This is a genomic window from Mesorhizobium huakuii (assembly GCF_014189455.1).
In the GTDB taxonomy this organism is placed as follows: Bacteria; Pseudomonadota; Alphaproteobacteria; order Rhizobiales; family Rhizobiaceae; genus Mesorhizobium; species Mesorhizobium huakuii_A.
Window position 1 is genome coordinate 1,701,870 of sequence record NZ_CP050296.1, and the last position, 111,831, is coordinate 1,813,700.

117 protein-coding genes, 1 tRNA gene and 1 pseudogene (2 of these 119 running past the window's edge) are annotated in these 111,831 nt (G+C 63.1%); 63 read left to right on the plus strand and 56 right to left on the minus strand.

The annotated features are described in order from the left end of the window. The 10 genes from HB778_RS08290 to HB778_RS08335 all read left to right on the plus strand — a co-directional run. Positions 1-658 carry the 3' portion of an aldehyde dehydrogenase family protein gene (locus HB778_RS08290; RefSeq protein ID WP_183462940.1) on the plus strand. The gene continues 980 nt to the left of window position 1, outside the view, so only the last 658 of its 1,638 coding nucleotides appear in the window; its start codon lies beyond the left edge, outside the window; it ends in the stop codon at positions 656-658. A gap of 58 nt (positions 659-716) precedes the next feature. Continuing rightward, complete coding sequence (locus HB778_RS08295) at positions 717-1,970, plus strand: ABC transporter substrate-binding protein (protein ID WP_095199412.1); 1,254 nt, start codon at positions 717-719, stop codon at positions 1,968-1,970. A 150-nt stretch (positions 1,971-2,120) separates the two neighbouring features. Then, positions 2,121-3,071 (plus strand): carbohydrate ABC transporter permease, encoded by a 951-nt coding sequence (locus tag HB778_RS08300; protein WP_183462942.1) that lies wholly within the window; start codon positions 2,121-2,123, stop codon positions 3,069-3,071. After that, the gene (locus tag HB778_RS08305) at positions 3,068-4,012 is read left to right on the plus strand and encodes a carbohydrate ABC transporter permease (RefSeq protein WP_183462944.1); all 945 of its coding nucleotides are present in this window, start codon (positions 3,068-3,070) and stop codon (positions 4,010-4,012) included. The genes HB778_RS08300 and HB778_RS08305 overlap by 4 nt, the downstream gene beginning before the upstream one ends. 20 nt (positions 4,013-4,032) lie before the next feature. Beyond that, a complete protein-coding gene (locus HB778_RS08310) occupies positions 4,033-5,148 on the plus strand; it encodes an ABC transporter ATP-binding protein (RefSeq protein ID WP_095199415.1) in 1,116 nt (371 codons plus the stop codon). Positions 5,149-5,153: 5 nt separating this feature from the next. Further along, positions 5,154-6,656 (plus strand): FAD-dependent oxidoreductase, encoded by a 1,503-nt coding sequence (locus HB778_RS08315; protein WP_183462946.1) that lies wholly within the window; start codon positions 5,154-5,156, stop codon positions 6,654-6,656. Continuing rightward, positions 6,653-7,414, plus strand: coding sequence for a 3-ketoacyl-ACP reductase (locus HB778_RS08320; RefSeq protein WP_183462948.1), 762 nt, complete (start codon positions 6,653-6,655; stop codon positions 7,412-7,414). The genes HB778_RS08315 and HB778_RS08320 overlap by 4 nt, the downstream gene beginning before the upstream one ends. A gap of 10 nt (positions 7,415-7,424) precedes the next feature. Further along, a complete protein-coding gene (locus tag HB778_RS08325) occupies positions 7,425-9,053 on the plus strand; it encodes a GMC family oxidoreductase (protein ID WP_183462950.1) in 1,629 nt (542 codons plus the stop codon). Between the two features lie 12 nt (positions 9,054-9,065). Then, complete coding sequence (locus HB778_RS08330; RefSeq protein ID WP_183462952.1) at positions 9,066-9,383, plus strand: Dabb family protein; 318 nt, start codon at positions 9,066-9,068, stop codon at positions 9,381-9,383. 90 nt (positions 9,384-9,473) lie between these two features. Then, the gene (locus HB778_RS08335) at positions 9,474-10,691 is read left to right on the plus strand and encodes an MFS transporter (RefSeq protein WP_183462954.1); all 1,218 of its coding nucleotides are present in this window, start codon (positions 9,474-9,476) and stop codon (positions 10,689-10,691) included. A gap of 5 nt (positions 10,692-10,696) precedes the next feature. On the opposite strand, the gene HB778_RS08340 is transcribed toward HB778_RS08335, so the two are convergent. From HB778_RS08340 to HB778_RS08350, 3 genes are all read right to left on the minus strand, one after another. Continuing rightward, positions 10,697-11,542, minus strand: a complete 846-nt coding sequence (locus tag HB778_RS08340) for an EamA family transporter (RefSeq protein WP_183462956.1) — start codon at positions 11,540-11,542, stop codon at positions 10,697-10,699. A 7-nt stretch (positions 11,543-11,549) separates the two neighbouring features. Then, positions 11,550-12,458 carry an endonuclease/exonuclease/phosphatase family protein gene (locus HB778_RS08345; RefSeq protein WP_183462958.1) on the minus strand — a complete coding sequence of 303 codons (909 nt, stop codon included), beginning with the start codon at positions 12,456-12,458 and terminating at the stop codon, positions 11,550-11,552. 215 nt (positions 12,459-12,673) lie between these two features. Then, on the minus strand, positions 12,674-14,227 hold the full coding sequence (locus HB778_RS08350) for a cation:proton antiporter (RefSeq protein WP_183462959.1): 1,554 nt from the start codon (positions 14,225-14,227) through the stop codon (positions 12,674-12,676). A 125-nt stretch (positions 14,228-14,352) separates the two neighbouring features. Here HB778_RS08350 and HB778_RS08355 point away from each other — a divergent pair, with 125 nt between their 5' ends. Then, positions 14,353-14,979, plus strand: coding sequence for a glutathione S-transferase family protein (locus HB778_RS08355; RefSeq protein ID WP_183462961.1), 627 nt, complete (start codon positions 14,353-14,355; stop codon positions 14,977-14,979). Positions 14,980-15,083: 104 nt separating this feature from the next. Then, positions 15,084-15,623, plus strand: a complete 540-nt coding sequence (locus HB778_RS08360; protein WP_183462963.1) for a hypothetical protein — start codon at positions 15,084-15,086, stop codon at positions 15,621-15,623. 51 nt (positions 15,624-15,674) lie between these two features. On the opposite strand, the gene HB778_RS08365 is transcribed toward HB778_RS08360, so the two are convergent. The 10 genes from HB778_RS08365 to HB778_RS08410 form a co-directional block, all read right to left on the minus strand. Next, complete coding sequence (locus tag HB778_RS08365; protein WP_183462966.1) at positions 15,675-16,739, minus strand: ABC transporter ATP-binding protein; 1,065 nt, start codon at positions 16,737-16,739, stop codon at positions 15,675-15,677. Between the two features lie 14 nt (positions 16,740-16,753). Further along, positions 16,754-17,545, minus strand: coding sequence for an ABC transporter permease (locus HB778_RS08370; RefSeq protein ID WP_095199429.1), 792 nt, complete (start codon positions 17,543-17,545; stop codon positions 16,754-16,756). Beyond that, entirely contained in the window at positions 17,542-18,459 is a 918-nt protein-coding gene (locus tag HB778_RS08375; protein WP_095199430.1) for an ABC transporter permease, read from the minus strand. Before HB778_RS08375 ends, HB778_RS08370 begins: the two co-directional genes overlap by 4 nt. A 66-nt stretch (positions 18,460-18,525) precedes the next feature. Beyond that, positions 18,526-19,632, minus strand: coding sequence for an ABC transporter substrate-binding protein (locus HB778_RS08380; RefSeq protein ID WP_019861092.1), 1,107 nt, complete (start codon positions 19,630-19,632; stop codon positions 18,526-18,528). Positions 19,633-19,874: 242 nt separating this feature from the next. Beyond that, positions 19,875-21,047 carry an iron-containing alcohol dehydrogenase gene (locus tag HB778_RS08385; RefSeq protein WP_010911396.1) on the minus strand — a complete coding sequence of 391 codons (1,173 nt, stop codon included), beginning with the start codon at positions 21,045-21,047 and terminating at the stop codon, positions 19,875-19,877. Positions 21,048-21,065: 18 nt separating this feature from the next. After that, the gene (locus tag HB778_RS08390; RefSeq protein ID WP_183462968.1) at positions 21,066-22,454 is read right to left on the minus strand and encodes an aldehyde dehydrogenase family protein; all 1,389 of its coding nucleotides are present in this window, start codon (positions 22,452-22,454) and stop codon (positions 21,066-21,068) included. Positions 22,455-22,540: 86 nt separating this feature from the next. Then, on the minus strand, positions 22,541-23,911 hold the full coding sequence (locus tag HB778_RS08395) for a glutamine synthetase family protein (RefSeq protein ID WP_183462970.1): 1,371 nt from the start codon (positions 23,909-23,911) through the stop codon (positions 22,541-22,543). A gap of 88 nt (positions 23,912-23,999) precedes the next feature. After that, positions 24,000-25,556, minus strand: a complete 1,557-nt coding sequence (locus HB778_RS08400) for an amino acid permease (protein WP_183462972.1) — start codon at positions 25,554-25,556, stop codon at positions 24,000-24,002. A 208-nt stretch (positions 25,557-25,764) separates the two neighbouring features. Then, positions 25,765-27,303, minus strand: a complete 1,539-nt coding sequence (locus HB778_RS08405) for an amino acid permease (protein ID WP_096450011.1) — start codon at positions 27,301-27,303, stop codon at positions 25,765-25,767. A gap of 22 nt (positions 27,304-27,325) precedes the next feature. Next, positions 27,326-28,144 carry an N-formylglutamate amidohydrolase gene (locus HB778_RS08410; RefSeq protein WP_183462974.1) on the minus strand — a complete coding sequence of 273 codons (819 nt, stop codon included), beginning with the start codon at positions 28,142-28,144 and terminating at the stop codon, positions 27,326-27,328. A 136-nt stretch (positions 28,145-28,280) separates the two neighbouring features. Here HB778_RS08410 and HB778_RS08415 point away from each other — a divergent pair, with 136 nt between their 5' ends. Further along, positions 28,281-29,108: a MurR/RpiR family transcriptional regulator gene (locus tag HB778_RS08415; protein WP_183462976.1), complete on the plus strand. Its 828-nt coding sequence runs from the start codon at positions 28,281-28,283 to the stop codon at positions 29,106-29,108. A 62-nt stretch (positions 29,109-29,170) separates the two neighbouring features. Here HB778_RS08415 and HB778_RS08420 read toward each other — a convergent pair whose 3' ends face one another. The 7 genes from HB778_RS08420 to HB778_RS08450 all read right to left on the minus strand — a co-directional run bounded on the left by HB778_RS08420 (position 29,171) and on the right by HB778_RS08450 (position 35,573). Then, complete coding sequence (locus HB778_RS08420) at positions 29,171-29,581, minus strand: GtrA family protein (RefSeq protein WP_183462978.1); 411 nt, start codon at positions 29,579-29,581, stop codon at positions 29,171-29,173. After that, positions 29,578-30,396: a ChbG/HpnK family deacetylase gene (locus HB778_RS08425; protein WP_183462980.1), complete on the minus strand. Its 819-nt coding sequence runs from the start codon at positions 30,394-30,396 to the stop codon at positions 29,578-29,580. The genes HB778_RS08420 and HB778_RS08425 overlap by 4 nt, the downstream gene beginning before the upstream one ends. Beyond that, the gene (locus tag HB778_RS08430; RefSeq protein ID WP_183462982.1) at positions 30,393-31,367 is read right to left on the minus strand and encodes a glycosyltransferase family 2 protein; all 975 of its coding nucleotides are present in this window, start codon (positions 31,365-31,367) and stop codon (positions 30,393-30,395) included. Before HB778_RS08430 ends, HB778_RS08425 begins: the two co-directional genes overlap by 4 nt. Then, positions 31,360-32,541: a glycosyltransferase family 87 protein gene (locus tag HB778_RS08435; protein WP_183462984.1), complete on the minus strand. Its 1,182-nt coding sequence runs from the start codon at positions 32,539-32,541 to the stop codon at positions 31,360-31,362. The genes HB778_RS08430 and HB778_RS08435 overlap by 8 nt, the downstream gene beginning before the upstream one ends. Before the next feature lie 140 nt (positions 32,542-32,681). Further along, positions 32,682-33,161 carry a hypothetical protein gene (locus HB778_RS08440; protein WP_183462985.1) on the minus strand — a complete coding sequence of 160 codons (480 nt, stop codon included), beginning with the start codon at positions 33,159-33,161 and terminating at the stop codon, positions 32,682-32,684. A gap of 74 nt (positions 33,162-33,235) precedes the next feature. Further along, complete coding sequence (locus HB778_RS08445; RefSeq protein ID WP_183462988.1) at positions 33,236-34,273, minus strand: zinc-binding dehydrogenase; 1,038 nt, start codon at positions 34,271-34,273, stop codon at positions 33,236-33,238. 58 nt (positions 34,274-34,331) lie between these two features. Then, on the minus strand, positions 34,332-35,573 hold the full coding sequence (locus HB778_RS08450) for an acyl-CoA dehydrogenase family protein (RefSeq protein WP_183462990.1): 1,242 nt from the start codon (positions 35,571-35,573) through the stop codon (positions 34,332-34,334). Positions 35,574-35,688: 115 nt separating this feature from the next. Between HB778_RS08450 and HB778_RS08455 the strand changes: the two genes are divergently transcribed. From HB778_RS08455 to HB778_RS08480, 6 genes are all read left to right on the plus strand, one after another. Continuing rightward, positions 35,689-36,504, plus strand: coding sequence for an SDR family oxidoreductase (locus tag HB778_RS08455; RefSeq protein ID WP_183462992.1), 816 nt, complete (start codon positions 35,689-35,691; stop codon positions 36,502-36,504). A gap of 39 nt (positions 36,505-36,543) precedes the next feature. Beyond that, complete coding sequence (locus tag HB778_RS08460) at positions 36,544-37,029, plus strand: MaoC family dehydratase (protein ID WP_280515956.1); 486 nt, start codon at positions 36,544-36,546, stop codon at positions 37,027-37,029. Further along, complete coding sequence (locus HB778_RS08465) at positions 37,026-38,054, plus strand: phosphotransferase family protein (RefSeq protein WP_183462993.1); 1,029 nt, start codon at positions 37,026-37,028, stop codon at positions 38,052-38,054. Before HB778_RS08460 ends, HB778_RS08465 begins: the two co-directional genes overlap by 4 nt. Positions 38,055-38,072: 18 nt before the next feature. Then, the gene (locus tag HB778_RS08470) at positions 38,073-38,849 is read left to right on the plus strand and encodes an SDR family NAD(P)-dependent oxidoreductase (protein ID WP_183462995.1); all 777 of its coding nucleotides are present in this window, start codon (positions 38,073-38,075) and stop codon (positions 38,847-38,849) included. Positions 38,850-38,953: 104 nt separating this feature from the next. Next, positions 38,954-39,598 (plus strand): TetR/AcrR family transcriptional regulator, encoded by a 645-nt coding sequence (locus HB778_RS08475; RefSeq protein ID WP_095199446.1) that lies wholly within the window; start codon positions 38,954-38,956, stop codon positions 39,596-39,598. 189 nt (positions 39,599-39,787) lie between these two features. Continuing rightward, positions 39,788-40,036 carry a DUF680 domain-containing protein gene (locus HB778_RS08480; protein WP_183462997.1) on the plus strand — a complete coding sequence of 83 codons (249 nt, stop codon included), beginning with the start codon at positions 39,788-39,790 and terminating at the stop codon, positions 40,034-40,036. A 45-nt stretch (positions 40,037-40,081) separates the two neighbouring features. Here the strand turns inward: HB778_RS08480 and HB778_RS08485 are convergent, their stop codons facing one another. The 7 genes from HB778_RS08485 to HB778_RS08515 all read right to left on the minus strand — a co-directional run bounded on the left by HB778_RS08485 (position 40,082) and on the right by HB778_RS08515 (position 47,484). Then, positions 40,082-41,131: a Gfo/Idh/MocA family protein gene (locus tag HB778_RS08485; RefSeq protein WP_183462999.1), complete on the minus strand. Its 1,050-nt coding sequence runs from the start codon at positions 41,129-41,131 to the stop codon at positions 40,082-40,084. A gap of 16 nt (positions 41,132-41,147) precedes the next feature. After that, positions 41,148-41,933: a ThuA domain-containing protein gene (locus tag HB778_RS08490; RefSeq protein ID WP_183463001.1), complete on the minus strand. Its 786-nt coding sequence runs from the start codon at positions 41,931-41,933 to the stop codon at positions 41,148-41,150. Between the two features lie 78 nt (positions 41,934-42,011). Beyond that, on the minus strand, positions 42,012-42,242 hold the full coding sequence (locus HB778_RS08495) for a hypothetical protein (protein ID WP_183463003.1): 231 nt from the start codon (positions 42,240-42,242) through the stop codon (positions 42,012-42,014). A gap of 59 nt (positions 42,243-42,301) precedes the next feature. After that, positions 42,302-42,886 (minus strand): sarcosine oxidase subunit gamma, encoded by a 585-nt coding sequence (locus tag HB778_RS08500; protein ID WP_183463005.1) that lies wholly within the window; start codon positions 42,884-42,886, stop codon positions 42,302-42,304. Continuing rightward, positions 42,879-45,872: a sarcosine oxidase subunit alpha gene (locus tag HB778_RS08505; RefSeq protein WP_183463007.1), complete on the minus strand. Its 2,994-nt coding sequence runs from the start codon at positions 45,870-45,872 to the stop codon at positions 42,879-42,881. The genes HB778_RS08500 and HB778_RS08505 overlap by 8 nt, the downstream gene beginning before the upstream one ends. Continuing rightward, positions 45,869-46,165, minus strand: coding sequence for a sarcosine oxidase subunit delta (locus HB778_RS08510; RefSeq protein ID WP_095199452.1), 297 nt, complete (start codon positions 46,163-46,165; stop codon positions 45,869-45,871). Before HB778_RS08510 ends, HB778_RS08505 begins: the two co-directional genes overlap by 4 nt. An 11-nt stretch (positions 46,166-46,176) precedes the next feature. Continuing rightward, complete coding sequence (locus HB778_RS08515) at positions 46,177-47,484, minus strand: sarcosine oxidase subunit beta family protein (protein ID WP_432421241.1); 1,308 nt, start codon at positions 47,482-47,484, stop codon at positions 46,177-46,179. A gap of 215 nt (positions 47,485-47,699) precedes the next feature. On the opposite strand from HB778_RS08515, the gene HB778_RS08520 reads away from it, so the two are divergent. From HB778_RS08520 to HB778_RS08555, 8 genes are all read left to right on the plus strand, one after another. Beyond that, complete coding sequence (locus tag HB778_RS08520) at positions 47,700-48,068, plus strand: YrdB family protein (protein WP_183463009.1); 369 nt, start codon at positions 47,700-47,702, stop codon at positions 48,066-48,068. A 109-nt stretch (positions 48,069-48,177) separates the two neighbouring features. Next, on the plus strand, positions 48,178-48,936 hold the full coding sequence (locus HB778_RS08525) for an SDR family oxidoreductase (RefSeq protein ID WP_183465041.1): 759 nt from the start codon (positions 48,178-48,180) through the stop codon (positions 48,934-48,936). 111 nt (positions 48,937-49,047) lie between these two features. Beyond that, positions 49,048-49,434, plus strand: coding sequence for an SET domain-containing protein (locus HB778_RS08530; RefSeq protein WP_183463018.1), 387 nt, complete (start codon positions 49,048-49,050; stop codon positions 49,432-49,434). Between the two features lie 176 nt (positions 49,435-49,610). After that, complete coding sequence (gene rpsU, locus HB778_RS08535) at positions 49,611-49,877, plus strand: 30S ribosomal protein S21 (protein ID WP_010911429.1); 267 nt, start codon at positions 49,611-49,613, stop codon at positions 49,875-49,877. A 144-nt stretch (positions 49,878-50,021) separates the two neighbouring features. Next, a complete protein-coding gene (locus HB778_RS08540; RefSeq protein ID WP_096450057.1) occupies positions 50,022-50,876 on the plus strand; it encodes a tetratricopeptide repeat protein in 855 nt (284 codons plus the stop codon). A gap of 208 nt (positions 50,877-51,084) precedes the next feature. Beyond that, positions 51,085-51,561, plus strand: coding sequence for a DUF992 domain-containing protein (locus HB778_RS08545; protein ID WP_183463020.1), 477 nt, complete (start codon positions 51,085-51,087; stop codon positions 51,559-51,561). Positions 51,562-51,648: 87 nt separating this feature from the next. Further along, positions 51,649-52,134 carry a DUF992 domain-containing protein gene (locus HB778_RS08550; protein WP_183463022.1) on the plus strand — a complete coding sequence of 162 codons (486 nt, stop codon included), beginning with the start codon at positions 51,649-51,651 and terminating at the stop codon, positions 52,132-52,134. A 217-nt stretch (positions 52,135-52,351) separates the two neighbouring features. Beyond that, positions 52,352-53,785, plus strand: coding sequence for an MFS transporter (locus HB778_RS08555; RefSeq protein WP_183463024.1), 1,434 nt, complete (start codon positions 52,352-52,354; stop codon positions 53,783-53,785). A 24-nt stretch (positions 53,786-53,809) separates the two neighbouring features. Here HB778_RS08555 and HB778_RS08560 read toward each other — a convergent pair whose 3' ends face one another. Genes HB778_RS08560 through kdpF form a run of 7 tightly spaced genes read right to left on the minus strand, consistent with a single transcriptional unit; the run spans position 53,810 to position 62,001 of the window. Next, positions 53,810-54,499 (minus strand): response regulator transcription factor, encoded by a 690-nt coding sequence (locus HB778_RS08560; RefSeq protein WP_183463027.1) that lies wholly within the window; start codon positions 54,497-54,499, stop codon positions 53,810-53,812. Beyond that, positions 54,496-57,231, minus strand: coding sequence for a sensor histidine kinase (locus tag HB778_RS08565; protein ID WP_183463030.1), 2,736 nt, complete (start codon positions 57,229-57,231; stop codon positions 54,496-54,498). The genes HB778_RS08560 and HB778_RS08565 overlap by 4 nt, the downstream gene beginning before the upstream one ends. A gap of 57 nt (positions 57,232-57,288) precedes the next feature. Beyond that, on the minus strand, positions 57,289-57,852 hold the full coding sequence (kdpC, locus tag HB778_RS08570; RefSeq protein WP_183463033.1) for a potassium-transporting ATPase subunit KdpC: 564 nt from the start codon (positions 57,850-57,852) through the stop codon (positions 57,289-57,291). Positions 57,853-57,863: 11 nt separating this feature from the next. Continuing rightward, entirely contained in the window at positions 57,864-59,957 is a 2,094-nt protein-coding gene (gene kdpB / locus HB778_RS08575) for a potassium-transporting ATPase subunit KdpB (RefSeq protein ID WP_183463035.1), read from the minus strand. Beyond that, on the minus strand, positions 59,954-60,169 hold the full coding sequence (locus HB778_RS08580; RefSeq protein WP_183463037.1) for a hypothetical protein: 216 nt from the start codon (positions 60,167-60,169) through the stop codon (positions 59,954-59,956). Before HB778_RS08580 ends, kdpB begins: the two co-directional genes overlap by 4 nt. A gap of 7 nt (positions 60,170-60,176) precedes the next feature. After that, positions 60,177-61,880, minus strand: coding sequence for a potassium-transporting ATPase subunit KdpA (kdpA, locus tag HB778_RS08585; protein ID WP_183463039.1), 1,704 nt, complete (start codon positions 61,878-61,880; stop codon positions 60,177-60,179). A gap of 31 nt (positions 61,881-61,911) precedes the next feature. Further along, the gene (gene kdpF, locus HB778_RS08590; RefSeq protein ID WP_032918612.1) at positions 61,912-62,001 is read right to left on the minus strand and encodes a K(+)-transporting ATPase subunit F; all 90 of its coding nucleotides are present in this window, start codon (positions 61,999-62,001) and stop codon (positions 61,912-61,914) included. A gap of 395 nt (positions 62,002-62,396) precedes the next feature. Between kdpF and HB778_RS08595 the strand changes: the two genes are divergently transcribed. Next, complete coding sequence (locus HB778_RS08595) at positions 62,397-62,894, plus strand: ferritin-like domain-containing protein (RefSeq protein ID WP_183463041.1); 498 nt, start codon at positions 62,397-62,399, stop codon at positions 62,892-62,894. 40 nt (positions 62,895-62,934) lie between these two features. Here the strand turns inward: HB778_RS08595 and HB778_RS08600 are convergent, their stop codons facing one another. Then, entirely contained in the window at positions 62,935-63,654 is a 720-nt protein-coding gene (locus tag HB778_RS08600; RefSeq protein WP_183463043.1) for a Crp/Fnr family transcriptional regulator, read from the minus strand. A 222-nt stretch (positions 63,655-63,876) separates the two neighbouring features. On the opposite strand from HB778_RS08600, the gene HB778_RS08605 reads away from it, so the two are divergent. Then, complete coding sequence (locus HB778_RS08605; protein ID WP_183463046.1) at positions 63,877-64,113, plus strand: DUF6894 family protein; 237 nt, start codon at positions 63,877-63,879, stop codon at positions 64,111-64,113. Positions 64,114-64,255: 142 nt separating this feature from the next. Next, on the plus strand, positions 64,256-64,453 hold the full coding sequence (locus HB778_RS08610) for a hypothetical protein (RefSeq protein ID WP_183463048.1): 198 nt from the start codon (positions 64,256-64,258) through the stop codon (positions 64,451-64,453). A gap of 139 nt (positions 64,454-64,592) precedes the next feature. Here HB778_RS08610 and HB778_RS08615 read toward each other — a convergent pair whose 3' ends face one another. From HB778_RS08615 to HB778_RS08630, 4 genes are all read right to left on the minus strand, one after another. Beyond that, complete coding sequence (locus tag HB778_RS08615; protein ID WP_183463051.1) at positions 64,593-64,895, minus strand: DUF982 domain-containing protein; 303 nt, start codon at positions 64,893-64,895, stop codon at positions 64,593-64,595. 466 nt (positions 64,896-65,361) lie between these two features. Further along, positions 65,362-67,344, minus strand: a complete 1,983-nt coding sequence (locus HB778_RS08620) for a C1 family peptidase (protein WP_244661872.1) — start codon at positions 67,342-67,344, stop codon at positions 65,362-65,364. Between the two features lie 195 nt (positions 67,345-67,539). Further along, positions 67,540-68,361 carry a hypothetical protein gene (locus HB778_RS08625; protein ID WP_183463053.1) on the minus strand — a complete coding sequence of 274 codons (822 nt, stop codon included), beginning with the start codon at positions 68,359-68,361 and terminating at the stop codon, positions 67,540-67,542. A 586-nt stretch (positions 68,362-68,947) separates the two neighbouring features. Next, positions 68,948-69,037: transfer RNA gene (locus tag HB778_RS08630), tRNA-Ser, on the minus strand. Between the two features lie 694 nt (positions 69,038-69,731). Between HB778_RS08630 and HB778_RS41415 the strand changes: the two genes are divergently transcribed. The 5 genes from HB778_RS41415 to HB778_RS08655 all read left to right on the plus strand — a co-directional run bounded on the left by HB778_RS41415 (position 69,732) and on the right by HB778_RS08655 (position 73,064). Next, complete coding sequence (locus HB778_RS41415; protein WP_244661873.1) at positions 69,732-70,124, plus strand: hypothetical protein; 393 nt, start codon at positions 69,732-69,734, stop codon at positions 70,122-70,124. 110 nt (positions 70,125-70,234) lie between these two features. Continuing rightward, entirely contained in the window at positions 70,235-70,558 is a 324-nt protein-coding gene (locus HB778_RS08640) for a hypothetical protein (RefSeq protein WP_183463055.1), read from the plus strand. Positions 70,559-70,596: 38 nt separating this feature from the next. Next, complete coding sequence (gene msrA / locus HB778_RS08645) at positions 70,597-71,259, plus strand: peptide-methionine (S)-S-oxide reductase MsrA (RefSeq protein ID WP_183463057.1); 663 nt, start codon at positions 70,597-70,599, stop codon at positions 71,257-71,259. Positions 71,260-71,599: 340 nt separating this feature from the next. Beyond that, positions 71,600-72,589: a BMP family lipoprotein gene (locus HB778_RS08650; RefSeq protein ID WP_095199473.1), complete on the plus strand. Its 990-nt coding sequence runs from the start codon at positions 71,600-71,602 to the stop codon at positions 72,587-72,589. A gap of 82 nt (positions 72,590-72,671) precedes the next feature. Then, complete coding sequence (locus HB778_RS08655) at positions 72,672-73,064, plus strand: GNAT family N-acetyltransferase (RefSeq protein ID WP_244661874.1); 393 nt, start codon at positions 72,672-72,674, stop codon at positions 73,062-73,064. Between the two features lie 63 nt (positions 73,065-73,127). Here the strand turns inward: HB778_RS08655 and HB778_RS08660 are convergent, their stop codons facing one another. Together HB778_RS08660 and HB778_RS08665 are read right to left on the minus strand one after the other, a co-directional pair. Continuing rightward, complete coding sequence (locus HB778_RS08660) at positions 73,128-73,526, minus strand: hypothetical protein (protein WP_183463059.1); 399 nt, start codon at positions 73,524-73,526, stop codon at positions 73,128-73,130. 22 nt (positions 73,527-73,548) lie between these two features. After that, positions 73,549-73,755, minus strand: coding sequence for a SlyX family protein (locus HB778_RS08665; RefSeq protein WP_179297894.1), 207 nt, complete (start codon positions 73,753-73,755; stop codon positions 73,549-73,551). A 218-nt stretch (positions 73,756-73,973) separates the two neighbouring features. Here HB778_RS08665 and HB778_RS08670 point away from each other — a divergent pair, with 218 nt between their 5' ends. The 7 genes from HB778_RS08670 to deoA are packed head-to-tail and all read left to right on the plus strand — an operon-like array spanning position 73,974 to position 81,188. Continuing rightward, positions 73,974-75,503 (plus strand): ABC transporter ATP-binding protein, encoded by a 1,530-nt coding sequence (locus HB778_RS08670; RefSeq protein ID WP_183463061.1) that lies wholly within the window; start codon positions 73,974-73,976, stop codon positions 75,501-75,503. Then, positions 75,500-76,471, plus strand: coding sequence for a GIY-YIG nuclease family protein (locus HB778_RS08675; protein WP_183463063.1), 972 nt, complete (start codon positions 75,500-75,502; stop codon positions 76,469-76,471). The genes HB778_RS08670 and HB778_RS08675 overlap by 4 nt, the downstream gene beginning before the upstream one ends. Further along, on the plus strand, positions 76,468-77,607 hold the full coding sequence (locus HB778_RS08680) for an ABC transporter permease (protein WP_095199478.1): 1,140 nt from the start codon (positions 76,468-76,470) through the stop codon (positions 77,605-77,607). Before HB778_RS08675 ends, HB778_RS08680 begins: the two co-directional genes overlap by 4 nt. Position 77,608: 1 nt before the next feature. After that, the gene (locus HB778_RS08685; RefSeq protein WP_183463065.1) at positions 77,609-78,580 is read left to right on the plus strand and encodes an ABC transporter permease; all 972 of its coding nucleotides are present in this window, start codon (positions 77,609-77,611) and stop codon (positions 78,578-78,580) included. Between the two features lie 55 nt (positions 78,581-78,635). Beyond that, positions 78,636-79,028, plus strand: a complete 393-nt coding sequence (cdd, locus tag HB778_RS08690; RefSeq protein WP_183463067.1) for a cytidine deaminase — start codon at positions 78,636-78,638, stop codon at positions 79,026-79,028. Positions 79,029-79,059: 31 nt separating this feature from the next. Further along, positions 79,060-79,869, plus strand: coding sequence for a purine-nucleoside phosphorylase (locus HB778_RS08695; protein ID WP_183463070.1), 810 nt, complete (start codon positions 79,060-79,062; stop codon positions 79,867-79,869). Further along, positions 79,869-81,188, plus strand: a complete 1,320-nt coding sequence (deoA, locus tag HB778_RS08700; RefSeq protein ID WP_183463071.1) for a thymidine phosphorylase — start codon at positions 79,869-79,871, stop codon at positions 81,186-81,188. Before HB778_RS08695 ends, deoA begins: the two co-directional genes overlap by 1 nt. Here the strand turns inward: deoA and HB778_RS08705 are convergent, their stop codons facing one another. The 3 genes from HB778_RS08705 to HB778_RS08715 all read right to left on the minus strand — a co-directional run bounded on the left by HB778_RS08705 (position 81,189) and on the right by HB778_RS08715 (position 83,603). After that, complete coding sequence (locus HB778_RS08705) at positions 81,189-81,752, minus strand: TIGR02281 family clan AA aspartic protease (protein ID WP_183463073.1); 564 nt, start codon at positions 81,750-81,752, stop codon at positions 81,189-81,191. It abuts the gene before it with no gap. A 121-nt stretch (positions 81,753-81,873) separates the two neighbouring features. Next, positions 81,874-82,503, minus strand: a complete 630-nt coding sequence (gene upp / locus HB778_RS08710; RefSeq protein WP_095199484.1) for a uracil phosphoribosyltransferase — start codon at positions 82,501-82,503, stop codon at positions 81,874-81,876. Between the two features lie 125 nt (positions 82,504-82,628). Then, positions 82,629-83,603, minus strand: a complete 975-nt coding sequence (locus tag HB778_RS08715) for an adenosine deaminase (RefSeq protein WP_183463075.1) — start codon at positions 83,601-83,603, stop codon at positions 82,629-82,631. Between the two features lie 134 nt (positions 83,604-83,737). Here HB778_RS08715 and ubiE point away from each other — a divergent pair, with 134 nt between their 5' ends. The 3 genes from ubiE (at position 83,738) to coaBC (ending at position 87,716) form a co-directional block, all read left to right on the plus strand. Further along, positions 83,738-84,514 (plus strand): bifunctional demethylmenaquinone methyltransferase/2-methoxy-6-polyprenyl-1,4-benzoquinol methylase UbiE, encoded by a 777-nt coding sequence (ubiE, locus tag HB778_RS08720; protein ID WP_183463078.1) that lies wholly within the window; start codon positions 83,738-83,740, stop codon positions 84,512-84,514. Between the two features lie 67 nt (positions 84,515-84,581). Then, the gene (gene ubiB / locus HB778_RS08725; protein ID WP_183463080.1) at positions 84,582-86,156 is read left to right on the plus strand and encodes a 2-polyprenylphenol 6-hydroxylase; all 1,575 of its coding nucleotides are present in this window, start codon (positions 84,582-84,584) and stop codon (positions 86,154-86,156) included. 90 nt (positions 86,157-86,246) lie between these two features. Next, positions 86,247-87,716: a bifunctional phosphopantothenoylcysteine decarboxylase/phosphopantothenate--cysteine ligase CoaBC gene (gene coaBC, locus HB778_RS08730; protein ID WP_210308070.1), complete on the plus strand. Its 1,470-nt coding sequence runs from the start codon at positions 86,247-86,249 to the stop codon at positions 87,714-87,716. A gap of 97 nt (positions 87,717-87,813) precedes the next feature. Here the strand turns inward: coaBC and HB778_RS08735 are convergent, their stop codons facing one another. Further along, a complete protein-coding gene (locus tag HB778_RS08735) occupies positions 87,814-88,392 on the minus strand; it encodes an invasion associated locus B family protein (protein ID WP_183463082.1) in 579 nt (192 codons plus the stop codon). Further along, entirely contained in the window at positions 88,392-88,715 is a 324-nt protein-coding gene (locus HB778_RS08740) for a hypothetical protein (RefSeq protein ID WP_183463084.1), read from the minus strand. The genes HB778_RS08735 and HB778_RS08740 overlap by 1 nt, the downstream gene beginning before the upstream one ends. A gap of 116 nt (positions 88,716-88,831) precedes the next feature. Between HB778_RS08740 and HB778_RS08745 the strand changes: the two genes are divergently transcribed. Together HB778_RS08745 and HB778_RS08750 are read left to right on the plus strand one after the other, a co-directional pair. After that, a complete protein-coding gene (locus HB778_RS08745) occupies positions 88,832-89,170 on the plus strand; it encodes a hypothetical protein (RefSeq protein WP_432421242.1) in 339 nt (112 codons plus the stop codon). Between the two features lie 129 nt (positions 89,171-89,299). Next, a complete protein-coding gene (locus HB778_RS08750) occupies positions 89,300-89,776 on the plus strand; it encodes an NUDIX hydrolase (RefSeq protein ID WP_183463088.1) in 477 nt (158 codons plus the stop codon). A 9-nt stretch (positions 89,777-89,785) separates the two neighbouring features. Here the strand turns inward: HB778_RS08750 and HB778_RS08755 are convergent. The 5 genes and pseudogenes from HB778_RS08755 to HB778_RS08775 form a co-directional block, all read right to left on the minus strand. Next, positions 89,786-90,636: pseudogene (locus HB778_RS08755) on the minus strand (citryl-CoA lyase). Then, positions 90,633-91,817 carry a CaiB/BaiF CoA transferase family protein gene (locus HB778_RS08760; RefSeq protein ID WP_183463090.1) on the minus strand — a complete coding sequence of 395 codons (1,185 nt, stop codon included), beginning with the start codon at positions 91,815-91,817 and terminating at the stop codon, positions 90,633-90,635. Before HB778_RS08760 ends, HB778_RS08755 begins: the two are co-directional and overlap by 4 nt. Before the next feature lie 15 nt (positions 91,818-91,832). After that, a complete protein-coding gene (locus HB778_RS08765) occupies positions 91,833-93,356 on the minus strand; it encodes a tripartite tricarboxylate transporter permease (protein ID WP_183463092.1) in 1,524 nt (507 codons plus the stop codon). A 4-nt stretch (positions 93,357-93,360) separates the two neighbouring features. Continuing rightward, positions 93,361-93,897: a tripartite tricarboxylate transporter TctB family protein gene (locus HB778_RS08770; protein WP_183463094.1), complete on the minus strand. Its 537-nt coding sequence runs from the start codon at positions 93,895-93,897 to the stop codon at positions 93,361-93,363. Between the two features lie 146 nt (positions 93,898-94,043). Next, entirely contained in the window at positions 94,044-95,018 is a 975-nt protein-coding gene (locus HB778_RS08775) for a Bug family tripartite tricarboxylate transporter substrate binding protein (protein WP_183463096.1), read from the minus strand. A 184-nt stretch (positions 95,019-95,202) separates the two neighbouring features. Here HB778_RS08775 and HB778_RS08780 point away from each other — a divergent pair, with 184 nt between their 5' ends. Both HB778_RS08780 and HB778_RS08785 read left to right on the plus strand, forming a co-directional pair. Beyond that, positions 95,203-95,973 carry an IclR family transcriptional regulator gene (locus HB778_RS08780; RefSeq protein WP_183463098.1) on the plus strand — a complete coding sequence of 257 codons (771 nt, stop codon included), beginning with the start codon at positions 95,203-95,205 and terminating at the stop codon, positions 95,971-95,973. A gap of 272 nt (positions 95,974-96,245) precedes the next feature. Next, positions 96,246-98,735, plus strand: a complete 2,490-nt coding sequence (locus HB778_RS08785; RefSeq protein ID WP_183463100.1) for an EAL domain-containing protein — start codon at positions 96,246-96,248, stop codon at positions 98,733-98,735. 13 nt (positions 98,736-98,748) lie between these two features. Here the strand turns inward: HB778_RS08785 and HB778_RS08790 are convergent, their stop codons facing one another. Continuing rightward, a complete protein-coding gene (locus tag HB778_RS08790) occupies positions 98,749-99,288 on the minus strand; it encodes a GNAT family N-acetyltransferase (RefSeq protein ID WP_183463101.1) in 540 nt (179 codons plus the stop codon). A gap of 213 nt (positions 99,289-99,501) precedes the next feature. On the opposite strand from HB778_RS08790, the gene HB778_RS08795 reads away from it, so the two are divergent. After that, the gene (locus tag HB778_RS08795) at positions 99,502-99,957 is read left to right on the plus strand and encodes a DUF2214 family protein (RefSeq protein WP_183463103.1); all 456 of its coding nucleotides are present in this window, start codon (positions 99,502-99,504) and stop codon (positions 99,955-99,957) included. Here HB778_RS08795 and nth read toward each other — a convergent pair. Then, a complete protein-coding gene (gene nth, locus HB778_RS08800; protein ID WP_183463105.1) occupies positions 99,945-100,757 on the minus strand; it encodes an endonuclease III in 813 nt (270 codons plus the stop codon). The two genes, HB778_RS08795 and nth, sit on opposite strands and share 13 nt — an antisense overlap. A 22-nt stretch (positions 100,758-100,779) precedes the next feature. Here nth and HB778_RS08805 point away from each other — a divergent pair, with 22 nt between their 5' ends. Continuing rightward, positions 100,780-101,274 carry a DUF2244 domain-containing protein gene (locus HB778_RS08805; RefSeq protein ID WP_183463107.1) on the plus strand — a complete coding sequence of 165 codons (495 nt, stop codon included), beginning with the start codon at positions 100,780-100,782 and terminating at the stop codon, positions 101,272-101,274. Between the two features lie 2 nt (positions 101,275-101,276). On the opposite strand, the gene HB778_RS08810 is transcribed toward HB778_RS08805, so the two are convergent. Further along, entirely contained in the window at positions 101,277-102,092 is an 816-nt protein-coding gene (locus HB778_RS08810; protein WP_183463109.1) for a class I SAM-dependent methyltransferase, read from the minus strand. Between the two features lie 115 nt (positions 102,093-102,207). Between HB778_RS08810 and HB778_RS08815 the strand changes: the two genes are divergently transcribed. From HB778_RS08815 to HB778_RS08860, 10 genes are all read left to right on the plus strand, one after another. Continuing rightward, positions 102,208-103,086, plus strand: a complete 879-nt coding sequence (locus HB778_RS08815) for a methylated-DNA--[protein]-cysteine S-methyltransferase (protein WP_183463111.1) — start codon at positions 102,208-102,210, stop codon at positions 103,084-103,086. Positions 103,087-103,309: 223 nt separating this feature from the next. Next, complete coding sequence (locus tag HB778_RS08820) at positions 103,310-103,780, plus strand: hypothetical protein (RefSeq protein WP_183463113.1); 471 nt, start codon at positions 103,310-103,312, stop codon at positions 103,778-103,780. Between the two features lie 20 nt (positions 103,781-103,800). Then, positions 103,801-104,193: a hypothetical protein gene (locus tag HB778_RS08825; RefSeq protein ID WP_096450204.1), complete on the plus strand. Its 393-nt coding sequence runs from the start codon at positions 103,801-103,803 to the stop codon at positions 104,191-104,193. After that, the gene (locus HB778_RS08830; RefSeq protein WP_183463115.1) at positions 104,160-104,690 is read left to right on the plus strand and encodes a hypothetical protein; all 531 of its coding nucleotides are present in this window, start codon (positions 104,160-104,162) and stop codon (positions 104,688-104,690) included. The genes HB778_RS08825 and HB778_RS08830 overlap by 34 nt, the downstream gene beginning before the upstream one ends. After that, positions 104,662-105,147 (plus strand): hypothetical protein, encoded by a 486-nt coding sequence (locus tag HB778_RS08835; protein WP_179297885.1) that lies wholly within the window; start codon positions 104,662-104,664, stop codon positions 105,145-105,147. Before HB778_RS08830 ends, HB778_RS08835 begins: the two co-directional genes overlap by 29 nt. A gap of 187 nt (positions 105,148-105,334) precedes the next feature. Continuing rightward, entirely contained in the window at positions 105,335-106,240 is a 906-nt protein-coding gene (locus HB778_RS08840; RefSeq protein WP_183463118.1) for a ribokinase, read from the plus strand. Between the two features lies 1 nt (position 106,241). Next, positions 106,242-107,687 carry an amidase gene (locus tag HB778_RS08845; RefSeq protein ID WP_183463120.1) on the plus strand — a complete coding sequence of 482 codons (1,446 nt, stop codon included), beginning with the start codon at positions 106,242-106,244 and terminating at the stop codon, positions 107,685-107,687. 106 nt (positions 107,688-107,793) lie between these two features. After that, positions 107,794-108,408 (plus strand): LysE family translocator, encoded by a 615-nt coding sequence (locus tag HB778_RS08850; protein WP_183463122.1) that lies wholly within the window; start codon positions 107,794-107,796, stop codon positions 108,406-108,408. 104 nt (positions 108,409-108,512) lie between these two features. Beyond that, positions 108,513-108,836 (plus strand): hypothetical protein, encoded by a 324-nt coding sequence (locus HB778_RS08855; RefSeq protein WP_183463125.1) that lies wholly within the window; start codon positions 108,513-108,515, stop codon positions 108,834-108,836. A gap of 70 nt (positions 108,837-108,906) precedes the next feature. Beyond that, positions 108,907-109,215 carry a hypothetical protein gene (locus tag HB778_RS08860; RefSeq protein ID WP_183463127.1) on the plus strand — a complete coding sequence of 103 codons (309 nt, stop codon included), beginning with the start codon at positions 108,907-108,909 and terminating at the stop codon, positions 109,213-109,215. Between the two features lie 59 nt (positions 109,216-109,274). Here the strand turns inward: HB778_RS08860 and HB778_RS08865 are convergent, their stop codons facing one another. Beyond that, a complete protein-coding gene (locus HB778_RS08865; RefSeq protein WP_183463129.1) occupies positions 109,275-110,216 on the minus strand; it encodes a nucleoside hydrolase in 942 nt (313 codons plus the stop codon). 256 nt (positions 110,217-110,472) lie between these two features. Here HB778_RS08865 and HB778_RS08870 point away from each other — a divergent pair, with 256 nt between their 5' ends. After that, entirely contained in the window at positions 110,473-110,898 is a 426-nt protein-coding gene (locus HB778_RS08870) for an Hsp20 family protein (protein ID WP_013893014.1), read from the plus strand. A gap of 77 nt (positions 110,899-110,975) precedes the next feature. Continuing rightward, a complete protein-coding gene (locus HB778_RS08875; protein WP_095199511.1) occupies positions 110,976-111,230 on the plus strand; it encodes a DUF1150 family protein in 255 nt (84 codons plus the stop codon). A gap of 155 nt (positions 111,231-111,385) precedes the next feature. On the opposite strand, the gene ptsN is transcribed toward HB778_RS08875, so the two are convergent. Continuing rightward, positions 111,386-111,831, minus strand: the 3' portion of a protein-coding gene (gene ptsN / locus HB778_RS08880) for a PTS IIA-like nitrogen regulatory protein PtsN (RefSeq protein ID WP_095199512.1). Its footprint extends 19 nt past the window's final position; only the last 446 of its 465 coding nucleotides appear in the window; its start codon lies beyond the right edge, outside the window — the gene reads right to left on this strand; the stop codon is at positions 111,386-111,388.

Consider the following 111,831-nt stretch of genomic DNA (forward strand, 5'->3'; position numbering starts at 1 on the left):
CGACGCGGCGGTGTTCGGCGGCTTCTTCAATGCCGGCGAATGCTGCAACGCCGGCAGCCGGCTGATCGTGCATGAAGCGATCGCCGACGATTTTCTTGACGCTGTAAAGGCACTTACGTCGAGAGTGACCGTGGGAGATCCACTGGATGATCGAACCAAGGTCGGCGCGATGATCTCATCCGACCATCTGGCCAAGGTGACAGATTATGTTGCGGCAGCGGCAAACGAAGGCAGCAACGTCTACAGCGGTGGCAAGCAGCTGGTCTCCAATGCCGGCCAATATCTCGATCCGACCATCTTACGCAACGTCACCGAGAACATGGCGATTGCGCGTGAGGAAGTGTTCGGACCGGTGCTCTCCGTGCTGACTTTTGAAACGATTGAAAAGGCGTTGCACATCGCCAACAACACGCCCTATGGTCTGTCTGCAGGCGTGTGGAGCGCCAGCATCGACACTTGCATGTCGGTGGCGCGTGGGGTGCGTTCGGGGACGGTTTGGGTGAACACATTCATGGAAGGTTATCCCGAACTGCCTTTCGGAGGCTACAAGCAGTCCGGTCTCGGACGCGAACTCGGCAAACGCGCCGTCGAGGATTATACCGAGGAAAAGACAATCCAGTTTCATCGCGGCCAGCGCACCGGATGGTGGGTCGGCTGAGTTTGGAAGAACCCGGTGGGCTGCCACCGGTCGTGTAATGCAACAAGGGAGGAAGTACATGTTGCGCAAACTGCTTATCGGAACGGCTCTTGCGACGAGCTTTGCCTTCTCGGCGCATGCCGCGGACGTCAAGGAAGTGCAGATGCTGCATTGGTGGACGTCGGGCGGCGAAGCGGCTGCTCTCAACGTCCTCAAGGGCGATCTGGCCAAGGAAGGCTATGCCTGGAAGGACGTGCCGGTGGCCGGCGGTGGCGGCGACGCTGCCATGACCGCGCTGAAGGCAATGGTCGCGGCCGGCAACTATCCGACCGCCTCGCAGATGCTCGGCTACACCGTGCTCGACTATGCCGCTGCCGGCGTCATGGGCGACCTGACCGAGACGGCGAAGAAGGAAGGCTGGGACAAGTCGGTTCCGGCGGCCCTGCAGAAGTTCTCGGTCTATGAAGGCAAGTGGGTTGCCGCTCCGGTCAACGTCCACTCGGTCAACTGGCTGTGGATCAACAAGGCCGTCATGGACAAGATCGGCGGCACCGAGCCGAAGACCTTCGACGACTTCATTGCCCTGCTCGACAAGGCTAAGGCGGCAGGCGTGATCCCGCTCGCTCTCGGCGGCCAGAACTGGCAGGAAGCCACCATGTTCGACTCGGTCGTGCTGTCGACCGGCGGGCCTGAGTTCTACAAGAAGGCCTTCAACGACCTCGACGACGCCTCGCTCAAGTCCGACACGATGAAGAAGTCGTTCGACAATTTGGCCAAGCTCGTCACCTATGTCGACCCGAACTTCTCGGGCCGCGACTGGAACCTCGCCACCGCCATGGTCATCAAGGGCGATGCCCTGGTGCAGGTCATGGGTGACTGGGCCAAGGGTGAGTTCCACGCCGCCAAGAAGACCCCGGGCACGGACTTCCTGTGCTATCGCTTCCCGGGCACCGACGGCTCCGTGATCTACAACTCCGACATGTTCGGCATGTTCAACGTTCCGGACGACCGCAAGGCCGCCCAAGTCGCACTGGCCACCGCCACACTGTCGAAGAGCTTCCAGTCGGCCTTCAACGTCGTCAAGGGTTCGGTTCCGGCCCGTACCGACGTTCCGGACACCGACTTCGACGCTTGCGGCAAGAAGGGCATCGCCGACCTGAAGAAGGCCAACGACGGCGGCACGCTGTTCGGCTCGCTGGCCCAGGGCTATGGCGCGCCTCCGGCGGTTGCCAATGCCTACAAGGACGTCGTCTCGAAGTTCGTCCATGGTCAGATCAAGACCTCGGACGAAGCCGTGACCGAACTGGTCAAGGCCATCGACGACGCCAAGTAAGCTAGCCAGAAAAACACCTTCCCCGCTTCGGCGGGGAAGGTTTCATCTCAGGATTGGCCGGCTCGACACCATGCCGACCAAAGACCCGTATGCATGGGTCGCCTTGCCGCCTGACGGCAGAGCACGGACGACCCGAAGCGGGAGGAGCTCATGAGCACGGTAGCAACAAGCCAGATCAAGCTGACACCGGAGCGGTCGCGCCCCTCTGTGCGTTCGCGCCTGCAGGACGCCTTGCCGAAGATCGTGCTGGCGCCGAGCTTCGCCATCACCATCGTCTTCGTCTACGGCTTCATCCTGTGGACGATCTATCTGTCCTTCACCAATTCCAAGACCTTCCCGTCCTATGTCATCACCGGCTCGCGCGCCTATCAGCGGCTGTGGGGCTGGACCTTCGACACCGACCCGCCATCGAGCTGGTACACGTCGATCACCAATATGGGCATTTTCGGCTTTCTCTACATCCTGATCTGCCTGGCGCTGGGCCTGTTCCTGGCCATCCTGCTCGACCAGAAGATCCGCGGCGAAGGCGCACTGCGGCCGATCTATCTCTACCCGATGGCGCTGTCCTTCATCGTCACCGGTGTCGCCTGGAAATGGTTCCTCGATCCGGGTCTCGGCCTTGAGCAGACGCTGCATCAATGGGGCTGGACGAGTTTCCATTTCGACTGGATCAAGAACAAGGATTTCGTCATCTACACGGTGGTCATCGCCGGCGTCTGGCAGGCCTCCGGCTTCATTATGGCGATGTTCCTGGCCGGCCTGCGCGGCATTGACGGCGAGATCATGAAGGCGGCGCAGATCGACGGCGCCACCACCTTCCAGCTCTATCGCCGCATCGTCATTCCGCTGCTGCGACCGATCTTCCTGTCGGCCTTCATCGTGCTCGCCCACCTTGCCATCAAGTCGTATGACCTTGTGGTGGCGCTGACCTCCGGCGGCCCCGGCGGCTCGGCCTGGCTGCCTTCGAATTTCATGTACGAATACACGTTCAAGCGCAACGAAATGGCGGTCGGCTCGGCCAGTGCCGTGATCATGCTGATGACCATCGTCGCCATCATCGTGCCCTATCTCTATTCGGAACTGCGGGAGAAGCCGCGATGAGCGCCGTCGCCACCCCTGCCCGCCAGGCCTCCGGCGGCATCAGCACCAAGACCATCAACCGCATCGTCATCTACGGGCTCTTGGCCCTGTTTGCGCTGTTCTACCTGATGCCGCTGTTCGTCATGCTGGTCACCTCGTTCAAGACCATGGACGAGATCCAGAACGGCAACATGCTGGCGCTGCCCAAGGCGCCGACCTTCGATCCCTGGCTGAAGGCCTGGGGCGAGACCTGCGTCGGCCTCACCTGCGCCGGCATCAAGGGCTATTTCTGGAACTCCATCAAGATGGTGGTTCCCGCCGTGTTGATCTCGACCATGCTCGGCGCGCTCAACGGCTACGTGCTGACCAAATGGCGCTTTCGCGGCGCGACACTGGTGTTCGGGCTGATGCTGTTCGCCTGCTTCATCCCGTTCCAGTCGGTGCTGCTGCCGATGGCGACGATCCTCGGCAGCGTCGGCCGTTTCGGCGTGACGCTGCAGAACTCGGTCGGAACGAGTTTCGGCCTCGGCAATTCGACGGTCAATCTCGTCTTCGTCCACGTCGTCTACGGCATCGGCTTCACCACGCTGTTCTTCCGCAATTACTACGAGGCCTTTCCGACCGAATTGATCAAGGCTGCACAGGTCGATGGCGCCTCCTTCTTCCAGATCTTCCGCCGCATTATGCTGCCGAACTCGATGCCGATCTTCGTCGTCACCGTCATCTACCAGTTCACCAACATCTGGAACGACTTCCTGTTCGCCTCCGCCTATGCCGGCACCGGCGACGCCATGCCGATGACGGTAGCGCTGAACAACGTCGTCAACACCTCGACCGGCGTCGTCGAATACAACGTCAATATGGCGGCCGCGATGATCGCGGCTCTCCCCACCCTGATCGTCTATGTCGTCGCCGGCCGCTATTTCGTGCGCGGGCTGATGGCGGGCGCGGTCAAAGGCTGACCAATTCAGAAGGAACGACCATGGCTTTTCTGGAAATTGACGGGCTGAAGAAGCGCTTCGGGAATGTTGAGATCCTGAAGGGCATCGATGTCGAGCTCGAAAAGGGCGGCTTCCTGGTGCTGGTCGGCCCGTCCGGCTGCGGCAAGTCCACGCTGCTCAACACCATTGCCGGGCTGGAGCAGATCACCGAGGGCGAGATCCGCGTCGAGGGCCGCGCCATCAACGATCTGCATCCTTCGAAGCGCGACATCGCCATGGTGTTCCAGAGCTACGCGCTCTACCCGAACATGACGGTGGCCGGGAACATCTCGTTCGGCATGGAAATGCGCGGCGTGCCGGCCGACGAGCGCCAGAAGGCGATCGACAAGGTGGCGAAGGTCCTGCAGATCGGCCACTTGCTGCAGCGCAAGCCAAGCCAGCTTTCCGGCGGCCAGCGCCAGCGCGTCGCCATGGGCCGTGCGCTGGTGCGCGACCCCAAGCTGTTCCTGTTCGACGAGCCACTGTCCAACCTCGACGCCAAGCTGCGCGTCGACATGCGCATCGAGATCAAGCGCCTGCATGCCACGACAGGCACCACCATCGTCTACGTCACCCACGACCAGATCGAGGCGATGACGCTGGCGACCAAGATCGCCGTCATGCGCGACGGCGAGGTGCAGCAGTTCGGCACCCCGGCCGAGATCTACAACAACCCCACCAACCTGTTCGTCGCCGATTTCATGGGTTCCCCGGCGATGAATCTGATCCCGGCGACCATCGCCACATCGGGCAATGCGCTGTCCGTCGTGCTGCAGCGCGAGGCGCGCGAGCCGATCACACTGCCGATGGCCAACGCGCCGACGGGTCTCTCGGCATTCCAGGGCAAGCCGATCATCTTCGGCGTGCGGCCGGAAGCGCTGACCGATCCGGAGGGTGCCGAACGCAACGCCTCCAACATTGCCACCGCCGACCTGCACATCGAAGTCGTCGAGCCGGCCGGCTCCGACACCTTCGCGGTGACCAATCTCGGCGGCAAGCCCGTTGTGGCGCGGCTGCGCGCCGACGCCAACATCCAGCCGGGCACCAGCACGCCGCTCGCCTTCAACCTGACCAAGGCGGTGTTCTTCGATCCGGCGACCGAGAACCGCATCCGCTGACGGCTATGGCAAATCCAGACATCGTCATCATCGGCTCCGGCATTGGCGGCGCCACGATCGCCTCCGGTCTGGCCGGCAGTGGCGCCTCGATCCTGATGCTGGAGCGCGGCGAGCCCTTGCCGGCAACCTCGCATGCCCGTGACACGCGCTCGATCTTCGTCGACGGCCACTACCGGCCCAAGGAGATGTGGCGCGAGGCCGGCGGCGCTGCCTTCAACCCCGGCAACTACTACTATGTCGGCGGCAACTCGAAATTCTACGGCGCGGTGCTGATTCGCTACCGCAAGGAAGACTTTTCGGCCATGGAGCACTTCGGTGGCGTCTCTCCGGCCTGGCCGTTTTCCTACGACGAGTTCGAATCCTGGTATTCCAAGGCCGAGCAGCTGTTTCGCGTGCGCGGCACGCTGGGCGAGGACCCGACCGAGCCGTTTCACTCGATCCCCTACGCCTTCAAGCCGGTGCCCGACGAAGCGCCGATCGCCCGCGCCCGCGCCGAACTCAAGGGGCTTGGCCTGCATCCAGCCTCACTGCCGCTCGGCGTAGACATCAATACCTGGCTGAAGGACGGCAAGACCGGCTGGGACGCTTTCCCCAACACCGGCCAGGGCAAGATGGACGCCCAGACAGCGCCACTGGCGGCAGCGCTCAAGGACAGCAATATCCGGCTCGAGACCGGCTGCTACGTCGAATATCTCGAAGCATCGCCCGATGGCAAAAGCATCGTTGCGATCCATTACCGCCAGAATGGCGAGCTGAAGAAACTGTCACCCAAGCTGGTCATCCTCTCAGCCGGTGCGGTCAATTCCGCCGTCATCCTGCTGCGCTCGCCCTCATCCGATGGCAAGGGCCTCGCCAACCGCTCTGACCAGGTCGGCCGCAATTTCATGAACCACAATTCCAGCGCCATGCTCGCGATCGATCCGCGCCGCAGGAACGATGCCGTCTACCAGAAGACGCTGATGCTGAACGATTACTACCTGTCCGACGGCAAGGGCGGCAAACCGCTCGGCAACGTCCAGCTGCTCGGCAAGATCGACGGCAACATGCTCAAGGCCAATGTGAAGACGATACCGAAATTCGTGCTCGATTACATGGCCGGCCACGCCGTCGACTGGTATTTGATGTGCGAGGACCTGCCCGATCCGGAAAGCCGCATCATGGTCGACGGCAAGGACATCGTCATGCAGTGGCGGCGATCCAACATGCAGTCGCTCGACGGGCTGACCAAGGTGATGCGCGAAAACTTCCGCGCCTGCGGCTACCCCATCGTGCTGTCGCGCCCCTTCGACAAGCGCACCCCCTCGCACCAGTGCGGCACGGTGAAGATGGGCGACGATCCGGCGACCGCGCCGCTCGATCCGTTCTGCCGGTCGTTCGACCACCGGAACCTGTTCGTCGTCGACGGCAGTTTTCTGCCGAACTCGGCTGCGGTCAACCCGGCGCTGTCGATCGCCGCGCAGGCGCTGCGGGTTGCTGATCACATCCGCAAGACCGAGCTCGCCGCATGACCCGCCCCGCGGCCATCGTCACCGGCGCCGCACGCGGCATTGGGCTGGCTTGTGCCGAGGCTCTGGCCGATGCCGGCTTTGACATTCTGGTCGCCGACCTTGCCGAACAGGCGCCTGACGAACTCGCCGCCAACATCTCAGCGCGCGGTGCGAAACTCGCCTATATCAGCTGCGACATCGCCAATCTCGACAGCCACGTTGCACTCGTCGATGCCGCGATGCACGCCTTCGGCCGCATCGACTGCCTCGTCAACAATGCCGGCGTCGGCGCTGTCGTGCGCGGTGATCTGCTGGAGCTGAAGCCGGAGAATTTCGACCGTACGCTTGATATCAACCTGCGCGGCACGGTCTTCCTCAGCCAGGCCGTCGCCAAGGCGATGCTGGCCGCACCGGGCAACCACGCAAAATCGATCATCACCGTCACCTCGGTCAGCGCCGAGATGGCGTCGCCGGAGCGCTCCGAATATTGCGTCTCGAAGGCCGGGCTTTCGATGTGGGTGAAGAACCTGGCACTGCGCCTCGCCCCGGAAAACATCGGCGTGTTCGAGCTGCGGCCGGGCATCATCCGCACCGACATGACTGCAGGCGTGACCGCCAAATACGATGCCTTGATCGACAGCGGGCTGGTACCGGCCAAACGCTGGGGCGAAGCGTCAGACATCAGCGCGGTGGTGGCAGCGCTTGCCTCGGGCAAGCTCGGCTTTTCGACCGGCTCGATCATCAATGTCGACGGCGCGCTCTCCGTGCCACGGTTGTAAGGGTGATGCCATGACCGACTACATCATCGTGGGCGCCGGCCCGGCCGGCTGTGTTCTGGCCAACCGGCTGAGCGAGGATCCCTTGAATTCAGTACTGCTGCTCGAAGCCGGCGGCAAGGACTGGCATCCCTACATCCATATGCCGGCGGGCTTCGCCAAGATGACTAGGGGTATCGCCTCCTGGGGCTGGTCGACCGTGCCGCAGAAAAACATGAAGGACCGCGTCTTCTGGTACACGCAGGCCAAGGTGGTCGGCGGTGGCTCCTCCATCAACGCCCAGATCTACACGCGCGGCAATGCCCGCGACTACGATGCCTGGGAGAGGGAAGAGGGTCTCGCCGGCTGGGGCTACCGCGACGTGCTGCCCTATTTCAAGCGCGCCGAGAACAACCAACGCTACGCCAACGATTTTCACGGCGACCAGGGGCCGCTCGGCGTATCCAACCCGATCTCGCCGCTGCCGATCTGCGAGGCCTATTTCCGCGCCGGCCAGGAGATGGGCATCCCCTTCAACCCGGATTTCAACGGCGCCAGCCAGGAGGGCGTCGGCTACTATCAACTGACCCAGAAGGACGCCCGGCGCTCCTCTGCTTCGGTCGCCTATCTCAAGCCGATCCGTGCCCGCAAGAATCTGACGGTCAAGACCGATGTGCTGGTGACCCGCGTCGTCGTCGAGAGAGGCCGCGCCATCGGCGTTGAGGTCGTCGACAAACCGGGCGGCGAGAAGAAAATCCTGCGTGCGGAGCGCGAGGTGATCGTCTCGTCCGGCGCCATCGGTTCGCCAAAACTGCTGATGCAGTCGGGCATCGGCCCCGCCGATCATCTGAAATCGGTGGGTGTCACGCCGGTGCACGACCTGCCCGGCGTCGGCTCGAATATGCAGGATCATCTCGATCTGTTCGTCATCGCCGAATGCACCGGCGATCACACTTACGACAATTACGCCAAGCTGCACCGCACGGCCTGGGCTGGCCTGCAATATCTGCTGCTGAAGAAAGGCCCCGTGGCCTCCAGCCTGTTCGAGACCGGTGGCTTCTGGTACGCCGATCCGACGGCCGCCTCGCCCGACATCCAGTTCCATCTCGGCCTGGGCTCCGGCATCGAGGCCGGCGTCGAGAAGCTCAGGAATCCAGGCGTCACCTTGAACTCGGCCTTCCTGCGGCCGCGCTCGCGCGGCACGGTGCGGCTGAAGAGTACCGACCCGGCCGACCATCCGCTGATCGATCCCAACTACTGGTCCGATCCCTATGACCGCGCCATGTCGATCAAAGGGCTGCGGCTGGCACGCGAGATCATGCGGCAGAAGGCGCTTGCTCCTTACGTGCTGCGCGAAGTGCTGCCTGGTCCATCGCTGGCGACCGACGAAGAACTGTTCGACTACGCCTGCCGCACCGCAAAGACCGACCATCATCCCGTCGGCACCTGCCGCATGGGCCATGACGAGATGGCCGTGGTGACACCGGACCTGCGGCTGCGCGGCATCGAAGGTCTGCGCGTCTGCGACGCCTCGGTCATGCCGCGCGTGCCCTCCTCCAACACCAATGCACCGACCATCATGGTCGGCGAAAAGGGCGCCGACCTGATCCTCGGTCGCGAACCGCTGCCGCCGGCGGTGTTTTCCGGCAACCGGGCCGCTTAAGGGGGAAAGAAAATGATCAGGCACTGTGTCTTCGTCAGGTTTCGCGGCGATGTCCCCGAGGACGAGCGCGTGGCGATCCATGCCGACCTCGAAGCGCTACGCCAGGTGATCGACGGCATGGACACCGTCCAGTTCAGCGCCAACGTCAGCCCCGAACCTTTCGCACGTGGCTTCAGCCATGGCTTCACCATCGATTTCCGCGATGTCGCCGCGCGCGACGCCTATCTCGTGCATGAAGCGCACCAGCGCGCCGGCGCAAGACTGGTCGCAGCACTCGAAGGCGGCACCGATGGATTGATGGTCTTCGACCTCGACCTTACGAAAAAGTGACCGGCGGTTCTTCGAAAGCCGGCTGATCGCTGTTCTCTTTTGCAAGCAGGGCGACATATCGTTCCTTTGGGGGAGCCAAAGGAGGACGCCTTGAATCTCACCGCCGAGCAGAAGAAAACCGTTCTGGCCTCATTCCTGGGCTGGACGCTCGACGCTTTTGATTTCTTCCTTCTGACATTCCTGCTCACCGATATTGCGAGTGAATTCCACACGGATGTCCCGGCAGTCTCAAAGGCACTGTTCCTGACCTTGGCGACGCGCTTCATCGGCGCGTTTTTCTTTGGCATGCTCGCCGACAAATATGGGCGCAAGCCCATCCTGATGCTCAACATCGTCAGCTATTCGGTGATCGGCGCGCTCGCCGCCTTCTCGCCCAATCTCGGCATTTTCCTGGCCCTGCGCGCGCTGTTCGGCATCGCCATGGGCGGTGAATGGGGGCTAGGCAGCTCGCTCGCCATGGAGTCCATCCCGCCCAGCGCCCGCGGCATGGTCTCGGGCATCCTGCAATGCGGTTATCCGGCCGGCTATCTCCTGGCGGCGGTGGTCTATGGCCTGCTTTATCAGCAGACGATCGGCGGCTACACGGTCGGCTGGCGCGCCATGTTCCTGCTCTCCTTCGTGCCGGCCCTCATCGTGCTCTTCATACGCTCGCACGTGCCGGAATCGCCGGCCTTCGTCGAGGCGCAGAAATCCGTGAAGCCGGGGCTCCTGGAAACGCTGCAGAAGCACTGGGGGGTCGCGCTCTATGCCGTCGTGCTGATGATGTTCTTCAATTTCTTCAGCCATGGCACCCAGGACCTCTACCCGACCTTCCTGAAGAAGCAGCACGGATTCGACCCGCACACGGTGAGCTGGATCACCATCGTCGCCAATCTCGGCGCCATCGTCGGCGGCCTGACATTCGGCGCGCTGTCCGAGAGGATCGGCCGGATCAATGCCATTACGCTCGCCTGCCTGATCGCTCTGCCGGCAATCCCTCTGTGGGCCTACAGCTCGACGCCGTTCATGCTCGCCATCGGCGCCTTCGTCATGCAGATCGCGGTCCAGGGCGCCTGGGGCGTCATTCCGGTGCATCTGAACGAACTGTCGCCGGGTGCAGTCCGCGCGACCTTGCCCGGCTTCATCTATCAGGCCGGCAATCTCGCCGCGTCCTATGGTGGTCCGTATCAGGCCGGAATCGCTGAAGCCGCGGGCGGCAGCTACGGTTATGCGCTGGCGCTGTTCGCCGGCGTGGTCGCCGTCTGCATCATCGTCGTCATCCGCTTCAGCCCGGAACGGCGCGGCCAAGTGATGACGGTCTTGGGTTGAGCGAGCTAACCAAGCCTCAGCGCGATAACCCCGGCGACGATGCTGAGCGCGGCGGCGCCGCGCCAGCCCGTCATCTTCTCGCCGAGCGCGTAGACCGAGATCAGCATGGCGAACAGGATCGAGGTCTCGCGCAGCGACGCGACCGAGGCGATCGGTGCCTTGGTCATCGCCCACATCACGATCCAGTAGGCAGCGCCGCTGAGCACGCCGGTGAACAGTCCGGTCTTCCAGTCGCGCGCCAAAACGGGAAGCGCCTTGGGCCCGCGGAAGATGAGGCACAGCACCAGCGCGCCAAAGGCATCGCAGATGAACAGCCAGGCGGCATAGCTTTGCGCGGTTGCCGCCAGCCGCGCGCCGCTGCCGTCGGACAGCGTATAGCTGGCGATGAACACCGAGGTGCCGAAGGCAAAGCCGACGGCGCGCAGGTTCAGCTTCTCCAGATGCGCGCCGCCGCGAAACGACATCACCAGCGTGCCGGCCGACAACAGCAGCATGCCGACTATGGCGAGCGGCGCCGGCACTTCGGCGACGACGAACATGCCGCCAATCGCGGCCAGCAAGGGCGCCGTGCCGCGCGCCAGCGGATAGGTCTGGGCGAAATCGCCGGCCTGGTAGGCGCCGATCAGGAAGGTGCGGTAGCCCATGTGGAAGATGACGGAGGCGATGATGTAGGGCCACACTTCCGCCTTCGGGAACTCGACGAAGGGCAGCACCATGAGTGCGGCCGCGCCCATGCCGAGCGTCATCAGCGTGATCGACAGGAAGCGGTCGAGATGGACCTTGACCAGCGCGTTCCAGATCGCGTGCATGGCGGCGGCGGCAAGCACCGCGAAGAAGACGAAAAGCGTCATTTCGGCCTTACCGACCTCCCATGCCGAGCGGCGTTTCGAGATCGATGTCGACCCGGACCGGGAAATGGTCGGACGCCACCTCACCTATGTCGGCACTAGCCGAGCGGACCCGTCCGGCGAACATGCCGCCGACGAAACAATGGTCGAGCCGGCGCTTTGCCAGCCTGCCGTCGATGATCTTCTCATGGGTGTGGAAGTCATCCGCCGGTTCAATCGCCACGGCGGCGGCATCGACGAAGCCGTCGATATAGGCCGCACCGCGATGATAGGGCGTGCTGCCGACGATGCGGCGATATTCGGCGCTGCCCGGCTCCATGTTGAAATCGCCCAGCCAGATCGCCGCAAGCGGGTTTTCCGGCTCGGCTTCGCCGCTGGTCCAGTTGCGCGAAGGCTCGTCATCAGTGCCGCTCCACGGCCCGCCTTCGGAGGGCGCGCGGCGATGTTCGGCAAGCAGGTAGTTGATCTGCTCCAGCCGCTCCTCCGCGGCGATATGGGCAAGATGCAGCGAAAACACCCGCACCGGGCCGGCCGGCGTGCGGATCATGCATTCCAAAGCCGCGTTGCGGGTGTTGAGCGGCCGCAAGGTGCGGCGCATCGGCAGCGCATGCAGCCGTGACCAGACGATTGGCAGCTTCGACAGCACCATCGTGCCGAACTGCCGGCGCTGGTTGACCAGGCGGCCGTCCTGCCGCTCGCTGGCATCCATGTCGAAGGCCGGGCCGTAGACCCAGTGATAGTCGGGCAGAAGGCGGGACAGCAGCTCGGGCTGGTCGTCGAAATTGCTGCGTTGCCAGTGCCGCTCGACCTCTTGCAGGGCAATGATGTCGGCGCCGTCAACGACCCGCGCCGCGCGCGAAAGATCGTAGCGGCCGTCACCGCCAAACCCGTACTGGATGTTGTAGCTGACCAGCTTCATTGCTTATCCGGCTCACTTTCGGTGATGGCAGTAGCGGCTCAATGGATTGGTTGCAATGTGCAGGAGAACGGAAGCGGCTTGTGCCAGAAGCCCTCCTCCGACCCTGCTGCGCGATCATGCACCGATTCCGGACCGCTCCGGTATCCTCCGCACGCCGGAAAACGCCGCGAGGCGCCTCAGGGACGCCGGCGGCTCAGGTCTGACGATGAGCCGTCCTAATAGGTCGTCAGCGGCTGGAATCGGCCAGCCGGAGACGCCGCCAGTTCCGCCCAGTCGATCTCTTCCTCCAGCCGGTGATAGGCCTCGTCGCCAATCGTGCCGTTGCTGCGCAATTCCTCCAGCGTGTCGCGCTGGCGGTCGATGGCATAGAGGCGCAGCCGGTCATATTCGGTCGCGGCTTGAGCGTCCTCCGGGTTTTCCGCAACGACGCGCTGAGCCTCGTACTGCTCGCGCACGACAGCCGCCGCGGCTGACGTCTTGCGGCTCAACACGTCGAGTGCGGCCTGCATGATGGCGACACGTGCCTGCGCCACCTCATTGTCGACTGTCCTATCCGGATCGAAGTTGAGTACCCGCAGCAGAGGCTTCAGCGTCATCCCCTGCAGCACCAGCGTGCCCAGAACCACGGCGAAGGCGGCAAGCACGATCGGATCGCGACCGGGAAAGCCGGCGGGCAGCGCGATGGCCACCACCAGCGTCACCAGCCCGCGCATGCCGCACCAGCCGACCAGTACGGCGCCGCCAAATGTCGGCACATCCCGCTTCCTGTCTTCGCCACCGAAGCGGGCAAACCATCGTATGATTGCAACGTAACTCGCCACCCAGACGAGGCGTGCCACAATGACGACGACCAGCACCGTCGCGGCGAAGAGAAAGGCCTGGCCTTGCCCTTCGCCCGAAAGCCGGCCGACGATCGATCGCGCCTGCAGGCCCATCAGCACGAAAGCCAGCACGTTGAGCACGAACACCGCCGACTCCCACACCGAATAGGTGCTGACACGCCGCCTTGCCGACATGCGGCGTGGCGCCCTGCGCGCAAGGGTGATGGCGTAGACGACGATGGTGATGATGGCGGAAAGGCCGAGCTTGTCGGCCAGGATCCACACGCCGAATGTCCCGGCGAACTGCACCACCGTGCTGCTCGCCGCATCCTCGATCCGGGTGAGCGTCAGCAGCGAGAAGCGGCCAAGCAGATGGCCGGCGATCAGGCTGCCTATGGTTGACAGCAGGATCGTCGGAATGGCGTTGCTCAGCATGATCGAGCCGAGTGCTGCCGAAACCGCCAGCCGGTAGATCAAGAGCGCGGTGGCATCGTTGAGCAGGCTCTCGCCCTGCAGGATGGCGGTGATGCGGTGTGGCACCTTGAATTGGCTGAGCACGGCGGATGCCGCCACCGCATCCGGCGGCGCGACGATGGCGCCGAGCGCGATTGCCGCGGCGATCGGCAGGCCGGCCATCTTCCAGCCGACGAAGGCAACGACGACAGTGGTGAAGACCACGGCGCCAAGCGCCAAAAGCAGCAGCGGCAGCCGGTAGCGCTTCAGGTCGCGCAGCGACGTGTCATAGGCGGCATCGAGGAGCACCGGCGCGATGAACAGCGCAAGCGCCAGCTCCGGATCGATCTCGATCATTGGCGCGCCAGGCACGAAGGCAATGGCGACCCCGGCCAGGGCCAGCAGGGACGGATAGGGAATCTCCAGCCGCCGCGACAGCGCCGTCAGCGCAACGGCCGTCAAAAGCAGGACAAGGGTGAGTTCGAAAAGAGCCATGGGCGGTTACTTCAAGGAGACGGGAGTGCCGGTGCAAATATTCGTGCAGGATGCGGTGGATTGGCCACCAAACTCAAGCCCTCTGGCCGTACACCTCAAGCAGCCTCCTGCCCTACAACACCGGTATGATCCTCCTCGGCCAATATGACTCGCCTTTCGTGCGCCGCGTCGGCATCGCGCTGACCCTGTATGGCATACCTTTCGAGCACCGTCCGTGGTCGGCCTTCGGCGACGCCGACAAGATCCGGCCCTACAACCCGCTGACGCGGGTGCCGACGCTGGTGCTCGACAATGGCGAGGTGCTGATCGAGAGCCATTTGATGCTCGACTATCTGGACGGTTTGGTCCCAGCCGATCGCAGGATGTTTCCGGCGACGGAGCCGACGCGCCATCAGGCGCTGAAGGTTTCGGCCCTGGCCACCGGCCTCGGCGACAAGGCCGTCAGCCTCTTCTACGAGAAGCGGCTGCATGAGCAGGTCTCCGACGTCTGGGCCGGCCGCTGCCGCACGCAGATCGCGGCAGTGCTTGCCGTGCTAGAAACCGAGCGAGCCGGCCGGTCGACACCTTACTGGTTCGATGACCGCATCGGCCACGCCGACATCGCGGTTGCTGCGGTGCTGCGTTTCATCGGCGAGGCGCATCCGGGTCTGGTGTCGCTGGCTGATTTCCCGGCGCTCGACGCGCACGCCGCGCGGATGGAAGCGCTGCCGGTCTTCCAGGCGATTTCGCAGCCCTTCATCGCGCCAGCTTGAAGCCGGGCCAGCATAACAATCAGCCTTGACCTTTGAAAACCAGCGGTCGTTTATTACTGATCGCCAAAGTCATGTCGCAACAATTGGCTGATCGAGGACCCCCAATGCTGAGATTGTCTGCAACGCTGTGCACATTGATACTGCTCTCGCCGGCGGCTGGCGCTTCCGCGTTATATGATGAGTTGGCGGCGGCTAAGATCAAACTACTGGGAACGACGCGACCGGACCCAGGCATGGGACTTTGGGCGCAGCAGACTAACGAGACGTTGATGTCTCTCATCGAAGGGAAGTGGATCGACCTTGGTTATTCCGACCTGGCCAGCGAAGACAAGATGAAGCAATACTGCGATAAGTTTGGAGAGTCCTTCAAGAAACTGACGGACTATTCGTTCGACATTATTGGTCCGATTACCCGCTCGAAGCACGCGATCCACAGAGAGTACATTTTCAAAACGGGGATATCCTACAACTACCGATGGAACATCGAACAGCAAATTGAGGTGCTCGGCAGTGGAAACGGTAAGGAAATTCTGAAGAACGCCAACGGGACGAGTGCATTGCTGATGATGTCACCCAATACCCTGCTGGAGATCGATTTCAGCTTCGCGCAGCCTATCCTTTGGGGACGTTGCCCCACCGAATAGAACACTGGCCTCGCTTGGCTTCCTTGGCTATCCAAGCCGGTGTTGCGGTTCTTAATGCAGCACCAGCATGTCGTCCGATGAGAACGAAATCTCGGCCTTCTCGCCGACGGCAGGCGGCGGCGTTGCCGGGCTGTTGAACGTGTCGAGCGACACCGTGTTGCCGCCAATGCCGACGCGAACGCGGATCACCGAGCCGAGGAAATGCACTTCGGAGATCTCGCCGGACAGGCTGGAATCGCGACCGGGCTGACGGCCGAGCGAAATCGCCTCGGGACGCAGCGCCAGCGTCAGCGTATCGCCCGACTTGGATCCGTTGAGCTTGCCCTTCAGCGAGACCTGTTCGGAATTGACCCGCACCGTGCCCGCCGCTGCGTCGGTGACGGTGCCTTCAAGCACATTCAGTGTGCCAACGAAATTGGCGACGAACTTCGTCGCCGGGCGGTTGTAGATCTCGAACGGCGTACCAACCTGCTCCGCCTTGCCGCCATACATGACGGCGATGCGATCGGAGATCGACAGCGCCTCTTCCTGATCGTGGGTAACGAAGATGGTGGTGATGTCGAGCTTCTTCTGGATCGACCGGATTTCTTCACGCAGCGAGACACGCACCTTGGCATCGAGCGCCGACAGCGGCTCGTCGAGCAGAAGCAGCTTCGGCTTCGGCGCGATGGCGCGCGCCAGCGCGATGCGCTGCTGCTGGCCGCCCGAGAGCTGGTAGGGGTAGCGCTCAGCCATCTGCGGCAGCTTGATGATCTCGAGCATCTCGGCGACGCGCCGGTCGGCGTCCGGCTTGTTCATGCCGCCAACTTTCAGCCCGAAAGCGATGTTCTGTGCCACGGTCAGGTTCGGGAACAGCGCATAGGCCTGGAACACCATGCCGACATTGCGTTGGTTGGGCTTCAGCCGGGTAATGTCCTTGCCGGCGACGACGATCTTGCCGGCCGATGGCTCCTCGAAGCCGGCGACCATGCGCAGCACCGTGGTCTTGCCGCACCCGGATGGTCCGAGGAACGAGACGAACTCGCCCGGTGCGACATCGAGGCTGAAGTCCTGGACCACGGTGTTGGTGCCGTAGGACTTTCGCACATGCTGGATGGACAGGAATGGCTCGACCATGGCTTTTCTCTCGATCAATTCGGGCGGTTCGCCGATTTCGGCGCGAAGCGGGACAGGATCTGGATCAGCGACATGCAGCCCCAGGTGATGGCGAAGGCGATGATGGCAAGCGCCGCCGGCTCATAGGCGCGGTTGGCGCCGATGTTCTGCAGGTAGGGCCCAAAGGCCGGCCGGTTGAGCAGGCTTGCCATGGTGAACTCGCCGATAACGATCGCGAAGGTCAGAAACGCGCCCGACAACACCGCGATCAGCACATTGGGCAGGATAACCTTTGTGATGATCGTCGACCAGCCGGCACCAAGTATCTGCGCCGCTTCGGTCAACGTGCGCACGTCGATGGTGCGAAGTCCGGTATCGACCGCGCGGTACATATAGGGCAGCGACAGCGTCGCATAGCCGATCACCAGCAAGGAACTGGCGCCCAGATCGCTGGCAAGGAACGGCAGTGGCGAATTCGAGCCGTACATCCTGATGTAGCCGAAGACGATAACGATGGCCGGTATGACCAGCGGCAGCAGCGTGATGAATTCCACGATTGGCCGCAACTGCGGCAACCGCAGCCGGATCCAGTAGGCCGCCGGCACCACGACCAGCACGCCCAGGATGATGGTGAAGATCGCGGCAATCACCGAATACATGAACGTTGCCTGGAACCGTGGGTCGCCCAACACGATCTGATAGGCGTCGAAGGAATGGACGCCGCGCCGCAGGCGCAGCGAAAACTCGAACGTCGCGAGCAGAGGAATGAAGAAATATGCCGCGCTAAGCGCGAAAACGACCCAAGCCCAGAATTTTCCCGACTTCATTTGAGCCACCTCTCAGAACGCGTCCGGAACCAGATGTAGAAGACATTGGCCAAGCCCGTGATGACGATCATGCCGAAGGCGATGGCGTAGCCGAGTTGCGGGTTGTGCAGCACGTCGCCATTGATCTGAGAATACAGCTTGATGGGCACGATGTTGAGCGCCGGGCCGGCAAACGCATAAGCCGTGGCAATGGCGCCGAAGGAATTGGCGAACAGCAGGATGACCGTGCCGAGAAAGCTTGGCCACAACACCGGTATGACCACCATGCGCCAGTACTGCGCCTGGGTGGCACCGAGTGTGGCGGCCGCCTCGCCCCATTCCTTCTTCAAACCATCGATTGCCGGCACGATGATGACCACCATCAGCGGAATCTGGAAGAACAGGTAAACCACGATCAGCCCGGCCGTGGTCAGGAAATTGAACCCCATCGCGTAGATGTTGAGGTTGAACACATCGCGCAGGAGCGCCGTCACAATACCGACGCGACCGAGCGTTGCTATGAACGCGAAGGCGAGCGGCAAGCCGGCGAAGTTAGAGGCCACCCCAGAGAATGTCAGGGTCGCCGACCGTATCCAGTTGGGCAGGCCGCCGCGCACGATAGCGATAGCCAGCGCGAGTCCGGCAAATGCACCGATAATGGCCGACCAGAAACTGATCTTGATCGAAACCCAGTAGGCATTGCTGATGGACGGGTCGCTCACCAGTTGCAGGAGGTTATCCAGCGTTAGGTGGCCATCCCCGTCTTGAAAGGCGCCAACGACAAGATAAAGCGTCGGCAGGATCAGGAACATGATGGTGAAAATGAAGAACGGCGCCACACCGATCCATTGCGTCGGGAACCGGAAAGCGGTCGCCGCATTCGGCGGCGCGGGCTTGGTGGCAATCGTTCGATTTGAAAGCGAGAGATCGGTCATGCGCCGGCTACCGTCTTCGAGGGAAGGCCGGGCGGCCTCGCGACCGCCCGGTGGATCATCCAAGTCTTACTTGACGTTGGCGCCGACAACGGCGTCCCAGTTCTTGCTGATGGCTTCCTTGGCCTTGCCCTGCTCGTCGAGCGTCGGGAACGCGGCGGCGGCATAGGATTCCGCCGGCGGCAGCTTGGCCAGCACATCAGCCGGGATCTTGCCGTTCTTGGCGAGATCGTTGAAGCGGATCGGGTGGCAATAGCCCTTCAGCCAGCCGATCTGGCCTTCGTCGGAATAGAGGTATTCCATCCACAGCTTGGCTGCGTTCGGGTGAGGCGCAAAGGCGCTGATCGCCTGCACGTAGACACCGGCGACAACGCCGGTCTTCGGCACGATGACGTCGACGGGCGGGTTGCCCTTCAGCGTGTCGCGGCCAGCAAGAGCGTTGTAATCCCAGTTGATCAGGATCGGGGTCTGGCCCTGGGCGAGCGTTGCCGGCTTGCCGACTACCGGGACGAAATTGCCGGCGGCGTTGAGCTTCTTGAAGAAGTCGAGGCCAGCCTTGCCGGCGGCTTCACCGGCGGCGGCGCCCGTCGACAGGCCGGAGGCATACACTGCCTGGATGGCCTGGTTCGAAGCGCGCGGATCACCGGCGACGGCGACCGCGTTGGCGAATTCCGGCTTCAGGAGATCGGCCCAGTCCTTCGGCGATTCCTTGATGAGGTCCTTGTTCACCATGAACGACAGAACGCCGTAATAGTCGCCGTACCAGGCGCCATCGGCATCCTTGGCGCTGTCCGGGATCGAGTCCCAGGTCGACACCTTGTAAGGCATCAGCAGGCCGTCGGCCTTGGCGGTCGGGCCGAAGGACAGGCCGACGTCGATGACGTCGGGAGCCTGCGGGCCCTTATTGTCCTTGTTGGCCTTGATTGCCTCGACCTCGTCGCCGGAGCCGGCATCGGGGTTGAGCTCGTTGATGGTGATTTCCGGATACTTCGCCTTGAAGCCGGCGATAACGTCGCCGTAACCGCACCAGTCGTGCGGCAGCGCGATGGTGGTGAGCTGGCCTTCAGCCTTCGCGGCCTTGACGAGATCATCCAGCGAAGCCGCGGACGAAATCACCGACGACACCATAAGGGTCGCGGCCGAAAGGGAAAGCACCTTCCCCGTGAATTTGAACATGTGTTCTCTCCGTTGAACTGACGCCGTTGGACGCCTGCGATGCGGTATCGTTTTCATGTGACAGCCAGATGAAAGCTTTATGAAACCATTGGCCGGCAGCAGAAAAAGTTAACTCTTTTAACGGGCTGTAGCAATTAGCCGTCGCTTATTTTTCCGGCTAATCACTTTCCGCCTTGCATTTCATCCTCTCCCCCTTGGTTTGCCCTGATTTTCCAGATCAATTTTCGGCAATGATGATGCCGTCAGATCGTTCCTGCGATGGCGTTTTCCAGCAGCGTCAGCGCCGCCTTCTTGGTCAGCTTGACCGGGTTGCCGCCCGCCGTCGGATCGACCACCGCCATGTCGGCGATCAGCGCCTTGCGCTTCTTGTCCATGTCGAGCCCCTTGATCAGGCCCGGCAGCGCGTGCGGCACCTTCAACTCCTTGCGCAGCTTGATGATCGCCTTGGCGAAGCCGTCAAAGCCACCCTTGATGCCGCAATAAGCGGCGAGCCGGGCAATACGCTCCTCGATGGAGTCGCGGTTGAAGGCCAGCACATAGGGCATGAACACCGCATTGGTCATGCCGTGATGGGTGTCGTAGAGCGCGCCGATCGGGTGCGACAGCGAGTGGATGGCGCCCAGTCCCTTCTGGAAGGCGGCCGCACCCATGGCGGCCGCACTCATCATATGAGCGCGCGCGACAAGGTCCTTGCCGTTGGCATAGGCCTTCGGCAGGTTTTCGAACACCAGCCGGATACCTTCCACAGCAATACCGTCGGCCATCGGGTGATAGCCCGGCGCGCAATAGGCTTCGAGGCAATGGGCTAGCGCATCCATGCCGGTGCCGGCGGTAATGAAAGCCGGCATGCCGACCGACAGTTCCGGATCGGCGATGACGATCGCCGGCAAGAGCTTCGGATGGAAGATCACCTTCTTGGTGTGCGTCTCCTCATTGGTGATGACGCCGGCGCGGCCGACTTCCGAGCCGGTGCCGGCGGTGGTCGGCACTGCGATGATCGGCGCGATCGCGTCCGAATTGGCGCGCGTCCACCAGTCGCCGACATCTTCGAAATCCCACACCGGCCGCGTCTGACCCGCCTGGAAGGCGATCAGCTTGCCGAGATCGAGCGCCGAGCCGCCGCCGAAGGCGATGACGCCGTCATGCTTGCCCTTCTTAAACACGGCGATGCCGGCGGTGAGGTTGGAATCGACCGGGTTCGGCTTTACCTCGGAAAACACGCCGTAAGGCACCTTGGCGTCGTCGAGGATTTTCAGCGTCGAGGCGACGACCGGCAGTTTCGCCAGTCCGGGATCGGTAACGAACAAAGGCCGCTTGATGCCGGTGGCCTCGAGCACCTCAGGCAATTCCTTGATGCGACCGGCGCCGAAGCGGACGGTGGTGGGGTAGTTCCATTTGGAGATCAGCTTGGACATTTTTTGTCTTTCGAAAAATCAGATGGCTTCGCGCAGGTGGAAGGATTTCGGCCGGGTCAGATTGTCGTAGCCGATGGCCGACAGACCGGCGCCCTTGCCGGTGTCCTTGACGCCGGTCCAGACCAGGGCCGGATCGAGATAGTCGCAGCGGTTCATGAACACCGTGCCGGTCTCGATGCGGTTGCCGATCGCCACCGCATGCTCGGTGTCGCGGGTCCAGATCGAGGCCGTCAGGCCATAGGCGCTGTCGTTCATCAGCGCGATCGCCTCTTCGTCGTTGCGCACCTTCATGATGCCGACGATCGGGCCAAAGCTTTCCTCGCGCATGACGCTCATCTGATGGTCGACCTCGGTCAGCACTTCAGGGGTCAGATAGGGCGAGCCCGCTCTGTCGTTAGCCACCTTCATGTTGATATGCGCCTTGGCGCCCTTGCGCAGCGCTTCGGCCTTCTGCTCGCGGATCAGGTCGGCGAAACGCGCCTGCGCCATCGGTCCCATGGTCGTTGCCTGTTCCAGCGGATTGCCGACGACATAGTTCTTCGTCTCGGCGATGAAGCCCTCGACGAACTCGTCATAGACTTTCTCGTGCACATAGACGCGCTCGATGCCGCAGCAGCACTGGCCCGAATTGTAGAAGGCGCCGTCGACCAGATTGGCGACCGCGTGATCCATCTTGGCGTCGGGCAGCACATAGGCCGGATCCTTGCCGCCAAGCTCGAGGCCGAGCGTCATGAAGGTGCCGGCCGCCGCCTTTTCGATGGCGCGGCCGCCACCGACCGAACCGGTGAAATTGACATGGTCGATCTTGCCCGAGCCGAGCAGCTTCTCGGTCTGCGCATGATTGAGCACGACATTCTGGAACACGCCCTTGGGCAGGCCCACCTTGTCGAAGGCCTGCTGAAAACGCTCGCCGACCAGCAGCGTCTGCGCCGCATGTTTGAGGATGACGGCGTTGCCGGCCATCAGCGCCGGCACGATGGTGTTGACGGCGGTGAGATAGGGATAGTTCCACGGCGCGATCACCATCACCACGCCGAGCGGATCTTTCTTCACATAGCGGCGGAAGCCGTCCTTGGGATTGGAGGCCGGCACGGACTTGAGCGCCTGCTCGGCGATCTCGACCATGTAGGTGGTGCGTTCCTTGACGCCGCCGAACTCGCCGCCGTAGCGCACCGGACGGCCCATCTGCCAGGCGATTTCCGGCACGATCTCGTCGGTCATCGCCACCAGCGCTTCGAGCATCGCAAGAATGTACTTGCCGCGCTCGACGATCGGCGTCTCGGCCCACTTCTCCTGCGCCGCCTTGGCGCGCTCGACCGCGGCATTGATCGCCTGGTCGGTCGCGATCGGCCGCTCGGCGTAGATCGAGCCATCGACGGGGGATTTCAACTTGACCGTTTCGGTCATTCCTTCAGTCCTCGCACTTCATGAAATCTTGATTTTTGACGCAACCCGCCATTCAGACAATGGCCAGGGGGCGGCGCCGACACAGTTTAGTACCGCTCAAACCCTCTGTGCAGTTCCCAATCCGTAATGCGGCGGTCGTATTCGAACTGCTCCCACTTGGCGGTGTGGACATAATGTTCGAGCACGTCCTCGCCGAGCGCCTGCTTCAGCATCTTCGACTTGGCCAGCGTCTCGGTGGCGTCGCGCAGCGTCTTCGGGATCTCCGGCAAACGAGAGGCCTGATAGGCATCGCCGACGAAAGGCTTCTGCAGTTCAAGCTTCTCGTCGATGCCGGCGAGGCCGGCGGCGATCAGCGCCGCGAAGGCGAGATAGGGGTTGAGGTCGGCGCCGCCGATGCGGCATTCCATGCGGATGCCCTTGGTGCCCTCGCCGCACAGACGGAAGCCGGCGGTGCGGTTGTCCTCGCTCCACATGATCTTGGTCGGCGCGAAAGTGCCGGCCTGGAAGCGCTTGTAGGAATTGATGTAGGGCGCCAGGAACCAGGTGAACTCCTTGGCATATTTGAGCTGGCCCGCCGCCCATTGCTGGCCAAGGGTGGATAGTGTCCAGTCCGCCTTCTTGTCGAAGAACAATGGCGTCTTGCCGTCGGCGCTCCACAGCGAATTGTGGATGTGGCTGGAGTTGCCGGCGAGGCCGTAATTGTACTTTGACATGAAGGAAATCGCCTTGCCTTCGGACTCGGCGATCTCCTTGGCACCGTTCTTCAGGATGACGTGACGGTCGGCCATGTCGAGTGCTTCGGCATAGCGCACATTGATCTCTTCCTGGCCCGGTCCCCATTCCCCCTTGGAATTCTCGATCGGGATGCCGGCGGCTTCCATCTCGTTGCGAAGCCGGCGCATGACGCCTTCTTCCTTGGTGGTGATGCCGATCTGATAGTCGCCAATATAGGGCGAAGCGGTGTCGAGACCCTGCCAGTGCTTCTTGCGGGCCGAATCGTAGGTCTCGTTGAACAGATAGAATTCGAGCTCGGAGGCGAAGTAACCGATATAGCCGCGCTCGCTCAGCCGCTTGACCTGTTTCCTCAGGATGGCGCGCGGCGAATGCGGCAGGTCGTCATGGGTGTGGTGATCGAGCACGTCGCAGATCACAAGTGCTGTCTTTTCCAGCCACGGAATGCGCCGCAGCGTGGCAAGGTCCGGCTTCATGACGAAATCGCCATAGCCCTTCGACCAGCTTGCCGCCTTGTAGCCCGGCACCGGCTCCATATCGATGTCGGCGGCGAGCAGATAGTTGCAGCCATGCGTCTCGTCATGCGCGGAATCGACGAAATACTGCGCCAGGAAACGCTTTCCCGCCAGCCGCCCCTGCAGGTCGACGATGCAGGCAAGCACCGTATCGATCTCACCGCTGGAGACCGCTTTCTTCAACTGATCGAACGAGAAATTTCCGGCCATTCCTTTGGCACTCCAGCGCTTGGTCATTGAAAGGGGATAAACGAAACCATGGCCGGCGCGATGCCGGCCATGGCTTTGATGGTCGATGTCAGTGGCCGGTCTCGCCGACCGCCTGTTCTGCTGCCTTGATCGCCGCCTGACGCGCGGCGATGATGTCGCCGAGCGGCGGCCCCTGGAAGCGGTTGCGCTCGAAGGCGAACCAGACGATCGCCGTCAGGATGAAGAAGCCGACGGTGATGTAGAGCGCCCAGTCGTTCGGAGGCTGGATGCCGATGACGAAGATCAGGATCATCGACACGATCGACAGGACGGCAAACAGCATGAAGACGCCGCGCCCCATGTTCCACGGTCCCATTTTGTCCCACTTCGGCGTGCCCCAGGCCAGCATGCCGAGCACGATTGGCACGGTGAAGGACAAGAACAGGAAGATGACGGTGCAGGACACCACGATGGTGTAGGCCGAAGTACCGGCGACCGAAACCAGCGTCGAGCCCCAGACGAACAGCACCGACAGGATCGACGCCGTCCAGATCGCCGCCACCGGCGTGCGGTAGGTCGGGCTGACCTTGGCCAGAGCCGAGGAACCCGGCAGGCCGCCGTCACGCGAGAAGGCGAAGATCATGCGCGAGGCCGACGTCACCGTGGCGAGACCGCAGAGCAACTGCGAGACGAACACGACGAGATAGACGAACTCCTTGATGCCGGAGGGAACGCGCTGGTCGAAGGCCCAGAAGAACACGTTCCAGCCCTGCTTGGCAGCGTCGTCCATGTTCGGGATCATCAGCACGAAAGCGGCCAGGAACAGATAACCAAACAAGGCCGACCAGACCACGGACATGACCATGGCGCGCGGCACGGAAGATGCCGCCTTGATGGTTTCCTCCGACGTATGCGCCGAGGCATCATAACCGGTGATCGTATAGATCGGCAGCAGCAGGCCGAGCGCGAACACCCAGGCATTCGACACCGACGGCCAGACGCCGCCGCCTGCATCACCTGAATAATTGTGGAAGGTGAACAGACGGCTGACATCCCAATGCTCGGCGAAAATCAGGCAGACCACGGCGATGAGGATCGCGCCGAAGAAGATCAGATAGCCCGAGAAATCGGTCAGCTTCGCGGTCAGCTTGATGCCGAGGTGGTTGATCAGCGCCTGGAGACCGGTGATGACGACCAGGAAGATCATCTGGTTGGTCAGCGTGCCCTCGATGCCGAGTGCCGGCCCGAAGGCGCCGACGAAGAACGTCCAGGTGCCGACATTGATGGCGCCGAGCACGGTGATCAGGCCAAGCAGGTTGAGCCAGGCCGTCACCCAGCCGGTGCCGCGATTGCCGAGGATCGACCCCCAGTGGTAGAGGCCGCCGGCTGTCGGATAGGCCGAGCTGATCTGCGACATGGCGACGGCGAAGGTCAGCGATACGAAGCAGCCGACCAGCCAGCCGACGCCGATGCCGATGCCGCCGGCGCCGGACGTGCCCTGCGCCAGCGAATTGATGCCGCCCGACAGGATGCAGATAATGGAGAAGGAAACCGCGAAATTCGAGAAGCGGCTGAGGCGCCGCTCCAGTTCCTGGGCGTAGCCCATGCTGTGGAGGGCCTTTACGTCCTCCGCCTTGTCTGAATCTGTATAACCGGGTGTTGTCATCTCGGAATTCCCCTATGGTTCTCTGCTGGACCGGTCCTGCATACCGACGATGCAGGCCAGCACGGCGTAAATCCCGTCGCCGGAAACTTCTTCTTCAACGGATCGGACAAGAAATTCCCGGCCACTTGATAACATCTTTCAAACTGAAAACTGATGGTCGACGGGGTGCCCGATCGGCCTGAGCCGATCGGGCGATATTGCCTTGCCGTTAGCCGGCTGTCTGGCCGACCGCTTTTTCCGCAGCCGCGATCTCCGCCGCGCGACGAGCAATGTCGGCACCGATCGGCGGACCCTTGAAGCGACGCGATTCTATGCCGAACCATAGAACCACGAGCAGAATGATCAGTCCGATGGCGTAGTTGATCAGGATGTCGAAGGGAGGCTGGATGCCGGCATACATCAACACCAGGACACCGAGCACGGTGATGACCGCGAACGGCTTTGACCAGACGCCGAGACGGAACGGACCGAACTCAGTCCAGCTCTTGCCTTCCGCAAGAAGTCCGGCTGCGATCGGCATGGCATAGGAGACGTAAAGGAAGAGAGCGCAACCGGCAGCGAGCGCCGCGAAAGCCGGCGAATAGAGCGTGGCGGCGATCGAGAGCACCACGCCGAGCCAGATGGCAGGTACCGGCGTGCGCCAGGTCGGCGAAACCTGCTTCCACAAGGACGACCCAGGCAGACCTCCGTCACGCGAAAAGGCGAAGATCATACGCGAGGTCGAAGTGAGCCCGGCCAGCGCGCACAGATAGTTCGACAGCACGATGGCGATGCCGAGCAGAGCCTTCAGCCAGGTTGGCGCCGGCAGGTTGTTGAACAGGTTGAACCAGGCGTTGCCGCCATCCTTGGCGGTCGCGACCAGATCGGGGCTGGCGAGAACGAAAGAAACCGCCATCACGAAGCCGAAGACGAGAGACCACAGCACAGCGTGGATCATGCCTCTAGGCACAGCGACACGGGCGTTGTGTGTTTCCTCGGCGGTGTGCGCCGAGGCGTCGAAGCCGGTGATGGTATAAAGCGGATAGAGAAGACCGATGAGGAAGGCCACGAGCGCCGTACGAGCCGTCGGAACATAGCCACCACCGGGATCGCCGGTCGTGTTGACGAAAGTCGTCAGCCGCGCAAGATCGAAGCCATGCGCGCCCCAGATCAGGAAAGTCAGCGTCAGCACGACCGCAACAACGAGGATGAGATAGCCGGAAAAGTCGGTCAACATCGTCGTCGTCTTGATGCCGAGATGATTGAAGAGGCCTTGGGTGACGGTAATCAAGACGACTGCCGCCGTCTGCTGCCAGAACCCCCAGGTCGATGTGTCCCAACCGAAGATCGGACCCGCGACGAGCCCTTGAAACAGCAGATAGACGCCGACATTCACCGAAGCCACGACGAAGATCAGGCCAAGCAGGTTGATCCAGGCCGTTGCCCAACCCCAGCCGCGTCCACCGAGAATCGACGACCAGTGATAGAGGCCGCCGGCGGTCGGATAGGCCGAGCCGATCTGGCCGAGCGAGGCCGCGACGATAAGAGCGAAGACACCGCCGATGACCCAGCCAACGGTCGCCTCGAAACCGCTGCCGGTACCCATGGCCAGCGGAAATGAGGTGATGCCACCGGCCAGAATGCAAATGATCGAGAAGGATATGGCGAAGTTGGAGAAGCCGCTCATGCGGCGGGCCAGTTCCTGGGCGTAGCCCATACTGTGAAGGATCTTTACGTCCTCCGATTTCTCTGTGTGATCCGTTGTCATGCTGGAGTTCCCCTTATGGTTCTTAGCTGGCCGATTGAACTGACTTTCCCATTGCGCGTTGTCGGGAGCCCTTGGCCTCCACGGGCTCCAGATTCGAAAAAATGCCCGTGAGCAGATCCGCCCATTTCCGCTGCCCGGTCTCGCCGGCGATTTCATCGTTGCGGATTTCGATCATCGCACAGGGCAGCCCGCGCGAGCGTGCATGCCGTTCCAGCGTGAAATAGACGCGGTCAGCAGGCGAATACGGCTCGTTGACGCCGACGGTGATGCCGGCAAGCCGCTTGAGCGCCGATATCAGCGGTGACGCCAGCCGGCGGTCCTCATCATGGATAATGCCAATATGCCACGGCCTGGTGTAGCCCTTGTAGACCGGGGTGAAGGAATGCACGGAGACCAGGCGGGTCTCCTGGCCGCGCGCCAGCCTGTCTTCGACGATATGCTCGATGGCGCTGTGAAACGGCTGCCATGACAGGGCGACCCGTTCGGCGCGCTGCTTTTCCGTCAGGCCGGTATTGCCCGGTATCGCCGTGGTCTCGCTGACCGGCGGCACAAGGTCCGGCGCGTCGAGCGGCCGGTTGCAGTCGATGACGAGACGGGAAATGCGGGTTTCGACCAGCGTCGCATCGAGCGCCTGCGCCATGCGCAGCGCCACCGGCAGCGCGCCGGGATCCCAGGCGATGTGGCGCGACAAGTCTTCGGCGGCAAGGCCGAGCGTACCGAATCCGGCGGGCAGGAAATTGGAAGCGTGGTCGCAGGTCAGCACGAAAGGGCTCGATCCGCTCGGGTTGGTAACCCTCACGGTATCGGACGATGCAAGGCTGGCGGGCCGTGCTTTCTCCATAGTCTGCGGTCCCCGGGGAGCGCTGTATCGTATGTTACGTATTTTGCCTCATTGCGTCCCTATGGATGATTTCATACACTTTGCCCGGCTTTGTCAAATGCGATCTCGTGGGCCAGGCCAAGGGGTGGGGGAAAAGATGATTTCCAGCATTGCCGAACTGATCGCCGACCGCCTCGGCACGATGCCGGCCGGCGAACGGCGCGCGGCGCAGACGCTGATTGCGAGCTATCCGATGATCGGCCTGAAGACAGTCGCCGAATTCTCGACCGCGGCCGGCGTCTCCTCGCCGACGATCCTGCGTTTCGTCGCCCGGCTCGGCTTCCAAAACTATCCGGAATTCCAGTCGAGCCTGCAGGACGAACTGGCGGCGCAGCTGCAGTCGCCGGCGATACGCACGCTGAACCCGCCCTTGCCCGGCGGTGGCACGGTGTCGCCGATGCTGGAAGCGACGCTCGACAATATGCGCGAGACCTTCCGCCACCTCTCCGACAAGCAGCTTGCGGATATCGCCGCGCGGCTTGCCGACCGGCGTGGCAAGACATTCCTGATCGGCGGCCGCTTCACCGATCCGCTGGCGCGTTACATGGCCGCCCACCTCGCCGTCATCCAGCCCGATGTCTTTCACCTTGCCGGCCAGGAGAGCATGTGGCGCGACCGGCTGATCGACATGGGCAAGCGCGACGTGCTGGTGATCTTCGACATCAGGCGCTACCAGGACAGCCTCGTCCGCTTCGCCGAGAAGGCGCATCAGCGCGGCGTCCAGATCGTGCTGTTCACCGACCAGTGGCTGTCGCCGATTGCCCGTTTTGCCCGCCACGTCATCGCCGGACGAACCGCTGTGCCGTCCGCATGGGATTCCTCGGCAGCACTTTTCGTCGTCGCCGAAACGCTGATCGGTGCCGTCACCAGACAGCTCGAGGCCGACGGGGCCCGGCGTATTCGGGAAATGGAAGGGCTGCGTTAGGGCAAAGATGGGAAGTTGATGTCTTGTAGCGCGGGACACAACATCCGCGCGGCGCAGTAAGCCTATTTCAGCAATCGGCCTTCGATCGACCAACGCGCGGCAAGGAAATTCAGCACCGCCGCCACGATGACGCCGCCGATCTTTGCCGGCCACACTCCGGCGATGCCGGCGAACAGTGCGATCGACAGGCTGGAGACGCCGAGCGAAATCAGCGCCCCGAGCGAAACGAAACGCAGGAAAGCATCATGCAGCCGGATGGCGTGGTTGCGCTCGAACGACCAGAAGCCGTTGGCCACGAAGGAGAAGACGACGGCGATCGACCATGAGATGACGTTGGCCGGCAGCGGCGGGACATGCAGCTTGAGCAGCAGGAAAAAGCCGGCAAGGTCGATCGCCGTGTTCGCCAGCCCGACAATGGCAAAGCGCACGATCTTGCTGCCGGTCGAACGGCGGGGCTGGTCCGTGCCGCTCATCCCTTGCCGTCCATGATCTCGACACCGGCGCGGGCGAGGCTGGCGCCGAAGGCGTCCGAGGCCAGGACCGCGTATTCCACCTCGCGCACGCCTTGCATCGGGTCGCGCGCCCGCAGCGTCTCGTCGACATGGCCGGGATGGCACATGAACAGGCCTCGTTCCGGCAGCGCCTCGACAGCGGCCTGCAGAACCGGAGCAAATCTATCGGGTTGCCGCCAGTCATAGATGCCGGTCAGCGGCGCGAAAAGGGCGAACCCGGCGCGCGCCATCGAGCGGTTGAAGCCGGCAGCCACGGCAGCGATTGCCGCGACTTTCGGCGCCACGGCGGCATTGCCCAGCGCCGGCGCACCGCGCAGCGCCGGCCTGCCGCCAGCTTCGGAAAAATGCGCCCGCAGCCATTTGCGCACGACGGGCAGGAAATGCACGTGCTGGTGCCCGTCTATGAAGTCAGGTTGGCGGCCAAGCGCTTCGACGAAGCGGCTGTACTGCGCGTCGAGCTCGGCATGGACATCCCGCTCGTTAATGTTTCCGCGCAGGACCGGCAGTGCCAAGGAACGCAGCGGCGGCAGCCGGCCTTCCGGCGCCAGGCTCGACCGGCCGGTGACAGCCGATTGGTCCGTCAGGGTCAGGTGCAGCCCGACCGCCTTACGACCACACAGCGGCTTTATGCGCTCAGCCTCCACAGGCCATTCCGGAAAGCCGGTCATGCAGCTGGTGCCGGTCAGGCGCCTGCGATCGAGCAGGTCGAGAATCGCGGTGGAGACGCCAGGCGCCAGGCCGTAGTCGTCGGCAATCAGGCGGATGCGCCGCGTCATGGGCCTGGTGGCCTGTCCGAAACGTCGCCGCGCACGACATCGCGCACGAGATAGACCGGCCGGTCCTTGCTTTCCGAAAGCGTGACCCAGACATATTCGCCGATCAGGCCGAGCAAGGTGAGGTTGAGACCGCCGAGCAGGACGACGGCGACCATAAGGCTGGGATAGCCGGGGACGGCGATGCCGTAGAACAGCACCTCGAAGAACACTTTGGCTCCGTAGATGATGCCCGCCAACGCCGCGAGCATCCCACTCAGGCTGATGATGCGCAGCGGAATGACGGAAAACGACGTAAACCCTTCCAGCGAGAAGGCGATCAGGTTGAGCCGGCTCCATTTCGACGTGCCGACAGCGCGGTTTTCCGGCGAGTATTGTATGGCTTTCTGGCGAAAGCCCGCCCAGGCGAACAGGCCCTTGTTGAAGCGCCGCTTGTCGCGCAGGCTCGTCAGTGCGCGCACCACGGCGCCACGCATGACGCGAAAATCCCCCGCGTTCTCCGGAATGTCGAAACGCTGGCTGCTGTTGATCAGGCTGTAGAACAGCTTCGCGAGTTGGCTGCGCCGCCAGCTGGCCTCGCGGCGGTCGTTCTGCGCGAAGACGACATCGATATCCGGGTTTTCCACCAGCTCGGCGATCATCCTCAGGCTGGTGTCCATCGAATGCTGCAGGTCGGCGTCCATGACCAGCGCCATGTCGCCGCGCGACTGGTCGAGGCCGGCGAGCACCGCGACCTCCTTGCCGAAATTGCGGCTGAGCCGCACGATCTCCCAGGACCCCGACAGCGCCCGCGAAAACCGCTCGGCGCCATCGTCGCGGCTGCCGTCGTCGACCAGGATCTTGTGGACTTCCATGCCGAAGCGCTGCGACACTTCGGCTTCAAGCTTGTCGAGCAATGCGGCAAAGGCCGACGCCGATTGTGCCTCGTTGAAGAACGGCGCCACGATATCGAGAACGGGCCGCGACTTAGCCATTTGCGACAGGCCTTTCATTCATCATCTTGCCTCGCGTCACCTTGTCTCCTGCTTTCGCCCAGAACCACCAGATCAGGGAGCTGGCGATAACGGTGACCGCGATCGGCCGGAACCAAGGGTAGGTGAAATCCTGGATATGGCGCTCGACGCCGGTTAGCCCTGTCAGGAACAGGGTCACCGCGAGCACCGACGCCAGAGCACCGCCGCGTTCCTCGCGCCACAACAAGGCGACAGCGAGACCGGCGGGCACGGCGATCATGGCATAGGTGTTGGGCTCGACGCGCGGGTTGAAGACACACATGTAGAACGTCGCCGTCAGGAAGATGGCGAGACCAGCCGTTCCGCGTTCGAGCTTGCGGTCGAACCAGATGACGGCTGAAAGCGTGAACAGGGCCATGACGATGCGCACGATCGTGGCGCCGAATTCCGGGAGGGGCAGCCCCACACGGGTGAACGGCGCCGTGAAATCGGTGGGAACGAAATGGCTGGTGTTGTCGACGGCCATCGAGGTCAGCATCTGGCCAAAAACACGATACTGGTCGTTGAGATAGCTTGCGGGAGCGAAAGCGTAAGGCAGTGCGAGCACGAACAGCACCGCCAGCACTAGCACCGGTATCAGCCGCAGGCGCAGGGCGCCCACCAACAACAGCATGATGATCGCTGTCGGCTTGGCGATGATGGCGACCGAACCCCAGAAGAAGGTTTCGGCGCGCCGTCCTTCGAGCGCCGACAAGGTGAGAAGCCAGCAGGCGCCGGTCAACAGGATCGTCGCCTGGCCGTTGCGGATCGCCCCCAGCGCCATCGGCAGGGCAAGGAACAGCCCGAAGGACAGCAACCATGGCAACTCCCCGCCGCCGAGCTTGCGCACCTGCCGCATCGCGGCGAAGGTCAGCACCGCGAAGCCGATGATATGCCACACCAGGCCGCCCAGATGTGGGCCGAGCTTGAACAGCGGAACATAGAGCGCGGCAAAGGCCGGGGCGTAGAGATACCCCATCTCGGACTGAAGATCATAGAGCGGCCGGCCGGCCAGAAATTCCTGGCTGCCATATCTGTAGGCCGACAGCACGCTGCGCGTGTCGGGCGCCAGCAGGACGAGGACAAGAACGACCAGGAACGCTCCGATCCACAGGCCAAGTCCCAAACGGTCGAAAACCAGCTTGGACATCGTCATCAAGACACCCCACAACACCCGGAACAGGCTCGGTCCAGCACTGTCCCGGCATACGATGGCGGCGGCATATCACGGACAAAGCGGCGAGGCATAGGGGGATTGATCGGCGCATCTTCGCCACCCCGAAGCAGGCGACCTGACTAGTCGCCTGTAAATTCAGGCAGGCTAAAATAGGGATTGCTCGGGTCGTATCGATGCTTTGGCTCACCCTTGCCGGTTGAAACAGCCCCCGGGATGAGCACCCCTTTCGGTCCGAATTGATAGTCGATGCCGGCACAAAGGTAAGCGAGATCCTGGTAGCCGAAACCGCGCAACGCAATACCACTGTCGAATGCTGCTGCTTTGAGTTGCTCGGGCGTGAGCGGGGCGATCGTCCTGTCGCGGTAGGCTTTGATCTTGGCCTTGTTGAGCCTGGACGACTGACATTCGGCACCGACCACCCGCGCCAGCATGATGTTCCTGACCGCGGTCGCGGCGGGGTCGTCCAGGGGAGCGGAATATTTCTTGAGAAAGTAATTCGTATTCGGATCGTTCGTCATGGCCTTGCGCCAAAACGGCGGAAACTTGTCGGCAGCCTGCGCACCGATGGTGCCGACCATCGACAGCAGGACGATCGGCACAAACCACCATCTTCTCATAAGCAGCCCCCGTTTCTTTGCAGTTGCCGGACTTCATCTCACTCGGTCATGGTCACTCAAGGCCGGATGAAAACCTTGCCGTTGGGCTTGGCCAGTTCCGCCGGCACCCGCGCGATTGCCTCGGCGAGCGGCACGACGGCTGTCACGTCGGTCGACCAGCGCCCGTCGGAAAAACGCTTCTGCGCTTCCAGGATCGCCGAACCGCGCCGCTCCTTGAATTGCCGCATCCATTCGCTCAGCCAGAAGCCCTCGATATGCTTGTGCTGGAAGATCAACTGGCCGGGCTCGCGGATGATGGTGGCGTCGGTGTCGAGCCGGCCATAGATGATCCAGCGCGCCCGTTTCGGCATCGCATGGAAGATGGCCGAGGCCAGCGGCCCGGTGACCGCGTCGAGGAAGATGCGCGGTTGTTCGGCCTTCATCACCTCGCGCAGCATGGTTTCGAAATCCGGCGCCTTCTCGTTGAGCACATGGGCCGCGCCGATCTCCTTGAGCAGCGCGATCTGCTCGTCGCGGCGCACGGTGACGATAGGCCGAAACCCTTCCTCCCTGGCAAGGCCGATGATCAGCTTGCAAAGCTGGCTGGCGCCGGCGGTCATGATGAAGGCCTTTTCGCCCTCCTGTTTGACGATGTCGAACATGGCGATGGCGGTGAGCGGATTGACGATCATTGCCGCGCCATCCTCGTCGCGAACCGTGTCGAGCAGCGGAATGCAGGCTGCCGCCTCGGCGACGGCAAATTCAGCCCACGAGCCCCAATTGCTGAGGCCGGTGGCGAAGGCGACGCGCTTGCCGACGAGGCTCTTGGCATAGGGCTCGTCGCCGCCGGCGACGACGGTGCCAACACCCTCGAAGCCAGCCGGCCGGCCCTTGGCGCGCGGCTGGCCGTACTGGCCCTTGATGAAGGCGACATCGGATGGGTTGATCGAAGCCAAGCTGACCTTGATCAGCACCTGGCTCGGTCCAGGCGCCGGCACCGCGATGCGGCCCGGCGCGAGATAAGGCTCCATCGCCTCAAGCGCGCTGCCGCTCGGCGTCTTGGTGTAGCCATCGCCGACCAGGAGCAGGGCCTTCATTTCGGAGGGAATGGTCATCGGTGACACTCCTTGATTTTTGGCGGAAGGATCATAGCGCAGCGGACCGAGCTGCTGCTCAGACCTTCTCCTGCGTGTATTTCTTCAGCTCCGTCCGGGCCACCTGGCGGCGATGCACGGCATCGGGCCCGTCGGCGAGGCGCAATGTCCGCAGATGCGTCCACGAGCGCGCCAGCGGCGTGTCCTGGCTGATGCCTTGTGCGCCGAACATCTGCACCGCCTCGTCGGTAACCTTGAGTGCGACGCGCGGTGCGATGACCTTGATCTGGCTGATCCAGGGGGCAGCGGCGCGCGCATCGCCCTGGTCGATCATCCACGCCGCCTTGAGGCACAGCAGCCGCGCCATCTCGATCTCCATGCGACATTCGGCGATGATGTCGAAATTGGCACCGAGTTTTGCCAGGGGCTGGCCGAAGGCCTCGCGGCGCACGGAGCGCTGACACAGCATCTCCAGAGCCATCTCGGCCTGGCCGATGGCGCGCATGCAGTGATGGATGCGGCCAGGACCGAGCCGCCCTTGCGCGATCTCGAACCCCCTGCCCTCGCCGAGGATCAGGTTTGTTGCCGGGACCCGCACATTGTCGAAGCGAAGGTGCATGTGGCCGTGCGGCGCGTCGTCGTCGCCATAGACCTGCATGGCGCGGACCTTGGTCACGCCTTTCGTGTCCGCAGGCACCAGGATCATCGAATGGCGGCGGTGCTGCGGTTCTCCGTCGCCGCCGGTCCGAACCATGACGATGTAGATGGCGCAGCGCGGATCACCGGCGCCCGATGCCCACCATTTCTCGCCGTTGAGCACATAGTCGTCGCCTTGCCGCTCGCAGCGCATCGAAATGTTGGTGGCGTCGGAAGAGGCGACATCCGGCTCGGTCATCAGATAGGCCGAGCGGATTTTTCCGTCCAAAAGCGGCTCCAGCCATGTTTTCTTGTGGTCGGCCGAGCCGTAGCGTTCCAGCACCTCCATATTGCCGGTGTCCGGCGCCGAGCAGTTGAAGGTCTCGGCGCCGAGATGCGCCTTGCCCATCTCCTCGGCCAGATAGGCATATTCGACGGTGGAAAGCCCGTAGCCGCGTTCCGAGCCGGTCAGCCAGAAATTCCACAGGCCGCGCTCCCTGGCGGTGTTCTTCAGCCCTTCGAGGATCTCGGCCTGCCGTGCCGTGTAGACCCAGCGGTCGCCTGCCTTGCCCACCTCGCCCAAAAATTCCTTGTCGCGCGGCATGATCTCGTCGCGCACCATGGCCGCAACGCGCGCGTGGATCGGCTTCAGCCGCTCGGTCATGCCGAGATTCATCTCCGTCATCGGTCGCTAACCCTTCATAGAGGCCCGGCAATTTACCCGTGGCAAGGATGACCGTACTTCGGATAGCCTTGTCAACGCGAACTCTTTGCCCAGGGGCAAAGCGCGGAGGATTGGAATGGCCTATCTCGACGAGCTGTTTTCGGTGGCCGGCAAGACCGCGCTGGTGACGGGCGCGGCGACCGGCATCGGCCGCATGGCAGCGACCGCGCTGGTCAGGGCTGGCGCCAGCGTCATGATCGCTTCGCGCAAGGGCGAGGATTGCATAAAGGTCGCCAATGCGTTGAACGGGCTTGGCGCCCCTGGCCGGGCCGAGGGCTTTGCCGGCGACGTCTCGAGTGAGGCTGGCATCGCCGCGCTCGTCGCCGATGTCAAGGCGCGAACCGAAAAACTCGATATTCTGATCAACAATGCCGGCGTTTCCTGGGGCGCGCCGCTCGAGAGCTTCCCTTATTCGGCATGGGCCAAGGTGTTCGGCGTCAATGTCACCGCGGTCTTCCATCTGACGCGCGAATTGCTGCCGCTGCTCGAAGCAGCCGCCAGCGACGCCGATCCGGCCCGGGTGATCAATCTGGGTTCGGTGATGGGCACGCAGCCGCTGGCCGACGACGCCTATTCCTACACGGCGTCGAAGGCCGCGGTGCATCATCTGACGCGTACGCTGGCGCTCGAATTCGCCGCCCGCCGCATCACCGTCAACGCCTTTGCCCCCGGCCCCTTCCAGAGCCGGATGACGGCCTTTGCCACCGGCACGGATGAGCAGGCCAAACACGTCGGCAGCCATGTTCCGATCGGCCGTATCGGCGCGGCGGATGACATTGCCGGCGCAACGCTCTATTTGTGCAGCCGTGCAGGCAGCTATGTCACCGGCGCCGTCCTGCCGATCGACGGCGGGCAGTCGGTGCAGCATGGATTGACCTTGTTCAAGGAATGACATTTTCCGGCCGTAGAAGCCGGAGGTGAACTGGAGGACATGAGCGTGGAACCGATCAGTCTCGATGTGCTTCTGGCCAGCGTCGGCAAGGAAGTCGGCATCTCACCGTGGCGGGTGGTGACGCAGCGCATGATCGATCAGTTCGCCGACGCCACCGACGACCACCAGTTCATCCACTGCGACCCCGAGCGGGCCAAGCGCGAGACGCCGTTCGGCGGCACCATCGCGCATGGCTTCCTGTCGCTGTCGCTGCTCTCGGCGATGACCTTCGAGACCATGCCGCCGCTGGAAAACGGCAAGATGGGCGTCAACCACGGCTTCGATTCGCTGCGCTTCCTGGCGCCGGTGAAGACCGGCGCACGCATCCGCACCCATTTCGTACTGGCCGACGTCAAGGTCAGGCCATCCGGCTGGGTGCAGACGGCGCACGACGTGACGATCGAGATCGAGGGATCGAAGAAACCGGCGCTGACCGCCCGCTGGCTGACGCTGACGCTGATCGAACGCCAGCCCGAGACCGCATGAGCGACGCCAACGCGCTCAACCAGGCAGCGCTTGCGCCTTACCTCGAGGCTGAAATCCCGGGCTTTGCCGGGCTCGCGTCAATCGAAAAGTTCAAATCCGGGCAGTCCAACCCGACCTATCTCATCACGGCGGCCAGCGGCCGCTATGTGCTGCGCGCCAAGCCGCCGGGGCAATTGCTGAAATCGGCGCATCAGGTCGACCGCGAATTCCGCGTGATGAAGGCGCTTGCCGGCACCGCCGTCCCGGTGCCGGCAATGCTGCATCTGTCGGCCGAGGCCTCGCCGATCGGCCGCATGTTCTACGTCATGGACTTCCTCGACGGCCGCATCTTCTGGGATCCGGCGCTGCCGGAGGCGCGCGACAATGACGAGCGCGCCGCGATCTACGACGCCATGAACGGTACGCTCGCCGCCCTGCACGATGTCGATGTCGAGGCCGTGGGTCTCAGCGATTTCGGCCGGCCAGGCAATTATTTCGAACGGCAGCTGGCACGCTGGACCAGCCAGTACCGGGCTTCGGAAACCGGCGCCATTGCCGACATGGACCGGCTGATCGCCTGGCTGGAAACGCATATGCCAGCCGATGACGGCCGTGTCTCTTTGGTGCATGGCGATTACCGGCTGGACAATCTGATCTTCGCGCCGGACCAACCAAAGGTTCTGGCGGTGCTCGACTGGGAACTATCGACGATTGGCCACCCCTTTGCCGACATCGCCTATCAGTGCATGCAATGGCGCTTGCCGCATGCATCGGGCTTTCGCGGCCTGGGCGGCGTCGACCGCGCCGCGCTCGGCCTGCCCTCGGAAGAAGACTATGTCGCCGCCTATTGCCGGCGGCGCGGGCTCAGCGATATCGGCAACTGGACCTTCTTCCTCGCTTTCTCCTTCTTCCGTTTGGCGGCGATCTGCCAGGGTGTCTACAAGCGCGCGCTGGACGGCAATGCCTCCAATCCCGAAAAGGCCAGAACCTATGGCGAGGCAGTGAAGCTGCTTTCGCATCTCGCCGCCAGACTGATCGAAAAGTAGACATGACGGGGAGACATTATGGGCCGCTTTGACGGAGCAACGGTGCTGATCACGGGTGCCGCCGGCGGCCTCGGCCGTGGTGCCGCGAAGGGCTTTGCCGCGGAAGGCGCCCGGCTGGTGCTGTCGGACATCGACGAAAAGGCGCTCGCCGGTCTTGCCGCGACCTTGCCAGCCGAAACGGCGATCCTGGCCGGCGACGTAACGGACGAGAAACTGTCGGAGGATCTGGTCAGGCTGGCGGTCGAAAAATTCGGCCGGCTGGATGTCGCCGTCAACAATGCCGGCATCGTCCAGAGTTTCGTGCGCCTGCCGCAGGTTCCGTCGGACGAGGCGCGCCGCGTGCTTGAGATCGACCTGCTTGGCGTCTTCTATGCCATGAAGCACCAGATCCCGCAGATGGAGCAGCAGTTCAAGGCTACGGCCAGGGGCGGCGCCATCGTCAACATCGCCTCGGTTGCCGGACTGGTCGGCGCGCCAAAACTCTCGATCTATGCCGCCGCCAAGCATGGCGTCGTCGGGCTGACCAAATCGGCGGCCGCCGAATACGCAACCAAGGGTGTGCGCATCAACGCCATCTGCCCTGCCCACACCAGGACGGCGATGGTTGACAGCTTCGTGCGCGTCTCCGGCGCGCCGGAGGCAGAGGCGTCGGCCGAACTGACGCGCGGCGTGCCGATGAAGCGCGTGGCGGAAGTCGACGAAATCACCACCGCCATCCTGTTCGCCGCCGACCCGGCCAACTCCTTCATGACCGGCCATGCGCTGGCCGTCGACGGCGGCGTCGGGGCGATCTGATACCTACCGCTTGGGAACCCGCGGCGCCCTTGTCCGTTTCCGTACAGCGTATATAATTTAGCCAGATACCATCAACCCCAGACACCCACCGAGAGGCCCCAGACTTGCCGCCGAGCGTCCAGAAACGCCGCGAAAAACAGAAGGCCGAGCTGCGCTCCGAGCTGGTCGAGGCCGCGCACAAGCTCGTCCGGGAAGAAGGCTATGAAGGCCTGACCATCCGCAAACTGGCCAAGCGGGTCGGCTATGCGCCGATGTCGGTCTATTCCTATTTCGCCGACAAGCAGGACATTCTGTTCGCGCTGGCCGAAGATGCCTTCGAGACGCTTGCCCGCCGCATCGAGGAGCATCCGTCCGACGATCCGATCGAGGCCTTGCAGGCAGTGATGACCGAATATGCCGCCTTCGGCCTCGGCAATCCCAACGAATACCGCACCGTCTTCATGACCGAGAAGACCAGGCCGCCGGAAGGCCAGAGTTTTCAAGAAATGCACGAGGCCAACCCGGCGATGAAGGCGCTGATCAGCCGGGTCGAGGCCTGCGTCGCCGCCGGAAAATTGCAGGGCGATCCGCGCGCCATCGCCACCATGCTGTGGGCGGTCGGCCACGGCACGATCTCGCTGTTGATCACCTTTCCGTTCTACCCCTTCGGCGACCCGCATGCTTTCGTGAAACGGATGTGCGATTTCCAACTGGCCGCGCTCAGCACGCAGAACGTGCCGCCGCTGACCGAGACTCCGGTCAACTGCTGAACGCCAACTCCTTCGTTTCCATACTTCCCTCGCGACCTTCCCCGGCCTACCGAAGGGCGAATTTCTTGGTTAACAAAATTTTACCGTACGCGTACGATTTTGGCTTGAACTTCGCGATTGGCGGACGTATCTGTACGTAGCACCGTACATGTACGGAAAAGATTTACCCGTCGAAAACGGAGACTGACAATGAAAAAGACCCTCCTCACCCTCGCCGCCGTGCTGGCACTTTCCGGCTCGGCCTTCGCCGCCAACACCACCCACCCGGTCAAGCACGTGCCGGCCGCGACCTGCGTCGACACCAAGACCAATGTGAAGCTGGATTGCGCCTCGACCGGCTCGGTCGAGAAGAAGGGCGCCACGGAAAACAATGCTGAAGGCAAAGGCCCGCGCCTCGGCATCGGCATCAACCCGTGGATCGTGCCGAGCGCGTTCTAAAGTTTTGCGCGCTTCTGGCCGGCACGAGCCGGCCAGAAGCATATGTCAGCCGAACGTGACCGGCAGCCTGGCCGCCGAACTCTCAAAGGCCGCGTCGATCAGCTTCTGCATAACGGCGGCGCGCCGGAAGGACGGATCGCCATTCTGCCCGGCATCCAGCGCATCGACAAAACGCCGGGCGTTGCGCTTGACATCCGGCAAGGCTAGCTCACGCCAGAGCTGAACATCGACGTCCTTTCCCAGGCATGCCGACAGCCGCGCTGCTTTGCCATCGGTCTCGACCTTGAGCGCTCCTTTGGTGCCATGCAGCGTCAGCGACAGGTCATTGCCATGGCCGGTTGTGTAGCGGCTCGCCATGATCGTCGCCAGCGCGCCGGATGTGAGCCGTGCCGTCATCGCCACACTGTCATTGGCGTCCAGCACATAGTCGCCGATCCGATCGCCTTCGGCCTTCGGAAACGTCACCAGATCGGCATTCAGGCTGACGATATCCTGGGCCGCGCCATAGGTGGCGAAGTCGAGGATGTGGATACCGACATCGCCCAGAACCCCGGTCGAACCGTGCCGGCTCGACAGGCGCCACAGCCATTTGTCCTCGACGCGCCAGTCCCCCCAGGATTTGCTGACCAGCCAGCTCTGCTTGTAGCTCGCCTCGACATGGCGCAATTCGCCGATCGCGCCCGCCAACACCAGACGCCGTGCTTCCTGGATCGCCGGTGAATTGCGGTAGGTGAGATTGACCATATTGACGAGGCCTGCGGCCTCGGCCGCTTCGGTCATGGCAAGCGCATCGGCATGATTCGGCGCCAGCGGCTTTTCGCAAAAGACATGTTTTCCCGCGGCAAGCAGCGCCAGCGTCGTCGCTTTGTGCACACCGTCCGGCGTTGCGTTGATGGCGGCGTCGAACTCGCCCCAGGCGATCGCCGCTTCAAGGCTCTCGAAAGAAACGCCGATCTGGTTGGCAGCGGCAAAGGCCGCCGCGCGGCCAGGCAGCTGATCGACACAGGCGACGATACTGCAGCCAGGAACCTTTGCGAACTCTTCGATATGATGTCCGGCGATCCAGCCGGTGCCGAGCAAGAGCAGGCGATGCATCAGATCAGGTCCCTCATTAACTCAACCCCTTGTCGCCATCGGCATGCAGGCGCAGGCCCTTTTGCACGATCTTCTCCTTGGCCTTGTCCGTCGGCACGTTCGGCGCATTGGTGATGCCGGCCCATGCGGGCGCCGGGTTATGCGCCCAGTGCACGGCATTGCGCAGCACCTGCTGCACGCCCTCATTGTGATAGATCGGATAGGTCTCGTGGCCGGGCGAGAAATAGAAGATGCGGCCCGCGCCGCGCTGGTAGGTCAGCCCGGAGCGGAACACCTCGCCACCCTCGTACCAGGAGACAAACACCGTCTCGAGCGGCTCCGGCACCGCGAACGGCTCGCCATACATTTCCGTCTCGCCGATCTCCAGGCATTCGCCGATGCCTTGTGCGATCGGGTGGCTGCGGTTGATTGCCCAGACGCGCTCACGCTCTCCCGCCTCGCGCCATTTCAGCGAACAGGGCGTGCCCATCAGCCGCTTGAAGATCTTCGAATAGTGGCCGGAATGCAGCACGATCAGCCCCATGCCTTCCCAGACCCGTTTCTGCACGCGCTCGACGATTTCGTCCTTGACCTCGCCATGGGCGGCATGGCCCCACCACAAAAGCACATCTGTGGCCGCCAGGCGCTTCTCGCTCAGGCCGTGCTCGGGCTCCTGCAAGGTGGCGGTGGTCGCCTCGATGCCCTTGTCGTGGTTGAGCGCGGCGGCGATCGTGCCATGCATGGTCAGCGGATAGAGGTCGCGCACGGCGGCATTGGTCTGCTCATGGACATTCTCGCCCCAGACAACAGCTTTTATCGGCATTTTTCCTCTCCAAAGCGCTTTGAATATCTCAACTGGCGATATCTTGGGAAGATGCCTTTCGACCAAAATTGCTGAAAATCAGCGCTTGCGGGGTTTCCGTCCAGGGACGGTCTTGGCCTTGCCAGGCTTGGCGGGCCCGCCGGGGATCGCCGAACTGGTGATGGACACCGGATCGCTGGCCGGAAACGTGTCCTCGAGGCCCTCCTCGAGTTCCTCTTCCGCGCTCGACGCTTCGTGTTGCTCATGCTCAAGCGAGCGGACGGCCGGCGTCTTTTTCACCGGCGACTTCGGCGCGGACTTTGACGGCATCGGCATTTCTCCCTCGACCTGTTGCCGCACAACGAACGCGGGCGGCAAACGTTCCGGGATCAGCCAGCCGCGTCGCGGGCTCCCTCGGACAGGAAAGTAAAGACATAATCCGAGAAGGAACGCCAGCATTCGACCCGGAAGGCGTCAGCGGCGGTGCGCAACAGCACGATCTCGGCCTTGCCGAGGATGGTGCGCGAAGCGGCGCCCACCGGGAAGGCGTCGAGCGACAGATCCTGCGGGCAACCCGAATTGATCGTGGCTTCGGCCGCCGGACCGGTGACCGAGATCGCGATGTTGCGGTGTGAAATGCCGACCGCCGAATGCAGCGCGGTGACCGTCGCACAGTCGGCGAGCGGATCGTTTGCGCCCTCGTCGATGACAAGCCACTCGTCGGGGCCGAGCCACAAAGCGGTGCGGCCTGCCTTCAACGCGGAAGTCTTCGGCTTCTTCGGCAAGGTCAGGCCGAGCGCCTTGGAAAGCGCCGCGACCGAAGCCTCCGGCGCGCGCAGAGAGATGCGCTCCGCCGGCGGCAGCACCTCGGCCTTGACGCCTGTCGCGGAGACGGCGCGTCCAGCCAATGCCGGACGGCGGTCGACCGAAGGCGATGCGGCCGCAGCCGTTTTCTTTGCAGCAGCCTTAGCCATTGAGGCGGCCTCCCGTCTCGTCGAAGAACACCATGCCGGTAACCTCCACTTCGATCACCCCGTTCGGCATAGGCACATAGAGCGTGTCGCCCATCCGGTCGCGGCCGCCGGCGACCAGCGCCAGCGCGATCGAGCGGCCGCAATTCTGCGACCAGTAGCTCGAAGTGACATGACCGATCATCTTCATCGGGATCGCCTGCTTGGGATCCGCGACGATCTGCGCGCCCTCTTCCAGCACCACCTTCGGGTCCCTGGTCTTGAGACCGACCAGCTGCTTGCGGCCCTTGGCGACAAGGTCCGGCCGCGTCAGGCCGCGGATGCCGACGAAGTCGGTCTTCTTCTTGCCGACCGCCCAGTCGAGACCGGCGTCGTTCGGTGTCACCGTGCCGTCCGTGTCCTGGCCAACGATGATATAGCCCTTTTCGGCGCGCAGCACGTGCATCGCCTCGGTGCCGTAAGCGGCAGCGCCATGCTTCTGGCCTTCGGCCCACAGCGCTTCCCAGACGGCCTGGCCATAGTCGGCCGGCACATTGACCTCGAAGCCGCGCTCACCGGTGAACGACATGCGGAACAGCCTGGTCGGCACGCCGCAGATCTTGCCTTCGCGCACCGACATGTGCGGCAGCCCCTCGTCGGACATGTCGATGCCTTCGACCAGCGGCGCGATGATGTCGCGTGACTTCGGCCCTTGCACCGCGATAACAGCCCACTGCTCGGTGATCGAGGTCAGCCAGACATTGAGATGCGGGAATTCGGTCTGGAGATAGTCCTCCATGTGGTTCATGACGCGCGGCGCGCCGCCGGTCGTCGTCGTCACATGGAAACGGTCCGGCGCCAGCCTGCCGACGACGCCGTCATCATAGATGAAACCGTCCTCGCGCAGCATTATGCCATAGCGGCAGCGGCCGGGCTCCAGCTTCTCCCACGGATTGGTGTAGAGCAGTTCCATGAACTTGGCCGCATCCGGCCCGACCACTTCGATCTTGCCGAGCGTCGAGGCATCGAACAGGCCGGCCGTCGTGCGGACCGCGACGCATTCGCGGTCGACCGCCGCATGCATGTCTTCGCCGGCTTTCGGGAAATACCAGGCGCGCTTCCACTGCCCGACGTCCTCGAACACCGCACCTTGCGCCTCGGCCCACGGATGCGTCGCCGTCTTGCGCGTCGGGTCGAACAGCGGCCCGCGCGCATGGCTGACGATCGCGCCGAAGGTGACCGGCGTGTAGGGCGCGCGGAACGTGGTCAGGCCGACCTCGGGGATCGGCTTGCCCAGCGTCTCCGCCGCGATTGCCAGACCGTGCATGTTGGAGGTCTTGCCCTGGTCGGTCGCCATGCCGTTGGTGGTGAAGCGCTTGACGTGCTCGATCGAGCGCATGCCCTCATGCACCGCCTGGCGGATGTCCTTGGCGGTGACGTCGTTCTGGAAATCGACGAACGCCTTCACCGTCGTATCCGGCCCGGCGCCGGGCGCGGCACCCAGCATGCCACGCGACCAGCTTTCCGAGGCATCGACCTTCGGCTTGGTGCCCTTGGCGGCTTTCGCGCCGGCTTCCTTGGCCGCATTGGCACCCGCCGCATAGGCTTCGTCCATCGTTGCCGACAAGCCGTCCGTGCCGTTGCAAGCGCCGACGGAAACGCAGTCCTGCGCATAGGTGCCCGGCACGAAGCGCTTGGTCTCGTCGTTGAAGGCGACCTTGCCGCGCGACTGCGAAAACAGGTGTACCGACGGCGTCCAGCCGGCCGACATCAGGATCGCATCGACGGGAATGGTGCGCTCGCCGCCGCCATTCTTCGGCTGCACGGTCATCGACGACACCCGCAATTTGCCGCCGGCACGGATCACCGCGCGGCCGAAATTGACCTCGATGCCGAGCGCCCGCGCCTCGTCGATCACCGGACCGGTCGGATTGTCGCGCAGATCGACGATCGCCGCGATGTTGACGCCGGCCTTCTTCAGGTCGATCGCCGCCGCGTAAGCGGAATCATTGGCCGTGTAGACGCCGACATTCCTGCCGACCGCTACGCCATAGTGGTTGAGGAAGGTGCGCGCCGCACCCGCCAGCATGATGCCCGGCCGGTCATTGTTGGCGAACACCATGTGGCGCTCGATGGCGCCGGAGGCCAGGACGACGCGCTTGGCCCTGATCTGCCACAGCCGCTCGCGCGGCAAATCATGGCCGGGAGCCTTCAAATGATCGCTGACACGCTCGACCAGCCCGACGAAGTTCTGCGCGTAATAGCCGAACGCCGTGGTGCGCGACAGCACGCGGACATTGTCCATGGCGGCGAGCTTGGCGATTGCTGCTTGTGCCCAGACAAAACCGTCCTGGCCGTCGATCTTCGCACCGGTTTCGAAACGCAGACTGCCACCGAACTCGGCCTGCTCATCGGCGAGGATGACGCGCACACCGGTCTCGGCCGCCGCCAATGCCGCTGCGAGGCCGGCGGCACCGCCGCCCAGCACCAGCACGTCGCAATGCGCGTAGCGCGAGGAATAATGGTCGGGATCGGGCTTGTCCGGCGAAACGCCAAGGCCGGCGGCTTCGCGGATCTTGGGCTCGTACAGGCTCTTCCAGGCCGCCTTCGGCCACATGAAGGTCTTGTAGTAGAAACCGGCCGAAAACATCGGCGACGCCAGGTCATTGACCGCGCCGACATCGAAGGACAGCGACGGCCAGCGGTTTTGCGAATTGGCGGCGAGCCCGTCATAGAGCTCCTGCACGGTGGCGCGCACATTCGGCGTCTTGCGCGCGTCGTCGCGCACGATCTGCACCAGCGCATTGGGCTCTTCCGCGCCGGCCGACAGGAAGCCGCGTGGCCGGTGGTACTTGAACGAGCGGCCGACCAGATGCACGCCATTGGCGAGCAGTGCGGAGGCCAGCGTGTCGCCCTCGATGCCGGCATAGGACTGGCCGTCGAAGCTGAACCGCGCGGTCTTGGCCTGGCTGAGGCGACCGGCTCTCGGGATGCGGAACGCGCCGCTCATTTGGCAACTCCCGGCAGCTTGGCGGGTTTGGGTTCGCCGGCCTTGTAGGTCATGACGAACTTGTCGGTGACGGTGTCGCGCACGGCGTTGAAGAAGCGCGCGCAGCCATGCATGTGCCGCCAGCGCTCATAGATGATGCCCTTGGGGTTCGAGCGGATGAAGAAGAACTTTTCGAAGTCGTCGTCGCTCTCGCCGGCAATGTTGGCCGAGCGCGCAATATGCGCCTCGCCGGCGTTGCGGAATTCGAGCTCCGGGCGCTCTTCCTCGCAATAGGGGCAGCGGATGAGAAGCATTCTGTTCGTTCCTACAATTCGCCGTGGCCGATGGCCGGTTGGTTGGAAAGCCTCTCGACGGCCATCAGTGCGCCACCGCCGCCGCCGCCGCCTCGTCGATCAGGCGGCCGGTGCGGAAGCGCTCGATGGTGAAGGGCGCGTTGATCGGATGCGGATCGTCCTTGGCGATGGTGTGGGCAAAGACATGGCCCGAACCGGGCGTCGCCTTGAAGCCGCCCGTGCCCCAGCCGCAATTGACGTAGAGGCCGGGCACCGGCGTCTTGGCCAGGATCGGCGAGCGGTCGGGCGTCACGTCGACAATGCCGCCCCAGGAGCGCAGCATCTTCATGCGCGTGAAGATCGGGAACATCTCGCAGATGGCGTCGAGCGTATGCTGCAATATGTGCAGACCGCCGGTCTGCGAATAGGGAGACATACTGGTCGGTGCCGGCGCCGATCACCAGTTCGCCCTTGTCGGACTGCGAGATATAGGCGTGCACGGTGTTCGACATCACCACGCAGGGCACCACCGGCTTGATCGGCTCCGACACCAGCGCCTGCAGCGGATAGCTTTCCAGCGGCATGCGCACGCCGGCCATGTTCATGATGACCGAGGAATGGCCGGCCGCGACGACGCCGACCTTCTTGGCGCCGATGAAGCCGCGCGTCGTGTCGACACCCATGACCGCGCCGTTCGGCGCACGCTTGACCCCAGTGACCTCGCAATTCTGGATGATGTGCACGCCGCGCGCCGAAGCGCCGCGTGCATAGCCCCACGCGACCGCATCGTGGCGCGCCGTGCCGCCGCGGCGCTGCAAGGCGGCACCGACGACCGGATAGCGCGCATCCCTGGAGATGTTGAGCGGCGGGCAGAACTCCTTGGCCTGCTCCGGCGACAGCCATTCATTGTCGATGCCGTTCAGCCGGTTGGCATGGACATGGCGCTTCAGCACCTGGATGTCGTGCACATTGTGCGCCAGCATCATGACGCCGCGCGCCGAATACATGACGTTGTAGTTGAGCTCTTGGCTGAGCCCGTCCCACAGTTTCAGCGCATGGTCGTAAATGCCGGCGCTCTCGTCATAGAGATAGTTGGAGCGGATGATGGTGGTGTTGCGGCCGGTGTTGCCGCCGCCCAGCCAGCCCTTTTCCAGCACCGCGACATTGGTGATGCCATGCACCGTGGCAAGATAATAGGCGGTGGCCAGCCCATGACCGCCGGCGCCGACGATGATGACGTCGTATTCCTTCTTGGGCTCCGGCGAGGACCACTGCTCCTCCCAGCCCTTGTGGCCGCGCATGGCCTCGCGTGCGATGGCGAATACCGAATATTTTTTCAACGTCCCAGCCTCGCGCCAACAGATCTAGCGGATTGCAGCCGGGCTTTTGTTCGGCCCGGCGCGCGAGGTGTATCACTAGCGAAACGGCGCTTCCACCCTTGCGCTGTTTGCGACGGCGCTTGCCGTTTTGCGCCACGACGAAAAAGAGGCATGCGGGCTGGCTGTCGTGACGGCCTTCAGCCACATTGCCTGTCGCGAATCTTCGGAGAGCGATCGTGGGCAATGCCTGGTGGAATTTGACGTTGCGCTTCCTGCTGGAGCTTGCCGCCCTGGTTGGTCTCGGCATTGCCGGCTGGACCCTCTCCGACGAATGGTGGCGCTGGGTCCTCGCTTTGGCCCTGCCGCTCATTGCGGCCGTGCTGTGGGGCACCTTCGCGGTGCTCAACGACCCAAGCCGGTCAGGCCGCGCACCGGTGCCTGTGCCGGGCACAGTGCGGCTCGCGCTCGAACTGATCATCCTGTTCGGCGGCGCTGCCGGATTCTATGCTGCGGGTTACACGACCACGGGCATCATCATGGCTGTGCTGATTGTCATCAGCTACGCCTTCTCGCTCGATCGGCTCGGCTGGCTGCTGAAGCAATAGTGCAGGACGACGACACCTTCGCAGGTATCGGGTGGTTCCTCCCCGCCCCATCTGCGACCAAGCATCCCGATTGCCGCTGAGACCAGCGCGAAAAACAGGGATGCAAAAGATGCTCGCACTCGCCAACAAGATCGCCATCGTCACTGGCGCCAGTTCCGGCATCGGCCGCGCCACGGCAAAACTCTTCGCCGAGGAAAGCGCTAAGATCGTCGTCGCCGCCCGCCGTCAGGCCGAGCTCGACACACTTGTCGCCGAGATATCGGACGCGCAAGGCACGGCCGTCGCCCTTGCCGGTGACGTCAGGGACGAAGCCTATGCGAAGGCGCTTGTCGATCTAGCGGTCGAAAGCTTCGGCGGCCTCAACATCGCCTTCAACAATGCCGGCGCCGTCGGCTTGATAGCGCCCCTGCCCGACATGATGCCGGCGACATGGCACGAGACCATGGACATCAACCTGACCAGTGCCTTTCTAGGGGCGAAATACCAAATACCCGCCATGCTGGAGCGCGGCGGCGGCTCGCTGATCTTCACCTCCAGCTTTGTCGGCTACACCGCCGGCATGCCGGGCATGGCCGCCTACGCCGCCGCCAAGGCCGGCCTGATCGGCCTGACACAGGTTCTGGCCGCCGAATACGGGCCGAAAGGCCTGCGCGTCAACGCGCTGCTGCCGGGCGGCACCGATACACCGGGCGCGACGACAACGACGCCCGAAGCCCGCGCTTTTGTCGAAGGTATCCATGCGCTGAAGCGCATGGCGCAGCCGGAGGAGATCGCCCGCTCGGCGCTTTACCTTGCCTCGGACGCTTCGAGCTTCACCACGGGAACCGCGCTGTTTGCCGATGGCGGCGTCTCGATCAACCGGACGTGAAGGGTTTTTGCATCGAACAGGCCGGTTCGCCGCTTTGACGCAGGCGGCCGGTCTTGCTTTTTCCGCGCGATTTGGCGATTCCGTTTTCTCATCGAAACGGGTCCCGAAACCATGATGCTGATCCGAACCTATGTGGCCGCGAGCGCAATCGAGGGCGTCGGCATGTTCGCCGCCGAGCCGATCCGGAAAGGCGCCTCGATTTGGCGGCTTGACCCGGATTTCGACCGGCTGATCCCGATGGACAAATATGAGGCCGCACCGGAGCCCCTGAAGGAATTGCTCGACCGCTATGCCTATCCGAGCCCGGATCGGCCGGGTTTCATGGTCTATGAAGTCGACAATGGCCGCTTCATGAACCATTCGGCGACGCCGAACACCGACTTTTCGCAATATGGCGGCGCCACCGCGACCCGCGACATCGCAGCGGGTGAAGAGATCACCTGCGACTACGGCGAATTCTTCGAGGATTTCGAGCGGCTGCACCTGGCCACCGCGTAGTTGGCGCCCTATCTCGGGGCGACCGTGGCAATTTGGCTGTTGTCCTTCATTTCGACTGTGGACAGCGCGGCCTGATTCTGCTATCAGCCGCCACAATTCGTGGTGTCGACCGCCGCGGAGGCTAGTGGCTATGGCCACTTGCCTGTTGATATCAAACCCGAAAGACAGGATTGCCCGTGCAGGTACTCGTCCGCGACAATAACGTTGATCAGGCGCTTCGCGCGCTCAAGAAGAAGATGCAGCGCGAAGGCATTTTCCGCGAAATGAAGATGCGCGGTCACTACGAGAAGCCTTCCGAGAAGCGCGCCCGTGAAAAGGCGGAAGCCGTGCGCCGCGCCCGCAAGCTGGCCCGCAAGCGCGCCCAGCGCGAAGGCCTGTTGCCGATGACGCCGCGTCCGGTGGCTGCTGGTGGTGCCGCTGGCGCAGCGCGTCCGCCGCGCTGATTATCGCCAATATTTCGTCCTTTTCGAAGGATACTGAGGTGGCGCGATGCGGAATCGCCGCCACCTTTTTATTTTGATTGTGACCCGGCCCGGAGGGGGGATCCGGACCTGAACGACGCGGCTTGAAGTGAGGACAGGGCAGACATGAACGCAACAAGCGTGGAGCGCGGGACCGCATTGCGTGGTTTCGCCCTGACAGCCGCCCTGCTTTCCGGATTGGCGCTTGCCGGCTGCCAGACATCGGGCCCGACCGGCGAGTTCAACAACATCGACAAGGCGCAAGGGTCGAGCGAGAACATCTCCTCGCTGTCGGCGGTCATCCAGCGCAATCCCCAGGATCCTGAAGGCTACAATGTGCGCGGCTCGGCCTATGGCCGTGGCGGCCAGTACCAGGCAGCGCTCAAGGACTTCAACCAGGCCATCCAGCTCAATCCGAATTTCTACCAGGCCTATTCGAACCGGGCGCTTATCCAGCGCTTCCTTGGCAATCAGGCGGCCGCGCTCGACGACTACAACAAGTCGATCCAGATCAACGGCAATTATGACGCCGCCTATATCGGCCGCGGCAATCTCTACCGCAAGGCGGGCCGCACCCAGGACGCCTTCAACGATTTCCAGAAGGCGATCCAGCTCGACACGACGGATGCGCGTGCCTACCACAATCGCGGCCTGATCTATCAGAGCCAGGGCCAGCACAAATTCGCCATCGAGGATTTCTCGACCGCCATCTCGCTGGCGCCGGATGCCGCCGAGCCCTACAACGGCCGTGGCCTCTCCTATCTGGCGACGGGCGACGAGGACAACGCTTTCTCCGATTTCAACATGGCCATCAAGCTCGACGGCAAGAACGCCGAGGCCTGGGCCAACCAGGCGCTGATCTACGAGCGGCGCGGCGACAAGGCGAAGGCGGCGAAATCCTACAAGGAAGCCGTCCGCCTCAACCCGAGCTACCAGCCGGCCAAGGACGGCTTGTCGCGCGTCGGTGGCAGCGCCAGCTGAGATCGGCTTCCGCTTAACCGGCTAAGCAGTACGGGTTGCTTGCGTGTCCAAAAGGACACGCGGCGCCGAAGATCGCCGCCAATCCGGCAACCGCGCGTTAACCCCTGCGACAATGCGTTAACCCTTGCCTTGTTCACGCCAAGTTTTCGACGGAACGCTCTGGCCATTCAAGCCGTTATTTCCAGGCGATTTGCGAAAGGACCCTCCCATGATCAAGAAACTCGTCTGCGCCGCTGCCCTTGCAACGACCGTATTCGCTGCCGCCCCGGCCAGCGCCGGCAAGCTGCAACTCGGCACGCTCGACTGCACCATCGATGGCGGCACCGCCTACATCGTCGCTTCCAACAAGGGCGTGTCCTGCGTCTTCCGTCCCTACCATCACGGACCGTCGGAGATTTACACCGGCGTCATCTCCAAGATCGGTGTCGATCTCGGCCAGACGCATCAGGGCCAGCTCGTCTGGGCGGTTTTTGCCGCGACCCGCGACCGCGATGCGGGTGACCTTGCCGGCAGCTACTACGGCGTCAACGCCGAGGCGAGCGTCGTCACCGGTGGCGGCGCCAATCTGCTGGTCGGTGGCTTCGACAGCGCCTTCATGCTGGAGCCGCTCAGCGTCCAGGCACAGACCGGCGTCAATCTCGCCGTGGCCGTGACCTCCCTTGAGCTGATCCACTCGCTGAAGTGATTGCATGGAGCCAAGCGCTCCTCTCTACCCTGCGGCGCGGAACCGGATAGGATGGTTCCGCGCCGTTTTATTTTTGAGGGGGACAGTATGCCGAAGACAGCCATCGCTGCTGCCGTGATTGCCATCGTGCTTGGCGCGCCACAGGCACGAGCACAGGACCGGGGCATCGAACTCGGCACGCTTGAATGCGCCATATCGGGCGGCACCGGCTTCATCTTCGGCTCGAGCAAGGATCTGAGCTGCACCTTCACCCCGGCCGACAAGAGCTTCGCGCCGGAAGCCTATTTCGGCGCCGTCAACAAATACGGTCTCGATATCGGCACGACAAAGCAGGCGGTGATGCAATGGCTGGTGCTGACGCCGCTGAAGAACATCTACGCGCCGGGTGCGCTGGCGGGCGACTATATCGGCGCCAGCGCCGAGGTGACGGCGGCCGTGGGGGCCGGCGCCAATCTGCTGGTCGGCGGTTCATCGCAGGCCTTCACCCTGCAGCCGCTCAGCCTGCAGACGCAGACCGGAATCAATCTCGCCATCGGCGTCAGCCAGTTCCAGCTGCGCAGCACCGAGAATTGATGGCGTCGACGTCGGAGGCGGCTTCGGCCAATCTCGAACGTTGCGATGGTCCACCGAAACGAACCGCTTGAACTCAACCGTGGTTGAGGTCTTACAAACCTGCCCCGACTGAGCAGCGCCTGGATGCGGCGCTATTGCCGCGCATGGTCCTGCCGGAAAGCCTTGCTGGCTTCTGGTGCCATGCACCGGCATCGAGATATGCAACGTTGGGGTGGATATGACTGAAATCAGCACAAACAGGGTCGACTGGCGCGCTTTGTGGGCGAGCGGCGATCTGGCGCGCTTCTGCTTCATCAGCCTCGGCATCCTGCTGCACGCCACCAACGAGACGATGGTGGCGACCGTCATGCCGGCCATGGTCGGCGAACTGGCCGGCGTGCAGCTCGTCGGCTGGTCGCTGGCGATCTACGAGCTCGGCGCCATCGTCGCCGGTGCCGCGGCCGGACGGCTGGTCAGCTATGTGGCGCTGCGCACCAATATGGTGGTCGCGGCCCTGCTCTATGCGGCCGGCGCCCTGATCTGTGCCACCTCGCCTTCCATGCATTTGTTCCTGGCCGGCCGCCTGATCGAAGGGCTGGGCGGCGGCGCGCTGGTGTCGCTGGCCTTCGTCTCGGTCGAGCGGCTGTTTTCGCGCGCCATCTGGCCGCAGCTTTTCGGCATCATGTCGGCGATCTGGGGCGTTGCCGCCTTTAGCGGCCCGTTGCTCGGCGCGATCATGACCGAGCTTTTGTCATGGCGTTGGGCCTTCGGCGTCTTCACTTTCGGCGGCACCGCCATGGCGCTGGCCAGCTTCCTCGTGCTCAACACGCCGGAAGCAACGCGACCCATCGCAAGCACGGGCAAGACACCGCCCTTCCCGTTCGCCGCCCTTGCCTGCCTTGCCGTTGCCGTGGTGCTGATCGCCTCTGCCGGCGTCGACATTGCCCTGCTGCGCTCCTCGCTGCTGATCGTGCTGGGCCTCGCCGGCCTGGCGCTATTCTTCGCCATCGACGCACTGAAGCCGCGCTCCCGGTTGTTCCCGTCGCGGCTGTTCTCGTGGCGCACACCGGTCGGCGCCGGCATGACCATGGTCGCCGCCTTTTCCGTCGCGACCTGCTCCTTCGGCGTCTATGGACCGCTGCTCTTGACCAGCCTGCATGACATTCCGCTCTTGACCACCGGCTACATCATCGCCGCCGAATCGATCGCCTGGTCGATCCTGTCGATCCTCGTCGCCAACGCCCCGCCGCAGCGCGAGCGGCTGATCATCGTCGTCGGTGCGCTGATGATCGCTGCCGGCATCGCCGGCTTTGCCTATACGATACCGCTGGGTTCCATTCCGCTGATCCTGGTCTGCGCCCTGTTGCAGGGCGGCGGCTTCGGCATTGCTTGGCCGTTCCTGACGCGAGTCATCGTCGCCTCCGCTCCGGACGATGAGCAGACCATCGCCTCGGCCGCGGTGCCGACCATGCAGCGCATCGGCTATGCCGTGGGTGCCGCCCTTGCCGGCATCGTCGCCAATGCCAGCGGCTTTTCGCAAGGGCTGAACCACGACGCAGCGGCCAATGTCGCGAGCTGGCTGTTTCTTGCTTTCGTCCCGCTTGGAATTCTCGGCTGTCTGGCAGCGTTGCGCGCCTCGGCTACGAACCGGCCATTGGAAGCCATCGGCTGACCCAGATTCGATAGAGAGGGTGTCTCAGTCGACCCGCAGCCTGTAGCCGACACCGGTCTCGGTGGTGATGTGGTGCGGCTGGTCGGGGGTCTTCTCGATCTTCTGCCGGAGCTGCCTGACATAGACCCTGAGATACTGCACGTCGGTCGAGTCGCCCCAGATCTGCTTCAGGATGAAATGGTGGGTCAGCACCTTGCCGGCATGCTGCACCAGGATGCGCAATATGTCGTATTCCTTCGGCGAGAGTTTTATCTCCTTGCCCTCGACCTTGACGATGCGCTTGACCAGATCGACGCTGAGGTCACCGCTCTGGAAGACAGGCTTCTCGCCCTGCTGCTGGAACTTGTGCCGCAACGCCACGCGGATGCGCGCCACCAATTCGTTCATGCCGAACGGCTTGGTGACATAGTCGTCGGCGCCGAGTTCCAGCGCGTTGACGATGCCGGCCTCGTCGGTGCGGCTGGAGAGGATGACCACGGGAATGTCGAGGCCGTCGTCACGCCATTTGCGCAGCAGCTCATGGCCGGTCATGCCCGGCAGGCCGAGGTCGAGCAGCACCAGGTCCGGCTTTTCCTGTTCCATCAGCTCGATCGCCGCCTTGGCGTTCGGCGCCTCGCTGACCGCATAGCCCTGGCTGCCGAGGCCGACGCGCAGCAGTTTGCGGATCGGCGGCTCGTCATCGACGACCAGTATCCTGACATTCGTGTTCGTCATTCCAAATCACTCACATCATTGTCGTCCGCACTGACAGCGCCGAGATCGGGCGGGTTCGTCGGCTTCGGCATTTTGATGGTGAAAACCGCACCCGAACGGTCGGTTCGGTTTGCCGCGGTGATCGTGCCCCCCATCGCCTCGATGAAGCCGCGGCAGATGGACAGGCCGAGACCGGTGCCGGCGCGAACCTGGTCGCGCTTGCGCACCCGGTAGAACGTGTCGAAAATCCGTTCCAGATCGCCTGGAGGAATGCCCAGCCCCTCATCCATGATCTGCAGGATGACGGAACCATTGTCGGTCCAACCCTGCACGCGGATCGTCGAGCCTGCCGGCGCGTATTTCGCCGCATTGTCGAGGAGATTGAACAGCGCCTGCTCGAACAGCACGGGATCGACCTTCAACATCGGCAAATCCGCCGGGATGTCGATCTCGGTCTTATGCTCGGCGATGATTTTCTTCGCCCTTTGCAGGGCGGAGCCGACGATGTCTCCGACATAGTGGAAAGCGAAGTTCGGCTCCATTGCACCGGACTCGATCTTGGTCATGTCGAGCAAATTGGCGATGAAGCGGTTCAACCGCTCGGATTCGTCGAGCACGGTCGTCAGCAATTCCGCCCGGTCCTGTTCGGGAAGTGCCGGCGCGAATTCCCGCAGCGTGCCGGCCGCGCCCATGATTGCGGCGAGCGGCGTCTTCAGATCATGCGAAATCGAGGTCAGCAGCGCCGAGCGCAGCCTGTCCGCTTCGGCGGCGAGCTTGGCCCTGTCGACATCGGCGACGAGTTGGATGCGTTCGATGGCAACCGCTGCCTGGTCGGCCAGCGCGTCGAGCAGGCGCTGCTGCTCGGGCGTCAGCAGTGGGCCCTGCTTGTCATTGTCGAGACCGACGACACCGATCGCCGTGCGCCCCGTGCGCAAGGGAAGATAGAGGCGCTTGGCGCCGGGTAGGGTGTCGGCGCCGCGCCCCGCGGCACGGTTGTGCTCCCACGCCCAGCGGGCGGCGGCAATATCGGCCTCGGCCAGCGTGTCGTCGGGCGGATAGCCGGCCTTGACGGTGATGGTGCCGTCTTCGGGCAGAAGCAGCACCACCCGCAGCTTGAGCATCGAGGCGATCTGGAAGGCGGTGGCCCACAGAACGTCGTCGAGCGTGCCGGCACCGGCGAGCTTCTTGGAAAAGAGGTAGATGTCCTCGGTGGCCCGCGCCCGCGAGCGCGCGGCGATCGCCTGGCGCTGCACGCGCACCGTCAGATTGCTGGCAATGACCGCGACGACCAGGAACACGCCGAGCGCGACAATGCTCTCCGGATCCCGGATCGTCAGCGTGTAGCGCGGCTCCAGGAAGAAATAGTTGAAGGCAAGGGCGCTGACGAGACAAGCGTACAGAGCCGGCCACAGACCGCCGGTCACCGCCGACGCCAGGACCCCGATGAGGAAGATGATTGCAAGGTTGCGAACATCGAGAAACTGGTCGAGCAGCACGGCGAAGGCGAGCGAGCCGGCGACATAGGCCGTGGCCAGGAGATAGGGCCAGATCTGGAATGGCGTCTGCTCGTCCGCGGTCCTTACATTCCTCGACGTCGCCTCGGTGTTGCGTTCGTTTCCCGAAATGACATGGACGCTGATATCGCCGGCATTGCGGATGAGGTCATAGGTCAGCGATCCCTCGATCAATTCGCGCCAGCGCGATCGGGTCGGCCTGCCGACCACGATATGGGTGAAATTGTTCGCCGTCGCGTAACGCACGATGTCCTGCGCCACATTCTGACCCGGAATGGTCGTCACCACGGCACCAAGCTGTTGGGCGAGGCGCAGATTGTTTGCGAGCCGGTCCTTGTCCTCCTCGGGCATGCTGGCCGAGCGAGGGCTGTCGACATGCAGTGCCGTCCACGGGGCCCGCAGCCGGTCGGCCAGCCGGCGCGCATAGCGGATGCGGGCCGCGCCGCCGAGGCGCGCGTCGAGGCAGACGAGGACCCTTTCCCCGGCGGCCCAGGGGCCTTGGATGGCATGGGACTGCATGTGATTGAGCAACTGCTCGTCGACGCGCTGGGCGGTGCGGCGCAGTGCCAGTTCCCTGAGCGCCGTCAGATTGCCGGGCGAGAAATAGTTCTCGATGGCGCGCTGGGCGGTGTTGGGGAAGTACACCTTGCCTTCCTCGAGCCGCTTGATCAGGTCGTCGGGGGTGAGGTCGATGATCTCGACATCGTCGGCCTGGTCGATGATGGAGTCCGGAACCGTCTCGCGGACCCTGACCTTGGTGATCTGCGCGACGACATCGTTCAGGCTTTCGACATGCTGGATGTTGAGCGTCGTGTAGACGTCGATGCCTTGCGTCAGGATTTCCTGGACGTCGAGATAGCGCTTGGGATGGCGGCTGCCGGGCGCGTTGGTATGGGCGAGTTCGTCGACGAGAACCAGTGCCGGGCGCCGGGCGAGGATGGCGTCGATGTCCATCTCGTCGAGGACGCGCCCCTTGTAGTCCACCTTGCGGCGAGGAATGACCTCATAGCCCTCGACCAGGGCCAGGGTTTCCTTGCGGCCATGCGTCTCGACGACACCGATCACCACATCGATGCCGTCGGCCAGCCTGGCCCGGCCCGACATCAGCATTTCGTAAGTCTTGCCGACACCGGGTGCCGCGCCAAGGAATATCCGCAGACGGCCGCGCCCCTCCCGCTCGGCATGCTCGAGCAGCGCGTCGGGGGAAGGTCGGTTCTCGTTGCTTCTGTCTTCCGGCATCAGGATCGATCATGGAGAGGTCCGGGGATGCTGTCGATCCCCGGCCCTCGCCATCACCTATTTCGCGGCGTCCAGCGCCAGGTTGAGAGCCAGCACATTGACCACCGGCTCTCCCATGAAGCCGAGTTCCCTGCCTTCGACCTGGCCGTCGACAAGCGCCTTGACCTTGACTTCGTCGATGCCCCTGGCCTTGGCGACACTCGGAACCTGGAAATAGGCGGCCTCCGGGCTGATCTGCGGATCAAGGCCGCTGCCGGACGTCGTCACCAGGTCCATCGGCACGGGCTGGTTCGGATTCTCCGCCTTCAGCTTCTCGGTGTCGCCCTTGATGCGCTCGATAAGCTTGGGGTTGGTCGGGCCGAGATTGGTGCCGCCCGACGCCGTGGCGTCGTAGCCGTTGCCGGCGGCCGAGGGCCGGCCATGGAAATATCTGTCGCTGGCGAAGGACTGGCCAATCAGCTCGGAGCCGATGACCTTGCCATCCTTCACGATCAGGCTGCCATTGGCCTGGCGGGGGAACAGCGCCTGCGCAATGCCGGTCATGCCCAGGGGATAGACCAGGCCGGTCAGCACGGTGAAGAAGACGATCATGATGATCGCGGGTCTGATTTGCTTGAGCATCGGAATGATCCTTATGCAAGGCCAAGGGCCGTGACGGCCATGTCGATTATCTTGATGCCGACGAACGGGACGATGATGCCGCCGAGGCCGTAGACCAAGAGGTTGCGGCTGAGCAGCGCGCCGGCACCGATCGCCCGATACTTGACGCCTTTCAGCGACAGCGGGATCAGCGCGATGATGATCAGCGCGTTGAAGATGATCGCCGACAGGATGGCGCTCTGCGGCGTCGCCAGATGCATGATGTTGAGCGCCTGCAGCGGGCCGGTGGTCTGTCCCGGTGCGATGTAGAAGACGGCGAACATGGCCGGGATGATGGCAAAGTACTTGGCCACGTCGTTGGCGATCGAGAATGTCGTCAGCGAGCCGCGCGTCATCAAGAGCGCCTTGCCGATCTCGACGATCTCGATGAGCTTGGTCGGATCGCTGTCGAGGTCGATCATGTTGCCGGCTTCGCGCGCGGCAACCGTACCGGTGTTCATGGCGACGCCGACGTCGGCCTGGGCCAGGGCGGGCGCATCGTTGGTGCCGTCGCCGCACATGGCGACCAGCTTGCCCTTGGCCTGTTCGTCGCGGATCAGCTTCAGCTTGTCCTCGGGTGTCGCCTGGGCAAGGAAGTCGTCGACACCGGCTTCCGCGGCAATCGCGGCCGCCGTCAGCGGATTGTCGCCGGTGATCATCACCGTGCGGATGCCCATGCGGCGCAGTTCCGTGAAGCGCTCGCTGATGCCGCCCTTGACGATGTCCTTGAGATGGACGACGCCGAGCAGGCGCCCGTCACGCTCGACCGCCAGCGGCGTGCCGCCGGACTTGGCGACCTCGTCGGCGATCGCCTGGAGATCCCGCACGGACTCGCTGCTTGGGCGCGTGCCGTGAGCGGCGACCGTCGACTGGTTGACATGGGCAAGCACGGAATCGACCGCGCCCTTGCGCACCGACGAGCCGTCGACATCGACGCCGCTCATGCGGGTCTGCGCGGTGAAGGGAACGAAGGTTGCGTGCAGCGTTGCCATGTCGCGGGCGCGGATGCCGTATTTCTCCTTGGCGAGGACGACGATCGAGCGGCCCTCCGGCGTTTCGTCGGCAAGCGAGGCTAGCTGCGCCGCATCGGCCAGTTCCTGCTCGGTGACGCCCTTGACCGGACGGAATTCCGTCGCCTGGCGGTTGCCGAGCGTGATCGTGCCGGTCTTGTCGAGCAGCAGCGTGTCGACGTCGCCGGCCGCCTCGACGGCACGGCCGGACATGGCCAGCACGTTGAAGCGCACCAGGCGGTCCATGCCGGCGATGCCGATCGCCGAGAGCAGCGCGCCGATCGTGGTCGGGATCAGAGTGACGAACAGGGCGACGAGCACGGTCACCGAGATATAGCCGCCCGAATAGGCGGCGAAGCTCGGGATCGTCGCGGTAGCCAGCACGAAGATCAGCGTCATGCCGACGAGCAGGATGTTGAGCGCGATCTCGTTCGGCGTCTTCTGGCGTTCGGCACCTTCGACCAGCGAGATCATGCGGTCGAGAAAGGTGTGGCCGGAGGCGGCGGTGATGCGCACGCGGATCCAGTCGGACAGCACCTGCGTACCGCCGGTGACCGCCGAGCGGTCGCCGCCGGATTCGCGGATGACGGGCGCCGACTCACCGGTAATCGCCGCTTCGTTGACCGAGGCGACGCCTTCGATCACTTCGCCGTCCGACGGGATGATGTCTCCGGCTTCGACCAGGACGATATCGCCGACCTTCAGGCTGGTGCCGGGCACCAGCTTGAACTTGGCTCGGTCCTCGCCGGCCAGCAGCTTGGCCTGGGTCTCGGTGCGCGCCTTGCGCAGCGAGTCGGCCTGCGCTTTGCCGCGGCCTTCAGCGACCGCTTCGGCGAAGTTGGCGAACAGCACGGTGAACCACAGCCAGATGATGATCTGCAGCGTGAACTTGAAGTCACCGCCACCGGTGATGAGATCCCTGACAAAGAGAACTGATGTCAGCGCCGAGACGACGGCGACGACGAACATCACCGGGTTCTTGATCAAGGTGCGCGGGTTCAATTTCCTGAAGGCCCCGCCGATGGCGGGCCACAGGATGCTGGCATCCATGATGCTGGCCGATTTTGTGTGACTCATTTTGAAGCTCCGGCTTCGCTGTTGTTGGACGGCACCGGGTGATCGGACGCCGGAAAAAGATGTGGAAGCCCGTAGGCCAGCAACCAGAGTGCGATCATGGCGGCGGCAAGCCCAAGAAACGTCGACATCGTCGGGAAAGGAGGAGGCATTCCCTCCTTCCCGGGATCGGCGGGGGGCCGAGTGTTGCGGCGCATGTTTTTCAACCAGGACATGGCGATCTCAGAAGGTCTGCCCGTGGATCATGGCCAGGTGTTCGACGATCGGTCCGATCGCCAGCGCCGGGAAGAAGGTGAGGCCGACGACGATCAGGATGACGCCGACCAGCAGGCCGACGAAAAGCGGGCCGTCGGTCGGGAACGTGCCGGCCGACGCCGGCACCGTCTTTTTCGCCACCAGCGAGCCGGCGATGGCAAGCGCCGGAATGATGACGAAGAAGCGCCCCACCCACATGGTGATGCCGAGCGTGATGTTATACCAGGGCGTGTTGCCGCTGAGGCCGCCAAAGGCCGAGCCGTTGTTCGCCGCCGCCGAAGTGTAGGCATAGAGAACCTCGGAGAAGCCGTGCGGACCGCCATTGGCCATCGAGGCCACAGCACTTGGCAGCACGACCGAGATAGCCGTGAAGACCAGCATGACCAGAGGCAGAGCGAGGATGGCGAGCATCGCCATCTTGACCTCCTTGGCCTCGATCTTCTTGCCGAGATATTCGGGCGTGCGGCCGACCATCAGGCCGGCGACGAAGACGGCGATGACGATGAACATCAGGATGCCGTAGAAACCGGCGCCGACACCGCCGACGATAACTTCGCCGAGCTGCATATTGATCATCGGGATGAAGCCACCGATCGCGGTGAACGAATCATGCATGGCGTTGACCGCGCCGCAGGAGGCGGCCGTCGTGATGACGGCGAACAGTGCCGACAAGGCGATGCCGAAGCGGGCCTCCTTGCCTTCCATGTTGCCGCCGTCGATGCCCAGTGCGTGCACCAGCGGGTTGCCGGCGGCTTCCGCCCAGTAGCAGATGGTGACGCCGGCGATGAACAGGACACCCATCGTCGCCAGGATCGCCCAGCCCTGGCGCTGATTGCCGACCATGCGGCCGAAGACGTTGGTCAGCGCAGCACCGAGCGCGAAGATCGTGACCATCTGGATGAAGTTGGAGATCGCATCGGGATTTTCGAAAGGATGCGCGGCATTGGCGTTGAAGAAGCCGCCGCCATTGGTGCCGAGCATCTTGATGGCGACCTGCGAGGCGACAGGGCCAAGGGCGAGCGTCTGCTTGGCGCCTTCGAGCGTGGTGGCGTCGACATAGGGGCCGAGAGTCTGCGGCATGCCGAGCCAGACATAGACAAGGGTGAGCACGATGCAGGCCGGCAGGAGGATGTAGAGCGTGCAGCGGGTCATATCGACCCAGAAATTGCCGATCGACTTGACCGAATGCCGGGCGAAGCCGCGGATCAGCGCCACCGCTATGGCGATGCCGACCGCCGCGGACAAGAAATTCTGCACGGTCAGGCCGGCCATCTGCACGAGGTAGGACATCGTGCTTTCGCCGCCGTAATTCTGCCAGTTGGTGTTGGTCACGAAGCTGACGGCGGTGTTGAAGGCGAGGTTCTGCTCAACGGCCGGCATCCCAGCCGGATTGTAGGGCAGGACGCCCTGCAGGCGCTGTAAGGCATAGAGCACCAGGAAGCTGGCCAGGCTGAAGAACATGATACCGGCCGCATAGGCGGTCCAGTGCTGTTCCTCGCGCTCGCTGGTTCCCGAAATGCGGTAAAGGACCCGCTCGACGGGCCCGAGGATCGGCGAGAGAAATGTGCGATCGCCGTTGAAAACGCGGTACATGTAGCCGCCGAGCGGCTTCACCAGCAGAATGACGACCACGCAGTAGGCGAGGATCTGTATCCATCCGTTGAATGTCATTGAAGTAGCTTTCCGTGCCTTGCTGTTGCCGTCAGAAGCGTTCTGGGCGAACGAGGGCGTATGTCAGGTAGGCGAGCAGGAACAAGGTCACACCGCCGCCGAGGATATAGTCGAGAAGCATGTTGCGATCCTCCGGCTCAAAGAATGTCGCAGACTTTGATGTAGGCGATGGAGAGAGCGAAAAACAAAATCTCCAGCCCGATAACGACGATATCCATCGTGGGTGTTCCTTATCTTCGTTTTATTTGCGCATAGCGCTGTGCACCTGCAGTCGGCAGGCGGAAACCAAATGGAACCACTCCGCCACGACGGATAATCGCGATCGAGCTGTGTGTTCCCTGGAGAATATGGACCCGATCGCCATAAAGGTTCGAGACGGCGCGGGACGGAAGGAAATAGGAATTTTATAAAGATTTTTTGCCGGACGGCTCGTCACGATCGCTCATTGGCCGAACGGGCGGAACAAATCCCCCGATGCGAGATTGTCGACCTGAGGGTTCACCAAAGGATATGACGATGGCAAAACAGAAAATGCTCGACGACCTGTTTCACGACACCCTGAAGGACATCTACTTCGCCGAAAAGAAGATATTGGCGACGCTGCCGAAAATGGCCAAGGCCGCGCAAAGCGCCGAACTGAAGGCCGCCTTCGAAAAGCACCGCACGGAAACCGAAGGCCATGTCGCAAGACTGGAGAAGGTCTTCGGCGTGATCGGCAAGAAGCCGGTCGACAAGACCTGTGCGGCCATCATGGGCATCACCGAGGAAGGTGCCGAGATCATGGAAGAGTACAAGGGATCTCCCGCGCTCGATGCCGGCCTGCTGGCCGCCGCGCAAGCGGTCGAACACTACGAGATCTCGCGCTATGGCACGCTGAGGACATGGGCCGGCGAACTCGGCCTGAACGAAGCCGTGACGCTTCTCGAAGCGACGCTGAAGGAAGAGAAGGCTACGGACCAGGCGCTGACCACGATCGCGGAGTCGGCTGTCAACATCGCGGCCGAAGCAGCATAAATCTTCACGCACAGGATCAGGGAGCCGCGTCAGGAATAAGCTAACGTGGCTCCCGCATCATGCTGAGATAGGTCGGGTCGAACTCGGCGATTTCCTGCAGCCGGTGCCAGTCCAAAATGGTCACCGCGTGGTTTGCCCAGCTGACGACGCCGACCTTGCGCAAGGCGCCGATAACCCGGTTCATGTGCACCACCGACAGGCCAAGCACGTCGGCCATCTCCGCTTGCGAGAGCGGCAGGTGGAAGCTCATGCCGTTGGTGCGCTGCACCACCTGCAACCGCACGAAAAGCTCACAGACCAGATGCGCCAGATGCGAAGTCTTGGAGCGCCGCCCCATGGCGACGATCCATTCGCGGTGGATGGCGCCGTCGACCAGCGTGTCCAGCCACAACAGCCGGGTCAAATGCGGCGCCTGCTCGGTGATGGTGCGTAGCCGGCCGTGATCGGCGAACATGACATGACAGGGCGACAAAGCGACGATGCCGTGATCCATCGTCTTCAGCAGGAAGGCATGGAGATCGACGAAGTCGCCGGGCACCTGCAATGAGGTGAACTGCCGGCCGCCATTCTCCAGCACCTTATAGCGCGCCGCCAGCCCGTCGAGGATCAGCGTTGAATAGGTCGGCCGCGATCCCGATGCGACAATGTCCTGGCCGGTGGCGAAATGCCGCTCGAAGGTCATGGCGCCAGCCAGCAGCGCCTTCTCGGCGTCTGACAGCGCGTCATGCTGACCCAGGTTCAGGTAGAGGGATTCAAGCACCGCAACCTCCAGCGAAAGGGCCTGAGAAGCCGATCGCCATGTGTTCTGTCGGAAGCAAAAGGCGGCTTGGGATGGACTAGGCCTTTGGAAGCTTACGGGCATTAACATTTGTTAGGCCTGCTTGTTCCACGGCAAATGCCGCCCGCTGATGGAACAACTGCTTAGCCCGCGAATTGTCGATTGACTATCTCGCCATTTCATCAGCCTGAGGTTCAGCCCATCATGCCTCGATACTATCTCGACCTCTACAATGGCGACGGTCTGACGGTCGATGATGACGGCCAGGTCTTCGAAACGCGCGAACGCCTGCGGCGGGAGGCGATCCGCATCCTGCCCGATATCGTCCGCGACGAGATGATCGAGAACGACCGCACGGCCATTACCGTCAAGGTGCGCGACGAGAGTGGACGCCATGTCTTCGAGGCATCACTCGTCGTCTCTTCGGGCTGGTGCGACTGACGGCCCTCCCCGGCATCGATGACAAAAGTCTTCCGACCATCATTTGTAATCGCCGCCCCCGCCGCAACGCTGCACCATGCGGAGCCGGAAGAGGCGGCGATTTGTTCCGAACCGCCCCCAAGCGGGATGGAGGTAGCAGCACATGAACCGTGCAAAAGTCGACACCCAGCGTGACGAGCGCGCCAAACGTGAATCGCAGATCGTGATCGATGCCGAGCGGGCGGCCCGCGAGGAAAAGACGGCCAGATTGAGAGAGCTGCGCCTTGCCGCGCAATCAGCGCAAGCGCCTGATCCGACGAGGCCCAAGCCGGCACGCCGGCGCGCACCTTCGAAAGGGTGATTGCCCCTGGGCAAACATCATCGGGGGATAGTTGCGATCTTCCTGCAGCAAAAGCGAAAGCCCGGCTCGGGATGGCCAGGCCAGGCTTTCAGTAGCGAGCGATGCGGAATTGGCCACCACGAGCGGATGGCCTCAAAAATCAGGCGGCGTAGCCGCCATGGCCGCGCGCGACGGCGCGCGCCACGATGACCGGCTCGATCTCGGGCCAGAGAATGCCGGCGGCCTTTGCGAATGCGACGAGCGCATGGCGCGCCTCATCCCTGGTGATGCAGCCTTCCAGCGCAAGGCCACACGCCTCGACGGCATGGCGATGGAGCGGACCACGGCGCGAAGTCGTCCAATTGGTCAGGAAATCGTGCATTTCGGCCAGCGAGGCAATCTCGCGCTTGAAACCAAGGCCGACGGTGAGCGCCACCGGCGAATGAAACAGCTTGTCGTACATGAAACGGCTCCTGATTATCGCAGCGCCAGGAGAGATATCCGGGCTGGTCCACGGACGGGACGCCGTGAAACGCGCGGTGGGGCGAGAGGTTCCAGATGGACGCTTTTTCCTGCTATCGGCTGTTCCCGCTATTGGCCGATGGCCCGTGGGACTACATCAGATGCCCGGTCCACCCGATGTCCGGCATGTTTCCCCCTCAAGGAGGAAACGGTATAGCAAGAATCCGGCGTCCTTTATCGCCTAGAAGGACACGAAGTGGTGAACGTGATGCGCACGGTTGGATATATGGCTCGGCGTTCTTGGCCTCCTGCGTCGGCTGCCTAGATAGCCTTCAGCACTTCCGTCATCGGTGATTTCCTTCTTGGCTCCCTTAGCCTCTGTTCGTACTGTCTGCTGAGTTTGAACCCACAGCGTTCTCGCTGAGGCGCAAAGCCTGGAAGGTCAGACCGAAAACATCTAGAATCCGTCATCGTTGATTGAACCGGTCAGTAGCCCGTGAGCTCGCCGGCCGTCGGGGCTCGGGGACCTTGCCGCCCAGTATGCGGGACATGATCGCCGTCAGCGTTGCCGGATCATTGTCAAAGCCTCCGTGGCTCGTCGGGCCGGTATCTTTGCCTACCGAATAGCTTGTCGAGAGCTGTTTGTATGAAGCCGTGAAAGAGTCATAGATCTGCATCCCGGCTAGCGGCGTGTTTGGAGCGTCTTCATAGGCGCGTGACACCAGGTAGAGCAGGGAATGACTATAGGAGGGGAGCGGCGCGACGCCGACTTTATCGTCGAGCTCGAGCCGGCCATCGAGGTTGTACATATACAGCTTGCCCACGAGCGGACTGTTTTTCCTCAGGTAAGGACCGTAGAGCGCATTGAAGAAATCGACGGTACAGGCGGGCGCCATGAGATGGATAGTTTCCAACTCGATGTTGGCAAGGCCGATATCTTTGAATACTTCAAGGAATCGGCCCAGTATGATCGCGCCGGCGCTGTGTCCAACCAGATGTAGTTTCGGGCGCCGTCCAGCCTTGTCCAGCCCCTTGAGCAGCATCGACAAGCCATACAGTCCGCCACCATAGCCGTCCTGTCGATTCTGCAGGAACGCGGCCCTTGCGTCCTGCTTCATGTTGCGCCAGGCACGTGTGCCCAGCGGCTTCCCGATGGTTTCGAACAAGACGTCGCCGAGGATTCCGCCGGCGCGCGCGTTGGCGGTTTGAGAGAGTGGCCCGAACGCCTCGTCGATGAACCCTGAACCCCACATGAGATGAAAGTTATAAATCCGGTTTCGAGAGAAGATTTCGTTGCGCTTCCAAACGGCGATCCGATTCGCTTCGTCATCCGGCGTGTTCAAACCGCCATGCGCGTAGATCAACAGATGGTCATAGCCTTTGCCGGTGTCTTTGCCGACGTCCTTGTTGGAGTTCGGATCGACAATCCGCTTGATCGTCTCGTCCATCTCGGCTGCCGTCGGCGATGCGTAGCGGCCGTCGAGCACGTAGCGACCATCATCTATATTGATAAAGTGGCCGACAATGTCGCCCCGGTTGGGGGCGCTTGCGGCGTTCGGAACGACCACGCCGGAGGGGACGCTTCGCGGAAAGGCGCTGAAGGCCGACGGCGCGCGGACACCGAGTTGCAGTACCCAGGCGTCCATCATCGTTGCCGCCCAGTCCTCATAGAGCCAATGGGCCACGCCACCGCGCCCCCATTCAGATCCCCATGAGTTCAGCACCCAAAAACCTTCAGCATCATAGCCGACCAGGGCGAAGGCATGACCGCCAGCAGCTGGCCCGCCGGGCTTGATCTGGTACTCACCCGTCCACCCCTCGGCCGTTTGCCTCTTGTGCGGGCTGGTCCAGTTCTCGTGGATATGCGCCGACACATAGATCGCGCCGACCTCGTCGATCGCGGCATGAAAGTCGGTAAGGTCGGGCTGCAGCCGGTAATAAGCACCAAGGCGCGTCCCTCTGGCATCCTTGGCCATCTCGTAGGTCAGGGTCCAGTCCCCATCAGTTCCGTCGGGAGCAAGCGCTTCGCTGCAAGCACCGTTTCGGTAAAATCCCTTTATGGCACCCCGAATGCTCGATCCGACATAGCTGGTACCGGCCCACTCGTCGTTCCGCTTGGCCATTTCGTAAAGCATGCGCGCGCTGACTCGCTTGGCGGCGGACTGCAACTCCTCGCGATGCAGTAAGCAGTCTATGGCATGCGCCAGCGCATGCCCCGTGCAGCTCTGCAAGCCTCCCTGGTTCCTGACCGTGAACGCAATTCTTGGATAAATGCTAGGCTCCAGCGCGCGAAGGCGCGGCTGATAAATGCGATCCCGGATGTCTGGCAGATCGGGAAGGACGGTGAGGCGGCGGCCACGAAGGTGGCTATTCTGTCTAAATGTCCGATTGCCGAGCCGCAGCGGCATGCCGAGGGCGTCCGGCGTCAGTGCTGCGGCATCGGCGGGCAAGCCCCCGCCACCGGGAGCGGTCGATTCTGCGCCGAGCCTGGCTGCGGCGTCGTCAACAGGTTCACCTTGCTGGCTACCCCCGTTGGATTGAGCCTGGCGGGTGGGTGCGGCCGGAGCCTTTGCAGTATTCTTCGAAGTACCCGCCACCATCGCCCCTTTCGCAATCATTGCTCGTGAAAAGAGGCCCGCCGAAGGTTACGGATACATCTTCTTGATCATGGCCACGTCCTTGTCCGACACCGCAGTGTTTTGGTTGGTAGGCCCAAGGCCATCCGAGAAAAGGGCTCCGTCGAATGCATAGAGCATGATGGATTTCGGGTCAAAATCGGTGGCTGTTATGCCTTTCGGTGAATATTTCTCCAGGACATTGACCCTGATGTCTTCCGGACTCCAGTAATTGGGGGGGCCCTGGAAATATTTCATTACCGCAGACTCATTCCAGGTGCGCGTAAATTTGGGTGATTGATGCTCATGGATACAGCCAAGGGCGTGGCCGAATTCATGCGTGACCACCCTGTGGTATTCTTCTTCGTCCGTGTCATCACGCAACCAGCCGTAATTCATCGTCGGCTGGTTGGTGGGAAAGTAGCTCGCGTTAAGGGCATCCCGACCGATTGCGGACCACGAGCCGTTGTCGGCAAAGAATGAAATCCGAATTTCGGCGTCTCCCTGGCTAACGAATTTCAGCTTGACATCGGCATATTTTTGCCACCCGAGCGCGACTGCTTTCACCTTGGACTTCATCTTGGCGCTACCGTCCAGAAACCGGCAACGCAATGTTGTCCCCGGGCTCCATTTCTTGGAGTTGACCAGGGCCATCCTGGCGACGCCCAGAACCCCGCTGGCCTTGAGCTTCTTTTCGCCTCCCGCCGCCTCAATCATCTGCTCCCGCATCCGCCGCCGCACGAAGCGTTCTTGATCAAGTTCATCGGGTATAATGCGTTCAAAACAAATCTTCACCGGCGCATCTGCCGTCTGGACCGGGTTACGCGGTACGACTTTTGATCTCCTGGCCATTTACAGTTTCCTCCCCGTAGTCTGGAACTCTGTTGTTGTTTACGAAATGATAAAGGCGATGATAATCACACGTCTTGTGGCACTTGCCTAGCGTCTTTCATTTGAAACGTAGTGATCCCGCATCGTCATCTGCCTCACGGCCAATAAGTACCTGAGCCGCCCGACACTTATCCGTCGCGGCTGACCGGATTTCATCGTCGGTGAAGGGCAATCAGAGGCTACCTTCAGTTCGCGCTAGACTATGCCAGATCGAAACAATGAAGCTGATATCGATGTGCTTCTAGTGACCATCGTACGTTGGTCCCTTTTGGTTGCGGGACTTGCTATGCAGGTAAACTTTTCGCTGTCATTTGGTGTGCCGCCCCCCTGAGCGAGCCACAGTGTGGCGGGGCGTTTCTCAAGCGTGCAGATGACTTCAGACGGATAGGGGTCTTGGTTTGTCAACCGTTTCAAAGACTTGAAAATTTATGTGGTGGGGACGCGGGAGAAAGTTCGAACCCGCCCTCCTACGCCAAGGCTTCGGAGGGCATCCTGCTTCGTTCCAGCGCTTTCTCCAATCCTGCGAAGCTCGAAGAGCGAAGCAGGATGGCGGAGAGAGCGGGATTCGAACCCGCGTTACGGTCTCCCGTAAACACACTTTCCAGGCGTGCGCCTTCAACCACTCGGCCACCTCTCCGTCCTTGCTTTCACGCCGGCCGGTTTCGCCGCGCGGGTTGGGGAGATGCATCTCCTTGGGGCTGCGATGCGGAATGTCCGCGCCATGAATGCCGCCCAACCAGCGGACATCCTTCCCCGGCACCTGAGCCGTCGAAGCAACAGGCGCGGGGCTCATCTAGTCGATCCCGCGCCGAATGCCAAGCCATAAGCGCAGTCTATTCGCTTTGCCGGCCACATGGTGTTTCGCGAGGCCACCATCGCACCCGTTTCCGGGGTGTCGGCCCCGAATGATGTGCACAGGCAAGGCCGCAGGACCCGCCGCGCTTGACTTCGCCGCCGGCCCCCTGTCGAGTGAAGCAGAGGCTTTGCGGGGGCATCGTCCCGACATGACATCGAGCAGCGAACAACCGGGCAGTGGGCAGGCGCCGGTCGGCCGCCCGGGTGGCGACCTTTTTACGTCCCGGTCGGCTGGCTCATCTTCGTCATGGCGTGGTCGGTCTATGGCCTGGCCTCGGCCTGGTGGCTGGTCGGCAATTCCGGCCTGCCGGACAAAATCTTCAATTTCCTGCTCGGCGGCCTCGTCGCCAATGTCGTCATCATCCTGTGGGGGCTTTACCTGCTCGGCCTCGCCTTTGGCCGCTCGGGGCGTTTCCCCCGCCATTTCACTGTCTGGCAGATCGCCCTCATCGTCTGGGTGCTGGCAAGGCAAGCCTATGTGCTTGTCGTGCCGGATTTCGTCTTTTTCCGCGAGGAGCCTCGGCATCTCCGCCATCGAAATCGGCATCGGCCTGCTTTGCATCTACCTGCTGCGCGGCGGCTCCGGCGCCGAGACCGTCTACGCCAAGCCGCAAACCGAAGCACCGCCGGTCGGCGTTTCCATTGTCGCTGCCTTGCTCGGCATCATTCTCGGCGCCGTCGTCGGTGCCGTGGGCGGCTTCCTTGCCGGTTCGGTGATCGCCGATGTCGCCGAGGTGAGCTGCTTCGAGGGTGGCTGCGGCTATTTCGCCGCCTTCTTCGGCCTGGGCGGGCTGCTGGTCGGCGCCATCGGCGGCGGCATTCTCGCCGTCTGGCTCGTTCACCGGCGCAGGCGCAAGCCGGTGACATAGGGAGAGAGCGAATCTTCAAATTCGCGTATCGCGGTTGCGGGCAAGCCATACGCACTCTATTTCTCGCTGGTGCCGGAGATCCTGTCCAGGATCGGCCGGGGGAGAGCTTGATGTTTCGCTTCATTTTTCGTCTCGCCGCCATGGTCGCGCTGTCGGTTTCCGTCATCATGGCGGTGCTCGACACGACGCGCACGGTGGCGGCTTCGGCGCTTGTGCTGACCCCGCTCAACGCCAGCTGGCTGGCCGTCTCGCCGGACACGCGGGCGGCCTTCGAAACCTTCGTCCGCGCCAAGGCCAGCCCACTGCTGTGGGACGGCATCATCGCCTGGGTGCTCAACCAGCCAGGCTTTGCCGTGTTCGCCGTGCTGGCCTTCCTGCTCTACGCCATTGGCTACAGGCGCCAGCGGCGCACAGGCCAATTCGCCGCCAACTGATCAATTTTCTTGCATCCTGATGGGAAGGAAAGCCGCGCATGTTCTTTCTCAGCGACATGCTGAACAAGAAGCTCAATATGCCGAAGCCGTCCGAGGCTTTGCCGGGCCGTGCCAAGGCAATCCCGACAATTTCCAAGCACCATGTCCTGAAAAGGCCGCTCAAGGGCCCCTACCCCGATGGGCTTGAGACGGCGATGTTCGGGCTCGGCTGCTTCTGGGGCGCCGAGCGCCTGTTCTGGCAGACCGAAGGCGTCTGGGTCACCGCCGTCGGCTATGCCGGCGGCATCACGCCCAATCCGACCTATCAGGAAACCTGCACGGGGCTGACCGGCCATGCCGAAGTGGTGCTGGTCGTCTTCGACCCCAAGATCGTCTCCTATGCCGACCTTCTGCGGCTGTTCTGGGAAAGCCATGACCCGACGCAAGGCATGCGCCAGGGCAATGATGTCGGCACCACCTACCGCTCCGCGATCTACACATCCGGCGATGCGCAATTCCAGGCGGCGAACGCCTCCCGCGACGCCTATCAGGCGGCGCTGCGCGGTGCCGGTCACGGCCGGATCACCACCGAGATCGCGCCGGCGCCCGCCTTCTACTTCGCCGAGGCCGATCACCAGCAATATCTGGCAAAGAACCCTTACGGCTACTGCAACCTCAAGGGCACGGGCATCGCCTGCGCCATGCCGGCCGCCACCGCCTGACGGCTGGAGCAATTCCAGGAAAAGTGTGAAGCGGTTTTCCCGGGAAAAGCGCATAGCGCTTTCCCCACAGGAATTGCGTCAAAACAAAAAGTTAGAGCGGTTCGGCGTTTCCGTGAAACGATGAACCGCTCTTGCGCGCAAGGATCGCCTTGCGGCACGGTCTGCCCGTGGCACGCTTTTTCCAAAAGGTCAAAATTCCGCGTGAATTTTGTTTCGGGCCGTGCCAGATTGCCCAGGAGCGGGAGGGGAATACACTCCTGGCTGACGTCGCGTGGTTGCCGGTGAACCGGGCAGCCAGGCGGTGCGTAACGGAAAAAATAACCGACAGGGTGTGGATCACATGAAACGTATCGTTCTCGGCCTCCTGGCCGCAACCGCAATGGTTCTTCCGGCTTTCGCCGCGGATGTCCAGCCGGCCATTCTCTACGATCTGGGCGGCAAGTTCGACAAATCCTTCAACGAGGCTGCCTTCCATGGCGCCGAGAAGTTCAAGACCGAGACCGGCGTCCCCTATGTCGAGTTCGAGGTCTCCAACGCCTCGCAGCGCGAGCAGGCGCTGCGCCGCTTCGCCGAGGACGGCCACAACCCGATCGTCATGGCCGGCTTTGCCTGGGAGGATGCGCTGAAGAAGGTCGCCGCCGAATATCCGGACCTCAACTTCGCCATCATCGACGACGCCGTCGACCTGCCCAATGTCCGCTCGCTGGTGTTCAAGGAGAATGAAGGCTCCTACCTCGTCGGCATCATGGCGGCGATGGCATCGAAGACGAAGAAGGTCTCCTTCATCGGCGGCATGGACATCCCGCTGATCCGCAAGTTCGAATGCGGTTATGTCGGCGGCGCCAAGTCGGCCGGCGCGACCGACGTCATCCAGAACATGACCGGCGACACGCCGGCCGCCTGGAACGACCCGGCCAAGGGTGGCGAAATCGCCAAGACGCAGATCGACCAGGGCTCCGACGTGGTCTACGCCGCGGCCGGCGGCACCGGCGTCGGCGTGCTGCAGGCGGCGGCGGATGCCGGCAAGCTCGGCATCGGCGTCGATTCCAACCAGAATGGCCTGCAGCCAGGCAAGGTTCTGACCTCGATGATGAAGCGCGTCGACGTTGCCGTCTACACCGCCTTCATGGATGGCAAGAACGGCACCTTCAAGGGTGGCCTCGAGAATCTCGGCCTCAAGGAAGGCGGCGTCGACTACGCCATGGACGACAACAACAAGGCGCTGGTCACCCCTGAGATGAAAGCGGCGGTCGAAAAGGCCAAAGCCGACATCATCGCCGGCAAGATCCAGGTGCACGACTACACGGCCGACAACGCCTGCCCCTATTGATCGGCAAGCACTCATTTTGCGAACCGCCGGGCTTTGGCCCGGCGGTTTTGTTTTTGGAAGACGTCTGACGACCGAGGCAAGAGTGAAGCCGATCATAGAACCCATGGCCGACCGTGACGTCGTGGCGGTGGCACGATTGCGCGTTGCCGCCTTTTTCGAGGGCAGCGCGAGGACGCCGGACGAGGACGCCGCCGGGCTCCGCACGCTGCTGATCGGGGACGGCTTCGAGACGGCGTTGGTGGCGCGGGTCGACGACGTAGCGGTCGGCACATGCCTGCTGGTCCGCCACGAATTGGAGCCGGCGCACGACCTGACGCCATGGTTGGCCGGCTTGGTCGTCGATCGCAACCACCGCAACAAGGGGATCGGCAGTGCGCTGGTCGCGGCCATCGAAGCGCATGCGGCGTCGATCGATGTGGAGAGGCTCTACCTCTATACGTGGGAAGCGCGTGATTTCTATTCCGCGCTCGGTTGAGTGGTCGTCGAGCCGTTCGAGCAGGACGGCCACCCCATGTTGCTGATGTCGCGCGAGCTCGGGCTATAGCCGACCCACTAGATAGCCGAGCGCGAAGACCACAATCAGCACGATGGCGACGAAAAATCCGCGCCGGCCGCCGAGCGAATGCACGCCAATGCCATATGGCGGCAGGGACAGGCTTCGGATCACCGTTCGCGATTTGGCATCATTGCCCAGACCAACGCTGCGCATCTGCGGCAATTCGGCGAGGCGTTGCGTGACCAGTGCCCAATGATTGGCGGGCAAGGCAGGTTTTTCGACGCGGTCGAAGACATGCATGCGTTCGGCAAGCCGCACCACCGCGTCGCGGAAGGCGGGATCGATCTCGAGGTCGCGCTCGGCCCGCTCGCGCTCCGCGTCGTTCATCAGGCCGAGCACATAGTCGCCGGCCCTTGCGATACGGTCGCTTTCACTGGCCATGATTTGCGCCCTCCCCTTTTCCTCACCAGTGTGGCGGCTTGGTTACGGGCACGTCGGGTGCCGACTGTTCCTCCAGCGCCAGGAAACGGTCGGTCAGGGCGTCGAGCTTGCGCTGCATGCGTTCGACCACCTTCCACTGCTCGGCGATCTGGCCCGACAATTCCTCGATGGTCTTTTCCTGCTCGGCGGCGCGGATTTCCAGCGTCGTCAGCCGGTCGGCGGGCATGATCATTTGCAGTCCCTGATGCTGCACCACAACGCCTTGCATCGTGATGCGAATTTCGACGTCGTCATATTAGCGAATATGAAGCCCGCGGACACGTTGGAAATTGACAAGCGCACCGGGATTTGCCGAGAGTGGATGCTGCTCCGGCCGATTGGCATGGGCGGAGCGTCATGCTAGGCGTTTTGACCAAGCGATAAAAAAATAAGAGTGGGACTGGCTGCATGGCGCAAGCCGCAATCGAACTGATCGGCATCAACAAGAGTTTTGGCGCCGTGCGTGCCAACCGCGACATCAATCTGGAGATCGCGCGCGGCACCATCCACGGCATCGTCGGCGAGAACGGCGCCGGCAAGTCGACGCTGATGTCGATCCTCTATGGCTTCTACCAGGCCGACAGCGGCGAAATCCGCGTCGGCGGCAAGCCGGCGTCGATCAAGACGCCCAATGACGCGATCGCGCTCGGCATCGGCATGGTGCACCAGCATTTCATGCTGGTCGACAATTTCACGGTGCTGGAAAACATCATCCTTGGCGCCGAAAACGATGCCTTGCTGAAGAGCAGCATCGCCAAGGCGCGTTCCGAGTTGGAGCGGCTGGAGCGCGAATACGGGCTCGAGGTCGACCCCGACGCCATCATTGAGGAACTGCCGGTCGGCCTGCAACAGCGCGTGGAGATTCTCAAGGCGCTGTATCGCGGTGCCGAGATCCTGATCCTCGACGAGCCGACGGGCGTCTTGACGCCGGCCGAGGCCGACCACCTCTTCCGCATCCTCAAGCAGCTGAAGGAACAGGGAAAGACGGTGGTGCTGATCACCCACAAGCTGCGCGAGATCATGGCCATCACCGACACCGTGTCGGTCATGCGCCAGGGCACGATGGTGGCGACCCGCGAGACCAGGAAAACCACCGTCGAGGAGCTGGCCGAACTGATGGTCGGGCGCCGCGTGCTGCTGCGGGTCGAGAAGGGCGAAGCGGAAGCCGGAGCCGTCAAGCTTGCGGTCAAGAACCTGACGGTCAAGGATTCGCGTGGCGTCACCATGGTCGACGATATCTCCTTCGACCTGCGCGCCGGCGAGATCGTCGGCATCGCCGGTGTCGCCGGCAACGGCCAATCCGAACTGCTCGAGGCGATTTCCGGCATCAGGCACGCCGTTTCCGGCTCCGTCATGTTGGACGGCAAGCCGATCGATCTCACCGGCAAGGCCGACCCCGGCGAACTGCGCGACCGCGGGCTGGCGCACGTGCCGGAGGATCGCCACCATGTCGGGCTTGTGCTGGCCTTCGAGGAGAACGAGAATTCCATCCTCGGCTATCACGACGACCCCCGCTATCTCAAAGGGCCGTTCCTCAACGTCGATGCCATCATGGCCGACGCCAAGGACAAGATCGAGAAATACGATATCCGGCCAAGCAATCCGCGCCTGAAGACGGCGAACTTTTCCGGCGGCAACCAGCAGAAGATCGTTCTGGCGCGGGAAATGGAACAAGACCCGGGTGTTTTGATCGTCGGCCAGCCGACGCGCGGCGTCGATGTCGGCGCCATCGAATTTATCCACAAGCGCCTGATCGCCATGCGCGACCAGGGCAAGGCCGTGCTGGTGGTGTCGGTCGAGCTCGACGAGATCCGCTCGCTCTCCGACCGCATCCTGGTGATGTTTGCCGGCCGCATCGTCGGCGAGCGCGGCCCGGAGGCGACCGAGGGCGAACTTGGCTTGCTGATGGCGGGCGTCGAGCAGGAGGCCGCCGCATGACCACCGTTGGGCGAACGGTGAGGATGTTCTTGGTCGACGGTACGCCATCCGGGATAGTAACTGCTGAAATAATGAACTGGACTGGGCATGCGCTCCTAGCGCCACGCAGTGAGATAGGACGCATTCGAAAGCGGCCTGAGTCTCAAAAGACAGGGATTTACTTCTTACTGGGTGAAGTGGCCACGTCTTCGGAGAAACGCTCCGTGTATATTGGAGAAAGCGACGATGTCGGGAGACGAATCGAGCAGCATGCGTCGTCGAAAGAAGAGGATTTCTTCGAAAGGTTTTGTATATTTACGAGCAAGGATGCAAACCTAACCAAGGCTCATGCGAGATACTTGGAAAGAAGGTTAAATTCTATATCTAGCGATTCTGGTAGAGCCACTTTGCTAAATAGCAACACCCCACCTGCAGGAAATCTTCCGGAATCTGATATTGCTGATATGGAATTTTTTATTTCTCAAATAGAAATTGTATTGCCGGTACTTGGATACGATTTTCTTAAGGGGCGCCCGACAAACATAAGATCTAAGCCGTCCTTAGAAGATTTTCTTGTAGATGGCTCTGGAGCCAAGCCCAACGGAGACAATACGGCCGGCGACGTCACGCAGCTTCGGTTGGTTGATCCGAAGACTGGAGTCGATGCAACCGCGGTTCTGAGCGGCGGCGAATATCTGGTCTTTCGGGATTCGTCGGCGAGAGCTAAGGCAATGGATTCTCTGGCCAAACACCTGAGTAGCTACAATGCTCTAAGAAACTCGCTGATTGGCGATGGGTCTTTGGTTCCCCATCCGACTCGCGGCGATATCTTGATTTTCAGTAGAGATGTTGCGTTCAGAAGTCCGAGCGCTGCGTCGGCTGTCATCTTAGGCCGCAGCGATAACGGCCGTTTGTCTTGGAAGGTTGTAGGTACCGGAGAGAACTTGGCCCAGTATCAATCCAGAAAGATAGCCGAGGCCGCGCAATGAGCACGCCTTACGCCAAATTGCCGGCCTGGGCCGATTATGGGCTGATCCCGCTGATCAACCTTTCGGTGGCCTTCATCGTCGCCGGCTTCGTCGTGCTGCTGGTCGGTGAGAACCCGTTCCGCGCCGCCGTCATCCTGGTCGAGGGCGCCTTCGGCAAGGGAACCGGCATCGCCTTCACCCTCTTCTATGCCACCACCTTCATCTTCACCGGGCTTTCGGTGGCGGTGGCGGCGCATTGCGGCCTGTTCAACATCGGCACCGAGGGGCAGGCCTACATTTCTGGCCTTGGCATCGCCATCGTCTGCCTGTCTTTCGACAGCACGCTGCCCTGGTGGCTGACATTTCCGCTGGCCATCGTCGCTTCGGCGGTTGTGGGCGCGTTGTGGGCGCTGATCCCTGCCTATCTGCAGGCCAAGCGCGGCTCGCACATCGTCATCACCACCATCATGTTCAACTTCATCGCCGCCTCGATCATGGTCTATCTGCTGGTCGGACCGCTGAAGCCGGCGGGGTCGCAAGCCCCGCAGACGCGCAACTTCTTCGCGGGGGCCGAACTGCCGAAGCTCAACTGGATCATCGAGCTGTTCGGCGCCAAGATCCGTTCCGCGCCGCTCAACGTCACCTTCCTGCTGGCGCTGCTCATGGCCTTCCTGGTCTGGCTGCTGATCTGGCGCACCAAGCTCGGCTATGAGATGCGCACCTATGGCCACAGCCCGAAGGCAGCGCGCTATGCCGGCATTTCGGAAACCCGCATCATCATCACCGCGATGATGATCTCCGGTGCGCTCGCCGGCATGATGGCGCTCAATCCTGTGATGGGCGACCAGCACAATGTCGCGATCGACTTCGTCTCCGGCGCCGGCTTCGTCGGCATCGCCGTGGCGCTGATGGGGCGCCTGCATCCGGTCGGCATCGTGCTGGCGGCGGTCCTGTTCGGCATGCTCTACCAGGGTGGCGCCGAACTCGCCTTCGAGATGCCGGCGATCAGCCGTGACATGATCGTCATCATCCAGGGTCTGGTGATCCTGTTCGCCGGCGCGCTCGAACACATGTTCAGACCTTATATCCAGGCGCTGTTCGCCTCGTTCAGTCCGAGGTCGGTCGGCATGGAAGCGGTCAAGGGAAAGGGCGCCTGAGATGGATGTCTTTATCGCCATCGTGCAGATTTTGGACTCGACCATCCGCCTGTCGGTGCCATTGCTGCTCGCCTGCCTCGCCGGCCTCTTTTCGGAGCGTTCAGGCATCTTCGACATCGGCCTCGAAGGCAAGATGCTGGTCGGCGCCTTCGCCGGCGCCGCCGCTGCTTCCGTGTTCCATTCGGCCTTTATCGGCCTCGGCATGGCGATCCTGATTTCGGTCGCCTTTGCCATGGTGCATGGCTTCGCCTCGATCACCCACCGCGGCAACCAGATCGTGTCCGGCGTGGCGATCAATTTCATCGCCGCCGGCTCGACCATCATCCTCGGCCAGGCCTGGTTCAGCCAAGGCGGGCGCACGCCGGCACTGCAGCCGGGCGAACGGTTCGACGCGATTGTCTGGCCCGGCGCCGAGGCGATCAGGGACGTGCCGATCATCGGGCCGATCTATGCGGAACTGATTTCAGGCCATTCGCTGCTGGTCTACCTCGCCTTCCTGATGGTGCCGTTCACCTGGTGGGTGCTGTTCCGCACCCGCTTTGGCCTCAGGCTGCGCGCCGTCGGCGAGAACCCGGCCGCTGTCGACACCGCCGGCATTTCAGTCGCCTGGCTGCGCTACCGCGCGCTGATTTGCACCGGCATCCTCACCGGCGTCGCCGGCGCCTATCTGTCGATGGTGCAGAATGGCGGCTTCGTGAAGGACATGACCGCCGGCAAGGGTTACATCGCGCTGGCCGCGCTGATCTTCGCCAAGTGGAAGCCGGTCAACGCCATGTTCGCCTGCCTGCTGTTCGGCTTCCTCGATGCGGCGGCAATCCGCCTGCAGGGCTCGCCGCTGCCGATCATCGGCAAGGTGCCGGTGCAGTTCATGCAGGCGCTGCCCTATATCCTCACCGTCATCCTGCTCGCCGGCTTCATCGGCAAGGCCATCCCGCCGCGCGCCGGCGGCGTGCCCTACGTCAAGGAACGCTAGGCCCGGCGCGAGGCACGCGCCGGGTTTTGGACACGATCATCGGAGAGAAGAACGAATGTCGCATGATCTGTTCGAAGCGGCCAGGACCGCCATGGCCAAGGCCTATGCGCCCTATTCGAAATTTCCGGTGGGCGCCGCCTTGCGCACCGAGGACGGGCGCGTCTTCACCGGCGCCAACATCGAGGTCGCCTCCTATCCCGAGGGCTGGTGCGCCGAGACCACCGCGCTTGGCCATTACATCATGGGCGGCGGTGGCAAAATCGTCGAAATCGCCGTCATTGCCGAACGCATGGCCAAGTGCTCGCCTTGCGGCGGTTGCCGCCAGCGGCTGGCCGAGTTCTGCCGCCCGGAGACAAAACTCTACCTCTGCGACAACACCGGCGTGGCCGAGACCGTGACCATGGGCGACATGCTGCCCTACGGCTTCCGCGGCGACATTCTCAAATGAAGAGTTGGCTGAAAATGGCGGGCTGGCTGCAATGACCGAAAAGGCGGTGGACCATCTGATCGAAAGGCTGGACGGCCTGGCGCCGTCGACAGCACTGGTGCTGGGGTCGGGCCTCGGCGTCCTTGTCGACCGGATCGAGCACCCGATCCGCGTCCCCTATGCCGAGCTGCCCGGCTTTCCCAGGAGCGGCGTCAGCGGCCATGCCGGCGAAGTGGTGGCCGGGCTGTTTGCCGGCACACCGGTGCTGATGCTGTCCGGCCGCGCCCATTACTACGAGCATGGCAACGCGGCGGCGATGCGGCCGGTGCTGGAGGTGCTTGCTGGCATTGGCATCACCAAACTGATCCTCACCAACGCTGCCGGCTCGGTCGACCCGGACATGCCGCCGGGCTCGGTGATGCTGCTCACCGACCACATCAATTTCTCCGGCAGCAATCCGCTGATTGGCGAGCCCAGCGACCGCCGCTTCGTCGGCCTGACCGAAGCCTATGATGCCGGCATCCGCAAGGCGATCGAGCGCGCCGCGAAGGCGACCGGCACCGTGCTGCACCAGGGCGTCTATATGTGGTTTTCCGGCCCCTGTTTCGAAACCCCGGCCGAGATCCGCATGGCGCGCATCATGGGCGCCAATGCGGTGGGCATGTCGACCGTGCCGGAAGTCATTCTCGCCCGCTTCCTTGGCCTGCGCGTCGCCGCCTGCTCGGTCATCACCAATCTGGCGGCCGGCATGACCGGAGCCGAACTTTCGCACCAGGAGACCAAGGACATGGCGCCGGTTGGCGGATCGCGGCTGGCAACGGTCCTGCAGCGTATGTTCCGCGACGGGCTGCTGGAGACCTGATGCTTCCGCAGGAAATCATCCGCCGCAAGCGAGACGGCCACAGGCTCTCGGCCGGTGAAATCGCAGCCTTCGTCGACGGCGTGACCTCGGGCGCCGTCACCGATGGCCAGGCCGCGGCTTTTGCCATGGCGGTGTTCTTCAACGGCATGAGCCGCGACGAGGCCGTGGCCTTGACGCTGGCCATGCGCGATTCCGGCGATGTGCTCGATTGGTCGGACCTGCCCGGCCCGGTCACCGACAAACATTCGACGGGCGGCATCGGCGACAATGTCTCGCTGATGCTGGCGCCGATCGTCGCTGCCTGCGGCGCCTATGTGCCGATGATCTCGGGCCGGGGCCTTGGCCATACCGGCGGCACGCTGGACAAGATGGATGCGATCCCCGGCTACGCCAGCCAGCCCGATATCGCGCTGTTTCGCCGGGCGGTGCTGGAAACAGGCTGCGCCATCATTGGCCAGACCGCCGATCTGGCGCCGGCCGACCGCCGGCTCTATGCCATCCGCGACGTCACCGGCACCGTGGAATCGGTGCCGCTGATCACCGCCTCGATCCTGTCGAAGAAGCTGGCCGCCGGCCTGGGCTCGCTGGTGCTGGACGTCAAGGTCGGCAATGGCGCCTTCATGGAGAAGTCGCGCGACGCGACCGCGCTCGCCAACAGCCTGGTCGAGGTCGCCAGTGGCGCCGGGCTGAAGGTCTCGGCACTGATCACCGGCATGAACGAGCCGCTGGCGTCCGCCGCCGGCAATGCCGTCGAGGTGCGCAACGCCGTCGATTTCCTCACCGGCCGTCTGCGCGACAAGCGCCTGGAGGACGTGACCCTGGCGCTAGCCGCCGAAATGCTACAGTCGGCGGGACTGGTGTCATCCAACCAGGATGGCTTACGCCGCGCCACCGAGACGCTGACCAGCGGCCGCGCCGCCGCCACCTTCGCGCGCATGGTGGCGGTGCTTGGCGGCCCCACGGATTTCATCGAGAAGCCGGAAAAATATCTGCCCGACGCGCCAACCGAATTCGCGGTGAAGGCGACAACAAACGGGTTCGTCACCGGCATCGCCACCCGCGACATCGGCCTTGCGGTGGTTGGCTTGGGCGGCGGGCGCACAAGGCCTGACGACAAGATCGACCCCAGCGTCGGCATCACCAGGCTGCTGCCCATAGGGGCGGAAGTTCACGCCGGCGATGCGCTGGCGCTGGTCCACGCCCGCTCGCCCTCCGATGCCGAGGCCGCCGCCGCCGCCGTGGTTTCAGCCTATGCCATCGGCGCTTCGAAACCGCCGGCCGACAAAACCGTCATCCGGCGGATCCTGCCGCGCGGTTGATTATTGGACGAGCAGCAGCGTGCCGTTTTCGGCCTGGTATTTGCCAAGTCGGCTGAGAAAGCTCATGCCGATCAGATTGGTGCGCAACGCCTTGTCGTCGAGCACGATGGCCTGCACACCGTCGACGCTGATGCTGCCGATCTGCAGCCGGTCGATCATCACCACCGCCGCCTTGATCGAGCCGTTGGCGGTGTTGACCTCGTGGCTGAAATCGGACGGATTGAGCGACAGCCCGATCCGGCGCGCCGTCGACGTGTTGACCGCGACCAGTGTGGCGCCGGTGTCGATCATGCCGTCGACCTGACGGCCGTTCAATTTGAAAGTCGACGAGAAGTGTCCGCGCCCGTCCGCGGCGACGACAACCTTGCGGCCGGTCGGCAGCGGTGCCGCCGGCTTGTCGGGAACGGACGCCAGGCTGACCTCCTGTTGAGCCTCGGTAGCGGGCTTGGCCGTCACCGCCGATTTCAGCAGGGTTTCGAATATCTGCGGATTCGACTGATAGACGACCGGGATCGATGCCGATGCTCCGGCAAAGACGCTGAGGATGAGAAGCTTGCGCAGCATGGGTCGGCCTTTGTGAAGGTCGATCCTTTAGCGCCGGATGGTGTTTGCAGCTTTAACGGGCGCCAAAACCGCGCCGTTTCGTAAACATTCGGTAAATCGTACCAGTCAACTTTGCCTGATACTACTTCGTCCCGTACATGCGGTCGCCGGCGTCACCGAGGCCGGGCATGATGTAGCCCTTCTCGTTGAGCTGGCGGTCGATGGACGCGGTGAACACCGGAACGTCCGGATGCGCCTTGGTGAAACGCTCGATGCCTTCGGGCGCCGCCAAAAGGCACAGGAACCGGATGTTGGTGGCGCCACGCCCCTTCAGCTTGTCGATCGCCGCGATTGCCGAATTGGCGGTCGCCAGCATCGGGTCGACAACGATCACCAGCCGGTCGGCGAGGTCGCTCGGCGCCTTGAAGAAATATTCGACCGCCTCCAGCGTCTCATGGTCACGGTAGAGGCCGATATGGGCGACGCGCGCCGCCGGCACCAGGTCGAGCAGGCCTTCCAGCAAGCCGTTGCCAGCGCGCAGCACCGAAGCGAAAACCAGCTTCTTGCCCTCCAGCGTCGGCGCTTCCATTTCCTCGATTGGGGTCTCGATGGTGGTGGTGGTCAGTTCGAGATTGCGGGTCACCTCGTAGCCGAGCAGCAGCGATATCTCGCGCAACAGCCGCCGGAAGCCGGCCGTCGAGGTCTCCTTTTTGCGCATGATGGTCAGCTTGTGCTGGACAAGCGGGTGGTCGACGACGGTGACGCCCTTCATGGTGTTCTCCTGATGCGTGTCGCCCGGCGCGCGGACGCGCTTCAGGCTGCTGGAACGACCCTAACGACAATGCACCGGCCAAGGAACCGCTTGGCCGCCATCGACCACAGCTTTGTCGGAGAAAATCAGCGCGCCGCACCGTTCAGCCGGGCCAGAAGTGCGGTCTTGGTCTTCCTGTCGACGAAGGCGGCTTCGATGGCGGTTCGGGTGACGGCCGCCAGCGCCTTCTCGTTCATCGCAAAATGCTCCGCTGCAATATCGTATTCGCGCTTCAGCGAGGTCCAGAAATAGGGCGGGTCGTCGGAGTTGAGCGTCACCTTGCAGCCGGCCGCCTGCAGCGCCGGAAATGGATGGTCGGCAAAACTGTCGAACACTTTGAGCGCGATGTTGGAGCCGGGGCAGCATTCCAGCACGATGCCTTCGTCGGCGATGCGCCTGACAAGGTCCGGGTTCTCGATGGCGCGCACGCCGTGGCCGATGCGCGAGGGGCGGATATGGTCGAGCGCCGCCTGCACGGTCTCCCAGCCGGTCAGCTCGCCGGCATGGATGGTGATGCCGAGCCCGGCCTCGCGTGCGATCTCGAAAGCCCTGACATAGTCTTCCATCTCGCCCATGCGTTCATCGCCCGCGACGCCGAAACCGGTGACCAGCGGATGCCCGCAGCGCGCCGCGAAGCGCGCCGCCTGTTCGATCGATTCCACGCCGACATGGCGCACGCCGGTAACGATCATGCGGCCCTCAATGCCGGTCTTGGCCTTGGCGCGCAGCATGCCTTCGCCGAGCGCGTCGGTATAGGCCTTGGGCGACAGGCCTGCCTTCGTGGCATGGTCCGGCGAGGTGAACACTTCGGAGTAGATGGCGCCGTCACGGGCCAGGCTGGTCAGATAGTGGTCGGCCAGCCGTGCATAATCCTCCTCGGTGCGGAACAGATCGGCGGAAAAATCGTAGGCCGCCAGGAAGGAGGTGAAATCGTGCCAGACAAACGAACCGTTCTGGATATAGGGCGAAGTGTCCTTACCGTATTTCTGCGCCTGGCGGATGACGAGTTCTGGCGCCGCTGCCCCTTCAATGTGGCAGTGCAGTTCCGCTTTCAAAGGCATTCAAACATCCCGTCGGTCAGTCCAGGTCTTGAAAACCCACCACCTGGAAGCGCGGCTGAACACCGCGCCTTAAACAATAGCGCCCACAGCATCGATCGGCTATGGTCCCGCCGGTTTTATGACGGATCAAAAAAATGTCAGTTGAGAGAACCACGGCCGCCGGCGGCATGGAAACCTCCTATGGTTTCAAGCGTGTAGGGGAAGGCGAGAAGCAGTCCCTGGTCAACGACGTTTTCCACAAGGTCGCCAACCGCTACGACCTGATGAACGATCTGATGTCAGCCGGCCTGCACCGGCTGTGGAAGGATGCCATGGTGACATGGCTCAATCCGCCGAAGCGGGCTGGCTGGAAGGTCCTGGATGTGGCCGGCGGCACCGGCGACATCGCCTTTCGCATAGTCGATGCCAGCCATGGCCATGCGCATGCCACGGTGCTCGACATCAATGGCTCGATGCTCAGTGTCGGCCGCGATAGGGCGCAAAAGAAGGGCCTGTCCGGTAATACCGATTTCGTCGAGGCCAATGCCGAGGAACTGCCCTTTGCCGATGCCACATTCGACGCCTACACCATCGCTTTCGGCATCCGCAATGTGCCACGCATCGATGTCGCGCTCGGCGAAGCGTTCCGCGTGCTGAAGCCCGGTGGCCGCTTCCTGTGCCTGGAATTTTCCGAGGTCGAGATGCCGCTGCTCGACAAGGCCTATGAAGCCTGGTCGTTCAACGCCATTCCCAAGATCGGCAAGATGGTCACCGGCGACGGCGAGCCCTATTCCTATCTGGTTGAATCGATCGCGAAATTCCCCAACCAGCAGAACTTCGCGGCGATGATTTCTCGCGCCGGTTTCGACCGCGTTTCCTTCCGCAACTATTCCGGCGGCATTGCCGCGCTGCATTCGGGCTGGAAGCTTTGAGGCGGCATCGCATTTCCCATCCTCGATTTAGCTCGTGTCGGTCGCAAGGCCCGGCCAGGGTGCAGCCATGAGCAGCGTCGGCGCTGGTTTCAGGCTCGCACGGGCCGGCTGGGTGCTGGTGCGCGAGGGCGTCATCGCCGCTCTGCCGGGCGAGGAACTGTCCGGCCTGCCGAAATTCGGCTGGCGGCTGGCGCGGCTGTTCACCCGCCGCCGCGCGCTGGCCTATGAGCGCAGCGACCGCTTGGCCAAGGCGGTGGTCCGGCTCGGCCCGTCCTATGTCAAGCTCGGCCAGTTCCTGGCGACGCGGCCCGACGTCGTCGGCAACGACATGGCGCTCGACCTCGCCATGCTGCAGGACAAGATGCACACCTTCCCGAAGGCCGAGGCGGTCGCCGCCATCGAAGCCTCGCTCGGGCGCAAGGTGGGTGATCTCTACGCTGAGTTCGGCGACCCGGTCGCCGCCGCTTCCATCGCCCAGGTCCATACCGCCGAAACCATCCATGACGGCGTTGCCACCAAGGTCGCGGTGAAAGTCATCCGTCCCGGCGTGCGCCGCCGCTTCTTCCATGACCTCGAAAGCTATTTCCTTGCCGCCCGCCTGCAGGAGAAATACATCCCCTCCTCACGCCGGCTTCGGCCTGTCGAGGTGACCGAGACGCTGGCGCAGACCACCAAGATCGAGATGGATTTGCGCCTCGAGGCGGCGGCACTCTCCGAACTTGGCGAAAACACCAGGGATGATCCCGGCTTTCGCGTGCCTTACGTCGACTGGGAACGCACCGGTCGCGACGTGTTGACCATGGAATGGGTCGACGGCGTCAAGATGAACAACATCACCGGCCTCGAAGCCGCCGGCCATGATCTGAAAGCGATCGCTGCCAACCTCATCCAGTCATTCCTGCGCCATACTTTGCGCGACGGCTTCTTCCACGCCGACATGCATCCGGGCAATTTGTTCGTCGAGGCAAACGGCACCATCGTCGCCGTCGACCTCGGCATTGCCGGACGTCTCGGCAAGAAGGAGCGCCGCTTCCTCGCCGAAATCCTCTATGGCTTCATCACGCGCGATTATCTGCGCGTCGCCGAAGTGCATTTCGAGGCCGGTTACGTGCCGCGCCAGCACAATGTCGCGGCCTTCGCGCAGGCGATCCGCGCCATTGGCGAGCCGATCCATGGGCAGCCGGCCGAGACCATCTCCATGGCCAAACTTCTGACGCTGCTGTTCGAAGTGACCGAACTCTTCGACATGGCGACGCGGCCCGAGCTGATCCTGCTGCAGAAGACCATGGTGGTGGTCGAGGGCGTGGCGCGCACGCTCGATCCGGCCTTCAACATGTGGAAGACGGCCGAGCCGGTGGTCGGCGGCTGGATCGCCGGAAACCTCGGCCCGCGCGGCATGATGGTCGATGCGCGCGATGGCGCCAAGGCGCTGCTGACGCTTGCCCGCCAGATACCCGAGCTTGCCGCGCGCACCGACCGACTGTCGCGTGAGATCGACCTGATGGCCGAGCACGGCCTGCGCTTCGACGAGACCACGGCGCGTGCCATCGGCAAGGCCGAGGCGCGCTACAGCCGCTCAGGCCGCGTGGCGTTGTGGGTGATCGCGCTGACGCTGGTCTATATCGCCTGGAAGATTCTTTAGGCCTGGAAAGCGAAGCTCGAGCCGCAACTTGCTGCCGATTGATTGCATTGCTATCATCGCCATCGGTTAAGATGAGCAAAGTGCAATCACATGGCAAGCATCACGATCCGCAACCTTGACGACGAGGTCAAGGAGCTGCTGCGCCGATTGGCGGCGGAAAACAACCGCTCCATGGAAGAGCAGGCCCGGGTGATGATCCGGGCCGCTGTCGACGGTCAGATCGGACCCGGCCGTATCGATCAGATCGAAAGGACCTTGCGCGAACTGACCAGCACGCACAGTGCGGCGACCCCGGTTGCGGCCCCCACGGGCAAGATCCTTCCGCCGGGTATGCTTTCCGGCAAGCGCATCCTGCTCATCATCGGCGGTGGTATCGCCGCCTACAAGGCGCTCGACCTGATCCGCCGGCTGCGCGAGCGCGGTGCTGGGGTGCGCGTGGTAATGACGGCTGCGGCACAGGAATTCGTCACGACGCTGTCAGTCGGTGCGCTCTCGGCCGACCATGTCTTCACCGAATTGTTCGACCGCAATGACGAACACGATGTCGGCCACATCAGGCTGTCGCGCGAGGCCGATCTTCTGGTGGTCGCTCCCGCCACCGCCGATTTGATGGCCAAGCTCGCCAATGGCCATGCCAACGATTTGGCCTCCACCGTGCTGCTGGCCACCGACAAGCCGGTGTTGATGGCGCCGGCGATGAACCCAAGAATGTGGGCGCATCCGGCCACGCGCCGCAACCGCGCGACATTGGGCAAGGACGGCATCCGCTTCATCGGCCCGGCCAGAGGCGAAATGGCCGAAAGCAACGAGGCCGGCGAAGGCCGCATGGCCGAGCCGCTGGAGATCGTCGCCGCGGTCGAGGCGCTGCTCGAAGCCGGCCCCAAGCCGCTGGCAGGACGCAAGATCATCGTCACCTCCGGCCCGACACACGAACCGATCGACCCTGTGCGCTACATAGCCAACCGTTCCTCCGGCAAGCAGGGCCACGCCATCGCCGCGGCATTGGCAAGGCTTGGCGCCGATGTGCGCCTCGTCTCCGGTCCCGTAAACATTGCCGATCCCGCTGGAGTGAAGACCATCCATGTCGAGCGTGCGCAGGAGATGCGCGATGCGGTCGAACAGCTTCTGCCGGCGGACGCAGCAGTGTTCGTCGCCGCCGTCGCCGACTGGCGCAGCGAGAATTCGGCCGGCGAGAAGATCAAGAAAGTGGCGGGCGAAGGCCCCCCCGTGCTGCGCATGGTGGAGAACCCCGACATCCTTGCCGGCGTCGGCCATCACAGCCAACGGCCCGGCCTGGTCGTCGGCTTTGCTGCCGAGACGCAGGATCTTTTGCGCAATGCAGAGGCCAAGCTGAAGAAGAAGGGGGCCGACTTTATCGTCGCCAACGACGTCTCACATGAAAGCGGCGTCGGCCCCACCGGCGTCATGGGCGGCGACCGCAACAAGGTGCGGATCGTCTCAAAGACGGGGGTCGAGGAATGGCCCGAAATGACCAAGGACGAGGTCGCGGCGCGGCTCGCCGCACTCATCGCCGAGCGGTTGAAGACGATCGTTGTTTGAAGAGTGTTGGCGGGAAAACCCTGCCGCCAACATAGCCGCTGCTTGCCATACGCGGCGTCAGTTAGGCGCCGCGTATTAGATACCCTGACTCAGGCCGTCAGTTCGACAACAGTTCCGCCGTGCGGGCGAGCGCCCCGCCGAAACCGTTGAGCGGAATGGAAAAGCTCACCGCTTGCCCGGTATCGGCCGCGAAGGCGTCGATCTTCAGCGTCGTGCCGTTCTTGAGCAGCGGCGTGACATTGGCATCGAACGCCACGGGCACCAGGCAGCCGACCACCTGGCAGGTGTTGAACGCCAGGCTGCCGTCGAGCTTCTGGTCGTCGATGGTCAGGGTGACGCCCTTGGCCAGCGCCAGCCCGAACGGCAAGGCAAGGGTTCCGGTGGCATCATCGCCGGTCTTGCTCGACAGCTCGATCGCCAGCAGCCGCTGGTTGCTCTGCTTGTTGAACTGCTGATGCGACAGGCTGCAGACCTTGTTCGTGCCCGATATCTGGCAGTTGACCGTCCAGTCGCCATGGGTTTCGGACAAGGCCGATGCCCCGCCGGGCAGCTGCGGCGCGTCAGCCGCGGCGGGCGGCGCCGCCACCTTGTCGCCCTTGGTCTGCGCGGCCCCGGCCGGCAGACCGGCGATGCAGGCCGCACCCAGCATCGCAACAAAATACGCGTATTTCCTCATCAAGACCTCTCCCGCCTGGCTCCGTCTCGAGCCAGTCTGGAACTGACCTTGAGAGACGCGCTGGCTGCATTCTGTTTGACCGTTTCCCCGAAGGCGCCGTTATACCTGACGGACATGCCGACACCATTGACGCCATTCAGCTCGAGGCCAGCGCCGACCCGATAGAGCGGCGAATCGATCGCCTCCGTCAAGTGCAATGCGGGGTTGCCGGGTAGATTCTCCGCAGCCGCGAAGCGACCTTTATTGGGGCAACTCCACCTGGCCTTCCATGGAGCGAATGCCGCAGTGTCGCCGGGCGCGATGTCCATGCCGATCTCAAGCATTGGCGTCGTCGGCAATCTGCGGTCGCGGTCGGATGGCCAGCAGAGGGCGTGATTGATTTCAAGGCGACCGATGGGCCGGCCATGGCATCGCCGGGCGAACGCCCTATATATGGCGGATGAACAGGATTTTTCGCGGGAATGGGCGGATGTCGGAGCGTCGACCATCGGTGAAACTTGCGTCGGCGCTGCTGGCCGCGGTTTTCGTGGCCGGCCTTGCGCTACCCGCTTCGGCGCAGGTGCTCAATCCCGCGGCCAAAAGCAACGCGTTGATCCAGCAGAACGATTTGCAGATCCTGCAGAACCGGATTCAGCGGCAGCAATTTCAGCAGCAGCAACAGCAGTATCGCGCCCAGGACCGCGTGATCGTCCAGCAGCCGCCGCCGGTGGTGCCGCAGGTCAGGTCGAGCTGCCAGACGCAGATAATCGGCAACACCGCCGTGAGCACCTGTCGCTGACGGGCTGACCACTCTTTTATTTAGCCGACTTACATGATAGGGGCCTTTCAGGTGCCCCTGCGGCAGTTTGGGTTTTGCAAAGGCGCCGCATCACGCTATGGGGCACTTGCACCGACTGGATTGTTACGAATGGCAGCCACCAAGAAAAAGGCCGTGCGCAAGGCCAAGAAAGGCGAGCGGATCCGCCAGGTCGCGGCGATCCCCTTTCGGTTGACCGCGGGCGGCGATTTCGAGGTGATGCTGGTCACGTCGCGGACGACGCAACGCTTCATCGTCCCCAAGGGATGGCCGATGAAGGGCAAAAGTGGGCGCAAGGCCGCCACCATCGAGGCGATGGAAGAAGCCGGCGTGCTCGGCAAGACATTGAAGCAGCCGGCGGGCACCTATTCCTACTGGAAACGGCTGGCCAACAACTTCATTCGTGTCGACGTCATCGTCTATCTGCTTGAGGTGACCGAGGAGCTGGCCAACTGGCAGGAAGCCAGGCGGCGGCAGCGGGCCTGGCTGGCTCCAGCCGATGCGGCGATGCTGATCGACGAGCCGGACCTTTCGACGCTTGTGGCGACCTTGACGATTCCCAAACAGGCGCCGATCGACGCTGCCTGAGGCAGGCCCTTACCCGCTCTTGTCGCCATCTTCGGGAAAAGGCCGCAGCGGCTTGCCGGTGTAGGCCCACAGCCATTCGCGCGGCAGCGGCCCCTTGTTGCGCTCACTCTGCTGCGACTGCTCCCAGGCATGTGCCAGGATGCCGACGGAACGCGACAGCACGAAGAGCCCGCGCGTCAGCGGCGGCGGGAAGCCGAGTTCGCCATAGATGACCGCCGTGGCGCCGTCGATGTTGAGCGGGATTTTTTTGCCCTTGCGCCGCGCGACATCGGCCTCGATCCCCTGGGCGATGTCGGCGAACCGTCCATTGACCACGCCGCGCGCGGCAAAATCCCGGGTCAGTTCAAGCAGCGCGGCGCGCGCGGATCGATTGGGTGAAAGCGGTGACCGAGCCCCGGCACATAACCCTTTTCCTCGGCGAAGAACCGGTCGAGCCGTGCCGAGACCGCCTCATCCAGCACCATTCCGCCATCGATCGCCACGGCGACATCACCGTAGAAGGACAGCGCCTGCTCGCCGGCGCCGCCATGCACGTCGCCGAGCACGTTGATGGCCGAAGCCATGGCGCTGTTGATGCCGACGCCACAGGTGGCGGCCATACGGGCAATGGCGATCGACGGTGCCTGCGGGCCATGATCTACGGCCGCACCCAGCGCTATACCGAGCAAGGCTGCCTGGTCCTCGCTGGGCAGTTCGCCACGCAACATCAGCCAAATCATTGCCGGGAAGCTGACGCGACCGATCAGGTCCTGGATTTCATAGCCGCGCAGCCGGATGACGCCGGGGCTCATCTCGATGATGCCGGTCTGCCACCATTCCTCGCCGCGCTCACGGCCTGACTTCTTCTCCGCGCCGCTCATGCCCGGGCCTTTGCTTTGGCGCGTGGCGGCAGGCCGGCGAAAATCTCGTCCATATGCGCGCCGAGCGCCGGCGGCGGCTTCGTCGGCAACGGCGCCTCACCATCGACCATGAAGCCGCCGCGCAGCACGGTCAGCGGCCTGTCCATGCCGGCAACATCGTCAAAATTCGCCGTCACCTGGCGCGCCAGCACCTGCGGTTCGGCCAGCACTTGCGGGATCGTCAGCACCCTGCCCGCCGGCACGCCGGCACGGTTGAACGTCTCTTCCCAGACAGCCGCCGAGGCGTCTGCAAGAGCCTCCTCGATCTCGGCTTTCAGCGCCGTACGGTTGTGCTTGCGTGTCTCGCGCTCAGCGAAGCGCGCGTCCGAGGCGAGCTCCGCCCGCCCAATCAGCCGGCAAAGCGTTACGAACTGCTCCTGCTTGTTGGCGGCAATGTTGAGCAATCCATCGCCGGTGCGGAAGGCGCCGGAAGGTGCCGCAGTCATGTTCTCATTGCCCATCGGCTTGGGATCGACTCCTGCCGTCAGGTAGTTCGATACCGGCCAGCCAAGCGCGGAAAGCGTGCATTCGAGCATCGAGACGTCGAGAAAGGCGCCCTCGCCCGATGTCTTCTGCCTGACCAGCGCCGATGCGATCGCGAACGCACCGACCAGCCCGCCCAGCGTATCGGCAACGGGATAGCCGACGCGCAGCGGCGCCGTTTCCGGCGTGCCGGTGATGCTCATGATGCCCGACAGGCCCTGGATGATCTGGTCATAGGCGGGATTGTCGCGCATCGGCCCGGTCTGGCCGAAACCCGATATGGCGCAATAGACGAGGCCTGGCCGGACCGCCTTCAGCGCTTCATAGCCAATGCCGAGCCGATCCATCACGCCGGGGCGGAAATTCTCCACCAGCGCATCGGCACTGGCGACCAGGTCGAGGAAGCGCTCGCGATCCGCTTCATTCTTCAGGTCGAGCACCACGGATCGTTTGCCGGCGTTCTGCGCCAGGAACGAGGCGCCCATGCCGGCTTGATTGAGCCTTGGCGAGCCGCCGAGCTGGCGCGCCAGGTCGCCGCCTTGCGGTCCCTCGACCTTGATCACATCGGCCCCCAGCAGCGCCAGCTGATAGGCACAATAGGGCCCGGCCAGAACATTGGTCAGGTCGAGGACGCGGATACCGGAAAGCAGGTCTGTCATGTCTTCTCAAATCGGTCAGGCATCGCCCGGCACATGCTCCGGTCCGCGCCGCCGGCGATGCTCGATGAAGGCCCAGATATGCGGCCCGACCAGGCCGATGAAGGCGAGCGTCAGCAGCGTCAGCGACAGCTTGTGCGTATAAAACACCGACCAGTCGCCATTCGAGATGGTCATTGCCCGGCGGAACTGAGTTTCAGCGAGCGGCCCGAGGATCATGCCGATGATGACGGGCGCGGTCGGGAAATCGAAGCGCCGCATCAGGAAGCCCGCCGCCCCCAGCAGATAGAGGATGACGAGGTCGATCGGCGACTGCGAGATGCCATAGGTGCCGACGGTGGCGAACACCAGGATGCCGGCATAGAGCTGCGGCGCCGGTATCTCCAACAGCCGCACCCACAGCCCGATCAGCGGCAGGTTGAGGATGACGAGGATGACATTGGCGATGAACAGGCTGGCGATCAGGCCCCAGACCAGGTCGGCCTGCGTCGTCAAGAGCAGCGGGCCGGGATTGATGCCGTAGCTCTGGAACGCCGACAGCATGATCGCCGCCGTCGCCGAGGTCGGCAGGCCGAGCGTCAGCATCGGCACCAGCACGCCGGCTGCGGACGCATTGTTGGCGGCCTCGGGACCGGCAACGCCCTCGATGGCGCCGACCGTGCCGAATTCCTCCTTATGCTTCGACAGCTTCTTTTCGATGGCGTAGGACAGGAAGGTCGGGATTTCGGCGCCGCCAGCCGGCATGGCGCCGATCGGGAAGCCGATCGCGGCACCGCGCAGCCAGGCCTTCCATGAGCGGCCCCATTCGGCCGCGGTCATGTAGAGCGAACCTTTCAGCGGCACGATCTCGTCCTTGCCGGCATAGCGGCGCGAGGCCATGTAGAGCGTCTCGCCGACCGCGAACAGGCCGACCGCGGCGATGATGACGTCGACGCCATCGAGCAGTTCGGTCGAGCCGAAGGTGAAGCGCGGCTGGCCGGTCTGCAGATCGACGCCGATCATGCCGATGACGAAGCCGGCAAACAGGCTGGTGAGCCCGCGCACCGAGGACGAGCCGAGCACGGCCGAAACCGTGATGAAGGCCAGCACCATCAGCGAGAAATACTCGGCCGGGCCGAAGGCCAGCGCGAACTTGACCACCACCGGCGCCAGAAAAGCGACGCCCAGCGTTCCGATCGTGCCGGCAACGAAGGAGCCGATCGCCGAGGTGGCGAGTGCGGCACCGCCACGGCCGGACCGCGCCATCTTGTTGCCTTCCAGCGCGGTGACGATGGTGGCGCTTTCGCCCGGCGTGTTGAGCAGGATCGACGTCGTCGAGCCGCCATACATGGCGCCGTAGTAGATGCCGGCGAATAGGATGAAGGACGCCTCCGGCGCCACCTGATAGGTGATCGGCAGAAGCAAGGCGATGGTCAGTGCCGGCCCGAGGCCGGGCAGCACGCCTATGGCGGTGCCGAGCGTGGTGCCGAGCAGGCACCACATCAGGTTCATCGGGGTGAAGGCGACTGAGAATCCATGGGCGAGATGGCCAAGCGTTTCCATGGCGTCAGCCTCCCAGAGCGCCGATGATCGCATCGATCACCGAGTTCAGCTGGTTCTCGATGAAACCGGCACCGATGTTGACGCCGAGCGCCCTGGCGAAGCCGAAATAGGCGGCCAGCGCCAGGATGAGACCGGTGAGCGCGTCACGCAGCGTATGCTTGCTGCCGAAGCCGTAGCAGACGAGAACGAACATGATGACCGATGCCGCCGTGAAGCCGAGAGGCCGGATGAGCAGCAGGTTGGCGATCAGGCCGATGACAACGAAGCCCATCGCCTTCCAATCGGTCGGCGTTTCCTTTTCCTCCTCCGGCTGCCAGCCGCCGCGAAGTGCTGCGAGGATGAGCAGCAGGGAAAGCACCATCAGGCCGACCATGGTGAGATAGGGAAAGACGGTCGGGCCTACCTTGGAATAGAGCGGCGACACCGGAATCGCCAGCGTCTGCCAAGCCACGGCGCCGGCACAGGCCAGAAGGCCGATGCCAACAAGCAATTCCGGCACGGCAAGGCGCGAGGGCGCCGCCGGCTGGTTGATGGTGCTCATGAATGTCCCTCCCCCGGTAGTTGGCCAAGACAGCCGGCAGCCGCTGCCGGCTTCACGTACCTTCACTCATTGGCCGACCGCACTCTCTCCTGCGATCGGCTGGAATAGAAAAATGAGGGACGGCTCGCGCCGTCCCCCTGGGGAAATCAGGCGAGGCCGAGGTCCTTGAGGATGGCTTCGATGCGCGCCGAATCCTCGGCGACGAATTTCGCATAGTCGTCGCCGGTGAGCAGGATGGGCGTCCAGCTGCGGTTCTTGCACTCCGTGGCCCAGGCATCGCTCTTGGCCATGGTCTCGACCAGCGTGATCATCGCCGCCTTGTCGGCGTCGGACACGCCGGGAGGCGCGAAAACGCCGCGCCAGTTGAACAGTTCGACATCGATGCCGGCTTCCTTCAGCGTCGGCGCGTCGATGCCGTCCTGGCGCTTGTCGGCCGAGATGGCGAGCAGCCTCAGAGCGCCCGCCTTGATCTGCTCGGAGAATTCGCCAAAGCCGGAAATGCCGGCCGCCACCTGGTTGCCGAGCAGCGCCGACAAGGCCTCGCCGCCGCCGGCGAACGGCACATAGGAAAGACTGGTCGCCGGAACACCGACCGTCTTGGCGATCAGGCCGAACAGGATGTGGTCGGAGCCACCGGCGGAACCGCCGGCCACCGGAACCTTGGTCGGATCGGCCTTGAGCGCCGCGACGAAATCGGCGGCGGTCTTGAATGGCGATTCCGCCGGCACCACCAGGGCCTCGAATTCGCCGGTGAGACGGGCGATCGGCGTGACCTGCGTCAGATTGTTGGCGGCCTTGTTGGCGATGATGGCGCCGACCATGACCATGCCGGCGACCATCAGCGAATTGCCCTTGCCGTTCCACTGGCTGATGAACTGTGGCAGCCCGACCGTGCCGGCGCCGCCGACATTGGTGATCTGCGAGCCGGAGATGAGCTTCTCTGCGCGCAGCACCTGATCCATCGTGCGCCCTGTCTGGTCCCACCCGCCGCCGGGTGCCGCCGGCACGAAAATCTGGATCTGCGGTGCGCCTTCAGCGAAAGCGGGCGTGAGATGAAGTCCTGCAAGGCCGGCAGCACCTGCCGCCGCCGTGCTCATCAAAAATCTGCGTCTGTTCAGCATGGGATTCCTCCAGATCACGACACCTCCTCCGGTGCCTGCCAAACGCGCCTGCATTCACAGACCCGTGATCGAGTTCAAGCAGATGTTACTGAGTTCTGTCAACGGGAACGATATTCTGCTGGACAGAACGGTCCAGTGGCCGACAGAGTGGCTCCGCTCGGGCTTCTCCGAACTGGGAACCGCGATGGACCTACCAAGCAGATCGACTGATGCGGAAAGCCGGCGCGCCTCGGCCGAAGGTGTTGCGGCACTTGATCGGGCGATTGCCATCCTCGATGCCTTCACCGCGACCGATCGCTCGCTCAGCCTGGCCGAAATCGCGGCGCGTACCGGCCTCTACAAGAGCACGATCCTGCGGCTGGCGAATTCGCTGCTGCGCGGGCAGCTGCTCGAGCGCCTCGACGATGGGCGTTACCGCGTCGGGCCGGCCACCTTTCGGCTGGGCGCGCTCTATCAGCGTTCGGTCGTGGCGGTCGACATCCTGTTGCCGATCATGCGCGATCTTTCCGAGCGAAGCTGGGAAAGCGTTGCGTTCTATGTCCGCTCGGGCGACGTCCGCACCTGCCTCTATCGCGTCGAATCCAAGCATCCGATCCGCTATACCATTCGCGAGGGCGACGTACTGCCCTTGCTGGTCGGCTCGGGCGGGCGCGTGCTTGCGGCGTTTTCCGGCCAGATGGGTGAACCCTACGAGACCATCCGCAGGACTTGCAACTGCCTCGCCGTCGGCGACCGCGATCCCGAGACGGCGGGCATCTCGGCGCCGGTGTTCGGACCGGGACGCATCCTGCTCGGCGCCTTGACGCTGGCTGGCCCGAGCACGCGCGTCGATGCCGCCTTCCTTCAGCGCATGAAACGTCCGCTGCTCGAGGCGGCGGCTCGCGCGACCCGCGCCTTCGGTGAGGATGCCTCCATGCTCGAACAGGCAAGTCTTGCGGCGGAAGCTCTGCCCTAGCTCCGGCGGTTGCGACCTGCAAGAGGACCGATAAGCTTCGAATACAAACTGATTCAACTTTAAGCAGTCACTTGACGTTGCGTAATATTCGACTGCCCACGTCAAGAAAAGGCTTCATAGAGAACGGAACTATTTATTTGCTGTTAAGCCCGGCGTGATAACCCGATTGCTGTCGCCATTTGAGCGACATGAGGGAAGAACAGCGTCTTAAACCGACGGGTTTAACAGTCGGACAGACGCGCTGACAGGATCATGGCCCGTCCGTGAATTCGATGAAGCTGTCATCGAGGAACGCCAACCCCCGTCTTCTCGGGCTCGTCTGGCCGTTCATCGCCGTCGTCCTCATCCAGGCGCTGGTCGCCAGCCTCAGCCTCTACACGCTTTCGGCGGTACGCGCCTATGTCGGCGGCGAAAGCCAGTGGTCCAAGGGGCAAAAGCACGCCATCTATTTCCTCAGCCTCTATGCCGACACCGGCAATGAGGAGTTCTTCGGTGAGTATCGCGAAGCGATCGCCGTTCCGCTGGCCGACCGCTCGGCCCGCTTGGCGCTCGAGCAGCCCGACCCCGATACAGAGGCGGCGCGCGCAGGCTTTCTGCAGGGCAGAAACCACCCGGACGACGTAACCGGGATGATCTGGCTGTTCCAGAATTTCCGCGGCTTCATCTATCTCGACACCGCTATCCGGCACTGGACCGCCGCCGACGCGATGATCCTCGCCATCCAGCAGCTCGGCGACGCGATGCACGCGACGTTGAGCAAGGGGCAGGCGTCACCGGCTGAGATCAACGCCTGGAAGACGGATATCCATCAGCTAGACCGTCAGATCAGTCCGCTTTCCAAGGCTTTCTCGGACAGTCTCGGCGAGGGATCGCGCTTCATCAAGCTGCTGCTTACCCTTGCCAATCTGGTCACCGCAGCCTTGCTGATCCTGCTCGCCGTCTGGCGCACGCGCAAACTCCTGGAACAGCGCCAGGCCTTCCAGCTGGCGCTCAATGCCGAGCGCGAGCGCGCCCAGGTCACGCTGGCTTCGATCGGCCAGGCCGTCATCAGCACAGGCCGTGACGGGCGGCTGGACTACATGAACGCGGTTGCCGAGAAACTGCTGGCCTGCCCGTTCGGCACTGCCAGGGGCAAACCGATCGCATCGCTCTTTCGCCTCGTCGACAAAGACACCAGCGTTGAAGAAACGCAGCTGGTCGATCGTCTCCTGGCCGGCGAACCGCGCCGTTCCAGCGCCCGTCCGCAATTGCTGCAGCGGCCGGACGGCTCTGTTGTTCCTGTCGCGCTGACCGGCGCACCGCTGCTGGTTTCCGGTGAGGTCGTCGGCGCGGTGCTCGCCTTCCACGACATGACGCGCGAAGAGGACTATATCGAGCGGCTTTCATGGCAGGCTTCGCATGACGCGTTGACCGGGCTCGCCAACCGGCGCGATTTCGAAAGCCGGCTGGAAAGGACGATCGTCGAATTGCAGGGCCAGCCCCGGCAGCATGCCTTGATGTATCTCGATCTCGACCAGTTCAAGCTGGTCAACGATACCTGCGGCCATGCCGCTGGTGACCAATTGCTGCGCCAGATCTCCGCGCTGCTGACCCACGAATTGCGGCCGGGCGACGTGCTGGCCAGGCTGGGCGGCGACGAATTCGGTGTGCTGCTCGTGGACAGTGACTGCGAAACCGCCGCCGACACCGCCGAACGGCTGCGCACAGCCGTGCAGGACCTGCATTTCGCCTGGGATAACAGGCCTTTCAACACCAGTGTCAGCATCGGCATGGTACAGATCGCCGATGCGCACGTGACAATCGAGGAGACGCTGCGTGCCGCCGATGTCGCCTGCTATATGGCCAAGGAGAAAGGCCGCAACCGGGTCCAGATCCACAGCGATGGCGACATGGCTTTGCGCCAGCGTTTCGGCGAGATGGCCTGGGTGCAGCGCCTGCACGCCGCGCTTGAGCAAAACCGCTTCAGGCTGCATGCCCAGGAAATCTGGCCACTCAACGACGACGCCGCCGAGGCGGGAGCGCATATCGAAATCCTGTTGCGGCTGACCGACGAAGACGGCAGCTTCGTCACCCCGCAAAGCTTCATTCCCGCGGCCGAGCGCTACGGCCTGATGCCGTCGATCGACCGCTGGGTGGTGCGTAACACCTTCCGCATCCTGGCCGCACGGCAAGCCGATCCGACCATCGCGCCGATCGCCACATGCGCCATCAATCTTTCCGGCGCGACTTTCGGCGACGAGACCTTTCTCGGCTTCCTGCGCGAGCAGTTTCTCGTCCATGGCATTTCGCCTGCCATGATCTGCCTGGAGATCACCGAAACCAGCGCCATCGCCAATCTCACCAACGCCATGCGCTTCATTGCCGATCTGCGCGGCCTGGGCTGCCGTTTCGCACTCGACGATTTCGGTTCCGGCATGTCGTCCTTCGCCTATTTGAAGCACCTGCCGGTCGACTACCTCAAGATCGACGGCAGCTTCGTCAAGGACATGCTGGAGGATCGCATCGACCGCGCCATGGTCGAGATGATCCATCATATCGGCAAGGTCATGGGCAAACGCACCATCGCCGAGTTCGTTGAAAGCGACGGCATCATCGCCGCCCTGAAGACGATCGGCGTCGACTATGCCCAAGGCTATGGCATAGCCAGGCCGAAGCCTTTCGATGCCTCGACGGAGCTGCTTGGCCGGGGTGTCACGCCGGCCGCCGAGAGCGCCGATCCATGGGCCGATCTGACACGGAAGCTGCGCCGCAAGGCCGGTTAGGCCTCACTCCGGTTTAGGGCCGTCGCTCCAGCAGGATGGTCGGGGCATCGTGATAGAGGGTCCGCGTCACCTCGCTGTAGCCGCACTTCCTGGCGACATTCTGTGAAGCCGTATTTTCCGGATCGATAATGCAGACGGTTTTGGTACGTCTGAAGGTCTCGTCGCCCCAGACATGCACGCGACTGACGATCTCTGTGGCAAGGCCCGACCCGTGCACGGCCGGCGCCAAAGCCCATCCGGCCTCGGGAATGCCTTCGATCGACGGTTCCATGTCGCGCTTCAGGTCATGAAAGCCGGCCTCGCCGACGAAGCGGCCTGTCGCCTTCTCCTCGATCGCCCAGAAGCCGTAGCCCAGCAGCGACCACAGGCCGGCATGACGCAGGAAGCGCATCCAGCTTTCCTCGCGCGTGCGCGGCTTGCCGCCGATGAAACGGGTGACGACCGGGTCGGACCACATGGCGACATAGGCGTCGAAATCCTCGATCCGGTGCGCCCTCAGAATGGTTCGCTGCGTCTCGATGACGGGGGCGATGGTCGCTTGCGGATTGTTCATGGGACTTGCCTCGCTGATGGTGCCTGCGCTTAGCAAATCGCCCCTGCGGTGCAAGGGCCAGCACGAGACGCTCCATCATCCAGGCAAGCCGTATGGCCAGGTGCTATGGGAATTCTGCCTGACAGTGTTATTTTCCCGGCACGCTGATTCAGCCCCCGGCGACGCGACCTTTTTCGGACACGCGCTGGGGCCATCAAACCCAGGGGAAGAAGCATGGACACGACAGACCTTGTGCTTGTCATTGTCCATCATCTGCTGGTGTTTTCCTTGGCAGGGATCATCGGTGCCGAATTCGTGCTGATCCGTGGCGACCTGCCCGCAGCGACGCTCAAGCGGCTCGCCGGCATCGACCGCCATTATGGCATCATCGCCGCGCTCGTCATCATCGTCGGCATCGGTCGTGTCTTCTGGGGCCTCAAGGGCTGGGAGTTCTACGTCTACAACTGGGTGTTCTGGGCCAAGATGGCGGCCTTCGGCCTTGTCGGCTTGCTGTCGATCATCCCGACCGTGCGCTTCATTTCCTGGAACCGGCAGGCCAGCGCCAATCCCTCCTTCGCCGTGCCGGCGGGCGAACTGGCCTCGGTGAAGACCTATATCCGCACCGAGGCCTTCGTCTTCCTGCTGATCCCGGTCTTCGCGGCAGCGATGGCGCGCGGCTATGGCACCTGATCGCCAGAGACGGCCGTTTCAAGCGGAGCGATCTCCACCAGCGGTGCCGGAACGCTGGTCGTCTTCTCCTCGGCCGTACAAATGTCGGCGATGACGCAGGCCGGGCAATCCGGCTTGCGCGCCTTGCAGACATAGCGGCCATGCAGGATCAGCCAGTGATGCGCATGGCGCATATATTCGTCCGGGATGATCTTCAGCAGCCCTTGTTCGACCTGTTCAGGCGTCTTGCCGGACGCCAGGCCAAGCCGGTTGCCGATCCGGAAAATATGCGTGTCGACCGCCATCGTGTGCTGGCCGAAGGCCATGTTGAGCACGACATTGGCGGTCTTGCGCCCGACGCCCGGCAGTTTGACCAGCTCGTCGCGGTCATCAGGCACCGCGCCGCCATAGTCGCGGATCAGTGCTTGTGAAAGCGCGATGACGTTCTTGGCCTTGTTGCGCCAGAGCCCGATGGTCCTGATGTAATCGCCGACCTTGACCTCGCCCAGCGCCAACATCTTCTGCGGCGTATCTGCAGCTTTGAACAGGGCTCGTGTCGCCTTGTTGACGCCGGCGTCGGTCGCTTGCGCCGAAAGCACCACCGCCACCAGCAGCGTGAAGGCGTTGACATGTTCGAGTTCGCCCTTCGGCTCCGGTCGCTGGACCGAAAAGCGGCGGAAGATCTCGTGCACTTCGGCCGGACTGTAGCGCGACGTCCGCCGCACCGGCCGTGGGCGCGGCTTGGCGTTCGAACCGTCACGCTGGCCGGCTGGCAACTCATTTTTGGGCATGGAAGAATCTTTGGACTTGGGGCTCGCCATTTCCCTCCTATAATATCCTGTCATGAGCGACACAAACGCCTCGTTCCAGGCTGACGAGCCCTTCTTCCACGCATTGCTGACGCCGCACCGCTCGCTGGGCAGGACAGGCTTCCTGGTCCTGATGGGCGCGCTGCTGTTCGGCTGGCTGGTGACCGGCGCGTTTTTCTTGTCGCGCGGTGCCTGGCCGGTGTTCGGCTTCTTCGGCCTCGACGTGGTCGCCGTCTACATCGCCTTCCGCGCCAATTATCGGGCCGCCCGCGCCCGCGAGGAGGTTTCGGTCTCGCGCACCAGCCTCGACATCCGCAAGACGGCCCCCTCGGGAAAATCGGAGGCGCACCGCTTCAACCCGTTCTGGGCGCGGTTTTCGGTCGCCCGTCATGCCGAAATCGGCATCACCAAAATGACGGTCGAAGGCCAAGGCCAGAACGTTCCGATCGGTGGCTTTCTCGATCCCGAGTCCCGCGAGAGCTTTGCCACCGCCTTCTCACGCGCACTGGCGACCGCCAAGGCGCGCTGAATCTAGAAACGATAGCGCAAAAGCCTGCCGACCTTGCGCAGCGCCGGAATGTGCTTCCAAAGCCGCACGAACAGTTTGGCGGACCAGCCCATGCGGGCGGCGTGTTCCGGCTTGTAGGTGGAGATATCCTCGACGAACCGCAGCTTCGGGACCGCCAGTTCCAGCTCGTGTGGATCGTCGATCGCCCAGTGAACTTCCGCGCCCGTCACCTTGACGGTCGGATTGAGGCGAAGCAGCGTCAGGCCGAAACGGCTGTAGGCGTCGAACATCAATTCGCCGCCGGCAAGATGCGAGACCAGCCGCGAAACCAGGCGTAGCCCTTCGTCTGCGGGAAGATAGGGCGTCAGCCCCTCCGCCACCACGATGGCCGGGCGGTTGCGGGGCACGTCGGCCAGCCAGCCGGGCTCGGTCACCGACGAAGCGATGAGGTGGTAATGGTCGCGGGACGGGTAGAGCCTGCGCCTGAGCTCGATGACCTCCGCATAGTCGACATCGAACCAGTCCACGCCTGGTGGTGGATCGACACGGAAGATGCGCGTATCGAGCCCGCAGCCAAGATGCAGCACGATGGCGCCAGGATTTCTGGCCAGGAAATCCTCGACACGAACGTCCAGCGTCTTGGCCCGGATCGCCAGGCCGATGCCGAGATTCTCGTCTACCTTGAGCCTAGAGAAATCATAGTCGATCTTGCGCACCGCCTCGTCGGCGAAATGATCCGCAAGCAGCGAATGGGACAGCCGGCTCTCCAGCGCCTTGCCATAGAGCGTCATCAGCAAGGTTTCCCTGGCCCCTGTCAGATGCACTTTCTCGCCAGCCATAAGCGACTCCTGGCACGAAACCCCGAGTCTATCTGGGCATGCGCGGCAAGAAGGCAAGTTTCGGGTGGCGATCGGCGCCCCAAGGGGCGATATTCCTGGTCAAGGAGACAGTTCGATGAGCACACAGACAGCCGTCCTCAAGAAGGACATCACGCCGCAAGGCAGCGACTATGAGATCGTGCGCCGCGCCATCGAGAAGATCAGCCTCGACTATCGCGACCAGCCTTCGCTCGAGGAACTCGCGGAGGAGGTCGGCGAGACGCCGACCGGCCTGCAAAAACTGTTCACCCGCTGGGCCGGCCTGTCGCCAAAAGCCTTTCTGCAGGCGGTGACGCTCGACCATGCGCGCCGGCTGCTCGATTCCGGCATGCCGCTGCTCGAAACCTCGTTCGAACTGGGCATGTCCGGTCCCGGCCGGCTGCATGACCTGTTCGTCACCCACGAGGCGATGTCGCCGGGCGACTACAAGACACGCGGCGCCGGCCTCACCATCCGCTACGGCTATCACCCCTCGCCTTTCGGCACCGCCCTGATCATGGCCACCGACCGTGGCCTTGCCGGCCTCGCCTTCAGCGACCCCGGCGAGGAACGTGCGTCCTTCGCCGACATGTCCAGCCGCTGGCCGAACGCCATCTATGTCGAGGACATGGCCGCTACTGGTCCTTATGCCTCGCGCATCTTCGACTCGACATTGTGGCGCCCCGACCAGCCGCTGCATGTCGTCATGATCGGCACCGACTTCCAGGTCCGCGTCTGGGAGGCGCTGCTGCAGATCCCGATGGGCAAGGCGCGCACCTATTCCTCGATCGCCGCCAGCATCGGCGCGCCAAGCGCCAGCCGGGCGGTCGGTGCCGCCAATGGCGCCAACCCGCTCTCCTTCGTGGTGCCTTGCCACCGCGCCATCGGCAAGTCCGGTGACCTCACCGGCTACCATTGGGGCCTGACCCGCAAGCGCGCCATCCTGGGCTGGGAGGCGGGCCAAGTGTCGTCGTAAAATGTCGATTTTTCAATTGCGACCCAAGAAATATATGAATAGTCACACTATTAAGAGTATTAGTGCGATTTCTCATCGAAATTTCTGGATACAACCGAGGACAACCATCGGTTTCTTCATGGTCATTATTGCCGCGAATTATTTAAGTTTACGCTAAATTAACCACGATAAAGCGATCATGACTCATATTAATTCGGGCGATCCGACTTAATAGGAGGTCTCGATGAAATTGTTTCGCACCGCCTTCGGTGCAGCTTTGCTGGTCGCATGTCTGGACCAGACTGCATTGGCGACGACGCAAAATGTCATTTTCAATGGCACGATCTCCCCGACCTGCACGCTTGTCATTGCCACCAATGGCACGATGACGGTCAGTCCCGACCTCCAGACCCTCAGCTCCCACAACAGCGGCGGCTCGGCCGGAACCGTCACGCTGACGACGACCGGCGGCGTGTCGCTGAGCGTCGATCCGGTTACCACCACGACGGTGCCGGCGGCCGACACCACATCGACCACCTGGACACCAACCTACTCTTCCGCCGGTGCGCACTCCATCGTCGAGACCGGCTCGGCGACCGCCATCAGCTCGCCCGGCGCCGACCTAGTTTCGGTCCATCTCGCCGGCACCAAGGGCGGCAGCAACCGCTTCGCCAACGGAAACTATCAGGCAACGGTAACGCTTCGCTGCGAGTAGCGCCCGGGAAGGAGGCATCCTTGACACTTTTTCGAACCCTGGCGACGGCGCTGGCCGTCGGCCTGATCCCCGTTGCCGCGGCGGCGCAGTCGATGTCGCCGATGCGCGGCGAGGTCAACAGTTTCACCGACGTCTTCGCGGTCCGCGTATACCCGGCCAATCCATACGACCAGAAGATCAAGGTCGAAATCCACGTCTACGATCAGGATTTTCAGCCGGTGGACGCCAGGATCTCTCCGAGTGCCTTCCAACTGGGTTCCCAGGCTTCCCGCCCTGTCCTTGTGGTCGTGCCTTTCGGCGGCGCCGCCGAGCGTAAAGTGCGTATCTGTACCGAAAGCATCCCCTTCCCCAATCAACAGACGCAGATAAGGGCACAGATATGCGGAAAGTTTTTTGGGCACCGCAAGTCCTGACGCTGGCAGTCGCGGTTGCTGTGACAAGCACCGTTCCAACCCAGGCCCAGGACCAGATCTACAATCTCAACCAGAACGAGAACGGCTTCAATTTGCCCGGTGTCACCTTGCCTCAGGGCCAGGACGAGGTCCATGCCGCGGACGGCACCACTTGCCGTTCCGCCGTTTCCGGTTCCGGTGCCTATATGGATCTCGGCGTCATCAGAGGCAACAACCAGACGGACAATGGCGTCGCCACCTATGGCCGGGTGGTGATCCCGATCGGGCGTACACCGACGCGTCTCGACTGCAGCCGGTTGTACGAACTTGAGGTCCAGCGCCTGCAGCTGGAGCTGAAACTGCTCAAAATGGGCCTCGGCGGCGACGGCCCGACGGGAAGCGTGGCCGCCAGCGCTCCCGCTCCCGCTACCGCGGCCGCGTCGCCCGGGTGGGCCAACGAAGGCTGGAGCATCAGGACCGGAAATGGCGATGGCAAGAAAAAGAGGAAGAAGAAATAGCCGCACGCTGCTTGCGATGGCCGCACTTGCCGGCTTCTGCCAGCCTGCGCCGGCGGCAATCATCGGCACCTGCACCATCATGGTCGGGGCGTCGGGAACGATGAAGGCAAATCCCGGCCTTAACGTGTTCGGCTCCAAGCAGGCCGGCGGATCGAGCGCGGGCGCCACCATCACCGCCAGCTCGCTGCTTTGCACCTTGCTCAACCTGCTCGATTGTTATTCCGTTTCCGCACCGGCACCCGCATCGTTCTCGTCGGCGCCAAGCGGCGGCGGCACCAATGTCAACTTCAGCACTGTCTACCGCCTCGACGGCACCGGCGTCGACACCTCCGGAAGCGTGCCGCAGCGCGTCGTCAACGGCACCCACACTATCGAGGTTGACCTCACCGCCACCAAATCATCGGGCATCTTTCCCGCCGGCAGCTATCAGGGCACGGTCACCGTGCGCTGCGAGTAAGGCGACAAATCAGCTTTTGATATCCACATGGTCTGGCAAGTCACCGCGTGACGCGCTAGCTTCCCGCGCGACCGGGGTGACGGTGCATCCATATTGATGCACCGCCAAACCTCGCATCTTCGATCCACATCGTGCTTTCCGAAAGTCGATCCTGATTTCCGGCCAGCGCTGGCAGGGAGGCACTTTCTTGATAGTCGTCATCGGCTCGATCAACCTCGACCTAATCGCCAAAGTCGACCGCTTGCCGAGCCCCGGCGAAACGGTGAGTGGCTCCGGTTTCGCCACGGCGCCCGGCGGCAAGGGTGCCAACCAGGCACTAGCCGCCGCACGCGCCGGTATCCCCGTGCGCATGGTCGGCGCCGTCGGCAGGGACAGTTTCGCCGCCGAGGCGCTGGCATTGCTGCGCGAGGCCAAGGTCGACCTGTCGGGCGTCGGCGAAACCTTTGCCTCGACCGGCACGGCGCTGATCATGGTCGGTGACGACGGCGAGAACATCATCGCCGTGGTCCCCGGCGCCAATGCCTCCGTCGTGCCCGGCGATCTTTCCAAGGCCTTCCTGAAAAAGGGCGACGTCGTTCTGCTCCAGCACGAAATCCCGCTGGCGACCGTCGATGCGGCGCTCGACCAGGCGCGGGCGGCCGGCGCCATCACCGTGCTCAACACCGCTCCCTTCCAGGGCGATGCGGCGGCTTTCCTCGGCAAGGCCGATTATGCGGTCGCCAACGAAACGGAGTTCGACCTCTATGGCGAGGCGCTGAAGCTGAGCGGCCGCGACCGCGCGGCCCGTATGCGCGACTTCGCCGCGAAAACCGGCCGCACCATCGTCGTCACCCTCGGCGGCGACGGCGTCATGGCGGCGACACCGAGCGATTTCCTGACCGTTGCGGCCATGAAGATCACGCCTGTCGACACGGTCGGCGCCGGCGACACCTTCTGCGGCTATTTCGCCGCCGGCCTGTCATCCGGCCTTGCGCTCGACAAGGCACTGGCGCGCGCCGGTACGGCTGGCTCGCTGGCATGCCTCAAGCCCGGTGCCCAACCGGCGATCCCGCTGGCCAAGGATGTCGATCAGGCCTTGCAGGAAGCCAGCTGAAATGATGCGTCCCCAGACGAAACATGCCGTGCCGCCGGCCGGCGATATCTGCCGCCTGTCGGCCATCGCGCTTGCCGATGCGATCCGCCGCAAGAAACTGTCCGTGCGCGAGGTGGTGACCGCCTTCCTCGATCGCATCGAGGCGGTCAATCCGCTGGTCAATGCCATCGTCTCGTTGCGCGACCGCGGCGACATCCTGCGCGAGGCTGACGCAGCCGATAGCCGGCGGGTGAGCGAAACCGGGACGCTCTTCGGCCTGCCGATCGCAATCAAGGACCTTGCCTCGACGACCGGGCTCAGGACCTCCTTCGGCTCGCCGATCTTCGCCGATTTCGTGCCGCAGGAAGACGATTTCTTCGTCGAGCGCATCCGCGACGCCGGCGCCATCATCATCGGCAAGACCAATGTCCCCGAATTCGGGCTGGGATCCAACACCTACAACAATGTCTTCGGGCCGACGCTGAACGCCTTCGACCCGGCACTCACCGCCGGCGGCTCGAGCGGCGGTGCGGCGGTGGCGCTGGCGCTCGACATGGTGCCTGTCGCTGACGGCAGCGACTTCGGCGGCTCGCTACGCAATCCGGCAGGCTGGAACAATGTCTACGGTTTCCGCCCGTCGCAGGGGCTTGTGCCCGGCGGACCGGACTTCGAGGTCTTTCATGCACAGATGGGCGTCGAAGGGCCGATGGGCCGCAACGTCGCCGACATGGCGCTGCTGCTCGACGTGCAGGCGGGCTACCATCCGCAGGCACCCCTGTCCTATGAGAAACCGGGCTCGTTCCTCGAAGGCCTCGCAATACCGCCGACCGGCGGCCGCATCGCCTGGTTTGGCGACCTCGGCGGCCATCTGCCGATCGAAGCGGGCATCCTCGATCTGTGCGAGGCGGCACTCGGCCGGCTCGCGGGCCAGTCCTTCGCGGTCGAACCCTTGCTGCCGGATTTCGATTTCGAAGCACTGTGGCATGCCTTCGTCACGCTGCGCCAGGCCAGCAGCGGCTGCGCCCTCAAGGTCCATTACGACGACCCCTCCAGGCGCGGCCTGCTGAAGCCGGAAGCCATCTGGGAAATCGAGAACGCGATGCGGCTGACGGCGCCGCAGATCCGCGCGGCCTCAGTGATCCGCACCTCCTGGCATCGCACGCTGCTGTCGATCTTCGACCGCTTCGATCTCATCGCCCTGCCGACCGCGCAGGTCTTCCCTTTCGAGATCGGCACGCACTGGCCAAGCGAGGTCGCCGGACGGCCAATGGACAGCTATCACCGCTGGATGCAGGTTTCCGCCTTTGCCACGCTGGGCGGCTGCCCGGCGGTCAGCGTACCCGTCGGCTTCGATGACAGGGGGCGATCAATGGGCATGCAGCTGATCGGCCGGCCGCGCGGCGACCTCGCCGTGCTGAGGGCGGCCGCAGCCTATGAGGCGACACAGCCCTGGCAAGCCGGCGCTTGACGCGAGCGCATGGGTGCAGCGCTTCGTGGACGGCTTGCGCAGAGGCTGTCGCCATGCATTGATTGTCGTCCACTACGCCGCATTGGCGGCATTTTGAGGAAAAATCATGTCGCTGGAACTCTACGCCGCCTATGTCCTCGCCTGCATCGTCATCATCCTGGTGCCCGGTCCGACGGTCACGCTGATCATTGCCAACAGCATCCGCCATGGCGCCCGCGCCGGCCTTGCCAATGTCGCCGGCACGCAGGCCGGGCTTGCCATCATGATCGCCATCGTCGGCATCGGCCTCAACACGCTGATCGCGGGCATGGGCCACTGGTTCGAATGGGTGCGGCTGATCGGCGCCGCCTATCTGATCTGGATGGGCGTCCAGATGTTCCGCTCCAAGGGCACGCTGAACGCCGACGGAACGGCGAGAAGGCCGCGCGGCGGCTTCTTCCTGCAGGGCCTGCTGGTGGCGCTGAGCAATCCCAAGACGCTGGTGTTCTTCGGCGCCTTCTTTCCGCAGTTCATCGCGCCGCAAGGCAATTATACGCTGCAGATCGTCGTCATGGGCCTGACCGCCATGATCTTCGCCGCCCTGTCGGATTCGACCTATGCGCTCGCCGCCAGCCGCGCCGGACGCCTGCTGTCGGCCAGCCGCATCAAGCTCATGTCCAGGATCAGCGGCAGCTTCCTGGTCGGCGGCGGCCTGTGGCTGGCGTTCTCAAGATCGAAGTAAAGGCGGCCGCGAGGCCGGCGCCGCAAAGAGTTGCAGCGCCCTGGAATGGCAACCGATTGAAAGTGTGCTCTCCGACCACCACATGAATCTGTATTGAGGGATTCATGTCTGTCTTTTGGACTTGGGATGGTTTGAAGAGGAACGCGCCTGGCGTGATCCTCTTCATTGGTGTGTTTGCGATTATGCTCATGTTGGCGGCAAACCAATGGGCCAACGACGCAAGCCCGATCCGGTCTGTCGGTGCCATCGATGCAACGATCAAAAGTGCCCAATGGAGAGACGGTAAGTACATCCTCTATGTGCTTGCTCTCAATGATGGCTCGTTTGTGCTCATCGACGACGACCGCCCGCATCTGATTGGGTCAGATGCCAGCATTGAACGCGTTACGCGCGACAACGGCGCCGTCTTCTACCGGTTTCCCGAGTGAGTTATGGCGACAGGATTTTCTCTCAAAAGCCGCTTGCTCCTGCTTCAGGCCGAATATCGCGAGGCGGTCATTGGCGTCGCCTTCTTCTGCGCACTGCCTCTGGCGGGCGCTGATCCTGATTGCGATGAACCAGGACAATCCTGTCGTCGGCACACAACGCGTTGCGGGCATCGTTGAAAACGCCACGCCCATGCCCATAGCCCCGAAGGCCGTCTCCGGTCGCGGACTTTATTACCAGTATGGCATCCGTCTCAACGACAATGCCCTGATATCTGTCGACGGCGAGTTGGATACGCCGCACACGATCGGATCGGAAGTGTCGCTCGAGCGGCAGCACCATAAGAAAGGCGCCGACACTTTTCGTCTGCTCCTCGATTGAGCAAGCGAATGCGGGGCGTCCAAAGCGCGCAGCCGTGGACGCCCCGCATCGAAGCAAAACTAAAGCCGCCCCAGCCTCTCCACCAGCAGCGCGAAGAAGCCGTCATGGTCGATATCGCGCATCACCATGGCGTTCTTTTCCCGCTTGGTCACGCCCCACCAGTCGATCACGGTCATGCCCATGGTCAGTTCCGAGGCGGTTTCCACGCTGACATTGCAGTTGCGGCCCTTGAACAGCTCCGGCTTCAGAAGATAGGCGATGACGCAGGGGTCGTGCAGCGGCCCGCCATCGGTGCCGTATTTGCCCTCGTCGTAACGCTCGAAGAACTCCAGCATCTCGGCGGTCGCGGTGCCGACCTTGGTGCCGAGCGCGCGGAAGGCCTGCGTGCGCTTGGTCGTCGTCAGCGCCTTGTGGGTGACGTCGAGCGGCATCATCACGATCGGGATGCCGGACTTGAACACCAGATCGGCGGCCTGCGGATCGACATAGATGTTGAATTCGGCCGCAGGCGTGACGTTGCCGCCCTCGAAGAAGCCGCCGCCCATCAGCACGATTTCCTTGATGCGCGGAGCGATGCGCGGTTCGCGGATCAGCGCCAGCGCTATGTTGGTCAGCGGCCCGAGCGGGCAGAGCGTGATGGTGCCGCTCTCTTCCTTCATCAGCGTCTCTACGATGAAATCGACGGCATACTGCTCCTGCAGCTTCATCGTCGGTTCGGGAAGCTGCGGCCCGTTGAGGCCGGTCTTGCCATGCACTTCCTCGGCGGTGACCAGCGTGCGCGCCAGGGGACGGATGGCACCGGCATAGACCTTGATCTCAGGCCGGCCGGCCAGTTCGCAGATCTTGCGGGCATTCTTTTCGGTGAGCTTCAGCGGCACGTTGCCGGCAACGGCAGTGATGCCGACGATCTCCAATTCGCTGCTGCCGAGCGCCAGCAGAATGGCGACGGCATCGTCCTGGCCGGGGTCGGTGTCGATGATGATCTTGCGTGGTTGGGGCATTTCAATTCCTTGTTTGGCTGGCCGTGAGCTCACCGGATCGAGAGCACGCCTGAAGGACGACCTCGGCGCTTCTCCTTGCATCCGCACGTCGTTTCAAGCGCCATGTTGATTATTCCTGTGAGTCCAAGGCCTGGTCTTTTTGGGCGGGTCTTGTGGTGGCTTGAACTTGGTCGCGGGGCGGACCATATCAAGGCCATCGGGAAAAATGCCATCTGGGTTTTTCCACTTTATGTCGCTCTTGAGAGGACAGTGTAACATGAGCCGAATGACGCCTTTCTCCAGCCCGCTTCTCCTTGGTTTCGACGCCATGGAAAAGACCTTGGAGCGCTTGGCAAAATCCGGTGACAGCTACCCTCCCTACAACATCGAACGGCTCAGCGGTGCCGACGGCAAGGCCGAAAGGCTGCGCATCACGCTCGCCGTCGCCGGTTTCGCCGAAAGCGATCTCGATGTGACAACGGAGGAAAACCAGTTGGTCGTGCGCGGCCGTCAGACCGACGACACCGAGCGCGAATTCCTCCATCGCGGCATCGCCGCGCGCCAGTTCCAGCGCTGTTTCGTGTTGGCCGACGGCATGCGGGTGATCGCGGCGGAGCTGAAGAACGGCCTGTTGTCGATCGACCTCGATCGGCCGGAGTCCGAACGGCTGGTACGGAAAATAAACATATCGGTGAAAGACTGATCTTTACCGATGGCTCTCATGCGGGATGGCCTATTGCCCCGGGAAAGGGCGGCGTCCACGCGCCAAGGAGGCTTGAAATGACCAGAACTGAAACGATCACCATGACCAATGGCGAATTCGCCCATCTCGGCGAAGGCTCGGTCGCCTATCTGCGCAAGGTCTCGAGCGATGACCTGCTCGGCCGCTTCCCGAACATCGGTGAAATCGCGCCCGGCCTGGAGCTGTGGGCCCTGTTTGCCGCAAACGGCCAGCCGATCCTGCTTTCCGATGCGCGTGACCGCGCACTGGCCGGCGCCATGGAAAACGACCTGACCACCGTTGCCATTCACTAAAGCAATTCCAGGAAAAGTGTTTGGCGGTTTTCCCGGGAAAAACGCATAGCGTTTTCCCTTCGGAATTGCGCCAAAACAGAGAATTGGCGACCGGTTGGCTGAAACGAAAAGGGCCGCTCGCGGCGGCCCTTGGCAGTCTTTTTCAAAATCCAGCTTCAGGCGGCGTGCGAGGCCTGCGTGTCCGACAAAAGCGCGTGGATCGCCGTGGCGTCGCGCGTCCCCCTGATCTTGGCCACCGTGTCGGCATCGCGCAGCACCCGCGCGATGCGCGACAGGGCCTTGAGGTGATCGGCGCCAGCCCCTTCCGGCGCCAGCAGCAGAAACACCAGATCGACAGGCTGGTCATCCAGCGACTCGAAATCGACCGGCGTTTCCAGGCGGGCGAAAACACCGGCGATGCGCTTCACGCCGGCGAGCTTGCCATGCGGAATGGCGATGCCGTTGCCGACGCCGGTCGAACCCAGCCGCTCGCGCTGCAGGATGGTGTCGAACACTTCCCTCTCCGGAATGCCCGAAATCCCCGCGGCCCGCTCGGACAGCAATTGCAGAAGCTGCTTCTTGGAGTTCGCCTTCAACGCCGGCAAAATCGCCGGAACGCTGA

Coding starts and splice junctions, on each gene's coding strand:
- HB778_RS08770 (WP_183463094.1), bottom strand. CDS start 93,897: ATGAGCACCATCAACCAGCCGGCGGCGCCCTCGCGCCTTGCCGTGCCG.
- HB778_RS08460 (WP_280515956.1), top strand. CDS start 36,544: ATGAGCGTGGAACCGATCAGTCTCGATGTGCTTCTGGCCAGCGTCGGC.
- upp (WP_095199484.1), bottom strand. CDS start 82,503: ATGAAGGGCGTCACCGTCGTCGACCACCCGCTTGTCCAGCACAAGCTG.
- HB778_RS08320 (WP_183462948.1), top strand. CDS start 6,653: ATGACCCGCCCCGCGGCCATCGTCACCGGCGCCGCACGCGGCATTGGG.
- HB778_RS08740 (WP_183463084.1), bottom strand. CDS start 88,715: ATGCTTGAGATCGGCATGGACATCGCGCCCGGCGACACTGCGGCATTC.
- HB778_RS08685 (WP_183463065.1), top strand. CDS start 77,609: ATGGATGTCTTTATCGCCATCGTGCAGATTTTGGACTCGACCATCCGC.
- HB778_RS08340 (WP_183462956.1), bottom strand. CDS start 11,542: ATGACGCTTTTCGTCTTCTTCGCGGTGCTTGCCGCCGCCGCCATGCAC.
- HB778_RS08505 (WP_183463007.1), bottom strand. CDS start 45,872: ATGAGCGGCGCGTTCCGCATCCCGAGAGCCGGTCGCCTCAGCCAGGCC.
- HB778_RS08345 (WP_183462958.1), bottom strand. CDS start 12,458: ATGAAGCTGGTCAGCTACAACATCCAGTACGGGTTTGGCGGTGACGGC.
- HB778_RS08380 (WP_019861092.1), bottom strand. CDS start 19,632: ATGTTCAAATTCACGGGGAAGGTGCTTTCCCTTTCGGCCGCGACCCTT.
- HB778_RS08415 (WP_183462976.1), top strand. CDS start 28,281: ATGATTTCCAGCATTGCCGAACTGATCGCCGACCGCCTCGGCACGATG.
- HB778_RS08845 (WP_183463120.1), top strand. CDS start 106,242: ATGATGCGTCCCCAGACGAAACATGCCGTGCCGCCGGCCGGCGATATC.
- deoA (WP_183463071.1), top strand. CDS start 79,869: ATGCTTCCGCAGGAAATCATCCGCCGCAAGCGAGACGGCCACAGGCTC.
- HB778_RS08330 (WP_183462952.1), top strand. CDS start 9,066: ATGATCAGGCACTGTGTCTTCGTCAGGTTTCGCGGCGATGTCCCCGAG.
- HB778_RS08375 (WP_095199430.1), bottom strand. CDS start 18,459: ATGACCGATCTCTCGCTTTCAAATCGAACGATTGCCACCAAGCCCGCG.
- HB778_RS08450 (WP_183462990.1), bottom strand. CDS start 35,573: ATGACGGAGATGAATCTCGGCATGACCGAGCGGCTGAAGCCGATCCAC.
- HB778_RS08310 (WP_095199415.1), top strand. CDS start 4,033: ATGGCTTTTCTGGAAATTGACGGGCTGAAGAAGCGCTTCGGGAATGTT.
- HB778_RS08615 (WP_183463051.1), bottom strand. CDS start 64,895: ATGTACGACAAGCTGTTTCATTCGCCGGTGGCGCTCACCGTCGGCCTT.
- HB778_RS08365 (WP_183462966.1), bottom strand. CDS start 16,739: ATGGTCGAGCCATTCCTGTCCATCCAGCATGTGCGAAAGTCCTACGGC.
- cdd (WP_183463067.1), top strand. CDS start 78,636: ATGTCGCATGATCTGTTCGAAGCGGCCAGGACCGCCATGGCCAAGGCC.
- HB778_RS08435 (WP_183462984.1), bottom strand. CDS start 32,541: ATGACGATGTCCAAGCTGGTTTTCGACCGTTTGGGACTTGGCCTGTGG.
- HB778_RS08650 (WP_095199473.1), top strand. CDS start 71,600: ATGAAACGTATCGTTCTCGGCCTCCTGGCCGCAACCGCAATGGTTCTT.
- HB778_RS08565 (WP_183463030.1), bottom strand. CDS start 57,231: ATGCCGGAAGACAGAAGCAACGAGAACCGACCTTCCCCCGACGCGCTG.
- HB778_RS08805 (WP_183463107.1), top strand. CDS start 100,780: ATGAGCGACACAAACGCCTCGTTCCAGGCTGACGAGCCCTTCTTCCAC.
- HB778_RS08815 (WP_183463111.1), top strand. CDS start 102,208: ATGAGCACACAGACAGCCGTCCTCAAGAAGGACATCACGCCGCAAGGC.
- HB778_RS08875 (WP_095199511.1), top strand. CDS start 110,976: ATGACCAGAACTGAAACGATCACCATGACCAATGGCGAATTCGCCCAT.
- HB778_RS08550 (WP_183463022.1), top strand. CDS start 51,649: ATGCCGAAGACAGCCATCGCTGCTGCCGTGATTGCCATCGTGCTTGGC.
- HB778_RS08495 (WP_183463003.1), bottom strand. CDS start 42,242: ATGCCGTCAAAGTCCGCGCCGAAGTCGCCGGTGAAAAAGACGCCGGCC.
- HB778_RS08555 (WP_183463024.1), top strand. CDS start 52,352: ATGACTGAAATCAGCACAAACAGGGTCGACTGGCGCGCTTTGTGGGCG.
- kdpF (WP_032918612.1), bottom strand. CDS start 62,001: ATGCTTCTCGACTATATCCTCGGCGGCGGTGTGACCTTGTTCCTGCTC.
- HB778_RS08855 (WP_183463125.1), top strand. CDS start 108,513: ATGTCTGTCTTTTGGACTTGGGATGGTTTGAAGAGGAACGCGCCTGGC.
- HB778_RS08850 (WP_183463122.1), top strand. CDS start 107,794: ATGTCGCTGGAACTCTACGCCGCCTATGTCCTCGCCTGCATCGTCATC.
- HB778_RS08540 (WP_096450057.1), top strand. CDS start 50,022: ATGAACGCAACAAGCGTGGAGCGCGGGACCGCATTGCGTGGTTTCGCC.
- HB778_RS08385 (WP_010911396.1), bottom strand. CDS start 21,047: ATGTCCAAGCTGATCTCCAAATGGAACTACCCCACCACCGTCCGCTTC.
- HB778_RS08835 (WP_179297885.1), top strand. CDS start 104,662: ATGGCAAGAAAAAGAGGAAGAAGAAATAGCCGCACGCTGCTTGCGATG.
- HB778_RS08485 (WP_183462999.1), bottom strand. CDS start 41,131: ATGCATCGCCTGCTCTTGCTCGGCACCGGCTGGATCGCCGGACATCAT.
- HB778_RS08500 (WP_183463005.1), bottom strand. CDS start 42,886: ATGGCTAAGGCTGCTGCAAAGAAAACGGCTGCGGCCGCATCGCCTTCG.
- HB778_RS08350 (WP_183462959.1), bottom strand. CDS start 14,227: ATGGCTCTTTTCGAACTCACCCTTGTCCTGCTTTTGACGGCCGTTGCG.
- HB778_RS08480 (WP_183462997.1), top strand. CDS start 39,788: ATGAAAAAGACCCTCCTCACCCTCGCCGCCGTGCTGGCACTTTCCGGC.
- HB778_RS08830 (WP_183463115.1), top strand. CDS start 104,160: ATGCGGAAAGTTTTTTGGGCACCGCAAGTCCTGACGCTGGCAGTCGCG.
- HB778_RS08820 (WP_183463113.1), top strand. CDS start 103,310: ATGAAATTGTTTCGCACCGCCTTCGGTGCAGCTTTGCTGGTCGCATGT.
- HB778_RS08775 (WP_183463096.1), bottom strand. CDS start 95,018: ATGCTGAACAGACGCAGATTTTTGATGAGCACGGCGGCGGCAGGTGCT.
- HB778_RS08760 (WP_183463090.1), bottom strand. CDS start 91,817: ATGACAGACCTGCTTTCCGGTATCCGCGTCCTCGACCTGACCAATGTT.
- HB778_RS08595 (WP_183463041.1), top strand. CDS start 62,397: ATGGCAAAACAGAAAATGCTCGACGACCTGTTTCACGACACCCTGAAG.
- HB778_RS08545 (WP_183463020.1), top strand. CDS start 51,085: ATGATCAAGAAACTCGTCTGCGCCGCTGCCCTTGCAACGACCGTATTC.
- HB778_RS08510 (WP_095199452.1), bottom strand. CDS start 46,165: ATGCTTCTCATCCGCTGCCCCTATTGCGAGGAAGAGCGCCCGGAGCTC.
- HB778_RS08315 (WP_183462946.1), top strand. CDS start 5,154: ATGGCAAATCCAGACATCGTCATCATCGGCTCCGGCATTGGCGGCGCC.
- HB778_RS08765 (WP_183463092.1), bottom strand. CDS start 93,356: ATGGAAACGCTTGGCCATCTCGCCCATGGATTCTCAGTCGCCTTCACC.
- HB778_RS08625 (WP_183463053.1), bottom strand. CDS start 68,361: ATGGCCAGGAGATCAAAAGTCGTACCGCGTAACCCGGTCCAGACGGCA.
- HB778_RS08470 (WP_183462995.1), top strand. CDS start 38,073: ATGGGCCGCTTTGACGGAGCAACGGTGCTGATCACGGGTGCCGCCGGC.
- HB778_RS08355 (WP_183462961.1), top strand. CDS start 14,353: ATGATCCTCCTCGGCCAATATGACTCGCCTTTCGTGCGCCGCGTCGGC.
- HB778_RS08370 (WP_095199429.1), bottom strand. CDS start 17,545: ATGAAGTCGGGAAAATTCTGGGCTTGGGTCGTTTTCGCGCTTAGCGCG.
- HB778_RS08305 (WP_183462944.1), top strand. CDS start 3,068: ATGAGCGCCGTCGCCACCCCTGCCCGCCAGGCCTCCGGCGGCATCAGC.
- HB778_RS08670 (WP_183463061.1), top strand. CDS start 73,974: ATGGCGCAAGCCGCAATCGAACTGATCGGCATCAACAAGAGTTTTGGC.
- kdpB (WP_183463035.1), bottom strand. CDS start 59,957: ATGAGTCACACAAAATCGGCCAGCATCATGGATGCCAGCATCCTGTGG.
- HB778_RS08735 (WP_183463082.1), bottom strand. CDS start 88,392: ATGAGGAAATACGCGTATTTTGTTGCGATGCTGGGTGCGGCCTGCATC.
- HB778_RS08640 (WP_183463055.1), top strand. CDS start 70,235: ATGTTTCGCTTCATTTTTCGTCTCGCCGCCATGGTCGCGCTGTCGGTT.
- HB778_RS08795 (WP_183463103.1), top strand. CDS start 99,502: ATGGACACGACAGACCTTGTGCTTGTCATTGTCCATCATCTGCTGGTG.
- HB778_RS08410 (WP_183462974.1), bottom strand. CDS start 28,144: ATGGAGAAAGCACGGCCCGCCAGCCTTGCATCGTCCGATACCGTGAGG.
- msrA (WP_183463057.1), top strand. CDS start 70,597: ATGTTCTTTCTCAGCGACATGCTGAACAAGAAGCTCAATATGCCGAAG.
- HB778_RS08455 (WP_183462992.1), top strand. CDS start 35,689: ATGGCCTATCTCGACGAGCTGTTTTCGGTGGCCGGCAAGACCGCGCTG.
- HB778_RS08675 (WP_183463063.1), top strand. CDS start 75,500: ATGACCACCGTTGGGCGAACGGTGAGGATGTTCTTGGTCGACGGTACG.
- HB778_RS08390 (WP_183462968.1), bottom strand. CDS start 22,454: ATGACCGAAACGGTCAAGTTGAAATCCCCCGTCGATGGCTCGATCTAC.
- HB778_RS08530 (WP_183463018.1), top strand. CDS start 49,048: ATGATGCTGATCCGAACCTATGTGGCCGCGAGCGCAATCGAGGGCGTC.
- kdpC (WP_183463033.1), bottom strand. CDS start 57,852: ATGCTCAAGCAAATCAGACCCGCGATCATCATGATCGTCTTCTTCACC.
- HB778_RS08705 (WP_183463073.1), bottom strand. CDS start 81,752: ATGCTGCGCAAGCTTCTCATCCTCAGCGTCTTTGCCGGAGCATCGGCA.
- HB778_RS08745 (WP_432421242.1), top strand. CDS start 88,832: ATGAACAGGATTTTTCGCGGGAATGGGCGGATGTCGGAGCGTCGACCA.
- HB778_RS08560 (WP_183463027.1), bottom strand. CDS start 54,499: ATGACGAACACGAATGTCAGGATACTGGTCGTCGATGACGAGCCGCCG.
- HB778_RS08300 (WP_183462942.1), top strand. CDS start 2,121: ATGAGCACGGTAGCAACAAGCCAGATCAAGCTGACACCGGAGCGGTCG.
- nth (WP_183463105.1), bottom strand. CDS start 100,757: ATGGCGAGCCCCAAGTCCAAAGATTCTTCCATGCCCAAAAATGAGTTG.
- HB778_RS08865 (WP_183463129.1), bottom strand. CDS start 110,216: ATGCCCCAACCACGCAAGATCATCATCGACACCGACCCCGGCCAGGAC.
- HB778_RS08610 (WP_183463048.1), top strand. CDS start 64,256: ATGAACCGTGCAAAAGTCGACACCCAGCGTGACGAGCGCGCCAAACGT.
- HB778_RS08420 (WP_183462978.1), bottom strand. CDS start 29,581: ATGAGCGGCACGGACCAGCCCCGCCGTTCGACCGGCAGCAAGATCGTG.
- HB778_RS08465 (WP_183462993.1), top strand. CDS start 37,026: ATGAGCGACGCCAACGCGCTCAACCAGGCAGCGCTTGCGCCTTACCTC.
- HB778_RS08325 (WP_183462950.1), top strand. CDS start 7,425: ATGACCGACTACATCATCGTGGGCGCCGGCCCGGCCGGCTGTGTTCTG.
- HB778_RS08790 (WP_183463101.1), bottom strand. CDS start 99,288: ATGAACAATCCGCAAGCGACCATCGCCCCCGTCATCGAGACGCAGCGA.
- HB778_RS08525 (WP_183465041.1), top strand. CDS start 48,178: ATGCTCGCACTCGCCAACAAGATCGCCATCGTCACTGGCGCCAGTTCC.
- HB778_RS08405 (WP_096450011.1), bottom strand. CDS start 27,303: ATGACAACGGATCACACAGAGAAATCGGAGGACGTAAAGATCCTTCAC.
- coaBC (WP_210308070.1), top strand. CDS start 86,247: ATGGCAAGCATCACGATCCGCAACCTTGACGACGAGGTCAAGGAGCTG.
- HB778_RS08580 (WP_183463037.1), bottom strand. CDS start 60,169: ATGTCCTGGTTGAAAAACATGCGCCGCAACACTCGGCCCCCCGCCGAT.
- HB778_RS08680 (WP_095199478.1), top strand. CDS start 76,468: ATGAGCACGCCTTACGCCAAATTGCCGGCCTGGGCCGATTATGGGCTG.
- HB778_RS08750 (WP_183463088.1), top strand. CDS start 89,300: ATGGCAGCCACCAAGAAAAAGGCCGTGCGCAAGGCCAAGAAAGGCGAG.
- HB778_RS41415 (WP_244661873.1), top strand. CDS start 69,732: ATGTGCTTGTCGTGCCGGATTTCGTCTTTTTCCGCGAGGAGCCTCGGC.
- HB778_RS08490 (WP_183463001.1), bottom strand. CDS start 41,933: ATGCCGATAAAAGCTGTTGTCTGGGGCGAGAATGTCCATGAGCAGACC.
- HB778_RS08605 (WP_183463046.1), top strand. CDS start 63,877: ATGCCTCGATACTATCTCGACCTCTACAATGGCGACGGTCTGACGGTC.
- HB778_RS08715 (WP_183463075.1), bottom strand. CDS start 83,603: ATGCCTTTGAAAGCGGAACTGCACTGCCACATTGAAGGGGCAGCGGCG.
- HB778_RS08785 (WP_183463100.1), top strand. CDS start 96,246: ATGAAGCTGTCATCGAGGAACGCCAACCCCCGTCTTCTCGGGCTCGTC.
- HB778_RS08400 (WP_183462972.1), bottom strand. CDS start 25,556: ATGACAACACCCGGTTATACAGATTCAGACAAGGCGGAGGACGTAAAG.
- HB778_RS08295 (WP_095199412.1), top strand. CDS start 717: ATGTTGCGCAAACTGCTTATCGGAACGGCTCTTGCGACGAGCTTTGCC.
- HB778_RS08395 (WP_183462970.1), bottom strand. CDS start 23,911: ATGGCCGGAAATTTCTCGTTCGATCAGTTGAAGAAAGCGGTCTCCAGC.
- HB778_RS08360 (WP_183462963.1), top strand. CDS start 15,084: ATGCTGAGATTGTCTGCAACGCTGTGCACATTGATACTGCTCTCGCCG.
- HB778_RS08695 (WP_183463070.1), top strand. CDS start 79,060: ATGACCGAAAAGGCGGTGGACCATCTGATCGAAAGGCTGGACGGCCTG.
- kdpA (WP_183463039.1), bottom strand. CDS start 61,880: ATGACATTCAACGGATGGATACAGATCCTCGCCTACTGCGTGGTCGTC.
- HB778_RS08430 (WP_183462982.1), bottom strand. CDS start 31,367: ATGGCTAAGTCGCGGCCCGTTCTCGATATCGTGGCGCCGTTCTTCAAC.
- HB778_RS08425 (WP_183462980.1), bottom strand. CDS start 30,396: ATGACGCGGCGCATCCGCCTGATTGCCGACGACTACGGCCTGGCGCCT.
- ubiB (WP_183463080.1), top strand. CDS start 84,582: ATGAGCAGCGTCGGCGCTGGTTTCAGGCTCGCACGGGCCGGCTGGGTG.
- HB778_RS08780 (WP_183463098.1), top strand. CDS start 95,203: ATGGACCTACCAAGCAGATCGACTGATGCGGAAAGCCGGCGCGCCTCG.
- ubiE (WP_183463078.1), top strand. CDS start 83,738: ATGTCAGTTGAGAGAACCACGGCCGCCGGCGGCATGGAAACCTCCTAT.
- HB778_RS08810 (WP_183463109.1), bottom strand. CDS start 102,092: ATGGCTGGCGAGAAAGTGCATCTGACAGGGGCCAGGGAAACCTTGCTG.
- HB778_RS08445 (WP_183462988.1), bottom strand. CDS start 34,273: ATGACCATTCCCTCCGAAATGAAGGCCCTGCTCCTGGTCGGCGATGGC.
- HB778_RS08660 (WP_183463059.1), bottom strand. CDS start 73,526: ATGGCCAGTGAAAGCGACCGTATCGCAAGGGCCGGCGACTATGTGCTC.
- HB778_RS08870 (WP_013893014.1), top strand. CDS start 110,473: ATGAGCCGAATGACGCCTTTCTCCAGCCCGCTTCTCCTTGGTTTCGAC.